Raw genomic sequence first — 81,992 nt, forward strand, 5'->3', positions numbered from 1 at the left:
CACGCTTGTATCCAATATAAACAATTCGTTCAGCGGTTTTTTTGGATTTGTTGGAGACATTGTTGGAGGTTTTTATAATGGTATCGTAAGTGCTCTAACGATTTTTCCTTGGATCGTAATCATACCTGTTCTTGCATGTCTGGCTTATTTTACGACCAGAAGAATACCTTTCTCTATTTTTACCGTCGCCGGACTGCTGTTTATTGTAAGCCTCGGCTTCTGGGAGCAGACTATGAGCACCCTTGCTCTTGTCCTGACAGCAGTTCTTTTTTCCATTATCATTGGAATTCCGCTTGGTATTTGGATATCACAAAGCAACAGAGCTGCAGGAATTCTTACCCCGCTGCTAGATTTTGCGCAAACTATGCCTGCATTTGTTTATCTTATCCCGGCAATTCTGTTTTTTGGAATAGGTGTTGTGCCGGGAATTATCGCATCTGTGATCTTTGCCATGCCGCCAACAATCCGGCTGACTAACCTCGGAATCAGACAGGTTCCCCGTGAGTTAACAGAAGCAGCGGAAGCTTTTGGTTCTACTACTTGGCAAAAGCTGTTAAAAGTTGAACTTCCGCTTGCAGCAGGCACTATCATGGCCGGAATTAATCAAAGTATTATGCTGGCATTATCCATGGTGGTCATTTCTTCACTCGTTGGAGCGCCGGGACTGGGGGTAGAAGTGTACCGGGCCGTAACAAGAATACAAGTAGGCCTGGGATTTGAAGCAGGTCTCGCTATTGTGATTCTTGCTATCATTTTAGATCGTATTACTCAGAACCTGAAACTCAGAAATTGATAAAAGGACGGAGCTGTTCTTTTAAAGAAAGGGGGAAAGAAGTTGAAGATTTTAGTAGCAGGTACAGGTGCTGTCGGAGGTTATTTCGGAGGAAGGCTTGCGGAGATAGGAAGAGATGTGACATTTTTAGTCAGAGAGAAGAGAAAAGAGCAGCTTCACTCACAGGGCCTTCAAATATCAAGCCCTCATGGAGATGCTGTCCTTTCTGTTTCTACGATTTCTGACAATAGCAGCCGTGATTCTTTTGATATTGTAATTATAAGTACAAAAGCTTATCAGTTGGAAAAAGCAATTCAGGATGTAAAGCACTTTACAGATTCAGAAACAATGATTATACCGCTTTTGAACGGAATTCAGCATTTAGATACTCTAAAAGAAGCATTTTCGGAAGAACAGGTGGCAGGGGGGCTTTGTTTTATTGAATCCACTATGAATAGCGGAGGGAAAATCATGCAATCCTCTCCGGTTCACAGGATGGTCTTTGGTCCTCTTCAAGCTAACTGGAGTAACAAACTGAATGAGTTTTACCAGCTGTCTAAAGAGGCAAAAGCAGAGATTATATTGAGTGAAGAAATTGAAGAAGAGATGTGGCATAAATATATGTTTATTGCAGGTATGTCCGGTGTTACTACCTTGTTCCGTTCTCCTGTCGGTCTCATCCGCACATACGCCAGTACAGCTGTTTTACAGGTTTTTCAGGAGATAGCTGATATTATGGCTGCCGCAGGAGCACCGCTAAAAAACAATGCAGTAGAAATGCAGATGAATACACTGAACCAGATGTCTGATAAAATGAAATCTTCAATGCAAAGAGATATGGAAAAAGGTGCGCAAACAGAAGCAAGCCATCTTCAAGGCTATCTGCTGAAGCTTGCTGCCAAACACGGTGTGAGAGCTCCGTTATTGACGACAATACATCAAAATTTAACAATATACAGTCAACAATATCCATATGAAAAATGAATTTAAGTTCTATTTCTCCTGCATTTCACAGTATTTGGCTGAGATCAATGGTAACTACAGCTATAAAAAAGGCTCTGTTAAACTTTAATGTTGATAATTGGAAGAAAGAAGGGAAACCATACTCTATAAGGGTTTCCCTTCTTTTGCTACTTGAAAAAGAGTACAGTGTTTATTTTATCCTTTTAATTGATACCGAATTGTTTGGGAAATGCAATAACACATTTCCTCCTGATGAAAATAACACTTCAAACGAAAGTGTTGATTGGTTAATCGGCAAGAATTCTTGATATAACCAATCGTCTATTTCTCTATTAAAAATACTCTTTTCAATATCATAATTATGATGCTGATAATTATATAAAGAGACCTTTTCAAAATTCAATACCCATAATTTTTCATTTTTTTTATCTTCAACATCGTTTGAAACAGTGAAATGTACGTTTAAATCAATAAGACTTTTATGTTCAAACTCCATCTTTTTTAAACGGTAATCGTGAAACCCCCAAGAGTTAAAGTGTTCAAAAACATCGTGAGGTAATCGGTCAGCTAAAGTCTTAAATATTTCTTGATATTTCTCAACGTTTTGTTGCCATTGTCTATCATTATGATTAAATTCTTCGTCGCTTATATTGTCCATATTTTGAGCCAAAAGCAAATCATATAAATAATAATTCAATTTTTATCTCTCCTGTTCATCTTTAACGTTACTCGATAAGGACTACATATTGAATTTTGACAAACGTAAACTATCATAAGTATCTGTCATTTCACATACAAATGATGATATTAAAAACTCTTTAATATTGTGTTTGGTGCTTTCGTTACTACGACAATCTACATACAAAAACCAAGCCAGATAATTGTCAAGGTACTTAGTAGCCACACCTTTAAAACGGTCTATCCATTGCTTCATACGAGAGTGGAGACCATTTACATTCTGAATGTGATACAAGCCTTTAATAACGTGCTTACCATCGTTTGATTTAATTCTGTAATGTTCTATCCCTTTTTCTTTAGCATAGGTTTTATAGGCTCTCCACGCATCAGTGACAAGCACATTTTCTTTTGAAAGTTTTGAACCAATCATATTATCAAACTTAGATTTTACAACACGCCCCATACAAGCAACTTTGGAGACGGTTGCTTTTGTACGGTCTCTGGCAACCAGAACGCATACTTGTTCGTTGCTAATACCTCGATATTTAGATTTCCCGCCCCGTTTACGAGGTTTGCGTTCCGCAATCCCACGTTGACCTTTTTGAAGAAATAGGTCTCTTCAACTTCAACGATACCTTCAAATTGCTCAAAATCCATTTGTTTTGATGCACTTAACAGTTTATGTCTCCAATAAAAAAGAGTAACCCAAGTAACCCCTACGATTTCAGCAGATTTTCGTAAGGAATAACCTTTGAACATACAATCAAAAAATGTAATCCATTCGTTGCCTTTTCGAGTGCGATAAAGAACAGTATTTGTTGTATCAGTAAATGTCTTATTACAACATTTAGAGCGATAGCGTTGACGACCATTGTATTTTCCAAATCTAACAACGTGTTCAGATGCACAACGTCAACATTCAAACCCTTCTTTAAATCGAGTTTCTCGCATTTCATTAATTAGGCGACCACTGACAGAGGAAGAAGGTTCAACATAGCGTTTTACCCATTGAAACACTCGTTTTTTTTCAGTTTGTGATAAATTTTCGATATGTTTCAATAGATTGCTGAATGCTTTGCCCAATCTTGCCACCTCCAGAATGTCTGTTCTTATGCTAATTATACTAAGATGTTGGAGGGGTCTCAAATATCAACATTCACCTTTAACAGAGCCATAAAAAAAGAAAGAGCATCCGCCCGGATGCTCTTTCTTAAGGTCTGCACTCAGTGCGTATTACGTTTTAAGAGTCCAGTGTCATTTCGAGATCTTTCAGGTTCCTTTTCAGTAGTTCCACTTCCAAGTTTTCACCTATAAATACAAGTGTATTTTTTATCACCAGTTCTTCTTTCAGATAAACAGGCGTTCCATACGAATATTGAAATAAATACATATCCCGGCTTTTTGAGAAAGAAAGGTAACCTTTTATCCTGTATATATTATCCGGCATGTTTCTAAGAAACTCCTCGAACTTCTCCAAATCTACAGGGCATGTAAACGTATGCACGTAAGACCTCATACGTAGTGATTTCTCAGCGTGCAGCACTACATGCTCCTCTGATTTCTTTCTCTTCACGCTTTGAAAGTCTGACAATTTTATGTTGGCATACTCTGTCAGCAGAATTCTTCCCGATGAATTCAAGGTTTGCAACTCCATAACAACTGATGCTTTTTGAGATTCTGTCAGGCTGTCGGACTTATTTAACAGCACCGTATCGGCATGTTTGACCTGCTCCAGCAAAAGCTGGCGAAGCTGCACACTTAAAGAGCTCCTGTCATTCCACCTTAGTGCATCTACCAGAGTAACAATAGAGCGCATATCAAGTTTTTCGGCAAAGAGGGGGGAAAGACAGGCATCTAACACTTCAACTGGATGTGCAATCCCTGTTGTTTCAATATAAATAGCATCTAGCTCATGCTGCTGAATCAACCCTTGCAAATGAGCCTCAAGCTGACCGGAAATCGTGCAGCACACACAGCCGTTCAACAGCTCTTTTAATGGAGTATCTTCAGGAACTGCGTTGCTGTCTATAGAAATTTTCCCAAGCTCGTTCATTACAACGGCAATTTTTCTATTTTGTTCCTTTTCCTGTTTTAAGATATTTGTCAGCAGAGTCGTTTTTCCAGCTCCCAAAAAACCTGATAGAATATAAACTTCTATTTTCTCCATTACTAATCATCCTTCTCGTCTCGATGTTATCTACAGTACTAAAGAGAAGATCTTCCGTCAACCACCCGGAAGAGGGAGTGTTACCATTAAGAGCTTGGAATACCAAAGCGAAAAACCACCCGTATTTCAGGGTGGCGGTGTTAAACTAACAGAATGAAATTAAAACGCCCAGTTTCCGTTTTTAAATAAGGGTTCACGTGTGCCATCTTCTTTAATTCCATCAATATTCATATCAGCGGACCCAATCATAAAATCTACATGAGTAATGCTGGTATTTAGCCCGTTTTTCTTCAATTCTTCACCAGTCATTTTCTTCCCGCCCTCAATACAGAAGGGATAAGCATTCCCGAGCGCAAGGTGATTTGATGCATTTTCGTCAAACAGCGTATTATAGAATAACACTCCAGAGTTGCTGATAGGAGAGTCATGCGGAACGAGTGCAACTTCACCAATGTAGTGTGAGCCCTCGTCCGTTTCGACAAGCTGCTTGAGAATTTCTTCACCCTGCTCAGCCTTCACATCTACAATTCGTCCACTTTCGAAAGTAAAGGTAAAGTTATCAATTAAATTGCCGCCGTAGCTCAGCGGCTTTTTGCTTGTCACATAGCCTGTAATCCCGTCTTTGTTAGGAGCAGTGAATACTTCCTCAGTCGGCATGTTCGCCATAAATTCATGGCCTTTTTCATTTACACTGCCTGCCCCTACCCATAAATGTTTGTCTGCAAGCTCTATGGTAAGATCAGTGCCTTCCGCTGTGTAATGAAGTGCCTTATAATGCTTGCTGTTTAAGTAATCCACTTTGGAATGAAGTGCACTGTTATGTTCAGCCCAGGCTGCCACAGGATCTTCCTTATCTACTCGAACAGCTCCAAAAATGGCATCCCAGAGCTTTTCAACTGCTTCATCCTCAGCAGCTTCGGGAAAAACTTTTTGAGCCCACGCACGGGAAGCTGCAGACAGGACGCACCAGCTGATCTTATCAGACTGCATATAATTTCTGTATTTCTCAAGTGCCATACCGGCCGCCTTGCTTGCCGCTGCAATTCTTTTAGGATTGATTCCTTTCAGAAGATCAGGATCTGAAGAAACAATGGAAATGACAGCAGCTCCCGCTTCGGCCATTTCTTCTAGTCCGCGGGCTTTCCATTCCGGGTATTCCTGAAAAGCTTCATCTGGAGCAAGCTCGTATTTTGTGCGGTTTACGTGATCATCAAACCATTCCAAATGAACATGTTTGGCACCTGTTTCGTAAGCTTTTCTTGCGAGAATCCGCACTAGTTCAGCCGATTCCAGGGAAGCATTAATAATAAGTGTTTGTCCTTCCTGGATATTAACGCCAACCTTCACAGCAAGATCGGCATATTTTTCAAGACGCTGCTGAAAATTAGACATATGTAAATCCTCCTCTAAACATTATGTAAGAACATGTTCATTTTATCAGAGTTTAGCTGTGCAGGCTAACTGAAGCTTCAGATGTACTTATTACTTTTCACAAAACCGGCATAGAGGGTACAATCAGAGATAGTAAGGAGGGAAACTCAATGGCTTCCGAAGAAACATTCATTGAAACAGCACACCAAAGAGAACTAATTGAGCGGGCAAATCAGCTTGCAGGTAACTTCAGCCAAAGAGCAAAACTGCATGATGAAGAGGCAGCTTTTCCTTTTGCAAATTTTGCTGATCTGAAAAAAGAGGGCTTTCTGAAGCTGACGGTTCCAGAGGAATTTGGCGGAAGGGAGCTGAGCCTGTATGACTTTCTGCTCGTGCAGGAGGTGCTGGCCAAAGGTGATGGTGCAACGGCACTATCGCTTGGCTGGCATTTAGGGATTATCATGAACGCGAGAGAGACGCAAAAGTGGAAAGTGTCTCTCTTTGAAAAGATTTGCAGAGAAATAGTAACTGACGAAGTCCTGGTGAATACAGCTGCAACAGAAGCTCAAACCGGAAGCCCGTTGAGAGGGGGGAAGCCGGCTACAACAGCAGTTGAAAAAAATGGTCACTGGGTGATAGACGGCAGGAAGACATTTACATCTCTTGCACCTATCCTGGATTATTTTATTGTCACAGCTACGGTAGAAGAAACAGGGAATATACAAGAGTTCCTCATCCCCAGGGGTGCAGAAGGTCTCTCTGTTATCAACACCTGGAATTCATTGGGGATGAGAGCGACCAGAAGCGACGATCTAGTGCTTCAGAAAGTAAAGGTGCCTCTGAATTCTATTATGACGGCTGAAGAAGGCGGAAAACAGGGTATGTCCCAGGGATGGCTGCTGCATATTCCTGCCTGCTATCTCGGAATAGCACAGGCTGCCCGCAATTATGCCGTGGAATTTGCCAAAACGTATCAGCCAAGCAGCCTTCCTCATCCAATTAAAGAAGTACCCGAGGTGAGAAGAAAAACAGCGAGGATGGAAGCTGATCTTCTTGCAGCCAGGCATGTACTATATGGAACAGCAAGGAAATGGGATTCAATGCCTGCTGCCAGAGACAGCATGAAAAGCGAGTTGGCCCTTGCTAAAACGTTTGCGGTTAACGCCGCTTTAAATGTTGTTGATAATGCAATGAGAATTGTTGGAGGCCTAAGTTTATCAAAAGATACTCCTTTGGAACGGCTTTATCGTGATGTCCGAGCAGGGCTGCACAATCCCCCAGCTGATGATATTACTTATGATTTGCTCGCCAATGAGGCTTTTTCTGATAAGTGTTGACGCTCTGCAGGGACTGTATTATGATTATGGTAATTGTTGGAACGGAAAGGGATGAAAGCAGGCCGATGAAGTACTAATCTTATTTTTTGGGATCATTTTTATAAAATGGTGAACCTGGAGAGTAGGATTAGTATGCCCTTTTTTAATCATCCCGAAAAATGGATGCCTTTACGGCTTCTTTGATTTCGTGATTTTTTACCCAGGGATAAATCTCTCTCCAGGAACTTCTGGAGAGTTTTTTATTATTTGCGGGGTGAGTATATGAAGTTAATATGTGCGAAAAACATTCATAAAAGATACGGTGAAAAAACAGTTCTTAAAGAAATAGATGCTGAAATATATGAGGGAGACAAGATTGGCCTGGTGGGCAGCAATGGATCAGGAAAGTCTACTCTTGCCGGTATACTTGCACGGGTGCTTGAGCAGGATGAAGGAACAATTGAATTCAGCCGGAAAGGAATGAAAATCGGCTATCTCCGCCAAGCTCTCAGCAGAGGAGAAGAACATGCAGAAGGTGATCTTCATTCTTTATATGAACTAACAAGCCAGCTTGGGTTAAAGAAAGCCTGCAGCTGGGATGAGAATAAACTAAAGCATGTAAGTGGAGGAGAAAGGCTCAAACTTGAACTTGCAAAAGTTTGGTCTAGTGATTCAGATTTGCTGATTCTTGATGAACCTACCAACCACATGGACCTGGAAGGCGTACAGTGGCTAATGAAGGAGATAAGAGGTTTTAAAGGTGCTGTTATCATTATTTCTCATGACCGTTATTTACTGGACCATACTGTAAGTAAAATTTTCGAACTTCAAGATCGTTATCTTACTGTCTTTAAAGGAAATTATGAGGCATATAAACAGCAAAAACAAAGACTGCTGAATTACCAGAAACAACAATACGACATTCAGCAGCAGCAGGTTAAAAAGGTGGAACAGCAAATTTCAACATTAAACAAATGGTCTGAAAAGGGCCACAGGGAGTCAACGAAGAAAGGTACACCGTCAGAAAGAAGACAGATCGGTTATAAGGAATACCACCGGGCCAAAGCCAAGAAAATGGATAAACAGATTCAGTCAAAGCTGAAAAGGCTGCAGCAGGAGCTTCAGGAAAGACAAATCATAAAGCCTATAGAAGAGGATGGTATTACAATCTGTTTTCAAGATAACGGAAAAAAAGGTAAGCGTTTAATACAGGCTGAAAAAGCTGAAAAATCATTTGGGAGCCAGAATCTTTTTACTAACAGCAGCTTTTATATCAATCAGGGAGAAAGAGTTGCATTGATTGGCAGAAATGGTACTGGCAAAACTACACTGCTTAATATTTTGATGGAAGCTGACACGCTTGATGAAGGAACGATATGGAAGAGTGAAGCCGTTGAAACAGCTTATTTAACTCAGGATACAGATGATCTCCCATTAACTAAAACAGCATTGGAGATTTTGAACCTTGTCACAAAAGATGACTATTTCAGGGCACGAACGGTGCTGGCTAATCTAGGTCTCGATGAAGATAGTATTACAAAGCCCATTGAAACGTTAAGCCATGGAGAGCGTACTAGACTGAAACTAGGGAAAATGATGCTGAACAGCTTTGATCTGTTAATTCTTGATGAACCAACTAATCATCTTGACCTTGCCAGCAGGGAACAGCTGTAGGGGACATTAATGGAATTCCCGGGAACACTGCTGATTGTTTCCCATGATTTCTATTTCATCAATAAGCTGTGTGATACCATTCTGCTTTTTCAAGATGGGAAGATACAGCGATTTGATATGTCTTTAAAGGAGTATGAAGAAAAAAAGAAAAGCATGGGAAACAATTCCCTTCAAAAAGAAGAAGAAATGCTGATAGATCTTAAAATCAGTGCTGCTATTGGTAAGTTGTCACAATTAACAAAAGGAAATAAAGATTATGAACAACTTGAAAAAGAGTATAATGACTTGTTATCAAGGAAGAAAGCGCTTGAGATAGAATAAACTTTCTGCCAATGTTCGTAAATTACCGCTAATTGCGTTATAATGGAAGGAGTAGGCGAAAGCAAAGCTATCAGCCATTTCTGATAATCTTAATACGTGCCTGCGGGCAGTGTATTGCGTAAAATAGACAGAAACATTACGTTTTGTCTGAAATGTGTGATCTCGATCCTTTTACTACCAATTCGAAAAGAAGGTGAGTAAGGTGAAAAACACACAACATTATACAGCTTCCAAGCAACAGCGAAAAGGCCTGGAGAGCCTGCCTATACTAACACTGGAGCAATTTTTTCACGATGAAAAGGGAACTCAGTGTACATCAATAGGCAATTCAATAGGCGGAAATTTACTTGAACACCCTGGAAATGCAGTTTTTTATCAAATACTGTTTGAAGTCAGAAAAAAAGAATGTGTGCAGGAAATTTTTATTGAGATAGATGAAAGCAGCAAGACTAGTAAGCTTGTTTCAGAGAGAGTTTATATATTGGCCAACGCCACCAGAGAAGAAGTGAGCTCCTGGCTCTCTGACCTAAATCCGTCTTATATTACTTCTGGCTACCAATTTGGCATACCCAATATAGCACCTGTCTTGCTGGATAAATATGAAGTGTTTTCACTTTGGTGGGATTAACATACCATCGTGCAGGGAATTCTTTCTTAGAAGTTTCCTGCACTTACATATGATTTTTATGAATTGAAAGGAGCCGCTGGCATGAAAAAACAGAAAACTGACCATCAGGAAGTTTTTTTTGCGAAAAACTTAGATAAAACAATTGTTTTATTTACTAAAAACGGGGTAAGAATAACCGGCAATTTAAAAGGTTTTGATCAATACTCCGTACTTCTTGAGGTAAAAGGAGAACAGCAGCTCCTATTTAAATCTAATATTTCTACCTTAACTGTTACTGACGGCCGCAAAGCCTGAATCTGACCAGCAGAATAGATTGTTTCCTTTTCCCGGCTAGAGGTTGAGGTATTTGAAATGGCACACATCAAAAGTTGTAAAATAAAAAGAAGCTTTTCTACTGGCTTCAGTTTGCAGGCAAAGTGAGTTCGGAATATTATTATTTCGAACTCACTTTTGAATTAGTTCAGAAATCAGACTCTCTGTAAAAAACTGTAAACTACCTTCAGTTTCACCCGAGTTTGTTTACAGTATTCTGCCTGCTGAACGATAAGGATTTATTTGCCCTTATCGTATAACATTTCTATGTAAGAGGCAGCAGCAGTTTATTCCCTCGTCAATTTTGCAATTTCTTTAGGCGGAGCAGCCGGCATGTGAGCAAGAGAAATTGACATTCCTCCGAGAATAATTCCTGTTAATGCCAGACTAATTATAAATCTTCTTCCCAAATCCTTCAAAACGGTATGCCCTCCCGTACTATAAGTATCACACATTTCTTACCTTATGCAGCAGAGCAGTATTTGAGAAGGAAAAATGCCCCTTTACATTATTTTAATAAAGAATGATAATTTAGCAAACATATCGTAACAATGAAAAAAGGCATGAGCTCTGCTCATGCCTTTCTTCATTTCTATTTATCTTGCTGCTTTTTGGAGTTTATGGATAACTGTAAGTGATTTGCCTGTTCCAATGGCAACTGATTCAAGCGGATTTGGAGCAATATGAACAGGTACGACAATTTCTTTGCTCAGCCATTCCTGCATACCGTTTAACAAGGCGCCTCCTCCTGTCAGAATCACTCCACGGTCTACAATATCTCCGCTTAGCTCCGGCGGACAATCTTCAAGGGTTGCTCGAATCGTTTCCAAAATATGAAGCAGAGACTCTTTCATTGCTTGCTGAATTTCACCTGACTGTAGTGAAATGGTTTTAGGAAGTCCGGTGACTAAATCCCGTCCCCTAACATCCATTGTGATTTCTTCATGATCAATCAAGGCATAACCTATTTCCATTTTAATGTTTTCAGCAGTTCTTTCACCTACTAAAAGGTTATACCGCTTGCGGACATACTGAATGATGTCATCATCAAGCTGGTCGCCGCCAATTCTTAAGGAATGGCAGGATACCACACCGCCAAACGAAATAATTCCTACTTCTGTTGTGCCGCCGCCTATATCCACAACTACATTAGCTACAGGTTCTTCAACAGGAAGATCTGCTCCAATTGCTGCTGCTACAGGTTCCTCAATCAAATGCACATGCTTAGCTCCGCAATTTTTTACCGCATCGTGAATTGCTCTTCTTTCAACTGAAGTTGAACCTGAAGGAGTACACACGACAACATTAGGTTTGCGAAGAGAAAGTCCAATTACTTTTCCGGCTTTTTTCATAATTTCTTTCAGCATATCAGTAGTAACATCATAGTCCGCTATCACACCATCTTTTAGAGGTCGGACTGCAACAATTTTGCCTGGGGTTTTCCCAATCATGCTTTTTGCTTCCATTCCTACAGCGAGTACTTTTTTTGTTTCAGTATCTATCGCAACAACTGAAGGTTCATTTAGGATGATACCTTTATTCTTACTATAAACTAGAATATTTGCGGTACCCAAATCAATACCAATTTCCGGATTAGAAAACATACACTTCACCCATTCATTTTAAAATTCGTCCTCATAATGGTACCATCTACAGCAGAGGTTTGTGTGGGTAAGACAAAAATCGACATCATTTTGTAATCTTTTTGATATATGCGAAAAATGAAATAGTGATTGAGTTTCGAAGATGTTGAAGAGGGGAAGGAGTCATCTAAAAAGGAGGAATCAGCTGTGCCTTATCATCATTTAAGAGACTTGCCGGATCAAGTAAAAGAGAATCTTCCCCAGCACGGACAGGAAATTTTCAAAGAGGCATTTAATTCAGCAGAAAAGGAATATAAAGATGAAGAAGCTCATTTCAAAGTGGCTTGGAATGCTGTAAAGAATGTTTACTATAAAAATCAAAAAGGAGATTGGGTGAAAAAAGATTGATCTCAGTTAAAACAATTATCTATACATGAAGCAACAATAAGTAAGTGCTTATTGAATGAAGTGGAAAAGTTCAACCTGGGGAAGGAAGTTCTCAAAATCCTTAATATCCCCGAATATGCTGCATGACTTGCAGTGACAAGTGAGAATGACTAAATACTTACGTTGTTCATATTTCATGGCTTCTTTCTCTTCTTTTGCACAAGAAACCTCAATACCACAATTCATTCTTTCAATTTCAATTTTCCGGATATTTCGATACAATGTAGGAAGGTTGAAATCGGAGGGACTATTATGGAAAAGAAAAGAATAGCTGAACTTGATATCATCAGGGGGTTTGCCCTATTTGGTATACTTCTTGTAAATATGAAATCATTCAGCTATCCAGGCCTGGAAACGATGATGCTTCCGGGAACGTTTTGGACTGATCATATCAGTATCATCACAGAAAAACTCATCGGAATATTCGCACAGGCCAATTTTTATACACTGTTTTCATTTCTTTTTGGCTTGGGAACAATGATTTTGATAAAGAATGCAAGGAGCCGTATTGAATCCTTTCTGGTCATGATTGTCCGCAGGCTTCTCGTTTTACTGGCTTTTGGTGTCTTTCACGCCTTTTTTATATGGAGCGGGGATATACTGATTACATATGCACTATTGGGTTTTATACTGCTGCTGTTTCATAAAGCTTCTCCGAAAGTATTATCCATTACAGCTTTACTGCTCATGATGGTTCCAGGCATTTTGTTTTTCTTCCTTTTACAGGCTGTGTCTTTGCTGGAGCCGGAAGCAGGGACATCTGTATTACTTTATGATGAAGCTGCTGTTGAAACCGCACTTGCTGTGTACCAATCTGGAACATATAGTGAAATCTTCCAGCACAGACTGGGAGAATGGCAGTTGGTCAATAACGCTGCTAATGCTCCATTTTTATTTATTGCAGTATTTCCTATGTTTCTTCTTGGAGCAGCACTCGGTAAATCAGATCTGCTGCTACAAGTGAAAGAGAAGGCAGCTCTTTTTAAGTTGTGGATGATGATTGCTCTCATCGTCGGACTTCCACTTAAAATCATTCCATACTGGGGAGATATGGAATATTCCTACTTATTTTTAGGAGAACAGATAGGCGGGCCTGCAATGGCGATATTTTATTTCTTTGCTATCTTGCTTTTATGCCAGCAGCCCTTCTTTAAGAGGATCTTAACTCCGCTTGGAAATGTGGGAAGAATGTCTATTACAAATTATCTTACGCAGTCGGTAATCTGCACAATGATTTTTTACAGCTACGGATTAGGGCTTTACGGGTCACTGGGGCCAATTTGGACAGTACTGCTTGCAGCTGTCATATTTACCATTCAAATCTTTTTAAGCAGATTATGGCTTCAAACATTCCAATATGGTCCTGTCGAATGGATATGGCGGCAGCTGACTTATTGGAGAAAGTTGCCCATAAAAAGGAACAAACCTGTGTACAGGAAATTATAATGAGCAAGAGGTGATGCCAAGATGTATTATGTGGTGATTGATATCGGGTGCTCAGATTGCGGCGAGAGTTCAAACGTAGTGGGAATCTTTACAGATGAAGAACTTGCAAGAGAGGCACTGAAAAACTATAAAATTCAACACAATTTAGATAAATATGGATATGATCATGAATTTGAAATATATAAAATACAAAAGCTGGATACTATACAGCATAATGGCTTGGAAAATCTGATTTATACCAGCAGCGAAGGTGAATAACAAAGTGCTTAAGAAATACAAATACTAATATCGGAAAATAAAAGAGAGTACAGCAGAACCCCGTACTCTCTAGGTCATATGTTTTTGTATAATACTAACATGACATCTCCCTAATTCGTATGCATTGCCATACTTTCTGCAATAGCATTCTTTAAAAGCTGAATATCTTTTTGTATCGCTTCTTTCAGGGAATGCTGCCTGCAAAGTTTATATTCTTTTTGTAACAGGCAAAGTTCTTTAATAAAATAGACGATTTCTTCTTTTTGAGGCATCATGGCGAATGTCTCCTTTCCTGAACTTCAGGAATGCCCTTTGTATAGGTCCTATTCCCTTTTGGAAGAATTTGAAACATAGATATAAATACCTAATTATCACATCAGACAGGCTTCCGCTTTATGAATTGTATGAGAGGGAGTATCTTTTTAGAATGAAAGGAAGATAGCAAATGGAAGAAAAATTTTGCAGAGATTCATTTACGGTGAAAACTAGTATCGTGCTGCCTCCTGATACGAATAATTACCGGACTTTGTTCGGAGGAAAATTAATGGCTTATATTGATGACGTAGCAGCCATTGCAGCCACAAGGCATGCCAGAAGCCAGGTTGTGACTGCCTCTACAGATTCTGTGGATTTTCTGCACCCTATCTATGAAGGGAATTCTGTTTGTTTAGAAGCTTTTGTTACATATACAGGACGTACTTCTATGGAGGTTTTTGTTAAGGTGATAGCCGAGGATATGCTCTCCGGGAACAGGAGTGTATGTGCCATATCATTTTTAACTATGGTGGCAGTGGACAAAAATATGAAGACGGTTGGAGTGCCAAGAGTTATCCCTCAATCAAGTATGGAAAAGTCCCTTAATGAAACTGGAAAGGACAGGGCAGCAGCAAGAAAAAGACGTAAACAGGAATTTGCCCAGATGGCTGAGCTTTATGGTACAGCTTTTCCTTGGTCTTAAGTACAGAAGGGGATGAAATGATGCCGGTTGAAACTTGGGAATGTAGAGAAGATGGCTACTATATAAGTACGAATAAAGATTTTTTAGATGTTTCAGTTATTCACTCGTTTTTATCTCAGCAGTCTTACTGGTTGAGAAATATTCATATTGACCTAGTTAAATCATCTATAGAACACTCATTCTGTTTTGGGGTTTACAAAGGAGATCCAAGATATGGAGGGACACAGGTCGGCTATGCCAGGGTAGTCACTGATTTTTCCTGGTACTCCTGGCTTGGTGACGTATTTATATTACCACAATATCGTTCAGAAGGACTTGGCAAGTGGCTGGTGGATACAATTACAAAACACCCGCAGCTGAAAGGGACAGGCTTTCATTTGGGTACACAGGATGCCCATGAGCTATACAAACAATTTGGCTTCGAATTAATAAAGAATCCGGAAAACAAAATGGCGCGGCCAAAAAATTGGCGAGCTGTTTATGAAGCATATGGTATCAGTGATGCAAAAATGCCGGAATGATGGACAGAGCTGACAGCCTGTCTTTTTTGAGTAAATTTAGGGCCGGCGGCAGCATTGCTATAGCCAATAAAATACTTCTTCAAGTAAGTTTGAAGAAGGAGAATTGTAGAATTTTATAGAATTATAAATAAAAACATCAAAAAGGTGAGAAACATGGGGATTACTGTTCTCGGCAGTTACAATGTAGATTTAATGAGTCGTTCACCTCATCTTCCTGCACCGGGCGAAACGGTTCTTGGTGGACCGTTTCAATTAGGGCCGGGCGGAAAGGGGTGCAATCAGGCTACTGCAGCAGCACGTCTGGGTTGTGCAGTAAGGTTTATGACAAAAGTGGGAAATGACTCATTTCGCGAGCTTGCTGAAAAGACTTTCCGCTCTGAAAACTTTCCCATTGAATATCTTCTGATTTCTGACAAGGGGCAAACAGGGTGCGCCTTGATCGTTGTTGATCAGGAAGGAGAAAACAGCATTGTAGTGGCACCGGGAGCTAATATGGATTACCTTCAGGAAGATATGGATGCTATTGAAGCTTCAGTTGCTGGATCTTCCCTGCTTCTGCTGCAATTAGAAATCAGCATGGAAGCAAATAAAAAAGCAATTGAGGTTGCTCAGGCCTATGATATACCAGTTCTTCTGAACCCCGCTCCATATAGAGATTTTGATAAAAGCCTTTTGAAGCATGTTACCTATTTGACGCCGAACGAAACTGAGGCAGAGAGCATGACGGGTATAAACTTGAGAATAGAGAGCGATTTTCTTGAAGCTGCGAAAGTTCTTTACGAAATGGGTGCGTCTCATGTGATGATCACGCTTGGCAAGAAGGGCTGTTATTTGTATTCAGGCGGGCAAGCAGGAGAGCTTCTCCCTGGATTTCAGGTGAAAGCTGTTGATACGGCTGGTGCAGGTGATTGCTTTAATGGAGCATTTGCAGCAGCAATTCTTGCTGGCAAATCTGTAAGTGAAGCAGCTCTTCAAGGAAATGCAGCAGCAGCACTATCTGTTACAAAAGTCGGCACTGCACCCTCCATGCCGAACAGTACTGAGCTTCAGGCATTTCTTGAAGTAATCAGGGGTTTTCAATGAAAAAACATCTTGGAAGCTTGGTAGCATTATCTGTCACGATCATCTGTATCTCGATTTGGAACTATATCTTTTATTATATTGAAAATAATCCGGTAAATTTAATGTGGGACATTCCCTATACGTTACTTATTTTTTCAGCAGCATGGTGGCTAGGTACTTATTATGACAGATCAAAAGTACTGATAGTAGAATTAGATAAGAGTAAGAAGCAGTACGCGGAACTTCTGAATGAAACACACTTAGTACTTAACAATATTCAGGATACGGTGTTTCAGACAGATGCAGAAGGAAAATTCACATACTTAAATCCTGCCTGGTATGCATTTACCGGATTCACTGTTGAAGAGAGCTTGTCAACGAGTTTTTATTATTATGTAAAAATGGACGAAAAAAAAGCTATAAGGAAATATGTAAGTCAGCAGATATCAGCTAAAAAAGAAGATTTTTCCTTTGAAGTCCGCTACAGAAAAAAAGACGGCGGTGATTTTTGGGGAGAGGTCCGCTGCAGGCTTTACTATCATAATGATGGGAGCATCAGAGGAAGCGTAGGAACAATTATTAATATAACAGAAAGAAAAACAGCGGAGGAAGAGCTGTTTGAGATTAATAGAGACTTGGCCATGCAGTCTCAAAAACTCGCGATTGCAGGGCAGCTGGCAGCCGGAATAGCGCATGAGGTGAGAAATCCCCTTACATCTGTCAATGGATTTCTGCAGCTGATGAGAAGTGAAAATCCTGCACATGAGCAGTATTTTGACATCATTTTTTCAGAAATTAAGAGAATTGATCTTGTTTTAAGTGAGATGCTGGTTTTGGCAAAGCCGCAATCTATTCAATTCCGAGCACATGATTTACATTTGATTCTTCAATCTGTATTAACATTGCTTCAATCCAATGCCAACATGTATAATATTATCCTTGAAAAAAATCTTCACGCTTTGAACAGCCTGATTTCATGTGATGAAAATCAGCTGAAGCAGGTGTTTATAAATTTAGTAAAAAATGCAATAGAGGCGATGCCGACAGGCGGAACACTGCGTTTAAAAACGGAGAACAGCGGAAGCAACATTGTAGTATCAATCATTGATCAGGGAGTAGGAATGACAGACAAGCAGTTGGCTCAGCTTGGTGAGCCTTTCTTTACAACAAAGGAAACAGGAACAGGACTTGGGCTGACAGTCTGTTTGAGGATTCTCCGTGATCACAGCGGGGATATAGATGTCAGAAGCGAACTGGGTAAAGGAACCACGTTTAACATAACGCTTCCGGTCTCCCCGAAGCCTCCATCTTCTGTGAAGTGACTAAAGCAGACTGACAACATACACTTGTTTGGCCTGCATATTATAAAGAATCTGCCAATCTCATACATAGAAAATTAAAAAAGCAGCATGACAAGAATGTTATGGAGGAGAATACTATGAAAAAGGAATTTGCAGTTATTGGATTAGGACGTTTTGGGGGCAGTGTTTGCCGAGCTTTAAGCGAAGAGGGAATGGAAGTCATGGCAATGGATACGGATGAAGATAAAGTCAACCAGTTTGCCAACACAGCTTCCCATGCAGTAGTGGGGGATTCTACAGATGAATCTGTATTAAAAAGCCTTGGCATCCGAAACTTTGATCATGTTATTGTGGCAATTGGTGACAATATACAGGCGAGCATTTTGACGACGCTCATCTTAAAGGAGCTCGGCGTTAAATATATCACAGTCAAAGCACAAAATGACTATCATGAAAAGGTGCTTTCCAAAATTGGGGCAGACCAGATTGTTCATCCAGAAAGGGATATGGGCCGCAGGATCGCACATAATATCATATCCAACAATGTGCTGGACTATCTTGAACTTTCGGATGAACACAGCATCGTAGAAATTGTCGCCAATGAAAAACTTGCCAAAAAGTCACTGATTGACTTGGATATTCGTGCAAAATACGGAATAAATATTGTCGCTATTAAGAGGGGAAGAGACATCATCGTATCGCCGCAGGCGGATGAAGAAATACTGATGCAAGATATTCTAATCGTAATAGGCGCAGATACAGATATAGACCGTTTCGAGAAAAAAGTGTTTGAAGGGTGACAAGAAAAGAGGAATCCAAGGAAAAGATTATCACGTTCTGCAGAAATGAAAAACTGTCCGGACATCTGAAAAGTTTCAGCCAGTTTACCAAACAGCAGTGCTATTTCACTTGTGAAAATAAATGCTAAAACTGATAATATAACAAAAAAACAAGCGTACAGAATCATAAGTGATTTTGTACGCTCATTTTATAAGTTCTCTCTCAAAACTGAACCCGAAAAAAATATCAGGTATTTATTTTTATAGTAACTGGGCTTGCTGAAGAGCTTCTTCTATCGAGTCAACCTTGTTGAGCAGGTATTTTTGGTCAAAGGTTTTCAAATAAAGAATTAAACCCGATAATACAACATCGTTTGGGGATTCCTTTAATGCTTCTTCACGAAGAGAGAGCAGGCTCCTTTGCAGTTTTTTACTGTCTTCAGGCAAAAAAGCTGTGGAATCAATTTCATCAATCTGCTGTATTGCCTTTTTAACAAGCTGCTTTCTGTTGCCAGCCTGTTTTTGCGGTTCATCTATGTAAGCCTGCTTCAACCTGCCTGAGTCGCCTGTTTCTTTGAAGCTAATAACTAAGTAATCCATTCTAACTAAAAAAAATTCTCCCAAGTCGTGAATATCTGCTGTCTTCTTTCCGACCAGTATAAAAAACATATATTCTCTTACCATGCCTTCAAGCATTGCAGCCAAATCAACCGAAAAAGGATGGATGCTTTCGCCATAAACATCTAAAAGCCGTTTAGTATACCAGCGGAATAAACGTTTACGCACACCTGCCACATACTGATAAATCTCCTGGTTAACTTTTGCAACCTGTTCTCTTGTCTGCATGATAACAAAATCCAATTTATTTGAAGCATCTACAAAAATAAAACTAAGCTGTTTTTCAAAACATTCTCTCGCTGACATCTGTTCTTTGTCCATTTCTTCTAAAGCAAGAAACAAATTTTCGTAATGGTGCTGGAATATTTCAAGTAACAGCTGTTCCTTAGAACCAAAATAATTATAAATTGAGCCCTTAGCCATGGATGCTTCATCTGCAATCTGCTGAATGGAAGTTTGGTAATAACCGCGCTCAGCAAAGCACTTCATGGCGCTCTTAATGATGAGTTTTTCTCTTTCCCTCAATTTCTACACAACCTTCAGTCAAATGTTCGGTAGAGCTGCTGTTTACACTCCTGGAGTGAAGCCATTTTATAAGTTTACTCTTAGCTGGACTAATTAATTCTGCATGAACACCTTTTTTCTTTAATCCCCTGACAAACTCGGAAAGCGAAGAAGATTTTAATTTTTCATCCATTGTCTCTACCTCTCTATTCTCAGCAGCCGTACAAGTATCTTGTCCAGGCTCAGCTCAATCTCATTCTCATGCTGACTGAATGGTCAGCCTATTTTCATTATAAATGTTGGCCGCCTTGAGGACAATACCCGGCATATAAAAACATAGCAGCGGGTAACAAATTAGGTTTGTAAGTGTCTTGATTCGTTAGTAGAGGACACCACGTTACAATGTATCTTTATGGAGGGTAACAAACGAAATTGATTTTAGGGTGCAGGAAATAAACAGAGATATTCCTGAAAAAATCAGTTTGGCGCCTATAGATATAAGGGATGATCTCCTAGTTAACCCATATAAATATTTTAAGCCTTAAAAAGTGAATGGCAGAATTTCTCCAATAAACTGCTTGAGCAGATTTCACAGCCGGTTTAAAGGGTCATTTTAAGTAGAAATATGATAATGCTCCAGGCAATATTCGATTGATTTTTGAAATTGACATAAAAATAAGCAGCCCAATCATGAATTGGACTGCTGGAAAATTTGCTGTTTCATATTGAATACCCAACCCGATAATAAGCCGAGTTACAGCTTTTTTTTCAGTAAGCTTTACGAATTTATCACACTTCCATAATGATCGGAAGGATCATTGGGCGGCGTTTCGTTTTTTCGTACAGGAAAGGTGAAAGGGTATCAGTAATTTCATTTTTAATTTCAGACCATTGAGTTGTGCGGCGTTCTATGACCCTTGTTAAGTGTTTGTTAATCAAATCCTGTGCATCATTAATTAAGTCGCCGGATTCTCTCATATAAACAAAGCCACGGGAGATGATGTCCGGCCCAGAAGAAATTTTAAATTCCTTCATATTGATGCTCACCACTACGATGACAAGGCCTTCTTCTGACAATATTCTTCTGTCGCGAAGGACTATGTTTCCGATATCGCCAATTCCGCTTCCATCAATATACACATTGCCGGATGGAATTTTACCGCTGACACTTGCTTCATCACTGCTGAGAGCAAGCACGTCACCATTGTCCATGATAAAGCAGTTTTCTTCTTCCACCCCACATGCTACTGCATGCTGAGCATGCATTTTCTGCATCCGGTATTCACCATGTATCGGCATGAAGAATTTTGGCTTCATTAAACGAAGCATCAGCTTTTGTTCTTCTTCGCCTCCGTGCCCCGATGTATGAATGTCACTTAGTTTGCCATGAATAACGTCTGCTCCGGCTCGAAACAGGGCATTGATAGTCCTGCTGACGCTGACAGTGTTTCCTGGAATAGGAGAAGAGGAGAAAACAACTGTATCGCCATGGATGATTTGGATTTGACGGTGAGTTCCGTTTGCTATCCGTGACAAAGCTGCCATTGGCTCTCCCTGGCTTCCCGTACAAAGAATCGTTACCTTGTTTGCAGGCAGACGGTTGATTTCATTCGCATCAACAAATGTTTCCTTTGGTGCGTGAATATAACCAAGATCTTGTCCAATATTGATAGCCGCTTCCATACTGCGGCCAAAGACTGCGACTTTTCTTCCGTGCATAACGGCAGCTTCGATAACCTGCTGAAGACGGTGAATGTTTGATGCGAAAGTAGCAAAAATTATTCTCCCGTCAACTTTTCGGAAGATTTCCTGTATGCTGTCGCCGACTCTTCTCTCAGACATAGTAAAATCAGGAATTTCACTATTTGTGCTGTCTGAAAGGAGACAAAGGACACCATCTTTACCAATCTCAGCCATTTTTGTAAGGTTTGCAGGCTCGCCTACAGGAGTGAAATCAAACTTAAAGTCACCGGTATGTACGATATTACCAGGAGGCGTTTTAACCATTACGCCGTAAGAGTCTGGTATACTGTGCGTTGTTCTGAAGAAAGTTACAGAAGTTTTTCTGAATTTAATCAAGTCATCCTCATGAATTTCAATCAGCCTTGTTTGGCGCAGTAGTCCATGCTCCTCAAGCTTGTTGCGAAGAAGTCCAAGAGCAAGCTTTCCGCCGTAAACTGGAATGTTTACCTGTCTGAGCAGATAAGGAATACCGCCAATATGGTCTTCATGGCCATGTGTGATAAATAAACCTTTAATCTTGTCTTCATTTTTAACAAGATAGGAATAATCCGGTATTACATAATCAATTCCAAGAAGCTCCTCTTCAGGAAATTTTATGCCGGCATCAATTAAAATGATTTCATCCTGAAATTGAACTCCGTAAGTATTTTTACCTATTTCGCCTAACCCGCCTAGCGCGAATACAGCGACTTGATCATTTTTCACAAATTTCATCAGCTATCATATCTCCAATACTTTGTAGTTTTCACTTTTTTGCTCGTACTCTAAAAAATTGCCTGTTACAGGCTGAACAAACTCTATGTTATATGGTTTATCCTTTAATTTAATGCGGACATCCTTTTCAGCTTCCGCTTCTACATACAATGTTTGCGTTCTTTCACGTACGGGAACTTCAAGAACACTTTCCTGATAATATACTTTAAATATCATTGCCAATTCTCTCCTTAACTGCCGAATGTTAGACTAACTTTGTTCTATTATATTCTATTCTAAGCTTGAAGCCAACCTAAAGGGCAAAGTGTGCAGTAAGAAGGCTGTTTTACAATATGAAAAACAGTCCGGCTTATGTTAGCTGCCAGACCAGATTGTATTGTGTAAATCATTTCCGGCATGTTGTCAGCTTGCGTCTTTATGCAATCGATTTCCGTTTCAGGAAGTCTTTCCACTGTTTCTGGATTCTTTTCTTCAGCCGCTTGAGCATATACATCACTCCTTTGCTATCTTGTCCAAGAGGTGAGAGGCGTTCTATATCTATTTCCATACTATTATATGGATTTCCTTTCATTGTTATCATGGTTACATGTGGTAAATTTATGAAGTTAACTAAGCGATGCCTGCTCTTTGGTTGTAAGCACCTTGTCTGGTATACTGTAGAAGACATTACTGCTTTATAAAATACATGAATAAAGGAGCGGAATCATGAAGGATAAAATTATTTTCTTTGATATAGACGGAACGCTGCTTGATCACGACAAAAACATTCCTGAATCTACAAGAACAGCTGTGCAGGATTTAAAAAAAGCCGGACACCATGTAGCCATTTCCACGGGAAGAGCTCCATTTATGTTTGAAGATCTGCGCGAAGAGCTTGGAATCGATTCCTTCATTTCTTTTAATGGACAGTTTGTTGTCTTTGAAGGGGATGTTATCTACAAAAACCCTTTGAACACAGAAACTCTTCAAAAAGTATTGAAATTCTCAGAAGAAACGGACCATGCACTTGTTTTTATGTCTGACAAAGAGATGATGGCAACCAAGGAAAATCATCCATACATACATCAAAGCATGGGCAGCTTAAAATTTGCCCACCCAGGCTTAAACCCAGAGTTTTATAAACAAAATGAAATATACCAGACGCTTCTTTTCTGCAAGGAAGGAGAAGAAGAGAAATACGCCCATTTTGAGGATTTAAACTTTATTAGATGGCATGAATACTCTACAGATATTCTTCCTTACGGAGGATCAAAGGCAGAAGGAATTAAAAAACTTCTGGAACGTCTTGGCCGCGAAAAGGAAGATATTTATGCCTTCGGGGACGGTTTGAATGACCTTGAAATGATTCGCTTTGCAGGTCATGGAGTTGCAATGGGTAATGCTGTACCAGCTCTGAAGGAAATTGCTGACTTTGTAACAAAGCCAGTAGATGAGGGCGGGATAGAGTATGCAGTGAAGGAGCTTGGGCTTCTTCCATAAAAAAGACACGGGGAGACCCGTGTCTTTTAACAGTTTCTGTTCACCTTTCAACCGGCGTCGCCTGCTCCGGCTGTGCGAACGGTTCTTCTTCATTGATATGATCGTAGAACATGACGCCGTTTAGGTGGTCAATTTCATGTTGAAAGACGATCGAGAGAAGTCCCTTTAAGCGAAGCTCTACAGGGTTTCCATCAATGTCAGCTGCTTTTACTCTGATCCGCGCATTTCTTGGAACGAAACCTGGAACTGAACGGTCTACTGACAGGCATCCTTCTCCTGAAGTAAGGTAACTTTTTTCAACTGAATGGCTGATGATTTTTGGATTATAAAGTGCATATGTATGCTGCTTACCTTGTTCATCCATCGTGTGAATGGCGATCATTCTTTTTTTTACATTTATCTGGGGAGCTGCGAGTCCTATGCCGGGACGGAGTCCATACTTTTCAGCCAATTCGGGATCCTGGCTGTTTTGTAAGTAATCAAGCATTTGCTTTAAGGTATCGTTATCTTCTGCTGATGGAGGAAGAGGTACCTCCGATGCTGGTTCTCTCAGGGCAGGATGTCCTTCCCTTACAATATCTTCCATTGTGATCATTTCGTTCACTCCTTAAAAAACTCCTGGCAATTAGTTTAAATTATATAGCAAGAAAAAGAAAACTGAAAGGATATGCCCTGTAAAAGTTCACTGGGCTGAATTCCGGTCTTATATGTAAGGTATGCCTGCAGAAAGCAGGCAATAACCTAATTAGGACTATTTATGTTAGCAGATGAAAGCTGCACCCACAATTACAAGCAAGATGAAAAGTACTACGATCAAAGCGAAAGTACGTCCTGCTCCAAAAGCACCGCCAACTGCTCCGCCATATCCATAAGAAGGATAACAGCAGCCATATCCATATCCATATCCGTACATGTAAATGACCTCCTTGAAAATTTATACGCCCTCTTGGTAGTGCATTTGCCTGAGCGTTTACTTTACTTTATGTAATTGCGGCAAAAGTGTTTAGACTTTAGCCTAGTTAGGGAATTCTTTTTTTGGGGTACAAGACTAATTAGAGGAAGAACTGCTATACATAGTGGAACTGATACATATGAAGATTTTTGTCGAACAAAATAGTTGATTTGTATGTGTTGTAAAAAGTCTAATTACTATTTATAGTAGTAATGTTACTTAAGGGGGGAAACCAGAGATGAAAAAGAGAACTTACAGCAGCTTAGTTTCTATGCTGCTGGCAATGATCATCCTTGCTGGGTGTTCCGGGACATCCCCGGCAGAAAATATCTATAATACACTGGAGAAAGTTGTTTCGCTTGAAGACACTTTCAAAGAACAGCAAGAACCGCTTTACGAGCTGGAGAGACAGGAAAATGAACTGTACAATCAAATAATTTCACTGGGTATGAAAGAATATGATGAAATTGTGTCCCTGTCTCAAGAAGCTGCTGGTCTTGTAGAGGAAAGGGAAGAAAGAATCACGCAAGAAAATGAAAGCATTCAGGAAGGCCGGCAGGAATTCGAAAAGATTAATGATGAAATTGAAAAAATGGAAGATGGCGATGCTAAAAACAAAGCGATTGAACTTCGGGATGTGATGACAGAACGCTATCAGTCCTATGATCAGCTTCATCAAAACTATACACAGGCCATTTCCCAGGATAAGCAATTGTACACCCTTCTCCAAAATGAAGACCTTAAATTGGATGAACTTGAAGGGCAGATCAGCCAGATTAATGAAAGCTATGAAAAAGTGATTGAGGAAAACAAACGATTTAATGAATTTACAGATCAATACAATCAGACAAAAAAGGAATTCTACGAGGCGGCAGGCCTGGAAGTGAATGAAGCATAAATATGAGCGGCCGGCTTTCAGCCTCGCCGTTTTTTTGTATGATGGCATCCTTCCTGCTGTAATCGTTTAGCATAGTGATTGAAATTCCACACACGTTAGTTGCTGCCTTTTTGGCTGTTATGCTGCTGCAAAAACACAAGAGGAACTTCATAAATTGTGCAAGTATGTATCTGTATTAATTTATATAATACAGCACCAGTTGAGTAACTATAACAGTTTAAAGTTCATCCATTTTATAACAGTTTTTCAAGGATTTTATTCCTTTTTTTCTGAACAAAACATAAGGATTGACGGAAATAAATCCAATAGTGTAAACTAATCACTGTTATGATTAATTGTATTAATTTGAACTGTGGTTAAATTAATACAGTTTTTAAATACATGAGGAAACATACATATCATTGCAAGTATTTAAACAAACTACAAAGTGGCAGGCATAATAGGAATCTTATTTATGTGTCTTGGTGTCCTTTTTGGGGTAACCTAATGCTGTGTATGTCTGGAATTCTCTAAATATTTATTTGAAATCGAAAGGAAGAGGTGACTTAGATGGCTGCAAAGACTCAAAAGGCAGTTGTTGATAGCAAAAAGCAATTTGACGCAATTGCAAAGCAGTTTGAAATGCTGCAAGTTCTTAATGAAAAAGGCGAGGTAGTAAATGAAGCTGCGATGCCTGAATTATCTGACGATCAATTAAAAGAATTAATGAAAAGAATGGTGTATACCCGCATATTGGATCAGCGTTCTATTTCTTTAAACCGTCAAGGCCGCTTAGGTTTCTATGCACCTACAGCAGGGCAGGAAGCTTCTCAGCTTGCTTCTCAATTTGCTCTGGAAAAAGAAGATTTCATCCTTCCGGGATACCGCGATGTGCCTCAGTTAATATGGCATGGTCTTCCTCTGCATCAAGCGTTCCTATTTTCTCGTGGACATTTCCGCGGAAACCAGATGCCTGAGGAACTGAATGCATTGTCTCCGCAAATTATTATCGGTGCTCAAATTATCCAGGCTGCCGGTGTAGCTCTTGGTTTAAAGAAAAAAGGAAAAAATGCAGTTGCAATTACCTACACTGGAGACGGTGGAGCATCTCAAGGGGACTTCTATGAAGGAATTAACTTTGCGGGTGCATATAAAGCTCCTGCAATCTTTGTTGTCCAGAACAACCGTTATGCTATCTCCACTCCTGTTGAAAAACAGTCTGCTGCAACGACAATTGCACAAAAAGCTGCTGCTGCAGGTATTGTTGGTATTCAAGTTGACGGTATGGATCCGCTTGCTGTTTATGCTGCAGTTCGAGAAGCGCGTGAACGTGCAGTAAATGGTGAAGGCCCTACATTGATTGAAACTCTTACGTTCCGTTACGGACCGCATACAATGGCAGGGGATGACCCGACACGTTACCGTACGAAAGAAATGGAAAACGACTGGGAACTAAAAGACCCTCTTGTACGCTTCCGCAGTTTCCTTGAGAGCAAAGGGTTGTGGAGCGAAGAAGATGAAAACAGCGTGATTGAACAGGCGAAAGAAGACATCAAAAACGCGATTAAAAAGGCTGACGAAGAGCCAAAGCAAAAAGTAACAGATTTAATGGAAATTATGTATGAAGAGTTGCCAAATAACCTTCAAGAGCAGTATGAAATTTACAAAGAGAAGGAGTCGAAGTAAGCCATGGCGCAAATGACAATGATTCAAGCAATCACTGATGCGTTACGCACAGAATTAAAGAATGACGAAAACGTCTTAGTATTCGGAGAAGACGTTGGAGTTAACGGCGGTGTGTTCCGTGCTACAGAAGGATTGCAGAAAGAATTCGGGGAAGATCGTGTGTTTGATACCCCGCTTGCTGAATCTGGTATTGGCGGGCTTGCTATCGGTCTGGGCTTAACTGGATTCCGCCCTGTAATGGAAATCCAATTCTTTGGGTTCGTTTACGAAGTAATGGACTCTGTTTCAGGACAAATGGCTCGTATGAGATACCGTTCTGGCGGACGCTGGACTTCTCCAGTAACAATTCGTTCTCCTTTCGGTGGAGGTGTACATACACCTGAGCTTCATGCTGACAGCCTTGAAGGATTAATGGCACAGCAGCCTGGATTGAAAGTTGTAATTCCTTCTACACCGTACGATGCAAAGGGTCTATTGATTTCTGCAATTCGTGATAACGATCCTGTTGTTTATCTTGAGCATATGAAACTTTACCGTTCTTTCCGTCAGGAAGTACCTGAAGAGGAATACACAATTGAACTAGGCAAAGCAGATGTTAAGCGCGAAGGAAGCGATATTTCCATCATCACTTACGGTGCAATGGTTCATGAATCACTAAAAGCAGCGGAAGAGCTTGAAAAAGAAGGAATTTCTGCAGAAGTAGTGGATTTGCGTACAGTTCAGCCGCTTGATCTTGAAACTATTATTGCTTCAGTTGAAAAAACTGGACGTGCTATTGTTGTTCAAGAAGCTCAAAAGCAAGCGGGCATCGCTGCAAACGTTGTTGCAGAAATCAATGACCGTGCAATCTTAAGCCTTGAAGCACCTGTATTGCGTGTGACTGCGCCTGATACGGTATTTGCTTTCTCTCAAGCTGAGAGCGTGTGGCTTCCTAACTTTAAAGACGTAATTGAAACAGCTAAAAAAGTACTAAGCTTCTAAGTAAAACATTGAAGAGAAATCAGGGGATTCTGATTTCTTTTCTTACTGATAAACAAAAATCTGGGAGGTAGTTAAACGTGTCATTTGAATTCAAACTGCCGGATATCGGCGAGGGTATCCACGAAGGTGAAATCGTAAAGTGGTTCGTAAAGCCGGGCGATGAAGTAAATGAAGATGATGTACTTGCAGAAGTGCAGAACGATAAAGCTGTAGTTGAAATTCCTTCTCCTGTAAAAGGAAAAGTAACTGAACTGAATGTTGATGAAGGAACAGTAGCAACAGTAGGTCAGACAATTATCACATTTGATGCTCCTGGCTATGAGGATCTTAAGTTCAAGGGAGATCATGAAGACGAAGCTCCTAAGAAGGAAGAGCCTAAAGGTGATGCAAAAACAGAAGCACAGGTTCAATCCACTATGGAAGCAGGACAAGATATTTCAAAGGCTGTAACTTCAGAAGACGATCAAGTTCCTGCTACAGGTGCAGGCACACAGGATCAAGTTGAAGTTGATCCTAACAAACGAGTAATTGCGATGCCGTCAGTACGCAAATATGCACGTGAAAAGGGTATTGAAATTCGTCAGGTTTCAGGTTCCGGCAAAAACGGGCGCGTTCTGAAAGAAGATATTGATTCGTTCGTTTCAGGCGGAGCACAGACTGCTCCTCAAGAGGCACCTTCAACAGATGCACCTCAAACTGAAGTTGCAACAGAAGGAAAAGAGGAAAAAGCACCTGCAGCAGCTGCTACAGCAGTTCCGGAAGGTGAATTCCCTGAAACTCGTGAAAAAATGAGCGGAATCCGCAAGGCAATTGCAAAAGCTATGGTAAACTCTAAGCATACAGCTCCTCATGTTACATTAATGGACGAAGTAGATGTAACAGAGCTTGTAGCACACCGCAAAAAATTCAAAGGTGTTGCAGCAGACCAGGGTATTAAGTTAACATATTTACCGTACGTAGTGAAAGCTCTTACATCAGCGCTTAAAAAGTACCCTGTATTGAATACATCACTTGATGATAAAACAGACGAAATTGTTCAAAAGCATTATTATAACATCGGTATCGCTGCTGATACTGAAAAAGGCTTATTGGTGCCAGTCGTGAAAAATGCTGAACGCAAATCTGTTTTCACTATCTCTGATGAAATCAATGGACTTGCTGTAAAAGCGCGCGAAGGCAAGCTTGCTCCTGCTGAAATGAAGGGCGCTTCTTGCACAATCACTAATATTGGTTCAGCTGGCGGACAGTGGTTTACTCCAGTTATCAACCACCCTGAAGTTGCAATTCTTGGTATCGGCCGCATTGCTGAAAAACCGGTTGTGCGTGACGGTGAGATTGTTGTTGCACCAGTTCTGGCGTTATCGCTAAGCTTTGATCACCGCATGATTGATGGAGCAACGGCTCAGAATGCATTAAACCACATCAAGCGTTTACTGAACGATCCACAATTAATTTTAATGGAGGCGTAAACAGATGGTAGTAGGAGATTTCCCTATTGAAACTGACACTCTTGTCATCGGTGCGGGACCTGGCGGCTATGTAGCTGCCATCCGCGCTGCTCAGCTAGGACAAAAAGTAACAATCGTAGAAAAAGGCACTCTTGGCGGTGTCTGCCTTAACGTTGGATGTATTCCTTCCAAGGCACTTATTTCCGCAGCACACCGTTATGAAACAGCACAGCATTCTGAAGATATGGGTATCTCTGCTGAGAATGTCACTGTTGACTTTTCTAAGGTTCAAGAATGGAAAGCTGGAGTTGTTAAAAAACTTACTGGCGGTGTAGAAGGTCTTTTAAAAGGCAACAAAGTTGAAATTGTCAGAGGCGAAGCTTACTTCGTAGATAATGAAACTGTACGTGTGATGGATGAGAATTCAGCTCAAACTTATAAGTTTAAAAATGCAATTATTGCGACTGGATCACGTCCGATTGAACTTCCTGCCTTTAAATATTCTGAGCGCGTACTAGATTCCACAGGTGCACTTAGCTTAAAGGATATTCCTAAAAAGCTGGTTGTCATTGGTGGAGGCTACGTTGGTACAGAGCTGGGTACTGCTTATGCTAACTTCGGCACAGAGGTTGTGATTCTTGAAGCAGCTGACGAAATTCTTGCTGGTTTTGAAAAGCAAATGAGCTCACTCGTAAAGCGTAATCTTAAGAAAAAAGGCAATGTAGAAATCTTCACTAAAGCAATGGCTAAAAGTGTAGAAGAAACTGAAGCTGGAATTCAGGTTACTTTTGAAGTGAAAGGCGAGGAGAAGTCAGTTGAGGCTGATTATGTTCTTGTCACTGTTGGACGCCGTCCAAACACTGATGAACTTGGTCTTGAGCAGGTTGGCGTTGAAATGACAGACCGCGGTATTATTAAGATTGACAAACAATGCCGTACAAATGTATCCAACATCTTTGCAATCGGTGATATCGTTGAGGGCCCTCCTTTGGCTCATAAAGCTTCTTACGAAGGTAAAGTGGCTGCTGAAGTAATTGGCGGAGAACATGCAGAAATTGACTATTTGGGAATTCCTGCTGTTGTATTCTCTGAGCCTGAACTTGCAACTGTCGGGTATACAGAAGCACAGGCAAAAGAAGAAGGTCTTGACATTACTGCTGCTAAGTTCCCGTTTGCAGCAAACGGCCGTGCATTGGCACTGAACAATACAGACGGATTCTTAAAGCTTGTAACGCGTAAAGAAGATGGATTGGTTATTGGTGCTCAAATTGCAGGACCAAGCGCATCTGATATGATTGCTGAGCTTGGTTTGGCAATTGAAGCGGGCATGACTGCTGCTGACATTGCAATGACAATTCATGCTCATCCAACTCTTGGTGAAATTACAATGGAAGCAGCGGAAGTTGCAATTGGAAGTCCAATTCACATTGTAAAATAATAGAGTCATTAAGTTAAAAAAACCCGGCCGTCCATTTGGACAGACCGGGTTTTTTTGTGCTCTATTGGAGATAAAGGGCTAAGTTTATCTTCAGCGTGCTGAGTGCCGTTTATGATTTAACAAAGGGGGTAAAATCTAACAAAGAGTTTGTAACTATTGATTCAATATCTTTTTGAGAGGTTTTAATATTTCATCTTTAGCAGTATAACTGCCTTCAAGATGCAAAAGAATTGTTTCATTCTCGATCACAATAATAGCAGGATAAGAATCTACTTTATAGGGGTTCTTTTTCTTCTCAGGATACACAATCATGCCATTGATTTCTTGAGGAAAGTCCTTTTTCAAGTCCAGGAGGGCATCATAGTAGGCTGTTTCCTTATCAATTCTACTTTCATTTGAAAAAAATAATATTTGCCTATCAGAATGCAACTCCACACTTCCATGCTCTTTTTGGTAAAAGCTGAGATGTGAACATGCTGACAATATAATGAGCGGCATGAACATAATCAGAATAGACGTCTTTTTCATTTATTGTCACCTCTTTATGTGAAGTTCCATATACAAGATTACTCCGTTCGCCATTGAAATTAACATAATCTTAGCATATGAATGAAAATTTCCTGTGAATTTCATCCAATTGTTACAAAAATGAAAAATATTTGGCATAATCACTGCGTATTTTAGTTATAAAGTAAATTTTGTGTAAACTATGAGAGGAGAGGAAGAGATGTTTGAAAAATGGACAGTCCTGTTTGTATTGCAAAGTGTCATCTGGAGTGGATTTATGACCGTGGATACGCTTTCCTACAAAGATGGTGTGATTGCAAAAACCATTTTGCTGTTTATTTTCATTTATTTCGCCTATCTTGTAGGCATGTATGTCATTCGGTCAGCGAGGCATGCTGTTTTTGCAACCGTACTTACAATGGCTGTTTTTCTGGGTGGAAAACAAATTTATTCTGTCCTTCTTTTTTAAAAGCTCCCATGCCCTCCGGCAGAGGAGCTGATTTCTTATTTCTGTCCTTTTAGCTCTTTTCTTTCTGAGCGCAGGGCTTTTCCGAGTGAGAAAACCATCAGAATCATGATGACTGTAAAGGGAAGTGCTGCAATAATCGCTGCAGTTTGCAGGGCGCTTAGTCCTCCTGTAGACAGCAAAATGGCTGCAGCTGATGATTGTACCAATCCCCAGACGAACTTAATTTTGTTTGGAGGATTCAGCATACCATTTGTCGTTTGCATCCCCAGCACGAATGTTGCTGAATCCGCAGAAGTGATAAAGAAAGTAGTGATTAGAAAAATAGCCAGGAAGGACATGATCTTTCCTAAAGGAAATTGTTCCAATACAGCAAACAAAGCTACTTCCATGCCTTTGTTGTTCATAACTTCCGAAATCATAACCCCTTCAAAGTGTTCAAGAAACAGGGAAGATCCCCCGAAAACTGAGAACCACAAAGCTCCAAAAAGTGGTGGAACAGTTAATACACCTATCAAAAACTCTTTAATGGTTCTGCCTCTTGAGATTCTTGCAATAAATGTACCTACAAATGGCGCCCATGAAATCCACCATGCCCAATAAAAAATGGTCCAATCTTCCACCCACGTGTTCTCCTGCTGAAAAGGAGTCATTCTAAAGCTCATTCCCGGAAGGTTTTGAATATAGCTTCCGAGTGTAGTGGTGAATAAGTTCATAATAAAATTTGTTGGTCCTGCAAACAAAAGAAACAAGAGAAGGAGTATGGCTAGTGTAACATTCACGTTGCTGAGATACTTAATGCCTTTATTTAAGCCGGTTTGTGCAGAGAGCATATATAATATGGTTACAATAAATATGATTAGTAGCTGTGTGGCCAGTGTGTTTTGTACTCCCTCAAACAAATAGCTGAGACCGCCGCTGATTTGCACCGCGCCAAGTCCCAAAGAGGTTGCTACTCCAAAAATCGTGGCAAAAACCGCGATGAAATTAATAAGGATCCCCGTTTTTCCGTTCACCCTATCTCCCAGTATCGGTTTTAATATATTGCTGATTACGCTGCTTTCTTTTTTCCTGAAAGTAAAGTATGCAAGAGAGAGTGCGATAACGGAATAAATTCCCCACGGATGAAAACCCCAGTGAAAAAAAGAATATCTTATAGCTGTTCTTGCTGCAGCATCTGTGTATCCTGCTCCTGCAGGCGGATAAATATAATGGTTCATTGGCTCCGATACGCCCCAGAAAACAAGCCCGATGCCCATTCCAGCACTAAACAGCATGGAAAACCACGATATGTAAGAGTACTCCGGCTCTTCATCTTCTTCACCCAACTTTAAACTCCCGTACTTTGAAAAGATCAAACCTATAGAGAAAATCAGAAACAAAGTGGCAGACAAAAGATAAAACCATCCAAATTTATCTATTATAAATCCATATAAGCGGTCGGTTGCCGCTGCAAGCTGATATTGTCCAAGCAGGCTTTCCGGAAGGACTCCCCAAAAAATAAGCGCAGCAGAAACTGCTAGTGAAATAATGAAGACAGGATTTCTGTTTTTCAAATAAATTTCCTCCCAGGCTGTTATCAATGTGACGTACAGGGTATATATAGTAAGGTGTCTTATATAGAATGATTCAAAACCATTCTTTATATACTGAATGGCAGGAAGGAAATGGGGGGAACAAAAATGAAAAAACAACTTTGCTGGGCTTTGGCACCCCTGCTTATATTTGCTGCAGCTTGTTCATCCGATCAAGCAGGCAGTGCTGAAGAACCTGAAAGAGGTGCTTCTCAATCGGTAGAATCTGATGAGCAAAATAAAGGAGAAGCTGAAGAAATTACTGAAGAAACTGAGACAGTAGAGGAAGAGCAGAGCAGCGATAAAAAGCAAGAGGTGGAGAAGGCTGCAGCGGAGGCGGCAGCACAAAAGCGATATAAGCTGAATCCTGCAAATTGGACTCTTCAACCTGTTGATTCACAGGATGAAAGTAAAGTGGTGCTGTTGACAATTGATGACGCACCTGATCAACACTCACTAAAGATGGCTGCTTCTTTAAAAGAACTTGGCGCTCAGGCTATTTTTTTTGTAAACGGACATTTTATTGATACTGAAGAGGAACAAAAGACTTTGAAAGAAATACATAACATGGGTTTTTCCATAGGTAATCACACAATGACACATCCAAATTTAAAAGGTTTATCAGAGGAACAGCAGCGTGAAGAGATCGTTGGACTAAATGACAAAATAGAAAGCATTATAGGGGAAAGGCCAAAGTTTTTCCGTGCGCCGTTCGGTTCCAATACCGAATACAGCAAAAAGCTGGCTGAAGAAGAGGGAATGCTTCTGATGAACTGGACCTATGGATACGACTGGGAGAAGGACTATCAAAATAAGAAAGCATTAACAGATATTATGGTGAATTCTCCTTACCTTACAGATGGAGCAAATCTTCTCATGCATGACAGGGAATGGACAAATGAAGCCCTTCCTGACATTGTAGCAGGTCTCAGAGATAAGGGTTACGGCATAATAGATCCAGAACAAATCCAAGTACCTGAAAGAGCGGCCCAATAGCCGCTCTTTTTTTTGAATTCATCAAAATGCTGTTTTGCTTATTTATGTTTTGAATAGGCTTTTGTATTATAACTCTGCTGCTGTTAAAATGGAGCTGTTTTGCACTATTCGCCTATTATGCAGCACCACCACATCCTTAAGCATTTGACTTTGGCCAATTAACAAACGGAACGGGAGATGTCCGCTAGTATTCAAATGCGGCAGCTGTCTACGCTTTTATCTTGTTGTGAGGTAGTGGATAGAACATGCCGAGGCATTTGATGAAGAGATTCATCTTTAAAAAGACTTAGTTTATGCAGCAAGTATAGGGTGGAGAGGGGCCTTGGGAAAGCCACTATATAAATATAAACGGAGGAACTCCGCCTATTAAGAAAAAATCAACGAAAAGGACTGAAATAAACGGAGGATTTCCGTCTAAGCACCTAAAAAACCTTGAAATGGCGTGTTTACAGCAGCTTAAGCGGAATACATTCCCTTATTCTCTCTAAAAATCGACCTATTCTGGCTTTAACCGGAATTCTTACGCTTATTTTTGCTTTGTTAGAATGGGGAGGCGCCATGGGGAAGCCACTATACATATATAAACGGAGGAACTCCGCCTATTAGAAAAAATCAACGAAAAAGGACTGAAATAAACGGAAGTTTTCCGTCAATGAACATTAAAAACCTTAAATGGCGTTTTTTCAGCAGCTTAAGCGGAATACATTCCCTTATTCTCTTTAAAAATCGTCCTATTCCGGCTTTAACCGGAATTCTTACGCTTATCTGCTTTGTTAGAGTGGGAATGCACCTTGGGAAAGCCACTATATAAATATAAATTGAGGAACTCCGCATATCAAGAAACCCTGTTATTATAAATAAGCCGCAGCTATTCTATCTATAGTCCTTTAGGAACCTGAAACGGAGTGTTTTCCTCAGCATAACCGGAAAAGCTTCCCTGGTGAATCAAGTAAGAAAAGATAAATCTTACTAAAGCCAGAGAACAAATATATTGTTACGTATGCAAGTAAACATTTTTAATTTTTTCATATTCAGCGCGACAGCTGGACTATTAAGTGATTCCTATGTATATATTTGTCTATAAGTTTAGAAACCTGAAAATGAAAACAGATTCATTGTGACATACAATTTAGGCTTGACGCTTCTAATGTGTTATATTATTATGTAATTAAGAAACATAAAGCGCTTTCACTTATAGGGGATGCTGAAAGAGCTAATCTTAAAAGTAAAGGGGTATGGGAGATGGGAACAATCGTATGCAAAGAATGCAACTCAACTGTTGGCCACTTTGAAGATGAAAAGGTTTCAACGCTTTATGGACGATGCATTCACTGTTGTGATGGGGAAAGCAAAGAAAACAAAAGATAAACGGTTATCATAGCGGGGGTAAATAAAAGGGGATAAATAAATAGATACGTTCAAGAGACATACGGGGGAAAACGTATGTCTTATTTATTTTCATCAGGTGAACCATCCTTATCACAAAAACATAGAAGTTAATTTCTACAATAAAAAACCCCCTTTCTCAAAAAAGGGGGTTTTTTACACAGGTTTTATGATAATTTACTGTATTGCTTTGTGTTCCTTTATAACCCTCAGCGATTTTAACGAAGAGTCTTCAGGCCCTTGCACAGGCAGACCAACTTCCATGTTTTTTTCAATATAGTCCAAGTTTTCCTGTGAAATTATTTCTCCTGGAATGAAAATGGGAATGCCGGGAGGATACACCATGATAAATTCAGCGATAATTCTTCCTGCGGACTCTTTGATTGGCACGATTTCAGTTTCCGCATAAAAGGCATCTCTCGGTGTAAGTGCCAAAACTGGTATGTCCGGAAGCAGAATAGATGCATCAGTGTGGGCAGTTTTCACTTCGCTGAATTGTTCAGAAAGTTTTTCCATTGCTTCCACTAGCAGCTGTGTTTCCTTCTCTGTATCACCAGGCGTGATAATGCACAATATGTTATAAATGTCAGACATTTCAACTTCAATATTATAGTGATCGCGCAGCCACACTTCCACATCATAACCGGTAAGGCCGAGTTCTTTTACAGAAATGATTAACTTTGTTGGATCCATGTCAAATGTCGCTTTTTTTCCGAGAATTTCTTCGCCAATACATGTGATTCCTTTAATGTTATTCAAAGAATTTCTTGTTTCTTGTGAAAGGGCAATGGTTTTATCAAGCAGCTGTTTGCCCTCGGTAGCAAGCCTTTTTCTTGCCACATCCAAAGAGGCAAGAAGAAGATAAGATGTTGAGGTAGTAGTGAGCATGCTTAGTATAGATTGAACTCTGTGAGCTGACACAAGCCCTTCTCTGACGTTTAAGATGGAGCTTTGAGTCATAGACCCTCCCAGCTTGTGAACGCTTGTAGCAGCCATATCTGCTCCTGCCTGCATAGCCGAGAGCGGCAGGTCATCATGAAAATGAATGTGAACACCATGCGCTTCATCTACAAGCACAGGTACGCTGTATTCATGAGCCAGCTCTACAATCTTCTTCAAGTCGCCCGCAATCCCGAAATAGGTTGGATTGATGACTAACAGCCCTTTCGCGTCTGGATGCTGTTCTAACGCTTTTTTTACGGCGTCTGTCGTAATGCCATGAGAGATGCCAAGATTTTTATCAATTTCAGGATGGATAAAAATTGGGATGGCACCAGAAAAGACAACCGCAGACATGACTGATTTATGAACATTTCTAGGTACAAGTATTTTATCTCCAGGTCCGCAAACTGCCATTACCATCGTCATAATGGCTCCGCTCGTACCCTGAACCGAGAAAAAAGTATAATCCGCACCAAAAGCCTGTGCAGCTAAATCTTGTGCTTCCTTTATCATTCCCTTGGGAGAGTGCAGGTCATCCAAAGGGCCAATATTAATTAGGTCAATAGCAAGTGCATTCTCACCTATAAATTCTCTGAATTCCGGATCAATGCCGGTGCCTTTTTTATGGCCTGGTATATGAAATTGCACCGGGTTTCTTTTTGAATGTTTGACCAAGCCTGTAAATAACGGTGTATCAAAATGTGACAACGGTATTTCCCACCTTTATGAATAACTGCTCAATTATTTTGCAATTTTATAAAAACACAAGAATTATATCACTAAGTATCTGTAAAGAAAAGCAATATAATGTACTGTACACCTGAGTTAAGGCGTTTAAAAGAGAAACAGTATTAATTTGCATAGCGAATAGAGGTTTAAGTGCAGGAATTTTTCCCAATATCAAAGAAAACTTATAGAAAAGGGGGATGATATAAGATGAACTGGGAAACGCGTGTCACAAAAATGCTTGGTATTTCATATCCAATTATTCAGGGAGGCCTTGCCTATCTGGCTTACTCAGATCTTGCAGCTGCTGTCTCTAATGCCGGAGGGCTGGGGCAGATTACGGCTATGTCCCTTGACAGCCCGGAAGAGCTTAAAAAGGAAATACGGCTGACAAGAGAAAAAACAAGGAAGCCATTCGCTGTGAATTTTGCAATTGGGCAGCATGGAAGGCCCTTTGAGCATATGCTGCAGGCTGCAATTGAAGAAGGAATTACAATAGTATCTGTAACTGGAGGAAATCCTTCTCCTTTTTTTAATCAATTAAAAGGAAAAGCTATAAAAAAACTTGTTCTTGTAGCATCAAAAAGACAGGCAGTGAAGGCTGAAGAGCTGGGAGCAGATGCCGTAATGGCGGTTGGCCATGAAGGCGGGGGACATTTGGGTAAAGATGACACAGGAACAATGGTATTAATTCCGGCGGTTTGTGATGCGGTATCAATTCCTGTGATTGCCTCAGGAGGCATCGGTGACGGCCGCGGGCTGATGGCTGCTTTGGCTTTGGGAGCTGAGGGTATTGAAATGGGGACAAGGTTTATTGCAGTGAAAGAATGCGTTCATGCTCATCAGCTGTATAAAGACGCGCTGCTGGCAGGCAATGAAAGAAGCACGGTCGTTATCAAAAAAAGTCTGGGCGCTCCTGCAAGAGCGATTGCAAATGACTGGACAAATATGATCCTGAATGTAGAATCTACAAATGGGGGATATGAAAAACTGAAGAATTACATAAGCGGCACAGCAAATAAACAATATATCTATGAAGGCAGGCTTCAGGAGGGCTTTGCCTGGGCAGGACAGGTAATGGGATTGATCTCAAATACCCCCTCCACAGAAGAAATGATTCAGCAGCTGATAAACGATGCTGAAAAGATCAGACATAAATGGATGTAAAGAGGTGAAAAGAAAATGGACTATCAGTATCCAATTTCCCCAGATTGGTCTACAGACGAAATTATTTCTGTAGTAAGATTTTTTGAGCATGTAGAAGCAGGCTATGAAAAAGGGGTAGAACGGGAAGACTTTCTCGAAAGCTACCGCAGGTTTAAAGAAATCGTCCCTGGTAAAGCAGAAGAAAAAACAGTCTGCAGTGAATTTGAAGAAGTCAGCGGGTATTCCGCCTACAAATTAGTAAAAAAGGCGAAAGAAGCCTCGCCGGGTGACAGGCTGAAAGGCTAAGAATATTTAATAGGGAGTATTCATCATAGTAACATGAGCTCACCTCGCAGCCGCCAACCTTCAATATGACATCTTTATACGCTGTCTGGTGTAAAACTTAAAATGTTAACTAAAAAGACCATCAAATGTACTCCATAATTGATGGTCTTTTTTATAATGACATGAAAATAGATACTGTGACGACGGAGCGTTTTGCACTGGTTTCAATTTAACTAATAAAAGAAGAGAATTGTTAAAAGTTATCTTATGCTTGTCAGAGCTCGACAGGACGTCGGACAGTCATGCATTGCCACAGGCCGTGGCGCTCTTAGCATGACTTCACTTACATAGGCGCCTTCCGCTTTTCGGTTTGTCCAGCTCCGGCAGCTAGGCTCTCGAGGTCATAAGCAGTCTTGGCCATAAGGTCAAAGAGCGACCTTACGTCCAAGCCATCTTATGCTTGTCGAGCCTTGCAAGCTGCCTCCGCTTTTCGTTTTGTCCAGCTCCAGGCGCCAGCAGCTCGAGGTCATAAGCTGTCTTGGTCAAAAGGTCAAAGAGCGACCTTTCGTCCAACCCATCTTATGCTTGTCGCTGCTGAGCAGGCGCCTTCCGCTTTTCGGTTTGTCCAGCTCCGGCAGCTAGGCCTTCGAGGTCATAAGCCAATCCGGCCTGAAGGTTAAAGAACAACCTTCATACCGGATTGTCTTATGCTTGTCAGAGCCCGACGTCGGACAGTCATGCGTTGCCACAGGACGTGGCGCTCTTAGCATGACTTCCTTTACATAGGCGCCTTCCGCTTTTCTATTCCCATTTGATATAACGGCATGAGCGTTTGAAATGTGCTTTCGAAGAGAGATAGCTGTTGTTTTGCGTCCATTTCTACTATGTCTTCACGTGGAATGGTGATTCCGCACAGCAGCTCGGCTTTTTTCACATTTTGCAGGCGGGTAAAGAGTCTTTGCATATCTTCTTTATCCATATCTTTAAAAGGAAGTACATCCGGCTTCGTATGATCGTCGGACCAGACATAATCCTTTGGTATCATTTTTGCGATCTGCTCCTGTTTTTCTTCCAGCAGAGTGCCGAAATCCTTTTTAACGGGTGATTCATAAATAACTGCAAACCATACAAATACATGAGTCTCCCAGAGACCAATTTGAAAATGAGGAAGCTTTTTGTAGCCCCTTTTGCTATTTGCAAACGCAACCCAGGTATCGTCAGGCGGATTGACAGAGCGTCTCGCATGCTTTGCCACATGAGCAAACAGCTCTTCACCAGCTTGTCCAGATAATGAAGCGGAAAAATGAGTGCCTAGCTCCTCTAATTTAGGCCTTACCTGAGAAATAATTGCATCCATCCTCGGTTGAAGTCCCTCTATGGTAAATATATTGAAATCTTCTTTCCCGAAACCCTGAAACATGTTTTTTTCCTCCTAGATGATAGTAATTCTATTTTAGCATAGCATCTTGTGAACTTAAAAAAATTTGCAGGGTTTTAATACTTTTTGAATGTGGTAATAAAATAATACATAAGAAGCTGGGTAAATACACAATTTTAAAAGGGTTGTTACAGACTTATCCGGTAAGACATATATTATTAAAAACATATCACTACTATAAATCTTTATAAAAAACAGGAGAGATTAAAAAGCAATCAGGAAGGAGAAAGTATGATGAAACAAATTCTTAAGCAGCAGCAGCAAAAGGAGACAGTTAATCGGATAGGTGTCATTAAACTGGAGCTGGACTATGAGCTTGCAACCCTTTTTGAGGCAATGCAGGAAAAAAACGAGGATAAAGTTTCTGAATCCAAACGCAAGCTTGAAAGGCTCAGAAAAGAATGGCTGAGGCTGAAAGCATAATAAGATCACGCATATTATAAACGGACCTTCGTTTAGGTTCGTTTTTGTGTGCGTGATGGCCTTTCTGCTTGCTTTAGAAGTTGCTGTTCCATTATTCTATAATCACAATAAAAGCTGTTTACATAGAAAGAAGGTTATCTTATGGTGAACTGGAACGAAATAAATGAAACGGCAATAGGGTGGGTCAGGGAAGCTGGAGAAACAATCCGTGCATCCTTCAGCAAGACCCTGTCGATCGAAACAAAATCCAACCCAAATGACCTGGTTACTAATATCGACCAGGAAACAGAACAATTTTTTATTAGCAAAATACAGTCTGCTTATCCAGAACATAAAATTCTGGGTGAGGAGGGCTTTGGAGATAAATTATCTTCGCTGGAGGGAATTGTCTGGATTATAGATCCTATCGACGGTACTATGAATTTCGTTCACCAGCAGCGCAACTTTGCTATTTCCATCGGCATTTATGAAAATGGAGTAGGCAAAATAGGACTTATTTATGACGTGGTCCACGATGAGCTGTATCATGCAGCAGAAGGTCAAGGAGCCTATATGGACGGAGTTAAAATGCCAGTTCTTGATGAAGTGAAGGTGGAAGAAGCAATTATTGCTCTCAATGCAACCTGGGTCATTGAAAACAGAAGGATTGATCATAACAAGCTGATTCCGTTGGTGAAAAAAGTACGCGGAACCAGGTCGTACGGTACCGCAGCCCTCGAATTTGCCTACGTGGCTTCAGGGCGCCTGGATGCCTATCTGACCATGCGTCTGGCACCCTGGGATGTTGCAGCCGGCCTTGTGCTGCTGAAGGAAGTCGGAGGGGTTGCTACAACAGTAGATGGGAAAGAGATCAACCTGCTGGAAAAGAGCAGTTATTTTGTCGGAGAAAAAAATCTTCATACCGCAGTTGTAAAGGATTATTTGCAGAGCTGATGCTTTCTGCGCGGAACTATAACAGCTCTGAAGACTTCTATTTCTTGGAGAAGCTTGTTATACATAGTCCGGAGTGGAGAAAGGAAGAATGCGAGCAGCACGAGCTGGCCGTATATTATAACCAATCTAACATGTATAATGGCATCTGGCAGGTATGGGAAAATGAAAAACACTCGGTTGGGCTCAGCTTTCATGTGGAGTGGGCACCTTCAAACGGCAAGGCTTGGCTTGGCACACTGCTGATAGAGAAGGAGCACAGAGGCGCAGGATATGGCCGCAGCATCCTAAACGGACTCGCTCATCAGCTGGCTCAACAGGGGCATAAAGCGTTTTTTGCAGCAGCACCTGTCAGTCAGGGGAGTTGGCTGAAATTTCTTGCAGCCTGTGAATTTGAGCAGTTTAAATCTGAGAAAGACTCCGGTAAGGAATATATCATAAGTGTTCGGCCGCTTGTCCTTAATGAATAGTTTTTGTTACAGAATTTAACAACCTTCACATTTTGGTTAAAGTAAAATACACGATAGCAGTCCCTTTTATAAATTAATGGGACTGCTTTTTTTGATTGCAAAGGGGAGAGTGGTTAAAACTTAGGGAATAGAAATAAAATCGACAATCACAGGAGAAAGCCCGTAAAAAAGCGTAGATAAAAACTGTAAAGAGCATAAGAGGAAAATTCCACCTTTAGTTCCAAATATTATACATAAATGGAAAGTCTCAGTTTAGTTAGCGCCTTTGGCTGCGTTTCAACGTCCCTCTATATGTACAGGGGATACTAAAAAAACCGCTCAGAAATAAGTTCCAGAGCGGTTTTCATTTCAGGATCAGTGCAGCAAGCATGAAATTCTGCTGCATCCCAATTCATTTTACGGTGCAGCAGTGATGCCTAGCTGCCATTTTCCCTTAGTTTTTTCTTTTGTACAAAACCTGTTCCCATCGTAATGAGTAACCCTGCAATTGCAGCTATTACACCTAGTACACTTCTCTCTGCGACTGCGATGCCAATGCCGGCAAGACAGGCTGCTGCCAGTACTGCCAAGAGCAGAAACAGCCATTTTATTTCTCTCATTTTTTACATCTCCCTTTATTTTCTGTATACTGACTATAGTTTACTTAAAATGATTCCTCTTTTCTACCTTGTTTGTGGTATAATATCGAGGGTTATTTTGAATCTTAGGAGATGAAAATGTGAAACTTCGTACTGATTTGCGAAATATCGCAATTATTGCCCACGTAGACCATGGGAAAACAACTTTAGTTGATAAAATGCTTCACCAGGCAGGTACATTCAGAACAAATGAACAAGTTGCCGAAAGAGCAATGGATTCCAATGATCTTGAACGTGAGCGTGGAATAACAATATTAGCTAAAAATACTGCTATTAACTATAAAGAAACTCGGATTAACATTCTTGATACGCCGGGACATGCCGATTTTGGCGGAGAAGTAGAGCGGATTATGAAGATGGTTGACGGCGTACTGCTGGTCGTTGACGCTTATGAAGGCTGTATGCCTCAAACACGTTTTGTATTGAAGAAAGCTCTAGAGCAGAACTTAACACCGATTGTTGTTGTAAACAAGATTGACAGAGACTTTGCACGTCCTGCAGAAGTCATTGATGAAGTGCTTGATTTGTTTATTGAGCTTGATGCGAATGAGGAACAGCTTGATTTCCCAGTCGTATATGCATCTGCTTTGATGGGAACTGCCAGCACAAACGCTGAAAAGCAGGATGAAAACATGGAAGCATTGTTTGAATCCATTGTAGAGAATATACCTGCACCACAGGATAACAGTGAAGAACATCTGCAATTTCAGGTTGCATTGCTTGACTACAATGACTACGTTGGCCGTATTGGAATTGGCCGTGTGTTTAGAGGGACGATGAAAGTAGGGCAGCAGGTTTCACTTATGAAGCTTGATGGATCTGTTAAAAACTTCCGTGTAAGTAAAATCTTTGGTTTCTCCGGGTTAAAGCGTGTGGAAATTGAAGAAGCGAAAGCCGGAGATCTTGTTGCAGTATCCGGAATGGAAGATATTAACGTTGGTGAGACAGTTTGTCCTGTAGAACATCAGGAAGCACTGCCTGTTCTTCGTATTGATGAGCCGACGCTTCAAATGACGTTCGTAGTGAATAACAGCCCATTTGCCGGCCGTGAAGGAAAATTTGTTACTTCACGCAAAATTGAAGAGCGCCTTATGGCTCAGCTTCAAACAGATGTGAGTCTCAGAGTAGATCCTACAGAATCTCCAGATGCATGGGTCGTGTCCGGACGCGGTGAACTTCACTTGTCCATTCTAATTGAGAATATGAGACGTGAAGGCTATGAGCTTCAAGTATCCAAACCTGAAGTTATCGTTAGAGATGTTGATGGTGTGAGATCTGAGCCGGTAGAAAGAGTGCAGATTGATGTTCCTGAAGAATATACTGGAGCCGTTATGGAATCCATTGGTGCCAGAAAAGGTGAAATGCTTGATATGATCAATAATGGAAACGGTCAGGTTCGCTTAATCTTCCACGTACCTTCCCGCGGATTGATCGGTTATTCTACAGAATTCCTTTCACTTACTCGTGGATATGGGATCATTAACCACACATTTGACAGCTACCAGCCTATGCAGCCTGGCCAAGTCGGTGGCCGCAGGCAAGGTGTCTTGATTTCTATGGAGAACGGAAAATCGTCTGCATACGGAATTCAAGGAATTGAAGATCGTGGTGTTATCTTCGTTGAACCAGGTATAGAAGTATATGAGGGTATGATTGTCGGTGAACATAACCGCGAGAATGACCTCGTTGTCAACGTGTGTAAAATGAAGCAGCAGACAAATATCCGTTCTGCTACAAAAGATCAGACAACAAGCATGAAAAAGCCGCGCATCATGTCGCTTGAAGAGTCATTGGAATACCTAAATGAAGATGAGTACTGTGAAGTGACACCGGAATCTATCCGCTTGCGTAAGAAGATTCTTGATAAGAACGAACGTGAAAAACAAGCTAAAAAGAAAAAGCTTGCGAATCAGTCCTAATTAGTGCCTTTACCATAGAGCAAAGGGGGAAGCAGGGTGAATGTTTACGAAAGTATGTGGCCTGTAGCCAGAGCCATTTATTCTTCAACAGATCCCGGGACAGGAGCAAATATTCTCTTTACTGTCATACTTGCTTTATCCATTTTGGTTTTTAAGCTTGGCTTTGCACAAAAATTGCCTCCACTGAAGGCCGGGATTATTTATCTGTTTTTATTCCTCGGCAGCAGTGTTCTGACGTTTCTGGGAGCGTTTCTGCCAGTTGCAGAAGGTCTGATGATTGCCGCTTTGATATTAATTATCTATAAAATCAGGCTTCACCGCTCTAAAAAAGCAGAGCTGAAGGCTTAGGATTTTTTTAGAGGTGCTTACTGATTTCTAAAGAGTATACAGTGCAAACAGCGTGAAATCTTTATTAGATTTCACGCTGTTTTTTGCTGTTTGAATAAAATGAACTTTTGATTTGGGTTGTTTGGCTTAAGTGGAAAGTAACGGTTTTGAAAGAATAAATGTAGCGAAATTTCTTTATTTTGGAAAAGAAGGGGGAATAACCTGCGAAATTTTGTCTTTCATCGGGGTTATGAAGGACATTTCTGGTGCCTTTCCCCTGAGTTTTGTCCTTCATCGCCCCTATTAAAGCACATTCATCTATTTGCTGCTCCACTCAGTCTGGTCCGTTGATTGACAGAGGTGCAATCACAACAGTGTTTTCCGAGTATTTTCAATTAGAAAGCCGAAACTCAACTTTTAGTTGAAATAGTCCCTAAAAAAAATCCAAACGAATTCGTTCGGATTTTTCTTTGGTTACCTCAGCCTCTATATGATTTTAATAGGCGGCTATGAATGTCTAACAGCGCTGACATGCTGCCTTTGCAAATTATTTACGAGAGCCCCTGTACAATAGCGCCATGGTAACTGCAAATAATATGTGGCCGGCCAGCCACCATAAGAATGCAGTCCAGTCATTCCATGCAGGAACAGGTTTTTTAGCAAGATGGGTGAGCGGAAAAAACAGCAGTACAGCAGGAATTGTAAGAAGGAAAGCTGCAAGAATCCTGGCAGATTGATTATTTAAAGAAAAGAATTCAATTAAAAAAGCGTACCCAGCTCCAATTAGGATTGCAACTATCAAATGAATAAGAAACTCTATACTTTCAGGCAGCGGCTTTTCATACCAAAAATCTATATTCAAAAGAACAGTGTAGACAGACTTGCCTGTCAGGTTCTGCACAAGCTTTAAGAATCCCCCTAACAGGACTCCGCCTAAAGTTCCCGCAACAGCTCCCCTTGCCAGATTACCACTTGTCATCAGATTTTTTATCACGATACAGCCGGAAGTTTCCTGTGGCAATTCGCGCATTTGTTTTCTCTTTAATTCTGTCGTGGCAAGTTTCACACATAAACGTGTGAATAGGCCTGTTTCTAAGCCTTTTAGCAAGCAGTGTTTCATCATTTAGCTTTTCAATAGAATCACATATTACGCATTTTACTCTCATAAGACACCTCTGTTTTTCAAGTTACTGAAAAAAGTATACCACGCATTGTGTTTTTCCGATAATCTCTTTTCTAAAGTTGGAAGATGGAAGCTAAAGAGGGTATGATAGAAGTGAAAACCGCAAAGGGAGGAATTGGAATGGCTAACAAGGTTGAAACAAAGCTGATAGACCCTATTTATCAAAGCTTGCAGAAAGAGCGCTATGTTACTTTGGCAACAATAGACCATGAAACCGGTGCTCCAAATGTCAGCGCATTATCTTGGGTTTATGCACCTGATGATTCACGCATACTGGCTGCTGTAGACAACCGGTCAAGAATCGTAGAAAATCTGAGGCAGCACCCTGCTGCAGTGATGAATATCATAGTTAACCAATCTACATATTCCATCAGCGGAAACGCACATATACGAAAAGAAAAGCTGGAAGATGTTCCGCTTAAGCTTGCTCAAATAGAACTAGTGGTTTCAGAAGTGCGTGATGTGATGTTTTACGGCTCTAAAATAAGCATGGAGCCTGCTTACGAAAAAACTTACGATGAACGGGCAGCAGCAAAACTTGATGAACAGGTGCTGGAGGCAATGAAAAAGGCTCAGCCATAATAGCTAAGCCCCTAAAATTTTTTTCTTATTAATGGTTGAGCTGTCTGTTTTGATTTTGATTTTCATTATTTTGATTTCTGCGATTTTGGTTCTGCTGATTTTGCTTCATATAGTGGTTAGACTGGCTATCCTGCTGCTGATTCAGGTTTTGCTGTTCCTGCTCGTTCAGCTGGTCATTATCCTGCTCAGTGGGAGACTCTTCCTGGTTGTCAATGATATCACTTGGTGCATCAGGCATTAATCTGCCGACAATAGCAGCGAGCTCATCGAGAACTCCAGCAACCGGACGGCCGTTTTGGATTTCTTCACCCATTTTTCTAAGACGAACAGTTGTGTCTGCATCCGCAATAACAATCGCATTTTCACCATAGCGGTCATGTGTCAGGCTTTCTGACACTGCATATTTAATGGATTCTACTTTATTCCGGTCCAATTCAGCGTTAACATCTATCCCAACAACCGCTGTATTGCCTAGCACAACCGCTGCGGCATCATTTACATCGGGTATTCGGTTAGCAATGCCGACCAGATGCTGTGCAATTTCCTGGCCATTTTTAGTGTCAATACTGTTCTCATTGACGCTGTTTTTTACTGTAATGGGTTTATTGTTGTTGTCTGAAGCGTTTTCTTCTCGTGCTTGATCACCTGCATTGCAGGCTGCGAGCAGAATGCTGCAGATAAATAGGCTCAGTAATGAGCAGCGCATGATGATTCACTCCTTTTGGTAACTGTATATAATTATTGTCTAAATAATCTTCTATCTTTATTCACTAATTCATATATTTTAGCAATCCTTATTGAAAACAAGTAATGATCTGGAAGCCCCGTTAGAAATAGGGAAAAGTCAGGGAGCTTTCCATCACAGCAAAAAGTTGTTTTCCAATATGATTTCTGTAGGAGGCGGCAGATTGAGTAAAGTCTATGTACTGGATACAAATGTATTGCTGCAAGATCCCAATTCAATCTTTTCTTTTGAAGACAATGAAGTTGTTATTCCAGCAGTTGTGTTAGAAGAAGTTGACTCTAAAAAACGATATATGGATGAAGTGGGCAGAAATGCAAGACAAGTGTCCAGGAATATTGACGGATTAAGGCAGACAGGTAAGCTTCATGACAGTGTACCTCTTCCTTCCGGAGGAATTCTGAGAATTGAACTGAATCATAGGTCTTTTCATGAACTGCAAGACATTTTTGTCGAGAAGACGAACGATAACCGGATACTGGCAGTGGCCAAAAACCTTTCTTTAGAAGAACAGACCAGAGAAAATGGACGACCTGTTATTCTCGTAAGCAAGGACACGCTGCTTCGTGTCAAAGCGGAAGCAATCGGCCTGGTTGCGGAAGATTTCTTAAGTGACAGGGTCGTCGAAATTGAACATATTTACACAGGATTTCTTGATCTTTATATAAGCGGTGAAAACCTTAATCGCTTTTATGATAAAAAAGAATTGGAGTTATCGGAAATCACAAATCACCCCTTTTATCCGAATCAGTTTATTATTATGAAGGATGCCTTGGGGGGTTCTGCTTCAGCAGTAGGTATTGTAGATAAGACGGGGAAAAAAGTGAAAAAGCTGGTGTTTGACCATGATCACATTTGGGGCATCAGGCCTCGAAACGTACAGCAGACCATGGCCTTTGAACTGCTTTTAAGAAGCGATATCCCGCTGGTTACCCTTGTTGGAAAAGCAGGTACAGGTAAAACGCTGCTGGCCCTGGCTTCAGGTCTTTGGCAGACAGAAGATTTAGGAGCATTCAAAAAACTTCTCGTTGCCAGACCTATCGTACCTGTTGGCAAAGATATTGGCTATCTGCCGGGAGAAAAAGAAGAAAAACTCCGGCCTTGGATGCAGCCAATATTCGATAATCTGGAGTATTTGTTTAACACTAAAAAACCAGGCGAGCTTGATGCGATTCTTGCCGGAATGGGCTCCATAGAAGTTGAGGCTCTTACGTATATAAGAGGAAGAAGCATACCTGATCAGTTCATCATTATTGACGAGGCTCAAAACTTGACCAAGCATGAAGTCAAAACCATTTTAACAAGGGTTGGCGAACGGTCGAAAATTGTTTTGATGGGAGATCCTGAACAAATTGATCACCCTTATTTGGACGAGTATAACAACGGGCTTACATATGTTGTTGAGAAGTTCAAAGAAGAGCATATTGCAGGGCATGTAAAGCTTATAAAGGGAGAACGGTCGGGATTGGCTCAGTTGGCTGCAGATCTCCTATAGCAGCCTTTCGGGGAAACCTTGTTTCATTTTCTGAAGAATTCAAAAAGCCGTGCCATACTGAAGCTTTACAAAGGCTTCAATATGACGCGGCTGGTTTTATTTTGACAGCACTCTCCTCTCAGGCCGTCGCATTGTGCTTACTATTGATTATCTGACCAGAATTTCCTCTATGTTTGTTACTGGATTGTCTCTATTGGAGCCATCCCCATAATATAAATGCACAGGTCCGTCTTCTTTAAACGGTTTTCCGTTCTTGCTAAATCCCAGAATTGCTATTTTTGCCTTTTCAACAGAAAGTACAATCTCCCCTTGTTTTGTTATGAATACAACCTCCGAAGCCTCAGGAAGTACTTCAGCATTTCCTAAAAAGGGTTCCAGCGGCATCCCGAATGTCCCTGTGAGAATTTCTGTCTTCTTAAATACTTTTTCCGTTTTTAGAGTTGGAGGAACGATAGCGCCTTCTCTGATTTCTCTGTCCCAGTGAGCTGAAACTTCTTTTGTATATGTCTCCAGGTCATCCTTAGGAGCTCTGCTTTCTTGAAAATAAGTTTTAAGATCAACTTTGCGGTCATCAAAAATCCAGACGCCGGGATCAATTGTAATTGTAAATTTAACTTTTCCTTTAATCATTATAATATCCATTCAATTATCACTCCCATTTTAAATTATAAGCGCTTTCTAACACGTTGTCACGGCTGTTGAACTACTCACCGCTTATCATCTAGCGAGCTGATTGAAGCGGAAGATTCCTTAGAACACCAGCCTGGCGGCTAGAGTTATTGATTAAGCGAGGTTTTGGCTGCCGCCAACCGATATTTATCTCCCCCTTATCGTTAGGCTTCATCCTTCTCACGATTGAAGCGGGAGTCTTCTGTCAAAAATGATAAAAAGCAAAGAGGGGGGAATGCTATTGGTATACTTCAGTGTGTATATCTTAAACCGGAAAAAGTTATTCAGCTGAACTGCATTTCCTAAGGTCTTTCTCTTTACGGTTAAGATGTCTTTTCGCAGGGAAGGGAGTGAAAGGAGAGAAGATAGGTCACTGACAATTTATACAATAATAGGGAGTGATGAATATGCCTTGCAGACATGAATCTGAACTCATTCAGCTTGTCGAGGAAGCAAAAAAGGTGACAGGTGAGGGGAAAATAGCAGACTACATACCTGCTTTGGGGAAAGCGGATCCTGATGATTTATCAGTCGCAATCTACCATATTGACAATACATGCATGGCAGCAGGTGATATAGAAAAAAAATTTACCCTTCAAAGCATCTCTAAGGTATTAAGTCTCGCGCTTGTTCTAATTGACCACGGTGAGGAATATGTTTTTGACAAGGTAGGAATGGAACCGACAGGAGATCCTTTTAATTCAATTGTGAAGCTTGAGCTTTTAAATCCGTCCAAGCCCTTAAATCCAATGATTAATGCTGGTGCACTTGCAGTCACCAACATGATAAAGGGGCAAAACAGTGAAGAAAAGGTCTCCCGGCTCTTATCGTTTATAAGGGATTTGGCAAACAGTCCGAACGTTGCCGTGTGTGAAGAAACCGCACGCTCAGAATTTGAGACTGCATGGCTGAACAGATCAATGTGCTATTTTCTAAAGCAGCACAGCATTATTGAGGGTGATGTGGAAGAACTGATGGACGTATATACAAAGCAATGTTCGATTGAAATGCATAGTCTAGACCTTGCTAAAATTGGAGCAGTACTGGCCATGGATGGCTTGCATCCGGAGACAGGGAGGCAGTTAATTCCAAAAGATATTGCAAGGCTGTGCAAAACGTTTATGGTCACATGCGGAATGTATAATGCAAGCGGGGAATTTGCAATTAAAATCGGCATTCCAGCTAAGAGCGGAGTTTCCGGGGGGATTATCGGCCTTGTTCCAAATGGATTTGGAATTGGGATATTCGGCCCCTCATTAAATAATAAAGGAAACAGCATCGCAGGCATAAAGCTTCTTGAACTGCTTTCAAAAAAATACAGTCTGAGTATCTTTTAGACAAGGGAGCTTACCCTTAAAAACTTTCATGAACATACCAATTATTCTTGCTTTTTTACTATATTCCCTTTAAAATTAATAGATAGATTAAAGGTATTCGCCCTGGGAACGGAGGGATTCATTTGGCGTCCGAAATTGTTATTGACCATCGCGAAAAAGCGCTTGCACTCCTGAAAAGTGATGCTGAAAAGATTATGAAGCTTATTAAAGTGCAAATGGATAATCTTACGATGCCTCAATGTCCTCTTTATGAAGAGGTTTTAGATACACAAATGTTCGGCTTGTCACGTGAAATTGATTTTGCCGTGCGGCTGGGCCTGATTGACGAGCGTGAAGGAAAAAGCCTGATCGATGCGTTGGAGCGAGAGCTGTCCGCCCTGCACGAGGCATTTACCAATAAATAACAAGCTATGCATCAAACTCAAACTGATATTCGTAGTTTGAGTTTTTTTGTAATGGAAAATTTAGAGTGGAGGGCAGCTATAATGAAATAAACTTATTGAAAAGTATAAAAATTATAAAAATATTCTTGAAATTATAGTACAATATAGACAACTTGAATAATCACTTTCATATAGTGAGGAAGAGATTTCATGATGAAAAAAATTGCAAAGTCGTATGATTATTCTTTAATCCTGGCGATTTTTCTTTTGGTTACCTTTGGCCTTGTGATGGTTTACAGTTCCAGTATGATTACAGCAGTTGCCCGTTTTCATGTTGAAAGTGACTATTTTTTTGAAAAGCAGGTGCTGGCTGCCATTTTGGGAATGATTGCCTTTACAGGGGCAGCTTTAATTCCTTACCGTGCATATTTAAACAGCAAGTTTATAAAAACACTGATTTTTGCTTCTATACTTGGACTGATATGTGTGTTTATCTTCGGGCATGTCGCTGGAAATGCGCAAAGCTGGATCAAGCTTGCCGGCAGAAGCATACAGCCTGGAGAATTTGTTAAGCTGAGTGTAATAATTTACCTTGCTGCGGTGTACGAGAAAAAACAATCCTACATAAATAAATTTGGTGCCGCTGTGCTTCCTCCCCTGCTTTTTACTTTTGTGATCTGCCTGTTTGTTGCAGTTCAGCCTGATTTGGGGACGGCGATGATCATCGGTCTGATTGCTTTGACTATGGTGGTCTGCTCAGGTATGGGGCTCATAAATTTGGTAAAATTGGCTGTTCTTGGTTTTGCCGGTCTTGCCGCGATGACACCATTTTTACTCTTAAATCATGATAAAATTATTACACCGACCAGAATTGCAAGGTTTACAGGTTTTATGGATCCCTTTAAAACGCAGGGTACAGAGGGCTATCAGCTGGTTAACTCCTACTATGCAATCGGATCCGGAGGGCTTACAGGTCTCGGACTGGGACAAAGTGTACAAAAATACGGATACCTTCCTGAATCACATACAGACTTTATCATGGCCATAATTGCCGAAGAGACGGGGATTTTTGGAGTGTTATTTGTGTTAATCACACTTTGTTTTATTATTTTTAAAGGCTTTCATATTGCCAGGAAGTGCCAGGATGCATTTGGAACCCTTCTTGCGGTCGGCATCTCAAGCATGCTGGGCATACAGGCGTTTATTAACCTGGGCGGACTTACCGGTCTTATTCCAATTACAGGTGTCACGCTTCCATTTATCAGCTATGGAGGGTCGTCACTGCTTCTGCTGCTGATTTCGATGGGAATCCTGGTGAATGTATCCATGTTTGTGAATTACAGAAACAATTATTTGAATGATGGTGATACCGTGAGCAATGTAACGCAAATTGGTAAAACAGAGGCATCTTATTAGCAAAAGTGCTATACTATTGATTAAATTTCTCAGGAATTGGCGAAGAGGGGGAAGATTATGACGCAGAAAAAAATTCAAAAATTATTGGTAGCAAACAGAGGAGAAATAGCAATCAGAGTATTCAGGGCTTGTACTGAGCTCCACATCAGAACGGTTGCCATCTACTCAAAAGAAGATGCAGGTTCCTACCATCGCTATAAAGCTGATGAGGCATATCTCGTCGGAGAAGGAAAAAAGCCTATTGATGCTTATTTAGACATTGAAGGCATTATTGATATCGCACTTGATAATGGTGTAGATGCTATTCATCCGGGTTACGGATTTCTATCTGAAAATATTCATTTTGCCCGACGGTGCGAAGAAGAGGGAATTATCTTCATCGGCCCGGAAACTAAACACCTGGAAATGTTTGGAGACAAAGTAAAAGCAAGGCATCAGGCTGTCGAAGCCGGTATCCCTGTCATTCCAGGCAGCAACGGCCCTGTTGAGTCAATCAATGATGTTCTGCGTTTTGCTGAACAAAACGGCTATCCTTTCATCATCAAAGCTGCACTTGGAGGCGGAGGACGGGGAATGAGAATTGTCCGTTCTGCGGAAGAACTGAGTGAAGCTTATGACCGTGCTAAATCAGAGGCGAAAGCAGCGTTTGGCAATGATGAAGTTTACGTTGAGAAATTAATTGAAAATCCCAAGCATATTGAAGTGCAGATCCTTGGCGACCTTGAAGGAAATATTGTTCACCTGTATGAACGTGACTGTTCTGTTCAAAGAAGGCACCAGAAGGTTGTTGAAGTAGCGCCAAGTGTGTCACTTCCAGATCAGCTGCGGATGGATATTTGCAGCGCAGCCGTCAAATTGATGGATAATGTTACCTATTTGAATGCAGGAACGGTGGAATTTCTGGTTGCTGAGAATGAGTTTTACTTCATTGAAGTTAACCCCCGGGTTCAGGTTGAACATACCATTACAGAAATGATTACGGGCGTTGATATCGTCCAAACTCAAATTATGATCGCACAAGGATTGCTCCTGTCCAGCAGAGAAATAGGCATTCCTTCTCAGGAAACCATCAAGGTCAACGGCTATGCTATTCAGTCCCGTGTAACAACAGAAGACCCATTAAACGGGTTTATGCCTGACACTGGAAAAATCATGGCCTACCGCTCAGGCGGCGGCTTCGGTGTCCGACTTGATGCAGGAAATGGTTTTCAGGGAGCAGTGATTACCCCTCACTACGATTCTCTCCTGGTAAAACTGTCAACCTGGGCACTGACGTTTGACCAGGCTGCTTCTAAAATGTTAAGAAACTTAAGAGAATTCAGGATCCGCGGAATTAAAACAAACATTCCGTTTCTTGAAAATGTGGTACAGCACGACAAATTCCTGACGGGTGTGTATGATACATCCTTTATTGATACAACTCCTGAACTCTTTAAATTTCCTGTCTCAAAAGACCGTGGAACAAAGATGCTCAGCTATATTGGAAATGTAACTGTTAATGGATTTCCCGGGATAGGAAAAAAGGAGAAGCCAGCTTTTGATAAGCCTTTTATTCCGAAAGTTAAGCACAATGAGGCATTTCCTGACGGGACGAAACAAATATTGGACAAGCACGGAGCTGACGGACTTGTAAAATGGATAAAAGAACAAAACGGTGTTCTTTTAACTGATACAACTTTCCGGGATGCTCATCAGTCTCTTTTGGCTACCCGCGTAAGAACATCAGATATCACACATATAACCGAGCCGACAGCCAGAATGCTGCCAAATTTGTTCTCTCTTGAAATGTGGGGAGGAGCAACCTTTGATGTTGCATACAGGTTCCTGAAAGAAGATCCGTGGGAAAGGCTTCATGAAGTAAGGCAAAAGGCACCTAATATTCTTCTTCAGATGCTTCTCCGTGCCTCTAATGCGGTTGGATACAAAAACTATCCTGATAATGTAATCAATGAATTTGTAGAAAAGTCCGCTGCTGCAGGAATAGATGTTTTTAGAATCTTTGACAGTCTTAACTGGGTGGAAGGAATGAAGCTTGCAATTGATTCTGTTAGGGAAACAGGTAAGATTGCAGAAGCAGCGATCTGCTATACAGGTGATATTCTAGATGAATCCCGAACAAAATATAACCTGAAATATTATCAAAATATAGCAAGAGAGCTGGAAGGTGCAGGCGCTCATATTCTTGCAATTAAAGACATGGCCGGTCTCCTCAAGCCTCAGGCAGCATATGACCTTGTAGCTGCGCTGAAAGAAACTGTCGATATTCCTATTCATCTGCACACACATGATACAAGCGGAAATGGTATTTATATGTATGCGAAAGCCATTGAAGCTGGTGTAGATATTGTAGACGTCGCCATGAGTTCCATGGCTGGCCTAACTTCCCAGCCAAGCTCGAGCACATTATTTTATGCACTTGAAGGCAACAGCAGGCAGCCTGAAATTGACATTGATTCTTTGGAAAGCCTTTCTCGTTATTGGGAAGGAATTCGACATTATTACCGTGAATTTGAAAGCGGAATGGTTTCTCCGCATACAGAGGTTTATCAGCATGAAATGCCTGGAGGGCAATACAGCAATCTGCAGCAGCAGGCAAAAGCCGTCGGACTAGGCGAACGCTGGGAAGAAGTAAAGAGAATGTATCGAAGTGTGAATGATATGTTCGGAGATGTTGTGAAAGTTACCCCATCTTCAAAAGTAGTCGGAGACATGGCACTTTTCATGGTACAGAACAATCTGACAGAAGAAGATGTATATAGCAGGGGATTAACACTTGATTTTCCTGATTCGGTTGTAGAGCTGTTTGAAGGTTATCTTGGTCAGCCGCACGGCGGGTTTCCTGAAAAACTTCAACAAATCGTCTTAAAAGGAAAAAAACCTATCACAGTGAGACCGGGTGAACTGCTTCAGCAGACTGATTTTGATGATATAAAACAGCAGCTGTTTCAGTCTCTGAACAGGCCTGTGACGGATCATGAAGCCATTGCTTATGCGCTATATCCTAAAGTGCTGAAAGATTACCTTGCTACCTGTGATATGTTTGGGGATGTATCCGTTTTGGATACGCCAACCTTTCTGTACGGAATGAATTTGGGAGAAGAAATTGAAGTGGAAATTGAACAAGGGAAGACCCTGATCGTGAAGCTGGTTTCTGTTGGTGAGCCGCAGCCTGACGGAACGAGAGTTGTTTATTTTGATTTGAATGGACAGCCTCGAGAGGTTCTTATCAAGGATGAAAGTATCAAGTCATCTGTAGCAGCCAAAACGAAAGCAGAAAAAGGCAATGAAGAGCATATTGGTGCGACCATGCCGGGAACTGTGATTAAGGTGCTGATCGAAAAAGGTGCTAAGGTGAAACAGGGTGATCATCTGATCATTAATGAAGCCATGAAGATGGAAACAACCGTCCAAGCACCATTTGATGGTACAATCCAAAATATTCATGTAGGGAATGGTGAAGCCATTTCAACAGGCGACCTTCTCATTGAAATTAAACGAAATTCTTAAAGAGCAGAGGGAAAGAAAAAAGGCGTGGATAATCATAACGGGTTCGGTTGTTGAGTACAAAATTGAAAAAAGTAATACAAAATGGAGTTCAATTCGCATATGAATTGGACTCCATTTTTTGTTGTTACACCAATGTTTATTTAGAATTATCATTATAAATAGCAACGCAATTAGCATAGTGATTGGAAAGTGACTGCTGACCAACAGACAGTTAGATGGATTGCATATTAATTCCACCTATACAACCATTGCCCATTACTGGCTCATCCAACAGCTTGTAAGGGCTTCAGAGTGGCGTTTTGTGACCGACAAAGATAACTCCTTAATGACTTCCCTTTATCGGGTATTCTCCAAAGAAATTCGTCTATCAGATGCCCACCATTTCCTTTGCCAAACGGATAAAACCAAATCTCGGAAACAGGCTCGTGAGGAATTTGTTCAGGCAAGAGTGGATTTAATCAACTGGGGAATTAACTCTGGTTACGATATTAAGTCTTTAAGGAAACTTGCGTTCCTGAAAATGGAGGAACTGTTTAATACCCATCAATTTCATAAAGAAGTTCCAACGGGCATTTCCAGTCATTATGAATATGCGGGTAATCCGATTGAGCATCCACTTGCGACAATTGATAGAGGATTTCGATGGGTGGATTGTACAACTAATCTTTCATCACTCGAACCAAAAGATATTGCAAATCTTATCTTGGATGTGAACGACAATGCCATGAATATTTTCATCCAACAAATTCGCAGGAGGTTATCTATCTTAGAAAGACCTTTAACGACAGCCCGTGGTGATGGCAAAAGTTATATCTATTTCAATTTCAATCCGAAGTACGCTCAAATGGCACTCACTATACTGCGGACTTATTACAATTTTTGTTTAGCTTACAAATCAAAGGGAACGGTAGGTACACCTGCTCAACGATTAGGCATTGTAAAAAAGCAATTTCATTTAAAAGAAATAATCTATATACAATAACCATTAATTGAAAGGGCTTTGGAATTTTATGTTAAAATAAGCATAAAAGATACCTTTTAGAGGAGTAAAAAAATATGCCAATGGAGCAGGAAACAATGAGTATGTTGGTAGGCGGTTTTTCAATCATAATGGGAATAACTTTCATTGTTGTATTAATATTATTATTTTCAAAAAAACGGAAATCTTTTAGAATGGCTTATGGATTGGTGATTGGATATTTAGTATTTTTTAGTTGGGCAGTTATCCGAGCCTTAGATGCAATTAGATTTGATGTAAGCCATCCAAAGGCATCTGAGGAAATATCTTTGCGTCTTGGTATCACAGGTGTTCTTTGGGCTATCAGTATGGTTTTTTTAGTGCTTGGTTTAATAAAATTTTCGTTTTCCAAAAAAACAAATGTGGAAACATCACACAAACAACAAATGTAATGATTAAAAAGGCATCGGTTCCTGACCAATGCCTTTTTTAGTGCTATTTACTTTGCTAAAATTGGTTCGATTTTAATGTGAATTAAACTGATATTTGGACTGTTTTTTTAACTTTTGTACTTCTGAACCGAACCCGTTAGGATAATCACGCCTTTTTTCTATTTTCATATTCAATTTAGATCATTGTACAAAAAACGAATACATGTTCCAACAACAAAACCTATCAAAAATATCATTTCTAATACCATTCCATTAACATTGAAATGAGGTGAGAATACATGAAACAAGCAATTGTCTGGTTTAGAAGAGACTTTCGGCTGCAAGATAATCTGGCATTGTTCCATGCAGTTGAATTTGCCCGAAAACAAGACGCAAAGCTAATATTTGTTTTTCAAATAGATCCCTATTTTAATCGGGGGAAGATAGAACTGGGGAATCAGTATTTCTTTCAGGCAGTACACGCTTTTATGAAAGGCTGCCGTTCATTAGGTATCTCTTTTATAATTAAAAAAGGAGACCCTGTTTCTTCATTTCAAGAACTTTTTGATGACTATCCCGATATCACTGCTATGTTTCTGAATGAAGATCGTATTGGTTATGGTTTGCAGAGGGATGAGAAAGTAAAAGAAGCCGCAGAGAAATACGGTATTTCTTGGTACAGTTATCAAGATGCCCATATTCTTGGTCCTGGGGAAGTCCTAAAAGGAAGCGGAACATACTACGAAATCTTTTCACCCTATTATAGAAGATGGGAGACACTGCCTAAACAGCCCCCTGTAAAACTTGATTTATCCCTGCTGAAAGAAAGCGCAGCAACTTATGATCTTCATCAACAGGATCCCATTTTAAAAGTCTATCATTCAGAATGGCGAACTGGTGAGAAAGCAGCATGGGAACAAATGAAAAACTTTACGGATAAAATTTTATACAGTTATCATGATACCCGTAATAAAGTTCATAATGAAAGTACCAGTAAACTCTCTCCATTTATAAAAACAGGTGCTATTTCAGCAAGAACTCTCTATTTCTATGTGAGAGGAACTGAACTGAATCAGGATGGTAAAAATGCATTCTTAAAAGAACTTGCCTGGAGAGACTTTTTTCAAAGTATATTTGCGCGATACCCAGAGAGCAGAATAAAGCCTGTTAACTCAAAATACAATGCTGTACCCTGGAGAGAAAACAGAGAGTACCTGAAGCTTTGGCAGGAAGGAAGAACCGGCTATCCACTCATTGATGCAGCAATGCGCCAGCTGAATCAGGAAGGGTGGATCCACAACAGGCTTCGCATGATAACAGCGTCCTTTCTAACAAAAAATTTTTTGATTGACTGGAGACACGGTGAACATTACTTTTCAAAAAAACTCATTGACTATGACCTGGCATCTAATGCAGGAGGCTGGCAATGGGCTGCTTCCGTTGGCACAGATGCAGTCCCTTACTACCGGATATTTAACCCTGTGACACAATCAAAACAGTTAGATCCGGACGGCAGCTATATTAAAACATATATTCCTGAGTTAAGAAATGTGCCTATCACATACATACATGAACCCTGGAAGATGGATGAAGGTGACAGAGAAGCATATGGCTGCCCTTCCGGAAGAGAGTATCCAAAACCGGCTGTTAATCATCATGAGCAGAGAAAGCTGGCAATAGAAATGTTTCAAACCGCGGAAGGGGAGAATAAGGGCGGATAATAAAAAAGAACGAGCTCTTTGCCCGTTCTTTTTTACTGTGACAGTGTTTTATTATTATTCTTCTTGAAAGCTGCATTTGACTTCTCACGCGTGATCAGAAGGATAAAGTAGCTGAGCAGTCCAAAAAGACAAGAAATAATTAAAGCGTGTGCCAGGGAAATAAACAGGTTTAGTCCGGTTAGAACAACCAGTGCTCCTGAAATAACCTGAAGGCAGATTAAGATAAATCCGATAATCCATCCGTAGTACACAATTTTTTGATGCTTATGATACTTTACAGCACGGTAGGCAGCATAAGCGATCCAAACAAAGATCAATCCAGCAGCAAAACGGTGTCCCATTTGAATCCACTCATGAAGCTGTGTAGGCATACCGTTAGCCCTGGATGAACAAAGCGGCCAGTCAGGGCATGCAAGGCTGGCTCCTTTGTGACGCACTAATGCACCTGTGTAAACAACAATATAACTGTACACTGTTATGCCAATCATATGGAATTTCATTTTAGGATCAATAATCAATGTTTGTGCATCAAATTTTTGATCTACTTCAAATATCAGAAGTGTCAGCAGAAGTACAGATGCGAATGAAATTAAAGAAATACCAAAGTGCAAAGCAAGAATAACATCAGATTGACCCCACATTACAGCTCCTGCACCAATTAATGCCTGCAGCAGCAGGAAAAATACCGAGAGGATTGCGAGGAACTTTGTTTCTCTTACATGTCCAATTGACCTCCAGGACCAGATGGCGAGCCCCAGTACCAGAAGGGCGGCAATTCCGCTTACTACTCTGTGGCTCAGCTCAACGACAAGCTCAAATGTAATGTCAGTCGGGATCAGCTGTCCGTGGCAAAGCGGCCAAGAATCGCCGCAGCCTGCACCTGATTCCGTCTTAGTAACAAGCGCCCCGCCAATCAGAACAAAAAGCATGACGATTGTGGTAAGAACCGCGAAATATTTTAATGCACGATGCATAGAATTCACCTTCTTATCTAATATCTATATTAATACAATTTCAGAAAAGTAATGTATAACGAATACTCTACGATTGTAAGCAATACTGCAAGAAAAGACAATGATTATTGCTCATTGTTCACAAAGTTATAATAGTTGAGATTTTAAAGGAATTTAGAAGCTAAAATGGTTGATTATCGTGAATTGGTTTGCTAGAAATATAGAGGGGCTGATTCAGGTTTTTGAAAGAAAATATGTTTCTTTCAGTTTGGGTCACATTTTCCAAATTAAAAGGAAATCTTCTCTCAGATATGGTAAAATAATTAAGAAGACATCAGCTTACCGAAACCGGCCCCTAATTTTGTAAAGAAAAGCCTTGAGCTCCTTCACAATTTGGACATAATTTCTTCATAATTTGTTCACATATAACTGTCGAATTATGGTTAAATTTATAGAAGAGCGTTTTTAAAAGAGCAGCAGTTTAGTATGATATAAGTAACCCGTCGATGGTTTTATAAAATCACAGACTAAAAGCTTTATAGCTTTACATCAGCGGAAATGCTCAATTAAGAACCCTTCATTCTTAATCTGTGAAGGTTTAGAAAGGTTAAGGAGGTAAAATACATGTCTAATTCGAGGACAGCGGATGTTTCCCTAAATGAAACACGTTCTCACGATATACCCGAAACAAATGTCTGGAAAGATTTTCTTTCTTTAATAAAGGTGGGCATTGTTAATTCCAATTCAATCACTACATTTACAGGCCTTTGGCTTGCGTTATTTTTTACAAACCAAAGTTTCCTGGGCTCACTTGATACAGTGTTTTTTACCATGTTTGGTTCAGCGTTAGTGGTGGCGGGCTCATGTGCTATCAACAATTATTACGACCGTGATATTGACCATCTAATGGAGCGGACAAAAAACCGTCCGACTGTATCCGGAAGAATGAATGCAAACACAGCCCTCTGGACCGGTGTTCTGCTTATTACGGTGGGCTTCGTTGCTTTGCTGATGACCACGGTTACTGCTGCGATGATTGCACTTTTCGGTGCTGTTGCTTATATATTTTTCTATACGATGTGGACGAAACGCAGATATACAATTAATACTGTTGTAGGAAGCATTTCCGGTGCCGTTCCTCCACTAATCGGGTGGGCAGCGGTGGATGCGAACCTTAGTGTAATGGCCTGGGTTCTGTTCATGCTGATGTTTATCTGGCAGCCGCCTCACTTCCTAGCGATTGCTATGAAGAGATGCGAAGAATACCGTGCAGCTGGAATACCAATGCTGCCGGTTATTCATGGATTTGCTATGACAAAAAGACAGATGATCGTATGGGTAGTCTGCCTGCTTCCGCTTCCTTTTTATCTTTATGAACTTGGAACAGGCTTCATCATTCTTGCAACACTCCTGAACATCGGTTGGGTTGCTTTGGCATTTTCAGGATTTAAAATAAAAGACGATATTAAATGGTCTAAGCTGATGTTTGTTTATTCCCTTAATTATCTGACCATCATGTTCGTTTCAATGGTTATTTTTACACTTATTTAACAGCTGAAATGGGCGGAGGCCCGGGGGAGTCTCCGCCATTTCTTTTATATTTGGTTGGAAATTCTTTCTATGGAAGAATTTTTACATAGAGAAGTAATTCTCATTATCTCAACGAGAAAGCACAACTAAATTACTGAAAGAGGGGTTTGATTTTTCTATGAAAAAGTGGCTGACAAAGTTGCGTCTTGTTTCATTATTTGCATTGCTGACGCTTGTTTTGGCCGGCTGTGGAAAGCCATTTGTTTCCGCTTTAAGACCTGCTGGTGAAGTAGCGGATATGCAATACTCTTTAATTATGCTGAGTATCTATATAATGGTTTTTGTCACTGCAGTCGTAACAGTAATCTTCATTTATGTGGTATGGAAATTCCGTTTCCGCAAAGGTGATGAAGACAAAATTCCTGAGCAGGTTGAAGGAAATCATAAGCTTGAAATTATTTGGACTGTTATTCCTATTTTATTATTAATTGTGTTAGCGGTTCCAGTAGTAGCGGCAACATTCGAACTAGCGGATGTGAGGCCGATGGACAGGGAAAACCGAACGCCTGATGATGCACTTGTTGTCAATGTAAGAGCAAATCTGTACTGGTGGGAATTTGAATATCCGGATTATGGCATTATCACTAGCCAGGATTTGATTGTTCCGACCGATGAAAGAGTTTACTTTAATCTAAAAGCCGCTGATGTTAAGCACTCATTCTGGATCCCTTCAGCCGGCGGGAAAATGGATACGAATACCGAAAATATCAACCGATTTTATTTAACTTTTGATTCCGGCCGCACCGAGCAGGCGGGAGACTATTTTTATGGGAAGTGCGCCGAGCTTTGCGGACCTTCACATGCTTTAATGGACTTTAAAGTAAAAGCGGTTTCAAAAGACGAATTTACTCAGTGGGCAGACAATATGAAAACTTATGAAGCCTCTGCAGAAGGTGATTTGGCTCAGCAAGGTGAACAGCTGTTTGAAGAAAAAGGCTGCTTAGGCTGCCATGCTGTGAATCCAGTCGATGAAAGGCCTGAACAGGCACGTACAGGTCCTAACCTGGCATCGTTTGGCGAGCGTTCACGCGTCGCAGGCATTCTGCCGCATGACGAAGAAAGCATTAAAAACTGGTTAAGAGATCCTGAGAAATATAAGCCAGGAAACAAAATGACGAATACTTACCCTAAACTTGAAGAGCAGGAAATTGATGCTCTTACAGAATACTTACAAGGCCTGAAGGTTGAATCCAACTAAGCCAGGTAATCAGAGGAGGTAAAATTGTGAGTACGTTGACACAGAGAAGAGGTTTTGGCGCAGCTCTGTGGGACTATTTAACAACAGTAGACCACAAAAAGATTGCGATTCTCTACCTTATTTCCGGCGGGTTTTTCTTCGTGCTGGGCGGATTGGAAGCGATGATCATCCGCATCCAGCTGGCTATTCCAAATAACAATTTTGTAAGCGCTGGCCTTTATAACGAAATTTTAACCATGCATGGAACGACCATGATATTTCTTGCGGCGATGCCGTTGATTTTTGCTTTTATGAACGCAGTAGTACCCATTCAAATTGGTGCGCGTGATGTTGCGTTTCCTTTTCTTAACTCACTTGGATTCTGGCTGTTCTTCTTCGGGGGACTGTTCTTAAATTTAAGCTGGTTTCTTGGAGGAGCTCCTGATGCAGGCTGGACTTCATATGCATCTTTAGCACTGGAATCCCCTTCAAACGGAATCGACTTTTATCTCTTGGGTCTTCAGATTTCAGGGATTGGAACCTTAATTGCAGGGATTAACTTTCTTGTTACCATTATTAATATGCGTGCGCCGGGCATGACCTATATGCGCATGCCGCTGTTCACATGGACGACTTTTGTTGCTTCTGCACTTATTTTGTTTGCGTTTCCGCCGCTTACTGTCGGGCTTGCAATTATGATGTTCGACCGTCTATTCGGCACTCATTTCTTTGATCATACCATGGGTGGAAATACTATTATTTGGGAACATTTATTCTGGATATTCGGACACCCTGAAGTTTATATTTTAATATTGCCGGCATTCGGTATCTTTTCTGAAATTATACCTGTTTTCGCTAAAAAACGCCTGTTTGGATATTCTTCAATGGTATTCGCTACCGTGTTAATCGGTTTCCTTGGATTCATGGTATGGGCTCACCATATGTTCACAGTAGGACTGGGGCCGATTGCAAACGCAATTTTTGCTGTTGCGACGATGGCTATTGCTGTACCAACAGGAATTAAAATCTTTAACTGGATGTTTACCATGTGGGGCGGAAGCATTCGTTTTACTACACCAATGCTTTGGTCTGTTGCGTTTATTCCGAGTTTTACATTGGGCGGAGTGACAGGCGTCATGCTGGCAAGTGCTGCTGCTGATTATCAGTATCATGATACTTATTTTGTTGTAGCGCATTTTCACTATGTCATTGTAGGCGGCGTTGTATTCGGTTTATTCGCTGCTGCCCACTACTGGTGGCCTGCCATGTTCGGCAAAATGCTGAATGAGTTTCTTGGCAAGGTAACATTTGTACTGTTCTTTACAGGCTTCCATTTAACTTTCTTTATTCAGCATTTCCTTGGTTTGATGGGCATGCCGCGCCGTGTCTTTACTTTCCTGCCTGGCCAGGGCTTTGAGATAGGCAATGCGGTAAGTACAGCAGGTGCTGTGTTAATGGCACTTGGAACAATCGTACTGCTTTATAATGTTGTCATTACCTCTATTAAAGGGGAAAAAGTCGGTATGGATCCTTGGGGAGATGGGCGTACGCTTGAATGGGCGGTTTCAAGTCCTCCTCCGGAATATAACTTTAAACAAACACCGCTTGTGCGCGGACTTGATGCACTGTGGATAGAAAAGATGGAAGGCAAGAAAGGGATGACACCTGCCGAACCGGTTGGCGACATTCATATGCCTAACCCATCCATTTTGCCGATTATCATTTCCTTCGGTTTATTCGTGGCTGCTTTTGGAGCTATGTATCACGCAGATCATGCTTTTGGATATCCGCTTCTGTTTGCAGGTCTTGCAATAACGTTTGGTGCCATGCTTGTCCGGTCAATAAAGGATGATCATGGATTCCACATTCATAAAGAGGACTTAATGAATGAAGAAGATGAAAAAGGGGGTAGAAAATAATGCATGCTGAAGAAAAATTAACAGCTGAAACATTTCCTGCTGCTCCCGAGAAAGCGACACTCGAAGGTAAAAATAAATTTTTAGGTTTTTGGCTATTCTTAGGTGGAGAAACAGTTTTGTTTGCATCTTTGTTTGCCACTTTCCTTGCACTGCGCAATTCCAATGCAGGAGGCCCGACAACTCAGGAGCTTTTTGAGCCGGCCATAGTTTTTATAGCTACCATGCTTTTATTAACAAGCAGTTTAACAAGTGTCTATGCCATGTATCATATGAAAAACTTTAACTTTAGAGGAATGATGCTTTGGCTCGGGATTACACTTGCTCTTGGAGGAGCTTTTCTAGGTTTAGAAATTTATGAGTTTTATCACTATGTACATGAGTACGAATTTACCATCACCAGCAGTGCACTGGGATCTGCGTTTTATGTACTTGTTGGAACTCACGGGGCACACGTTGCGTTTGGACTGCTCTGGATTTCTGCTTTGATGATTCGCAATCGCAAGAGAGGGCTGAGCCTGTATAATGCACCAAAATTTTATGTTGCAAGCTTGTACTGGCATTTTATCGACGTAGTTTGGGTATTTATCTTTACAATCGTATACTTAATGGGAATGGTGGGATAAGGTTATGGCAACTCAAAACACAGGAAACCCTAAAGTAGACATAGCATACCGCCGAAAAAAAAATGCACAGGATATGAAAATGCAGGTCGTTTCATTTGCCATGATGATCTTCTTTACAGTCATCGCTTTTATCGCTGTCGGCTATGAAGCAATTGAAGCCTGGTTTGCAGTGCCTTTCATCATCCTTCTGGCAGTGGTACAGGTCATTTTTCAACTGTATTATTTTATGCATATGAACCATAAAGGGCATGAAACACCAGCTCTGTTCCTGTACTCCGGACTCGGCGTAGGACTGATTACTGTTCTGGCTTTTGTAACAATCATCTGGTGGTAAAAAAATCGGCCCTTGAGGCCGATTTTTTTACGTATAAAGAAGGGAATGCGAACTGCGCAACAATACAGCAAAACAGATACTTTTCATTAGTATATTCTGGGCTTTTAGCACAATTCTGTCATAGAACGTTCATTGAAGATGCAAACAGACAAGTGTATAATAGTGGCAGGAAAAGTGAATAGTTCAGGGGAGTGAAACACTTGGAAAATATTAGTATTTTTGGCTTCAGAGCTTTATGGAGCCCCTATTTTTTCTTGTTTGTCCTTTTGTTATCAGTGTTATATTTTATTATAATTGGTCCTTTGCGAAATAAATTTCAAGATAGTGAACCTGTTAGCCCAAAAACGAAAGCGCTTTTTATAACCAGCATGGCACTTCTCTATATTATAAAAGGAAGCCCGGTTGACTTGCTGAGCCACCTCATGTTTAGTGCCCATATGACGCAAATGGCTATTTTATATTTAGTTTTTACGCCGCTGCTGATCGTCAGTATTCCTGCCTGGTTATGGAGAGCCGTCATATATAAGCCCGTTATAAAGCCTGTTTTCTCTTTTTTTACCAAACCTCTGATTGCGTTGATTTTTTTTAATGGGGCTTTTTCTTTTTACCATATTCCCTTGATTTTTGATTTTGTGAAAACGAATCCAATTTATCACTCTTCCATGAGCATATTTTTGTTCTCTGCTTCGCTTGCTATGTGGTGGCCGCTTGTTAACAGGCTTCCGGAATGGAAGGAGCTGAGCGGGCTGAAAAAAGTAGGATACATTTTCGCTGATGGTGTCTTGCTGACGCCTGCTTGCGCCTTGATTATTTTTGCCTCGGCCTCATTGTACAGCACGTACTCTGATCCTACTGCCTGGATAACTGCGCTGCACTTATGTGTGCCTGCTGATATGCTCTCAGGAATAAATTTGAGCGGACCGGAAATGTTTAACACATTACCTTTGGTTGAGGATCAGCAGCTTGGAGGAGTCATTATGAAAATTATTCAGGAGATTGTGTACGGCATTATCCTGGGAATGGTTTTCTTTGAGTGGGTTCGAAAGGAAAAAGAACGTGATGAGCTTGAGGCGAGCATCGGCACGCTGAATGCGGGAGCAGTGAAATAGAATACACTCAAGCAGAAAGGATACATCTATGAATACGGCATTGCCTATTTTACCTACTATCAGTACTGCATTTATCATTTTAAGCGCTCTATGCGTTGCTGCCGGGTGGATTTTGGTCGCTAAGGGCAGAATTCAAGCTCATAAGAAAACCATGTTTGCAGCTGCAGTTTTTGCTCTGATTTTCTTTATTGTATATGCCTCCAGGACAATTTTTGTAGGAAATACTGCATTCGGAGGTCCTGACTCTATTAAAATATACTATACTGTTTTTCTGGTTTTTCATATCTTTCTGGCAACAACAGGTGCTGTATTTGGAATCATCACCCTGCTGTCGGGATATCAAAACAAACTGAGCAAGCACAGAAAGATAGGACCGATTACTAGCATTATCTGGTTTTTTACAGCCACGACCGGGGCAGCTGTGTATCTTCTGCTTTATGTCTTTTATCACGGCGGTGAAACAACCTCCGTATTTAGAGCAATTCTCGGTTTATAACATAAAATACAAGTGTTATAGAATATATAATCTATAACACTTTTTTTATGTGCTTGAACGGGGAGGTTCATGATGGCTGAGATTATTACTAAAAATCTTCTGCTTGTACCTTGTTCCTTGGATATCTCTAAGTCGCTTATTATTCATCGGCAAGAATTGGAGAAACGATCACCTATAGTGATTCCAAAGCATTGGCCGTCATTGTTTATTAAAGGAATTTTACCTCTGTATATCGAAAGATTAGAGAAGGATGAAACAGAATTGTGCTGGGGAGTCTGGCTGATTATTGAATATAAAGACAAACAGATTATCGGAGACTTTTATTTAAAAGGCAAGCCGGACGCTGAGGGCAGGGTGGAGTTTTGTCATCATCTTAACCCTGAATTCTCAATTGATCATACTCATGAAGCATTGTACGCATTTACTGACTGGCTGCTGTTGGAAAAATCAATTACTGCGATCACTACACATTGTACCTTGGAGCAGGAACTGTTAATAAACGCATTTGGAAAACTGGGGTTAATATGCACAGACAGAGATCAGGACTACTTAACATGGTCTTTGAAGAAGATAGAGGAGGACATTCATGATTAGAGAACTGGATGAAAAAGACTATCAAAAAGCAATACAGTTATCAGAATATGCTTTTCAATACAAGGTAACTGAAGAAGAACTGCAAAAGAGAAGAGATCAGCTTAAAAATCACATTATCCTTGCTGATGAAGAAGAGGGAGAGATTACCTCTAAGCTTCATATCATTCCTTTTCAAATGCATTGGCATGGTAATTCTGTCAGGATGGGCGGAATTGCTGGTGTGGCCACTTTTCCTGAATATCGAAGAATGGGAAAAGTGAACAGGCTTTTAACAGATGCATTGAAGCGGATGAGACAGGAAGGAATGTATTTGTCATATCTACATCCGTTTCATACTGCGTTTTACAGGCAATTTGGTTGGGAGCTGGTCTCTTCCCGCAAAATAGTATCATTCTCTAGGCAGGATCTGGTGAGAATTCCTTCAATAAAAGGAACTGTCAGGAGGCACGCCAGCAAAAACATGATTGCGGAATTAAAAAGAATATACAGTCAGTTTGCTATTGATAACAACTCTCTTTTGGACAGGGATGATTCCTGGTGGGAGAATACGGTGATTCAAGGAGCAGAGCATGCAGCAATTGCCTATTCTACAGATTATACACCTCTCGGCTACTTGCTTTACGAAGTGAAAAATAAAAAATTTATCATTCGTGAAGGAATCTTCCTTGAGGAAGAGGCAAAAAAGCTGCTGTGGAACTATACCGCCCAGCATGATTCCATGGTAGATGGAGCGGAGTGGGTCACCCATGAGAAGGACGAGTTTACATATTACCTTCATAATCCTGATGCTGAAGTAAAGGTAAAGCCATATGCAATGGGGAGAATTGTCGACGCTGAAGCAATATTAAAAGCTTTTCCTTTTCATCTTCAGGAGCAGCCGCTTATTCTTCATATACATGATTCACACGCACCGTGGAATAATGGGACTTTTATGAAAAACAAGGAGAAAGCTGACTTTTTCAGACAGGAGAATGAGGGTGCAGCCTGTGCTCATCCCCCTAAAAGAGGACTCACTCTTGATATAGGTACATTAACTGCACTTCTCTCAGGCTATAAAGACGCTGAATTTTTGTACAGGGCTGGTTTAATGACAGGATCTTTGGAAGATGCTGAGTCACTGTCTAGGTGTATTCCTGCGAAACAATCTATCCTGTTTGATTTCTTTTAAAAAAATGTTAGTTGCAGTAAAACTGCTAAAGTATAGACAAATAGAGCCTGCCGAAAAGGCAGGCTCTTTGTTATATTTTAAAGCGGAATCGAATGATGCCCGCTTCACGTGCAGTATTATAAACAATCAGGATCATCGGGCCGATGAAGAACCCCAAAAAGCCAAATAATCTAAGGCCCAGGTACATAGAAATCAAAGTAGCGAGGGGAGAGAGTCCGATATGAGTTCCCATCACTTTAGGTTCTATTGTTCTCCTGATAATCAGCAGAACAATTGTCAGAATAGCGAGCTTTGTACCTAATGCTATATCACCTGTCATAAATTGAAATAATGTCCATGGAAGCATGACAATGATTGAGCCGATAAGGGGAATCACATCGATTACCCAGATGATCAGGGCCATAATTAAAGCAATTTCAGGGCTTATTAGCAGAAGTCCGATAAGAGCAGCCAGAAAGATAATGACACTGACGAGCAGCTGTGCTTTAATAAAGCCGAACATGACCACGGATATTCTTTTAGACATAAAAGCAACCTGTTGAGCTGTCCGTTCTGTCATATGAGAATATGCTTTTTCTTTCAGGCGGGGCAGATCGATCATAAATAAAAATAAGGCTATCAAATATACAAGGAGATTCACAAGATAGTTTGGTATATTTGTGAAAATATTTTTTACATTTTCAATATTCAGGGATCCTGCCAATTCATCCCGTGTATTCAGCAGAAAGTTTTCCACTTGATTGCTGACCTCTTCTACAAACTCCTTTGGAAGATCCTCTACAGTCGTAGAGATTGTGGTTTCAAAATCCTTCCATACCCTGTTGATTTCATTCACATAAGCTGGTGCATTTTCAGCCAATTGTATGACTTCTCCCACCACTTTTGTTGTTATGAAATAACCGCTGATTCCAATCAGGAGCAGGAACATAAGAAATACGAGCAGTACTGATACATTTCTTTTCACTTTTCCACGCTGAACGATCATTCTGACAGCAGGCTCAAGCAAGAGTGCAGTGATTAAAGCTAAGATGATTGGAATAGAGATAGGGAGAATAAAATAAATGAGAAGGCCTATCACTATAATGGAGAGAATCATAATTATATTTTTTTTGGTGAATATTGCTGTCAAAGCGAGACCCCTCTCTGTAAATGGCTAAATAATTATATAAATAAATTATATTATGCCATGATATAAAAAACCATTCATTTCTTTTCTGCAACCGTTATCATTTTTAGCCTTAAAATTAAACATCTATTTTAAGTCACAGCTGTATTTCCCTCAATAAAAAATTTGAAAGTCTGACAATTGTTAGTGTTATCAGGTACTTTGCCTTTGATAATGAGAACTTACTTACAAAAGAAGCTATAAAAAAAGCAAAAGCATATCTGCTTTTACTTTAAACTTCCTGCAGCTGATCCAGCTGGTTTTTCAGTTGTTTAAGTACTTCAGCACTTGAATGTGTGACTGCTTCGGGAAAGTGTTCAGTTTCTCCGTATTCTACACCATGCGGGTAATAATGTTTGCCGAGTAAAGGTGTCATCAGTTGAATAAGTGCCTCGTCTTTCCCAATATCACCATCAACAGCGTATCCTTGAACACGTAAATAAAAAATTTCACCTTTGATTTCGTATTTTCTATCATATGTAACACGCTCGTAATCCCACTGTCCTGCTCGGATCAGACCGAAATCATTCATGACTTCATCCAATCTTGCCAACTCTGCCTTTGTTTCTTCTATTCCAGTTCCTTCAATTCTCATTACGTTTTCCCCTCCTAAAACCACTCTGTAATCGCTTTAAAAAAATGGCATATTCAGTAAAGACCCGAAGGCTCAGCCGGCTGTAAGTATCCTAGTGTCTTTACCCCTGCCGATAAAATTAAGATTCCACTATTAATAATAGTATGAAAGAGTCATTTTCGCAATCGTGAGAAGAGATAATCTTGAAAGTAATCCAAATTTTTCTGGGAGAGGAATGTAAAAGGCTGATTTTTCTATACGAGTAAGCAGAATTAAGTTATACTCTTTTCAAAGCAATTACTTGAAATTTTGAATTTCTTTTGATTAAATGAGCCTATAAAGTGTCCAACCGCTCGCTGCTGTGGTTTTTACTAAAGTGTCACGGAAGATCAATATATTGGAGGAGACTACACTGAAAAACATTGCAAGAACGATCATTATTCTTGTCATCATATTTGCAACTTACTCCGTATTTATCAAGTTTGGTGAGCATCCACCTTTAGAAATGAAAAAAAAAGAAGATCTGCAGATTGCTCATGAAGAGAGCAATGAGGCGGAAGATTTAAATGTACCCGAAAGCGGTATTCTTTCTTTTATAGGCAAGCCGGCAGAGGATGTAAAAGCGGCACTCGGAGATCCAAACAGAATTGACTCATCCGCTTATGATTACGACTGGTGGATTTATAATGCTAATTTAAATCAATATTTGCAAATTGGAATAGAAAATGACAGAGTTGTCTCCGTTTATGGAATAGGCTCTGAAGTCAATGTCAGTCCTTTTACTTTGGGACAGCCGCTCGCAGAAGTATTTAAAATTGCACCTGTTTCACCCAGCCTTGAAATGGAGGCCCATGGAAATTCTTATCGCTTTGAGTTTTCAGAAGAGGATATGAACACTAGACCTTCTGTAAAAATGGGGGACGTATATATTCAGCTTTATATTGATAAATTTGATGGAACGCTATCCAGTATCAGAGCGCTCGACAGAGATACTTTTATCAAGCAGCGGCCTTATGAGGTTGTTTACCGGGGAGAACTCCTAAGCGCTCAAGATGTTACGCCGGAAAAATGGCAGGAGATTGAGAGAGGTTCAGAACAGCAGATTCTTGACATTACAAATGTCATTCGAATGAGGCACGGTATACAAGCTCTCGCTTGGGATGAGCAGGCTTCTCATGTTGCCTTCGGACATAGCCGGGATATGAAGGAGAATCAATATTTTTCTCATGAATCTCCCACTGAAGGAAGACTTTCAGACAGGCTTGAAAAAGGAAACGTATCATTCAGGCTGGCAGGGGAAAACATTGCAGCACATTATATCGATGGAATAGCTGCCACAGAAGGCTGGCTGAACAGCCAGGGGCATAGGGAAGCACTTTTGAACGACGAGTTCACCAGCCTTGGTGTAGGTGTTAACGGCTTGTTTTATACGCAGAATTTTATAAAAAAATGATAGATCACCAAAAAAGGGAAACACGAATCATTGTGTTTCCTCTTTTTTTATAGGACGGCTGTTGATGAATGGTAAACCCAATTATAAAAAAACCTATATCATCTTAATGATGTATATCTGAGTTATGTTATTCGCTAATTAATTTCCTCTAAGATTTCTATTGAGAATATTTCGGTTATCCGGTTCATGCTACTTCGTATTAAGGGAATGTAATGTGGTCTTAGCATGATGACTTTACAGCTGCTTCCTCTCAATAATAAAGAAGCTTGCTGTACTATGTGCCAAAAGTACACCATCATCCCTGAACACTTTTCCTTCCGTCACTACAATTTTTGTACCCTTATGTATTAGTTCCGCTTTACAAGTCAGCTGTTTTCCTGTACCGGGTGCTACATAATTGATTTTCATTTCTGTGGTTACTGCAGCATGAGACTCCGGAAGAATCCAGTGAACGAGAGATCCCATTGTTGAATCCAGGAGAGTTGCAGTAATGCCGCCGTGAACAATATTCAACGCATTTTGAATAAGGGGGGTATTAGGAATTGATATAGAGAAGCTGCTGCTGTCTTCGGAAGCTTCAGCCTCTGCTCCAAGCAGCCCGCCGATATAGGAACTTGATGGTTTAGCTCTTTTTCTTTCTAGAGCTTGAAGTACAATGCTGAGAATTTCCTTTTCTTCATCAGATGCATCCTCTAATAATTTTTCAAAATCAGTCTTCAACTGCGCCACTCCCTGTCTTGTGTGTTTATTGACATACTAACAGCAATACCCGCCTTTGCCAATTTTAATAAAAATAGGCGAACACTTAAGCTTTTCCTTCTATAAAATGAAGTAGGCACAAGTAAGAAAAGAGGTGGGATGTATGTCTGTAAACAATCTTCATCCTTCAGTCGAATCTTTTAAAGACTTCGTTAAAAAACATCCGAAAATGATTCAGGAAGTAAGAAAAGGGCAAAAAACCTGGCAGGAGTTCTACGAAGAGTGGTATCTTTTAGGCGAAAACGACGTGACCTGGAAGAAATATGGGGATGTAGAAGTGCAGCAGGAGAATGACTCAGCTGAAAGCAAGCAAAGCTTTGTTTCTCAAATGCTTCAAGCTGTGAAGACGATGGATGCCAACGCAATGAATCAGAACATCAACAAGGTCTCAAATACAATTTCAACGATTCAAGGGTTAATGGAACAATTAGGGCTTTCTAAAGCAGCAGGTCCTCAAAACAGCAATGCACCAAACTCCCCTTTCTCTTTCCGGAAGGATTAATGGAGCATGAGGCCAGAAGCAATGGAAGTAATCCGCAGCAACCCAGATTTGCATAAATTTGTGAGAGAGCAGCCCTATTGGTATCGAAAAATTTCCAGAAACCCTAATGAGCTTGAAGAATTGAAACTCACGATGATGAACACATATCAAAAAACAATTCCACATAAAGTAGCTCAATTTTCCAATTCTGTTCAGATGGCCCAAATGATGATGAGCATGTTTTATGCCATGCGCCAGCAGGATTGATGGCAGTGATGATACCATCACTGCTTTTTATCATCAAAATTTATCTTAACGGCAGAGTTTTACGGATCATTCCTTTAGGTATTTATGTTTTTTTTATAATTGTGCATTCTATTAGAAAGGAGGTTAGTTTCATGAAAAAATACATAACGATGCTTGCAGTCCTTTTAGTAGCTGCAGGATGTACAAATGATAAACCCAGACCGGAAACCATAGTGGAAGCTGCAGCAGTTGAGAATGTGAAGATGCGTGCAAAAGATGAGCTGATTGTAAAGCATGAAGTAAGAGGCAGCACTGTATATATAGAGTGCTTTGTTCCAAATTACAGATTTTCTTCATCCTCAGATACATCAGATCCGAAAGAAGGCTTTATCAAGCTGTGGATAGACGGAAAGCAATCTGAAGAAATTTTTACCGCAGCTTTTATGATGAAGAATGTTCCGAAAGGATACCACACAATTACGGTAGAATTTGTTTCCAGTGCAACAAAACATACAGAATTCAAGCAGACTTTTGAGATTCATTTGTAGGGGCCGGGAGAAAATGGTGCCCTCTGACAGCTTTTTTTCCCATTCATTTTGTTAGAATACATGAATCAGCATTTTCCAATCGTAAAAAATCGTGATACAATGTAGTTGGAGGTGCTGAGATTGATTTTGACGACATTAGAAAGCGTCAACGTTCTTAACAAAGCAGAAGAATTGGCACAGCTGGTTATGCAATCTGAAATTGCGGAAGACTACTATCGCTCATTATATAGATTACAAAATGACAAAGAAGCTCAGGCATTAATTTCACAATTCTCTAAAGCAAAAGATCTGTATGAGGATGTTCAGCGTTTTGGAAAGTATCATCCTGATCATAAGCGTTTGACAAAAGAGATGAGAGAAGTTAAAAGAAATGTTGATTTACATGAGAGTGTCGCAGCTTTTAAGAAAGCAGAGAAAGAGCTTCAGTCTCTTTTAGACAGCATCAGCGTAGAAATTGGCCAGGCAGTTTCACAATACATTAAAGTTCCAACTGGTAATCCATATTTTGACTCATTGTCCAGCTGCGGCGGAGGCTGCGGTTCGGGCGGAGGCTGCGGATGCAAGGTTTCTTAACTTAGGCGGGGCAGCAGCCCCGTCTTTCTATTTGCGCCAGATGCAGTCTTCGCAGAGATTTCCGCAGCAAAACATTTTTTCCTGCGGTACAAGAAATCTGTGTCTGAATACATAAAGCTCTGCATCTACTCGCACAAAATGAGTTGAATACGTCAAGCGGAGCCCCTTCATGGCCCATCGGGAGGATGTATGAATGACTGTTTCTGCTTCCTTGATGTTTACTCCCGAAGAAGAATTCATATACACATACAGAAACGGAATGCCTGCACGATGAATTTTTTTGCAGGAGCAAACACTGTTCTGCTTAGCAAGGTGGCTTAAAAACTGATTCCAGACAAGATCTAAATCCATTTTTCATCCTCCTTGAAGAATAGAGAAATATGCAGCAAATAAAAGGGAGTGTATATCAGGTGAATGATACAATGATGGACAAAAGGCAGGGAATTATAGTTTACATGCATTCCCTGAAACATGTGAAGATGCTGAGAAAATTCGGGAACATCCATTATGTTTCCAAAAAGATGAAGTATGTAGTTTTGTACTGTGATATGGAAATTCATCAGCAAACATTAGAAAAAATTTCATCTTATTCCTTTGTTAAACAAGCAGAACCATCATACAAGCCATTTTTAAAGCTGGAATTTGAATCTAAAATAGACAAGGCAAAAGAATACGATTATAAAATAGGTTTATAATCTTACTTTGTGTCTACTCCCAGGCTCGCCATATGGCGGGCTTTCTTCAATATGATCAATTATTCTTTTTATAGGAATCGTACCCTGTTCACACCCCAGCTATTCCTTCGGCCTCAGGAAAATCATTTATTTTGTTACTCGACCGAGGAGTATGACAAGTATTTCTTCATGTTCCACAAAAAAAGTGTTTTCCCTCCTGCCACTTAGTGATATATATAACTATGGACATAATCATGCTTTATTTTGGATTTTTGATTACTGCCATGTTAACTTAGCAATGTAAGGGTGATGAATGTGATGAAAAAATCTTGGCTGGCATTTATGCTGGTTTTGGCTTGTTTTGCAGCTGCCTGTTCAAGTAACACTTTGCAGCAGTCTGTACCTGCATTTAAGTCAGTGAATGTGATAAAAAAAGATAATCCTCCAAAAACATTTATTCCGGGAGAAATGAATATTGTTGCGATTGGTGATTCCCTAACAGCCGGTGTAGGGGATAAGAGTGGAAAAGGCGGCTATGTAGGCACTTTGAAAAGAAAATTGGAACAGGAAATGGGCTACCGCAATATATTGATTAACAATCATGCAGTTGGAGGGCATACAACCAACAACCTGATTACAAGGCTTGAAGATTCACAGGTGATAGACTCTCTGGAGCAGGCAGATATGGTGGTTATGACAATAGGCGGCAATGATGTGATGAGAGTGGTCCGGAATCACTTTTTCCAACTGACCATTGAACCTTTTCAAAGAGAACAGCAAAACTTCGGCAGCCGATTTGAAAAAATTGTTTCTGAGATACGTTCTCACAATGAAGAGGCCACAATCGTTTTTGTCGGTCTTTATAATCCATTCAAGTATGCTTTACCAGAGCTTTCGGAAATTGATTCAGTGGTAGGAGACTGGAATGATCGTACAAATGAAACGCTTACGAGGGATGGAAACGCACTGTTTGTGCCAATAGCAGATATTTTTGAAATCAGCAGTGTTAGAAATCTGCTTGCTGAAGATGAATTCCACCCCAATGGGAATGGGTATGAGTTAATGGGAGAAAGAGTATTTGAAGTATTAGTGGCTAATGAAGACTTATGAAGCAGGGTGAGTTGATGAATAGATGGAAAATAGCTTTTTTTACGGTAGTAAGTATTGTGGGAATTGTAACAGCCGCTTTATTCATTTTTTTGTACATGCCTCCAGAGGACGAAATTCCACAGGGACGCAGCAATATAGAGCTTTCAGATGAAGATACAGTAGAATTTACAGTAGGAGCTTCAAAGGAAAACCTGAACCAGCTGATACAGCATTATTTAGTAGAAGAAGCCGACGCCAATCAGCTGGACTACGAAGTTGTTCTGGAAGACAAAGTGTATCTTTTAGGAAAAATTAGAGCATTCAGCACTGATATTGATGCCAGAATTGCCTTTGTGCCGATAGTAAAAACTGATGGAAATGTTCTGTTAAAAGTAGAAAGCCTGTCACTGGGAAGGCTGCAGCTTCCCGTGGCGTACGCGCTTCAATATGTGGATGGAACATATCAGCTTCCCGACTTTGTTTATATTAGTCCTAAACAGCAGTCCATTGATATACAGCTTAGTGAAGTTCAATTCGAAAATGGACTGCAGACAAGAGCGGAGATGCTTGATCTGGAAAATGATAATATCCGCTTTCGGCTGATAGTTCCAGTTGACACATTAAGAGAAGTGCCCCAAGGCTAACAGCCGGGGCACTTCTTTTGCCGTTTTTGTATTAGTCCTTGACTTACATGCAAAAATCATTAAAAATTATATCTTAGAACACAGCTGAGAGCATTGCTGCTTTAAAAACAGCAATATGGGCATCATAGAAAATGGTTATCATTGTAGAGGATAGATATAGACTACATATTGAACAAGCCTTTTAAATTCAGCTTGCAGCTTCAGAAGATTAAAGGGGGTAGTGTATGTTTACAAACGTTTTTTCAATTACTGGTGTTATTGGAAGTCTGCTGGCAGTTTGTTTTGGCGGCGCGGCATATATAAACTTTACAAGTGGAAACATGGAACAAGTATTTATGAATATATCATACAGCGCATTATTTTTAAGCGGGGCATTTTATATATTTCACCTGAAAGATGAAAAAAGAGTTGAAAAAGGCGAGAGGGGGTAACTCCTCTTTTTTTTATCTCTGTCACAGAAACAACATGCTAAAAAGTAAATAGTGCAATAAAAGCCAATGAGACTGCTACTCTGCCAAAAAATTTCAACATAATAGAAATGCCTCCTGTTTTAAGATTCTTACAATAAATTATACATGCTCAACACCAAAAATCCTGATATTTACGAAAAACATAAACATTCTTTACAAAGCCTCTAAAAAGAATTTTGCTTAATCAGCTAATACAGGGAGCATGCTATAAATTTAAATTCTCTCTAGGGGGCAAAAACTTCACTTTATTTTGGTAGTTTTTGCGATTTGCACGGTATTTAATTCAACTTGAGTGTTCTCATATATGGCTTGTTTACCATGTAGGAAGGAAGCGTGAAGAGGCTGGCGCAATCAAAAAGAGAGCGATTTCTGACCATAAAAAGAGCTCTGGTGCTGAGACCAGAGCTTTAATCTTCAGATAAAAGTGCTTCAAGCTTAGGTGTTCCATTGGCAAATCCAACTGCAAACACCGTGTAAGATTTATCGGCTTTCAGCTGAACTTTTGGAACGCTCAGCGCTACAGTGTCCGTTCCTGCAACTTTGACCTCAAGATCCACTTTCCCCGGAGGAACAGAAACATACTTGGTGGCAGTCATGAATGAGATGTTGTTGAATAGATTACCGCCGCCTTTCACACCCACATCTACAGCTGGTGCGTCAGGAGATAAATGAACAAACTTAACCTTGGTTTCTCCTGCTGAAACAAACGGGCGGTCTACAATAGGAAACAGCTTTAAATTCGATACGTTTCCTACAGCAGCAACTGTATATGCTACACCAGGCATGACGATCACGTTTTCAGTTAATACTGGGCGGTTTTGTGTTCCTGCTGCATAAATGTCAATCCGGTATTGTCCGGCAGGTATTTGCAGGTAGTCACTCAGCTTTTTATAAGCTACATTCCGCAAAATAGGATTTCCGTTCGCATAAATATCAACGGCAGGTGCATCAGGAGAGGCATGGAGAATTCTTACTTTCGTATAGCCTGGAGACATATGCTGTCTTTGTCCATAGGCCTGCTGCTGGCCCTGCTGATGGGTGCCGAGCGCCTGGTGCATGGCATGGAGATGCTGCTGATAATACATAATGTGTTTATTTGGATCAATATATTTGTAATACTTTGCTAGCTGATCATAGATGATGGCAGAATACAGCTGATTTTGATCGTACATATTTCTCCCCCTGACTAATGCATTATATATAACTAACATATGAAGGGGGATTGTAAAATATCACCTTTTCATGTGAAATCTCAAGTTAACATAATAATATTATTAATTTCTATTGTTCGGTGTACTTTCAGCTCTTTTGATAAACGCCAGTTCTTCTTCAATCAGTCCACATGCTCCGCATTGAACTTTATAAGCAGGTCCTTTATATTGGATATGAAAAATCTCTGCAGAAGCAGTTTCATATTCCTCCGTAATTTCACCTGTGGCAGGGTTCTTTTTTACAGCATGTGAAAGCTGTTCTATAATATTAAATCTGCTTCTATTTGTTTTGCAGTTTGGGCATAAATAGGGTGCTGTCATATTTATCTCCTTTATCAAATAATTTAGTTCAAAACACACCGCATAAATTGTGTGATAGAAATTCTATCGTGTTTCCTGTTAGTTTCTTAATAAATGTTATCATTATACATTAAACAAAAAGGCATATTTCTTTGTTTTTCCTGCAAGAATGATATAATGAGACCAATATAAATTTTGGAAGGGGCAGTGAAAATGTCTGACTCTCAACCTAAAAAAGCAACCTTTGCAGGCGGGTGTTTCTGGTGTATGGTAAAACCATTCGACGAACAGCCCGGGATAGAAAGTATCGTCTCAGGATATACAGGCGGGCACACTGAAAGCCCTACCTACGAGGAAGTCAGCTCTGATACCACCGGACATTATGAGGCAGTCCAAATAGAGTATATTGAGGAACAGTTTTCCTATGAAAAGCTGCTGGAGGTATTTTGGCAGCAAATTGATCCGACTGATGCAGGCGGACAGTTTTTTGATAGGGGTCATTCTTATAAAACAGCAATATTTTATCATGATGAACAGCAAAAGCAGCTTGCAGAAAACAGCAGGCAGGAGCTGCAGAACAGCGGCCGTTTTTCAAAACCAATAGTAACGGAAATTCTTCCGGCTAAGCCATTTTACCCGGCGGAAGATTATCATCAGGACTACTATAAAAAAAATCCAGCCAGATATCAGCAATACAGTGTAGGCTCCGGCAGGGCAGGATATATTCAAAAACATTGGGGGGATAACAATGCTTAATAAAGAAGAGTTAAAAAAGACATTAACACCGATGCAGTATGAAGTGACGCAGAAAAACGGCACTGAACCTCCTTTCCGCAACGAATACTGGGACAATGTAAAGGACGGAATATATGTCGATATTGTTTCCGGTAAACCGTTGTTCAGCTCCAAGGATCAGTATGATGCAGGCTGCGGATGGCCAAGCTTTACCAGACCTATAGAAGATGTTGAAATTGAGGAGAAACAAGATCATTCACATGGCATGATCAGAACTGAGGTACGCAGCAAAACTGCTGATTCCCATTTAGGCCATGTGTTTAATGACGGTCCTGGGGAAAATGGATTGAGGTACTGCATTAACTCCGCTGCCTTAAAATTCATAGCTAAAGAAAATTTAGAAAAAGAAGGATATGGAAAGTTCCTGGCTATATTCGAATAATCGAGAAAGCTGAAATGGCTTTGGTAAGAGTGCAAAAACCCCTTAGAACGGGGTTTTTTCTGTCATTATCATCTTTAGGGGAGGCAATATGTTACATATTGAACAGACAGAGGATTTGTACTTTCAGCTGTTTTGCGAAAAAAAGAATTATCCGGGATACTGCTCTTATTCAGATAAACAGTTAAAGGACATGTTTAGTCATCAATTTTTAAGAGTATGTAGTTACCCTGATAAAGATCATCTATATACTTTGCTGCAGGAAGCCCCCTGTATATTAGGAACAGAATTTACACATGTAAAGCTTCCGAGTACAATGTGGCTTGGACCCCGCGTGACAGATACGCTGTCACAAAAGGGCTATCTTCTTGATCTTGATCTTGTGTATGCTATCCAAACATCAGAGCTCTCTCTAAACGAAGTAAGAGACGAAACACCTGATGATAAAAAGAAAGCAATGAAAGATGCCTGGAGTGTCATGTATGAATACGATGCTTTTCATCATGGAGCGTTCTTTGCACGCAGCAAGCTGCAGCGGAAGCAGCCTTATTATCTGAATGAAACTATCCTGCTCTTTGCTTGCTATGAAAATGGAAAGCCAGTCGGCAGTACAGAACTGTTCTGGTCCAGGGAGCATAAAACTGCAAAGCTTGAAGAATTGTCTGTGCTGGATGATTACCAAGGAAGGGGATTTGGAAGCTCTTTAGTAAAAAAGGCAATAAGAGAAGCTGGAAAGCTTGGCATTTCTACTGTCTATCTTGTCACTTCTCAATCAGACGGTGCTCAATATTTTTATGAAAAACTTGGATTCAGTAAAGTGAAAGAGAGCTTGACCATTCATAATTTTTGATGTTAGTAAAGTATACTATTACAATTTGAAAAATGCTTAACGGGTTAATTAGATGTGCAAACAAGTTAAACACAAGGAAACGTGTGGCTTAGTTTAAGAAGACTGTGAATACAGACAAAAGGATCAGATTTAATCTGATCCTTTTTGTATGTGCGCCCGGCATGGGTGCAGTCTATAGGGTGCAAGTCCCGAGCCATGAAGGCGGTAGTAGTGGTTAGCTTAAC

88 protein-coding genes and 2 pseudogenes (1 of these 90 running past the window's edge) are annotated in these 81,992 nt (G+C 40.5%); 61 read left to right on the plus strand and 29 right to left on the minus strand.

Annotated features, from left to right (window positions below):
- Together GJU40_RS05600 and GJU40_RS05605 are read left to right on the plus strand one after the other, a co-directional pair.
- Positions 1-793: the 3' portion of an ABC transporter permease gene (locus GJU40_RS05600; protein ID WP_154306770.1), read on the plus strand. 41 nt of this gene lie to the left of the window's left edge; the window shows 793 of its 834 coding nt (coding positions 42-834); its start codon lies beyond the left edge, outside the window; the stop codon is at positions 791-793.
- Between the two features lie 42 nt (positions 794-835).
- Positions 836-1,756, plus strand: coding sequence for a ketopantoate reductase family protein (locus tag GJU40_RS05605; protein ID WP_154306771.1), 921 nt, complete (start codon positions 836-838; stop codon positions 1,754-1,756).
- Positions 1,757-1,925: 169 nt separating this feature from the next.
- Here GJU40_RS05605 and GJU40_RS05610 read toward each other — a convergent pair whose 3' ends face one another.
- The 4 genes and pseudogenes from GJU40_RS05610 to GJU40_RS05625 all read right to left on the minus strand — a co-directional run bounded on the left by GJU40_RS05610 (position 1,926) and on the right by GJU40_RS05625 (position 5,972).
- The gene (locus GJU40_RS05610) at positions 1,926-2,432 is read right to left on the minus strand and encodes a hypothetical protein (protein WP_154306772.1); all 507 of its coding nucleotides are present in this window, start codon (positions 2,430-2,432) and stop codon (positions 1,926-1,928) included.
- A 42-nt stretch (positions 2,433-2,474) separates the two neighbouring features.
- A pseudogene (locus GJU40_RS05615) lies at positions 2,475-3,496 on the minus strand (IS1595 family transposase).
- 157 nt (positions 3,497-3,653) lie between these two features.
- Positions 3,654-4,580: a CobW family GTP-binding protein gene (locus GJU40_RS05620; protein ID WP_154306773.1), complete on the minus strand. Its 927-nt coding sequence runs from the start codon at positions 4,578-4,580 to the stop codon at positions 3,654-3,656.
- Positions 4,581-4,739: 159 nt separating this feature from the next.
- The gene (locus GJU40_RS05625) at positions 4,740-5,972 is read right to left on the minus strand and encodes an aminopeptidase (protein WP_154306774.1); all 1,233 of its coding nucleotides are present in this window, start codon (positions 5,970-5,972) and stop codon (positions 4,740-4,742) included.
- A gap of 149 nt (positions 5,973-6,121) precedes the next feature.
- On the opposite strand from GJU40_RS05625, the gene GJU40_RS05630 reads away from it, so the two are divergent.
- The 5 genes from GJU40_RS05630 (at position 6,122) to GJU40_RS05645 (ending at position 10,184) form a co-directional block, all read left to right on the plus strand.
- Positions 6,122-7,288 (plus strand): acyl-CoA dehydrogenase family protein, encoded by a 1,167-nt coding sequence (locus GJU40_RS05630; RefSeq protein WP_154306775.1) that lies wholly within the window; start codon positions 6,122-6,124, stop codon positions 7,286-7,288.
- A 261-nt stretch (positions 7,289-7,549) separates the two neighbouring features.
- Positions 7,550-8,941 (plus strand): ribosomal protection-like ABC-F family protein, encoded by a 1,392-nt coding sequence (gene abc-f, locus GJU40_RS05635; RefSeq protein ID WP_246188276.1) that lies wholly within the window; start codon positions 7,550-7,552, stop codon positions 8,939-8,941.
- Positions 8,942-8,950: 9 nt separating this feature from the next.
- Positions 8,951-9,262, plus strand: coding sequence for a hypothetical protein (locus GJU40_RS20940; RefSeq protein WP_246188277.1), 312 nt, complete (start codon positions 8,951-8,953; stop codon positions 9,260-9,262).
- A 202-nt stretch (positions 9,263-9,464) separates the two neighbouring features.
- The gene (locus GJU40_RS05640) at positions 9,465-9,890 is read left to right on the plus strand and encodes a hypothetical protein (RefSeq protein WP_154306776.1); all 426 of its coding nucleotides are present in this window, start codon (positions 9,465-9,467) and stop codon (positions 9,888-9,890) included.
- Between the two features lie 81 nt (positions 9,891-9,971).
- The gene (locus GJU40_RS05645) at positions 9,972-10,184 is read left to right on the plus strand and encodes an RNA chaperone Hfq (RefSeq protein ID WP_154306777.1); all 213 of its coding nucleotides are present in this window, start codon (positions 9,972-9,974) and stop codon (positions 10,182-10,184) included.
- A 305-nt stretch (positions 10,185-10,489) separates the two neighbouring features.
- On the opposite strand, the gene GJU40_RS20945 is transcribed toward GJU40_RS05645, so the two are convergent.
- Both GJU40_RS20945 and mreBH read right to left on the minus strand, forming a co-directional pair.
- Positions 10,490-10,657, minus strand: a complete 168-nt coding sequence (locus GJU40_RS20945) for a protein YkpC (protein WP_246188278.1) — start codon at positions 10,655-10,657, stop codon at positions 10,490-10,492.
- A 141-nt stretch (positions 10,658-10,798) separates the two neighbouring features.
- Positions 10,799-11,806, minus strand: a complete 1,008-nt coding sequence (gene mreBH / locus GJU40_RS05650; protein WP_154306778.1) for a rod-share determining protein MreBH — start codon at positions 11,804-11,806, stop codon at positions 10,799-10,801.
- 186 nt (positions 11,807-11,992) lie between these two features.
- Between mreBH and GJU40_RS05655 the strand changes: the two genes are divergently transcribed.
- The 3 genes from GJU40_RS05655 (at position 11,993) to GJU40_RS05665 (ending at position 13,936) form a co-directional block, all read left to right on the plus strand.
- Positions 11,993-12,193: a ChaB family protein gene (locus GJU40_RS05655; protein ID WP_343031418.1), complete on the plus strand. Its 201-nt coding sequence runs from the start codon at positions 11,993-11,995 to the stop codon at positions 12,191-12,193.
- A gap of 291 nt (positions 12,194-12,484) precedes the next feature.
- Positions 12,485-13,678 (plus strand): DUF418 domain-containing protein, encoded by a 1,194-nt coding sequence (locus tag GJU40_RS05660; RefSeq protein WP_154306780.1) that lies wholly within the window; start codon positions 12,485-12,487, stop codon positions 13,676-13,678.
- Between the two features lie 21 nt (positions 13,679-13,699).
- Positions 13,700-13,936, plus strand: coding sequence for a DUF7336 domain-containing protein (locus tag GJU40_RS05665; protein WP_154306781.1), 237 nt, complete (start codon positions 13,700-13,702; stop codon positions 13,934-13,936).
- Between the two features lie 110 nt (positions 13,937-14,046).
- Here the strand turns inward: GJU40_RS05665 and GJU40_RS05670 are convergent, their stop codons facing one another.
- A complete protein-coding gene (locus tag GJU40_RS05670) occupies positions 14,047-14,211 on the minus strand; it encodes a hypothetical protein (protein ID WP_154306782.1) in 165 nt (54 codons plus the stop codon).
- A gap of 170 nt (positions 14,212-14,381) precedes the next feature.
- Here GJU40_RS05670 and GJU40_RS05675 point away from each other — a divergent pair, with 170 nt between their 5' ends.
- The 5 genes from GJU40_RS05675 (at position 14,382) to GJU40_RS05695 (ending at position 18,578) form a co-directional block, all read left to right on the plus strand.
- Positions 14,382-14,894, plus strand: a complete 513-nt coding sequence (locus GJU40_RS05675; RefSeq protein ID WP_154306783.1) for an acyl-CoA thioesterase — start codon at positions 14,382-14,384, stop codon at positions 14,892-14,894.
- Between the two features lie 17 nt (positions 14,895-14,911).
- Positions 14,912-15,415, plus strand: a complete 504-nt coding sequence (locus GJU40_RS05680) for a GNAT family N-acetyltransferase (protein WP_246188279.1) — start codon at positions 14,912-14,914, stop codon at positions 15,413-15,415.
- Between the two features lie 153 nt (positions 15,416-15,568).
- Entirely contained in the window at positions 15,569-16,498 is a 930-nt protein-coding gene (gene rbsK / locus GJU40_RS05685) for a ribokinase (RefSeq protein ID WP_154306784.1), read from the plus strand.
- Positions 16,495-17,799, plus strand: a complete 1,305-nt coding sequence (locus GJU40_RS05690; RefSeq protein ID WP_154306785.1) for an ATP-binding protein — start codon at positions 16,495-16,497, stop codon at positions 17,797-17,799. Before rbsK ends, GJU40_RS05690 begins: the two co-directional genes overlap by 4 nt.
- 116 nt (positions 17,800-17,915) lie before the next feature.
- Positions 17,916-18,578, plus strand: coding sequence for a potassium channel family protein (locus GJU40_RS05695; protein WP_154306786.1), 663 nt, complete (start codon positions 17,916-17,918; stop codon positions 18,576-18,578).
- Positions 18,579-18,818: 240 nt separating this feature from the next.
- On the opposite strand, the gene GJU40_RS05700 is transcribed toward GJU40_RS05695, so the two are convergent.
- From GJU40_RS05700 to GJU40_RS05715, 4 genes are all read right to left on the minus strand, one after another.
- Positions 18,819-19,700 carry a TetR/AcrR family transcriptional regulator gene (locus GJU40_RS05700; protein WP_170289339.1) on the minus strand — a complete coding sequence of 294 codons (882 nt, stop codon included), beginning with the start codon at positions 19,698-19,700 and terminating at the stop codon, positions 18,819-18,821.
- On the minus strand, positions 19,672-19,872 hold the full coding sequence (locus GJU40_RS05705) for a hypothetical protein (RefSeq protein WP_154306788.1): 201 nt from the start codon (positions 19,870-19,872) through the stop codon (positions 19,672-19,674). Before GJU40_RS05705 ends, GJU40_RS05700 begins: the two co-directional genes overlap by 29 nt.
- 596 nt (positions 19,873-20,468) lie before the next feature.
- Positions 20,469-22,136: a ribonuclease J1 gene (rnjA, locus tag GJU40_RS05710; protein ID WP_154306789.1), complete on the minus strand. Its 1,668-nt coding sequence runs from the start codon at positions 22,134-22,136 to the stop codon at positions 20,469-20,471.
- Positions 22,137-22,142: 6 nt separating this feature from the next.
- Positions 22,143-22,352 (minus strand): DNA-dependent RNA polymerase subunit epsilon, encoded by a 210-nt coding sequence (locus tag GJU40_RS05715; protein WP_154306790.1) that lies wholly within the window; start codon positions 22,350-22,352, stop codon positions 22,143-22,145.
- A 489-nt stretch (positions 22,353-22,841) separates the two neighbouring features.
- Between GJU40_RS05715 and GJU40_RS05720 the strand changes: the two genes are divergently transcribed.
- The gene (locus GJU40_RS05720; RefSeq protein ID WP_154306791.1) at positions 22,842-23,615 is read left to right on the plus strand and encodes a Cof-type HAD-IIB family hydrolase; all 774 of its coding nucleotides are present in this window, start codon (positions 22,842-22,844) and stop codon (positions 23,613-23,615) included.
- A 40-nt stretch (positions 23,616-23,655) separates the two neighbouring features.
- On the opposite strand, the gene def is transcribed toward GJU40_RS05720, so the two are convergent.
- Together def and GJU40_RS05730 are read right to left on the minus strand one after the other, a co-directional pair.
- Positions 23,656-24,210 carry a peptide deformylase gene (def, locus tag GJU40_RS05725; RefSeq protein ID WP_154306851.1) on the minus strand — a complete coding sequence of 185 codons (555 nt, stop codon included), beginning with the start codon at positions 24,208-24,210 and terminating at the stop codon, positions 23,656-23,658.
- A gap of 165 nt (positions 24,211-24,375) precedes the next feature.
- Complete coding sequence (locus GJU40_RS05730) at positions 24,376-24,528, minus strand: YjcZ family sporulation protein (protein WP_154306792.1); 153 nt, start codon at positions 24,526-24,528, stop codon at positions 24,376-24,378.
- A 277-nt stretch (positions 24,529-24,805) separates the two neighbouring features.
- On the opposite strand from GJU40_RS05730, the gene GJU40_RS05735 reads away from it, so the two are divergent.
- The 5 genes from GJU40_RS05735 to lpdA all read left to right on the plus strand — a co-directional run bounded on the left by GJU40_RS05735 (position 24,806) and on the right by lpdA (position 30,997).
- Positions 24,806-25,465 (plus strand): YkyA family protein, encoded by a 660-nt coding sequence (locus tag GJU40_RS05735; RefSeq protein ID WP_154306793.1) that lies wholly within the window; start codon positions 24,806-24,808, stop codon positions 25,463-25,465.
- A 549-nt stretch (positions 25,466-26,014) separates the two neighbouring features.
- Positions 26,015-27,130 carry a pyruvate dehydrogenase (acetyl-transferring) E1 component subunit alpha gene (gene pdhA, locus GJU40_RS05740; RefSeq protein ID WP_154306794.1) on the plus strand — a complete coding sequence of 372 codons (1,116 nt, stop codon included), beginning with the start codon at positions 26,015-26,017 and terminating at the stop codon, positions 27,128-27,130.
- Positions 27,131-27,133: 3 nt separating this feature from the next.
- Positions 27,134-28,111, plus strand: a complete 978-nt coding sequence (pdhB, locus tag GJU40_RS05745; RefSeq protein WP_154306795.1) for a pyruvate dehydrogenase complex E1 component subunit beta — start codon at positions 27,134-27,136, stop codon at positions 28,109-28,111.
- 77 nt (positions 28,112-28,188) lie between these two features.
- The gene (locus GJU40_RS05750; RefSeq protein WP_343031419.1) at positions 28,189-29,580 is read left to right on the plus strand and encodes a dihydrolipoamide acetyltransferase family protein; all 1,392 of its coding nucleotides are present in this window, start codon (positions 28,189-28,191) and stop codon (positions 29,578-29,580) included.
- Positions 29,581-29,584: 4 nt separating this feature from the next.
- Positions 29,585-30,997, plus strand: coding sequence for a dihydrolipoyl dehydrogenase (gene lpdA, locus GJU40_RS05755; protein ID WP_154306796.1), 1,413 nt, complete (start codon positions 29,585-29,587; stop codon positions 30,995-30,997).
- 153 nt (positions 30,998-31,150) lie between these two features.
- On the opposite strand, the gene GJU40_RS05760 is transcribed toward lpdA, so the two are convergent.
- The gene (locus tag GJU40_RS05760) at positions 31,151-31,525 is read right to left on the minus strand and encodes a hypothetical protein (RefSeq protein WP_154306797.1); all 375 of its coding nucleotides are present in this window, start codon (positions 31,523-31,525) and stop codon (positions 31,151-31,153) included.
- Between the two features lie 199 nt (positions 31,526-31,724).
- Between GJU40_RS05760 and GJU40_RS05765 the strand changes: the two genes are divergently transcribed.
- Positions 31,725-31,973 carry a hypothetical protein gene (locus tag GJU40_RS05765; RefSeq protein WP_154306798.1) on the plus strand — a complete coding sequence of 83 codons (249 nt, stop codon included), beginning with the start codon at positions 31,725-31,727 and terminating at the stop codon, positions 31,971-31,973.
- 35 nt (positions 31,974-32,008) lie between these two features.
- On the opposite strand, the gene GJU40_RS05770 is transcribed toward GJU40_RS05765, so the two are convergent.
- On the minus strand, positions 32,009-33,526 hold the full coding sequence (locus tag GJU40_RS05770) for a glycine betaine uptake BCCT transporter (protein ID WP_154306799.1): 1,518 nt from the start codon (positions 33,524-33,526) through the stop codon (positions 32,009-32,011).
- Positions 33,527-33,652: 126 nt separating this feature from the next.
- Here GJU40_RS05770 and GJU40_RS05775 point away from each other — a divergent pair, with 126 nt between their 5' ends.
- Together GJU40_RS05775 and GJU40_RS05780 are read left to right on the plus strand one after the other, a co-directional pair.
- Entirely contained in the window at positions 33,653-34,540 is an 888-nt protein-coding gene (locus GJU40_RS05775) for a polysaccharide deacetylase family protein (protein WP_154306800.1), read from the plus strand.
- 1,242 nt (positions 34,541-35,782) lie between these two features.
- On the plus strand, positions 35,783-35,908 hold the full coding sequence (locus GJU40_RS05780; protein ID WP_154306801.1) for a GapA-binding peptide SR1P: 126 nt from the start codon (positions 35,783-35,785) through the stop codon (positions 35,906-35,908).
- Between the two features lie 195 nt (positions 35,909-36,103).
- On the opposite strand, the gene GJU40_RS05785 is transcribed toward GJU40_RS05780, so the two are convergent.
- Positions 36,104-37,576 (minus strand): aminotransferase class I/II-fold pyridoxal phosphate-dependent enzyme, encoded by a 1,473-nt coding sequence (locus GJU40_RS05785; protein WP_154306802.1) that lies wholly within the window; start codon positions 37,574-37,576, stop codon positions 36,104-36,106.
- Positions 37,577-37,804: 228 nt separating this feature from the next.
- Here GJU40_RS05785 and GJU40_RS05790 point away from each other — a divergent pair, with 228 nt between their 5' ends.
- Positions 37,805-38,761 (plus strand): NAD(P)H-dependent flavin oxidoreductase, encoded by a 957-nt coding sequence (locus GJU40_RS05790; protein WP_154306803.1) that lies wholly within the window; start codon positions 37,805-37,807, stop codon positions 38,759-38,761.
- 15 nt (positions 38,762-38,776) lie between these two features.
- The gene (locus tag GJU40_RS05795) at positions 38,777-39,046 is read left to right on the plus strand and encodes a UPF0223 family protein (RefSeq protein WP_154306804.1); all 270 of its coding nucleotides are present in this window, start codon (positions 38,777-38,779) and stop codon (positions 39,044-39,046) included.
- A 757-nt stretch (positions 39,047-39,803) separates the two neighbouring features.
- On the opposite strand, the gene GJU40_RS05800 is transcribed toward GJU40_RS05795, so the two are convergent.
- A complete protein-coding gene (locus GJU40_RS05800; RefSeq protein WP_154306805.1) occupies positions 39,804-40,445 on the minus strand; it encodes a YktB family protein in 642 nt (213 codons plus the stop codon).
- Positions 40,446-40,697: 252 nt separating this feature from the next.
- On the opposite strand from GJU40_RS05800, the gene GJU40_RS05805 reads away from it, so the two are divergent.
- From GJU40_RS05805 to GJU40_RS05815, 3 genes are all read left to right on the plus strand, one after another.
- Positions 40,698-40,886 carry a hypothetical protein gene (locus GJU40_RS05805; RefSeq protein ID WP_154306853.1) on the plus strand — a complete coding sequence of 63 codons (189 nt, stop codon included), beginning with the start codon at positions 40,698-40,700 and terminating at the stop codon, positions 40,884-40,886.
- 141 nt (positions 40,887-41,027) lie between these two features.
- Positions 41,028-41,819 (plus strand): inositol monophosphatase family protein, encoded by a 792-nt coding sequence (locus GJU40_RS05810; RefSeq protein WP_154306806.1) that lies wholly within the window; start codon positions 41,028-41,030, stop codon positions 41,817-41,819.
- 44 nt (positions 41,820-41,863) lie between these two features.
- Complete coding sequence (locus tag GJU40_RS05815) at positions 41,864-42,286, plus strand: GNAT family N-acetyltransferase (protein WP_170289340.1); 423 nt, start codon at positions 41,864-41,866, stop codon at positions 42,284-42,286.
- 416 nt (positions 42,287-42,702) lie between these two features.
- Here GJU40_RS05815 and GJU40_RS05820 read toward each other — a convergent pair whose 3' ends face one another.
- A complete protein-coding gene (locus GJU40_RS05820; RefSeq protein ID WP_154306808.1) occupies positions 42,703-42,885 on the minus strand; it encodes a DUF5325 family protein in 183 nt (60 codons plus the stop codon).
- 119 nt (positions 42,886-43,004) lie between these two features.
- On the opposite strand from GJU40_RS05820, the gene typA reads away from it, so the two are divergent.
- Positions 43,005-44,843 carry a translational GTPase TypA gene (typA, locus tag GJU40_RS05825; RefSeq protein WP_343031420.1) on the plus strand — a complete coding sequence of 613 codons (1,839 nt, stop codon included), beginning with the start codon at positions 43,005-43,007 and terminating at the stop codon, positions 44,841-44,843.
- Between the two features lie 54 nt (positions 44,844-44,897).
- Positions 44,898-45,191, plus strand: a complete 294-nt coding sequence (locus GJU40_RS05830) for a YlaH-like family protein (RefSeq protein ID WP_154306855.1) — start codon at positions 44,898-44,900, stop codon at positions 45,189-45,191.
- Between the two features lie 526 nt (positions 45,192-45,717).
- Here GJU40_RS05830 and GJU40_RS05835 read toward each other — a convergent pair.
- Together GJU40_RS05835 and GJU40_RS05840 are read right to left on the minus strand one after the other, a co-directional pair.
- Positions 45,718-46,200 (minus strand): hypothetical protein, encoded by a 483-nt coding sequence (locus tag GJU40_RS05835; RefSeq protein ID WP_246188280.1) that lies wholly within the window; start codon positions 46,198-46,200, stop codon positions 45,718-45,720.
- A complete protein-coding gene (locus tag GJU40_RS05840) occupies positions 46,136-46,336 on the minus strand; it encodes a YlaI family protein (RefSeq protein WP_154306810.1) in 201 nt (66 codons plus the stop codon). Before GJU40_RS05840 ends, GJU40_RS05835 begins: the two co-directional genes overlap by 65 nt.
- 137 nt (positions 46,337-46,473) lie before the next feature.
- Between GJU40_RS05840 and GJU40_RS05845 the strand changes: the two genes are divergently transcribed.
- Complete coding sequence (locus tag GJU40_RS05845) at positions 46,474-46,935, plus strand: pyridoxamine 5'-phosphate oxidase family protein (RefSeq protein ID WP_154306811.1); 462 nt, start codon at positions 46,474-46,476, stop codon at positions 46,933-46,935.
- A 28-nt stretch (positions 46,936-46,963) separates the two neighbouring features.
- On the opposite strand, the gene GJU40_RS05850 is transcribed toward GJU40_RS05845, so the two are convergent.
- A complete protein-coding gene (locus GJU40_RS05850) occupies positions 46,964-47,641 on the minus strand; it encodes a YhcN/YlaJ family sporulation lipoprotein (protein WP_154306812.1) in 678 nt (225 codons plus the stop codon).
- Positions 47,642-47,819: 178 nt separating this feature from the next.
- Here GJU40_RS05850 and GJU40_RS05855 point away from each other — a divergent pair, with 178 nt between their 5' ends.
- On the plus strand, positions 47,820-49,172 hold the full coding sequence (locus tag GJU40_RS05855) for a PhoH family protein (protein WP_154306856.1): 1,353 nt from the start codon (positions 47,820-47,822) through the stop codon (positions 49,170-49,172).
- A 147-nt stretch (positions 49,173-49,319) separates the two neighbouring features.
- Here GJU40_RS05855 and GJU40_RS05860 read toward each other — a convergent pair whose 3' ends face one another.
- On the minus strand, positions 49,320-49,814 hold the full coding sequence (locus GJU40_RS05860) for a peptidyl-prolyl cis-trans isomerase (protein WP_154306813.1): 495 nt from the start codon (positions 49,812-49,814) through the stop codon (positions 49,320-49,322).
- Between the two features lie 434 nt (positions 49,815-50,248).
- Here GJU40_RS05860 and glsA point away from each other — a divergent pair, with 434 nt between their 5' ends.
- The 7 genes and pseudogenes from glsA (at position 50,249) to GJU40_RS05895 (ending at position 59,594) form a co-directional block, all read left to right on the plus strand.
- Entirely contained in the window at positions 50,249-51,178 is a 930-nt protein-coding gene (glsA, locus tag GJU40_RS05865; protein WP_154306814.1) for a glutaminase A, read from the plus strand.
- Positions 51,179-51,300: 122 nt separating this feature from the next.
- On the plus strand, positions 51,301-51,582 hold the full coding sequence (locus GJU40_RS05870; RefSeq protein ID WP_154306815.1) for an Fpa/YlaN family protein: 282 nt from the start codon (positions 51,301-51,303) through the stop codon (positions 51,580-51,582).
- A gap of 189 nt (positions 51,583-51,771) precedes the next feature.
- Positions 51,772-52,977 carry an FtsW/RodA/SpoVE family cell cycle protein gene (locus tag GJU40_RS05875; protein ID WP_154306816.1) on the plus strand — a complete coding sequence of 402 codons (1,206 nt, stop codon included), beginning with the start codon at positions 51,772-51,774 and terminating at the stop codon, positions 52,975-52,977.
- A gap of 57 nt (positions 52,978-53,034) precedes the next feature.
- Positions 53,035-56,484 (plus strand): pyruvate carboxylase, encoded by a 3,450-nt coding sequence (gene pyc / locus GJU40_RS05880; RefSeq protein ID WP_154306817.1) that lies wholly within the window; start codon positions 53,035-53,037, stop codon positions 56,482-56,484.
- Positions 56,485-56,680: 196 nt separating this feature from the next.
- A pseudogene (locus tag GJU40_RS05885) lies at positions 56,681-57,466 on the plus strand (insertion element protein); the annotation flags it as partial.
- A gap of 74 nt (positions 57,467-57,540) precedes the next feature.
- Positions 57,541-57,894: a hypothetical protein gene (locus tag GJU40_RS05890; protein ID WP_154306818.1), complete on the plus strand. Its 354-nt coding sequence runs from the start codon at positions 57,541-57,543 to the stop codon at positions 57,892-57,894.
- 278 nt (positions 57,895-58,172) lie between these two features.
- On the plus strand, positions 58,173-59,594 hold the full coding sequence (locus GJU40_RS05895) for a cryptochrome/photolyase family protein (protein ID WP_154306819.1): 1,422 nt from the start codon (positions 58,173-58,175) through the stop codon (positions 59,592-59,594).
- A gap of 32 nt (positions 59,595-59,626) precedes the next feature.
- On the opposite strand, the gene GJU40_RS05900 is transcribed toward GJU40_RS05895, so the two are convergent.
- A complete protein-coding gene (locus tag GJU40_RS05900) occupies positions 59,627-60,568 on the minus strand; it encodes a COX15/CtaA family protein (protein WP_154306820.1) in 942 nt (313 codons plus the stop codon).
- Between the two features lie 603 nt (positions 60,569-61,171).
- Between GJU40_RS05900 and cyoE the strand changes: the two genes are divergently transcribed.
- From cyoE to GJU40_RS05945, 9 genes are all read left to right on the plus strand, one after another.
- Positions 61,172-62,098, plus strand: a complete 927-nt coding sequence (gene cyoE / locus GJU40_RS05905) for a heme o synthase (protein WP_154306821.1) — start codon at positions 61,172-61,174, stop codon at positions 62,096-62,098.
- Positions 62,099-62,255: 157 nt separating this feature from the next.
- Positions 62,256-63,335 (plus strand): cytochrome c oxidase subunit II, encoded by a 1,080-nt coding sequence (gene coxB / locus GJU40_RS05910; RefSeq protein ID WP_154306822.1) that lies wholly within the window; start codon positions 62,256-62,258, stop codon positions 63,333-63,335.
- 26 nt (positions 63,336-63,361) lie between these two features.
- Positions 63,362-65,233 carry a cytochrome c oxidase subunit I gene (ctaD, locus tag GJU40_RS05915; protein WP_343031422.1) on the plus strand — a complete coding sequence of 624 codons (1,872 nt, stop codon included), beginning with the start codon at positions 63,362-63,364 and terminating at the stop codon, positions 65,231-65,233.
- Positions 65,233-65,856: a cytochrome c oxidase subunit III gene (ctaE, locus tag GJU40_RS05920; protein ID WP_154306823.1), complete on the plus strand. Its 624-nt coding sequence runs from the start codon at positions 65,233-65,235 to the stop codon at positions 65,854-65,856. Before ctaD ends, ctaE begins: the two co-directional genes overlap by 1 nt.
- A 4-nt stretch (positions 65,857-65,860) precedes the next feature.
- The gene (ctaF, locus tag GJU40_RS05925) at positions 65,861-66,190 is read left to right on the plus strand and encodes a cytochrome c oxidase subunit IVB (RefSeq protein ID WP_154306824.1); all 330 of its coding nucleotides are present in this window, start codon (positions 65,861-65,863) and stop codon (positions 66,188-66,190) included.
- Positions 66,191-66,390: 200 nt separating this feature from the next.
- Complete coding sequence (gene ctaG, locus GJU40_RS05930) at positions 66,391-67,299, plus strand: cytochrome c oxidase assembly factor CtaG (RefSeq protein WP_154306825.1); 909 nt, start codon at positions 66,391-66,393, stop codon at positions 67,297-67,299.
- A 28-nt stretch (positions 67,300-67,327) separates the two neighbouring features.
- On the plus strand, positions 67,328-67,795 hold the full coding sequence (locus GJU40_RS05935) for a DUF420 domain-containing protein (protein WP_154306826.1): 468 nt from the start codon (positions 67,328-67,330) through the stop codon (positions 67,793-67,795).
- Positions 67,796-67,864: 69 nt separating this feature from the next.
- Positions 67,865-68,389, plus strand: a complete 525-nt coding sequence (locus GJU40_RS05940; RefSeq protein ID WP_154306827.1) for a GNAT family N-acetyltransferase — start codon at positions 67,865-67,867, stop codon at positions 68,387-68,389.
- Positions 68,382-69,557, plus strand: a complete 1,176-nt coding sequence (locus tag GJU40_RS05945) for a GNAT family N-acetyltransferase (protein WP_154306828.1) — start codon at positions 68,382-68,384, stop codon at positions 69,555-69,557. Before GJU40_RS05940 ends, GJU40_RS05945 begins: the two co-directional genes overlap by 8 nt.
- Positions 69,558-69,627: 70 nt before the next feature.
- On the opposite strand, the gene ytvI is transcribed toward GJU40_RS05945, so the two are convergent.
- On the minus strand, positions 69,628-70,686 hold the full coding sequence (ytvI, locus tag GJU40_RS05950; protein ID WP_154306829.1) for a sporulation integral membrane protein YtvI: 1,059 nt from the start codon (positions 70,684-70,686) through the stop codon (positions 69,628-69,630).
- Positions 70,687-70,954: 268 nt separating this feature from the next.
- Complete coding sequence (locus GJU40_RS05955) at positions 70,955-71,317, minus strand: YugN family protein (protein ID WP_154306830.1); 363 nt, start codon at positions 71,315-71,317, stop codon at positions 70,955-70,957.
- A 391-nt stretch (positions 71,318-71,708) separates the two neighbouring features.
- Between GJU40_RS05955 and GJU40_RS05960 the strand changes: the two genes are divergently transcribed.
- Positions 71,709-72,749, plus strand: coding sequence for a CAP domain-containing protein (locus GJU40_RS05960; protein WP_154306858.1), 1,041 nt, complete (start codon positions 71,709-71,711; stop codon positions 72,747-72,749).
- A 234-nt stretch (positions 72,750-72,983) separates the two neighbouring features.
- Here the strand turns inward: GJU40_RS05960 and GJU40_RS05965 are convergent, their stop codons facing one another.
- Positions 72,984-73,469 carry a PaaI family thioesterase gene (locus GJU40_RS05965; RefSeq protein WP_154306859.1) on the minus strand — a complete coding sequence of 162 codons (486 nt, stop codon included), beginning with the start codon at positions 73,467-73,469 and terminating at the stop codon, positions 72,984-72,986.
- 142 nt (positions 73,470-73,611) lie between these two features.
- Here GJU40_RS05965 and ylbD point away from each other — a divergent pair, with 142 nt between their 5' ends.
- The 4 genes from ylbD to GJU40_RS05985 all read left to right on the plus strand — a co-directional run bounded on the left by ylbD (position 73,612) and on the right by GJU40_RS05985 (position 75,356).
- Positions 73,612-74,010, plus strand: a complete 399-nt coding sequence (gene ylbD, locus GJU40_RS05970; protein ID WP_154306831.1) for a YlbD family protein — start codon at positions 73,612-73,614, stop codon at positions 74,008-74,010.
- Positions 74,011-74,016: 6 nt separating this feature from the next.
- On the plus strand, positions 74,017-74,256 hold the full coding sequence (locus GJU40_RS05975) for a YlbE-like family protein (RefSeq protein ID WP_154306832.1): 240 nt from the start codon (positions 74,017-74,019) through the stop codon (positions 74,254-74,256).
- Positions 74,257-74,387: 131 nt separating this feature from the next.
- Positions 74,388-74,783 (plus strand): hypothetical protein, encoded by a 396-nt coding sequence (locus GJU40_RS05980; protein ID WP_154306833.1) that lies wholly within the window; start codon positions 74,388-74,390, stop codon positions 74,781-74,783.
- A gap of 123 nt (positions 74,784-74,906) precedes the next feature.
- Positions 74,907-75,356: a YlbF/YmcA family competence regulator gene (locus tag GJU40_RS05985; protein WP_343031425.1), complete on the plus strand. Its 450-nt coding sequence runs from the start codon at positions 74,907-74,909 to the stop codon at positions 75,354-75,356.
- Positions 75,357-75,383: 27 nt separating this feature from the next.
- Here GJU40_RS05985 and GJU40_RS05990 read toward each other — a convergent pair whose 3' ends face one another.
- On the minus strand, positions 75,384-75,707 hold the full coding sequence (locus GJU40_RS05990) for a hypothetical protein (protein ID WP_154306834.1): 324 nt from the start codon (positions 75,705-75,707) through the stop codon (positions 75,384-75,386).
- Positions 75,708-75,778: 71 nt separating this feature from the next.
- Between GJU40_RS05990 and GJU40_RS05995 the strand changes: the two genes are divergently transcribed.
- From GJU40_RS05995 to ypmT, 4 genes are all read left to right on the plus strand, one after another.
- Positions 75,779-76,051, plus strand: coding sequence for a YlbG family protein (locus GJU40_RS05995; RefSeq protein WP_154306861.1), 273 nt, complete (start codon positions 75,779-75,781; stop codon positions 76,049-76,051).
- Positions 76,052-76,348: 297 nt separating this feature from the next.
- Positions 76,349-77,140, plus strand: a complete 792-nt coding sequence (locus GJU40_RS06000) for an SGNH/GDSL hydrolase family protein (protein WP_170289342.1) — start codon at positions 76,349-76,351, stop codon at positions 77,138-77,140.
- Between the two features lie 14 nt (positions 77,141-77,154).
- Positions 77,155-77,763 (plus strand): YpmS family protein, encoded by a 609-nt coding sequence (locus tag GJU40_RS06005; protein ID WP_170289343.1) that lies wholly within the window; start codon positions 77,155-77,157, stop codon positions 77,761-77,763.
- A 224-nt stretch (positions 77,764-77,987) separates the two neighbouring features.
- Positions 77,988-78,194, plus strand: a complete 207-nt coding sequence (ypmT, locus tag GJU40_RS06010; protein ID WP_154306837.1) for a protein YpmT — start codon at positions 77,988-77,990, stop codon at positions 78,192-78,194.
- A gap of 446 nt (positions 78,195-78,640) precedes the next feature.
- Here ypmT and GJU40_RS06015 read toward each other — a convergent pair whose 3' ends face one another.
- Positions 78,641-79,405, minus strand: coding sequence for a DUF4397 domain-containing protein (locus GJU40_RS06015; protein ID WP_154306838.1), 765 nt, complete (start codon positions 79,403-79,405; stop codon positions 78,641-78,643).
- 102 nt (positions 79,406-79,507) lie between these two features.
- Complete coding sequence (locus GJU40_RS06020; protein WP_154306839.1) at positions 79,508-79,765, minus strand: DNA alkylation repair protein; 258 nt, start codon at positions 79,763-79,765, stop codon at positions 79,508-79,510.
- A gap of 192 nt (positions 79,766-79,957) precedes the next feature.
- Here GJU40_RS06020 and msrA point away from each other — a divergent pair, with 192 nt between their 5' ends.
- The 3 genes from msrA to GJU40_RS06035 all read left to right on the plus strand — a co-directional run bounded on the left by msrA (position 79,958) and on the right by GJU40_RS06035 (position 81,768).
- A complete protein-coding gene (msrA, locus tag GJU40_RS06025) occupies positions 79,958-80,500 on the plus strand; it encodes a peptide-methionine (S)-S-oxide reductase MsrA (protein ID WP_154306840.1) in 543 nt (180 codons plus the stop codon).
- Positions 80,493-80,921: a peptide-methionine (R)-S-oxide reductase MsrB gene (gene msrB, locus GJU40_RS06030; protein ID WP_154306841.1), complete on the plus strand. Its 429-nt coding sequence runs from the start codon at positions 80,493-80,495 to the stop codon at positions 80,919-80,921. Before msrA ends, msrB begins: the two co-directional genes overlap by 8 nt.
- An 88-nt stretch (positions 80,922-81,009) precedes the next feature.
- Positions 81,010-81,768 (plus strand): GNAT family N-acetyltransferase, encoded by a 759-nt coding sequence (locus tag GJU40_RS06035; protein ID WP_154306842.1) that lies wholly within the window; start codon positions 81,010-81,012, stop codon positions 81,766-81,768.
- Positions 81,769-81,992 lie beyond the last annotated feature (224 nt).

This window comes from Metabacillus lacus (assembly GCF_009674805.1).
Classification (GTDB): Bacteria; Bacillota; Bacilli; order Bacillales; family Bacillaceae; genus Metabacillus_C; species Metabacillus_C lacus.

What these genes read in the sequence shown, in the direction of transcription:
- pyc (WP_154306817.1), top strand. Translation starts at nt 53,035, where the DNA reads ATGACGCAGAAAAAAATTCAAAAATTATTGGTAGCAAACAGAGGAGAA.
- GJU40_RS20940 (WP_246188277.1), top strand. Translation starts at nt 8,951, where the DNA reads ATGGAATTCCCGGGAACACTGCTGATTGTTTCCCATGATTTCTATTTC.
- GJU40_RS05860 (WP_154306813.1), bottom strand. Translation starts at nt 49,814, where the DNA reads ATGGATATTATAATGATTAAAGGAAAAGTTAAATTTACAATTACAATT.
- GJU40_RS05990 (WP_154306834.1), bottom strand. Translation starts at nt 75,707, where the DNA reads ATGGATTTAGATCTTGTCTGGAATCAGTTTTTAAGCCACCTTGCTAAG.
- GJU40_RS05975 (WP_154306832.1), top strand. Translation starts at nt 74,017, where the DNA reads ATGAGGCCAGAAGCAATGGAAGTAATCCGCAGCAACCCAGATTTGCAT.
- pdhA (WP_154306794.1), top strand. Translation starts at nt 26,015, where the DNA reads ATGGCTGCAAAGACTCAAAAGGCAGTTGTTGATAGCAAAAAGCAATTT.
- GJU40_RS05705 (WP_154306788.1), bottom strand. Translation starts at nt 19,872, where the DNA reads ATGGATGAAAAATTAAAATCTTCTTCGCTTTCCGAGTTTGTCAGGGGA.
- GJU40_RS05675 (WP_154306783.1), top strand. Translation starts at nt 14,382, where the DNA reads ATGGAAGAAAAATTTTGCAGAGATTCATTTACGGTGAAAACTAGTATC.
- GJU40_RS05795 (WP_154306804.1), top strand. Translation starts at nt 38,777, where the DNA reads ATGGACTATCAGTATCCAATTTCCCCAGATTGGTCTACAGACGAAATT.
- cyoE (WP_154306821.1), top strand. Translation starts at nt 61,172, where the DNA reads ATGTCTAATTCGAGGACAGCGGATGTTTCCCTAAATGAAACACGTTCT.
- GJU40_RS05900 (WP_154306820.1), bottom strand. Translation starts at nt 60,568, where the DNA reads ATGCATCGTGCATTAAAATATTTCGCGGTTCTTACCACAATCGTCATG.
- pdhB (WP_154306795.1), top strand. Translation starts at nt 27,134, where the DNA reads ATGGCGCAAATGACAATGATTCAAGCAATCACTGATGCGTTACGCACA.
- GJU40_RS05660 (WP_154306780.1), top strand. Translation starts at nt 12,485, where the DNA reads ATGGAAAAGAAAAGAATAGCTGAACTTGATATCATCAGGGGGTTTGCC.
- GJU40_RS05850 (WP_154306812.1), bottom strand. Translation starts at nt 47,641, where the DNA reads ATGCGCTGCTCATTACTGAGCCTATTTATCTGCAGCATTCTGCTCGCA.
- GJU40_RS05980 (WP_154306833.1), top strand. Translation starts at nt 74,388, where the DNA reads ATGAAAAAATACATAACGATGCTTGCAGTCCTTTTAGTAGCTGCAGGA.
- ctaE (WP_154306823.1), top strand. Translation starts at nt 65,233, where the DNA reads ATGCATGCTGAAGAAAAATTAACAGCTGAAACATTTCCTGCTGCTCCC.
- GJU40_RS05845 (WP_154306811.1), top strand. Translation starts at nt 46,474, where the DNA reads ATGGCTAACAAGGTTGAAACAAAGCTGATAGACCCTATTTATCAAAGC.
- GJU40_RS06000 (WP_170289342.1), top strand. Translation starts at nt 76,349, where the DNA reads ATGAAAAAATCTTGGCTGGCATTTATGCTGGTTTTGGCTTGTTTTGCA.
- GJU40_RS05735 (WP_154306793.1), top strand. Translation starts at nt 24,806, where the DNA reads ATGAAAAAGAGAACTTACAGCAGCTTAGTTTCTATGCTGCTGGCAATG.
- GJU40_RS05715 (WP_154306790.1), bottom strand. Translation starts at nt 22,352, where the DNA reads ATGATATTTAAAGTATATTATCAGGAAAGTGTTCTTGAAGTTCCCGTA.
- msrA (WP_154306840.1), top strand. Translation starts at nt 79,958, where the DNA reads ATGTCTGACTCTCAACCTAAAAAAGCAACCTTTGCAGGCGGGTGTTTC.
- GJU40_RS05955 (WP_154306830.1), bottom strand. Translation starts at nt 71,317, where the DNA reads ATGAGAATTGAAGGAACTGGAATAGAAGAAACAAAGGCAGAGTTGGCA.
- GJU40_RS05805 (WP_154306853.1), top strand. Translation starts at nt 40,698, where the DNA reads ATGAAACAAATTCTTAAGCAGCAGCAGCAAAAGGAGACAGTTAATCGG.
- GJU40_RS05895 (WP_154306819.1), top strand. Translation starts at nt 58,173, where the DNA reads ATGAAACAAGCAATTGTCTGGTTTAGAAGAGACTTTCGGCTGCAAGAT.
- GJU40_RS05820 (WP_154306808.1), bottom strand. Translation starts at nt 42,885, where the DNA reads ATGAGAGAAATAAAATGGCTGTTTCTGCTCTTGGCAGTACTGGCAGCA.
- GJU40_RS05935 (WP_154306826.1), top strand. Translation starts at nt 67,328, where the DNA reads ATGAATACGGCATTGCCTATTTTACCTACTATCAGTACTGCATTTATC.
- GJU40_RS05790 (WP_154306803.1), top strand. Translation starts at nt 37,805, where the DNA reads ATGAACTGGGAAACGCGTGTCACAAAAATGCTTGGTATTTCATATCCA.
- msrB (WP_154306841.1), top strand. Translation starts at nt 80,493, where the DNA reads ATGCTTAATAAAGAAGAGTTAAAAAAGACATTAACACCGATGCAGTAT.
- rbsK (WP_154306784.1), top strand. Translation starts at nt 15,569, where the DNA reads ATGGGGATTACTGTTCTCGGCAGTTACAATGTAGATTTAATGAGTCGT.
- ctaF (WP_154306824.1), top strand. Translation starts at nt 65,861, where the DNA reads ATGGCAACTCAAAACACAGGAAACCCTAAAGTAGACATAGCATACCGC.
- def (WP_154306851.1), bottom strand. Translation starts at nt 24,210, where the DNA reads ATGATCACAATGGAAGATATTGTAAGGGAAGGACATCCTGCCCTGAGA.
- GJU40_RS05810 (WP_154306806.1), top strand. Translation starts at nt 41,028, where the DNA reads ATGGTGAACTGGAACGAAATAAATGAAACGGCAATAGGGTGGGTCAGG.
- GJU40_RS05835 (WP_246188280.1), bottom strand. Translation starts at nt 46,200, where the DNA reads ATGCGCGAATTGCCACAGGAAACTTCCGGCTGTATCGTGATAAAAAAT.
- GJU40_RS05665 (WP_154306781.1), top strand. Translation starts at nt 13,700, where the DNA reads ATGTATTATGTGGTGATTGATATCGGGTGCTCAGATTGCGGCGAGAGT.
- GJU40_RS05940 (WP_154306827.1), top strand. Translation starts at nt 67,865, where the DNA reads ATGATGGCTGAGATTATTACTAAAAATCTTCTGCTTGTACCTTGTTCC.
- GJU40_RS05670 (WP_154306782.1), bottom strand. Translation starts at nt 14,211, where the DNA reads ATGATGCCTCAAAAAGAAGAAATCGTCTATTTTATTAAAGAACTTTGC.
- GJU40_RS06020 (WP_154306839.1), bottom strand. Translation starts at nt 79,765, where the DNA reads ATGACAGCACCCTATTTATGCCCAAACTGCAAAACAAATAGAAGCAGA.
- GJU40_RS05695 (WP_154306786.1), top strand. Translation starts at nt 17,916, where the DNA reads ATGAAAAAGGAATTTGCAGTTATTGGATTAGGACGTTTTGGGGGCAGT.
- GJU40_RS05780 (WP_154306801.1), top strand. Translation starts at nt 35,783, where the DNA reads ATGGGAACAATCGTATGCAAAGAATGCAACTCAACTGTTGGCCACTTT.
- GJU40_RS05890 (WP_154306818.1), top strand. Translation starts at nt 57,541, where the DNA reads ATGCCAATGGAGCAGGAAACAATGAGTATGTTGGTAGGCGGTTTTTCA.
- coxB (WP_154306822.1), top strand. Translation starts at nt 62,256, where the DNA reads ATGAAAAAGTGGCTGACAAAGTTGCGTCTTGTTTCATTATTTGCATTG.
- GJU40_RS05680 (WP_246188279.1), top strand. Translation starts at nt 14,912, where the DNA reads ATGATGCCGGTTGAAACTTGGGAATGTAGAGAAGATGGCTACTATATA.
- GJU40_RS05645 (WP_154306777.1), top strand. Translation starts at nt 9,972, where the DNA reads ATGAAAAAACAGAAAACTGACCATCAGGAAGTTTTTTTTGCGAAAAAC.
- ypmT (WP_154306837.1), top strand. Translation starts at nt 77,988, where the DNA reads ATGTTTACAAACGTTTTTTCAATTACTGGTGTTATTGGAAGTCTGCTG.
- GJU40_RS06005 (WP_170289343.1), top strand. Translation starts at nt 77,155, where the DNA reads ATGAATAGATGGAAAATAGCTTTTTTTACGGTAGTAAGTATTGTGGGA.
- GJU40_RS20945 (WP_246188278.1), bottom strand. Translation starts at nt 10,657, where the DNA reads ATGTGTGATACTTATAGTACGGGAGGGCATACCGTTTTGAAGGATTTG.
- mreBH (WP_154306778.1), bottom strand. Translation starts at nt 11,806, where the DNA reads ATGTTTTCTAATCCGGAAATTGGTATTGATTTGGGTACCGCAAATATT.
- GJU40_RS06015 (WP_154306838.1), bottom strand. Translation starts at nt 79,405, where the DNA reads ATGTACGATCAAAATCAGCTGTATTCTGCCATCATCTATGATCAGCTA.
- GJU40_RS05765 (WP_154306798.1), top strand. Translation starts at nt 31,725, where the DNA reads ATGTTTGAAAAATGGACAGTCCTGTTTGTATTGCAAAGTGTCATCTGG.
- glsA (WP_154306814.1), top strand. Translation starts at nt 50,249, where the DNA reads ATGCCTTGCAGACATGAATCTGAACTCATTCAGCTTGTCGAGGAAGCA.
- GJU40_RS05855 (WP_154306856.1), top strand. Translation starts at nt 47,820, where the DNA reads ATGATTTCTGTAGGAGGCGGCAGATTGAGTAAAGTCTATGTACTGGAT.
- GJU40_RS05945 (WP_154306828.1), top strand. Translation starts at nt 68,382, where the DNA reads ATGATTAGAGAACTGGATGAAAAAGACTATCAAAAAGCAATACAGTTA.
- lpdA (WP_154306796.1), top strand. Translation starts at nt 29,585, where the DNA reads ATGGTAGTAGGAGATTTCCCTATTGAAACTGACACTCTTGTCATCGGT.
- GJU40_RS05775 (WP_154306800.1), top strand. Translation starts at nt 33,653, where the DNA reads ATGAAAAAACAACTTTGCTGGGCTTTGGCACCCCTGCTTATATTTGCT.
- GJU40_RS05625 (WP_154306774.1), bottom strand. Translation starts at nt 5,972, where the DNA reads ATGTCTAATTTTCAGCAGCGTCTTGAAAAATATGCCGATCTTGCTGTG.
- GJU40_RS05760 (WP_154306797.1), bottom strand. Translation starts at nt 31,525, where the DNA reads ATGAAAAAGACGTCTATTCTGATTATGTTCATGCCGCTCATTATATTG.
- abc-f (WP_246188276.1), top strand. Translation starts at nt 7,550, where the DNA reads ATGAAGTTAATATGTGCGAAAAACATTCATAAAAGATACGGTGAAAAA.
- GJU40_RS05690 (WP_154306785.1), top strand. Translation starts at nt 16,495, where the DNA reads ATGAAAAAACATCTTGGAAGCTTGGTAGCATTATCTGTCACGATCATC.
- GJU40_RS05730 (WP_154306792.1), bottom strand. Translation starts at nt 24,528, where the DNA reads ATGTACGGATATGGATATGGATATGGCTGCTGTTATCCTTCTTATGGA.
- ylbD (WP_154306831.1), top strand. Translation starts at nt 73,612, where the DNA reads ATGTCTGTAAACAATCTTCATCCTTCAGTCGAATCTTTTAAAGACTTC.
- GJU40_RS05720 (WP_154306791.1), top strand. Translation starts at nt 22,842, where the DNA reads ATGAAGGATAAAATTATTTTCTTTGATATAGACGGAACGCTGCTTGAT.
- GJU40_RS06035 (WP_154306842.1), top strand. Translation starts at nt 81,010, where the DNA reads ATGTTACATATTGAACAGACAGAGGATTTGTACTTTCAGCTGTTTTGC.
- rnjA (WP_154306789.1), bottom strand. Translation starts at nt 22,136, where the DNA reads ATGAAATTTGTGAAAAATGATCAAGTCGCTGTATTCGCGCTAGGCGGG.
- GJU40_RS05830 (WP_154306855.1), top strand. Translation starts at nt 44,898, where the DNA reads ATGTGGCCTGTAGCCAGAGCCATTTATTCTTCAACAGATCCCGGGACA.
- GJU40_RS05875 (WP_154306816.1), top strand. Translation starts at nt 51,772, where the DNA reads ATGATGAAAAAAATTGCAAAGTCGTATGATTATTCTTTAATCCTGGCG.
- GJU40_RS05630 (WP_154306775.1), top strand. Translation starts at nt 6,122, where the DNA reads ATGGCTTCCGAAGAAACATTCATTGAAACAGCACACCAAAGAGAACTA.
- GJU40_RS05620 (WP_154306773.1), bottom strand. Translation starts at nt 4,580, where the DNA reads ATGGAGAAAATAGAAGTTTATATTCTATCAGGTTTTTTGGGAGCTGGA.
- GJU40_RS05840 (WP_154306810.1), bottom strand. Translation starts at nt 46,336, where the DNA reads ATGAGAGTAAAATGCGTAATATGTGATTCTATTGAAAAGCTAAATGAT.
- GJU40_RS05995 (WP_154306861.1), top strand. Translation starts at nt 75,779, where the DNA reads ATGATGGACAAAAGGCAGGGAATTATAGTTTACATGCATTCCCTGAAA.
- GJU40_RS05800 (WP_154306805.1), bottom strand. Translation starts at nt 40,445, where the DNA reads ATGTTTCAGGGTTTCGGGAAAGAAGATTTCAATATATTTACCATAGAG.